The following is a 113962-nucleotide window of genomic DNA, read 5'->3' on the forward strand; positions in this document are numbered from 1 at the left end:
ACGAGCTGGATTGGGCCGGCACGCTGGCCTGCCTCGTCGCCGGCGTCCGGCTCGGGATCCCGGCCGCGGACCTCGCGGCAGGCTTCCACCGTGCGCTGGCATCGGCAACAGTGCGGCTGGCGGCCCGGATCGCTGACGCGGCGGAGGTACGCACCATCGGCTTGACGGGCGGCGTGTTCCAGAATCGGCTCCTGCTGGACATGATGCGAACTATGCTGCAGGACAGAGGGTTCGAAGTGCTGACACACAGGCGGGTGCCACCGAACGACGGTGGCCTGTCGCTGGGGCAGGCGGCGCTCGCCGCCGCGTTCGCACACAGCCGGGCCGTGGACCCTGCCGGGACGGGACGAGCGCGATGACATCGACACACGACACCGAGCCGATCGGCGCGGAACTCGCTGCCGACCTCGCCGCGACGGCGCTGGGCCTGGCCCGCCGGTTCCATGCCGGGGCGACCCTGTGGGTGGTGTCCCCGCAGTGGGAGCCACACGCCCATCACGTGGCGGTCGAGTTCGTGCACCCCGTGATCATGGGGAAACGGGCATTGCCGTCGGTGTCGCTCGTGGAGCCGGACCCGGTCGCCCAGTGCCGGGTCGCCGCCCGCCCCGGCGACGTGATCCTGGCGGTCGCCTCCGCAGATCAGCCGGCCGTGCGCGAGATCGCCCGGCGCGCACCCGCGTGGGGCACCGACACCATCTGGATCGGGGCCGGTCCGCGGCCCGCGCCCGGTGCGGCCACTCATGTGCTGTGGGTGGACTCGGACGATCCGATGGTGCCCGCCACCGGGCGATTCGTGCTGCTGTACCACCTGCTGTGGGAGCTGACGCACGTGTGCTTCGAGCATCCCGGTCTGCTCACCGATCCGGGCTGCACCGACGAGGTGTGCGTGACCTGCAGCGACGAGGGCCGGCTCGGTGAGGTGGTGTGGCCGGCCGACGACACCGGCGCCGCGCCGGTGCGGACCGCGGCCGGCCGGGAGCGGGTCGACGTCTCCCTCCTCGGCGACGTCGAGCCCGGTGATCTGGTGCTGGTGCACGGCGGCGTCGCCATCACCAGACTCGACGCGCGGGAACTCGATGCTGGGGAGCTCGACGAGGGGGGACGGCTGTGAGCACCGAACCGGACGACACCGACTTCCTGTACCCGTTCATCGACGCGCAGGAGCACGACGCCACCACCCTGTTGCGCGATCTTGCGGCGTCGGCCCGCGGCAAGGCGGCCGACAGCGCGCGTCTGCAACGGGCGTCGCTCGAAGAATGGGGCGAGGACCTCGTCGCGGCGGGCCGGCGCATGGCCGAGCGCTTCGCCCGCGGCGGCCGGCTCTACACCTTCGGCAACGGCGGCAGCTCCACCGACGCGGCGACCCTGGCGACGCTGTTCAGCCGGCCGGCCCGGGGACGGCCGGTGCCGGCCTGGTCGCTCGCCGCGGATCAGGCAGTGGTGACGGCGCTCGGCAACGACGTCGGGTTCGAGCTGATCTTCTCGCGGCAGATCATCGCGCACGCGCACGGCGACGACGTCGCGATCGCCCTGTCCACCTCCGGCAACTCCGACGACCTGATGACGGCGCTGGCGGAGGCGCGGCGGCGGGGACTGCTCACCATCGGATTCGCCGGGCACGACGGCGGCCGGATGGCCGCCACCGACGATCTGGACTTCTGCTTCACGATCCGCTCGCAGAGCATCCACCGGATCCAGGAGAGCCATGCCCTGATCGGGTATCGGCTGTGGTCGGCCGCGCAGGAACACCTGGCGCGCGCGGAATCGGCGACAGGAGGCGGACGGTGAGCACATCGGCCGAACGCGAGGACCGGGTCCTCGAACGGATCGAGGAGTTCCGGCGGCGCCGGCCGCGCCTACGCGACACGGTGATCTCGCTCTCGCACGGCGCTGGAGGCAAGGCCTCCGCAGCACTGGTGGATTCGGTGTTCGTCGATGCCTTCCGCAACACCGAACTCGAGCAGCTCGGCGACGCCGCCACCGTGCGCCTCGACGCAGCGGAGAGACTGTCGTTCTCCACCGACTCGTTCGTCGTCAAGCCGCTGTCGTTTCCGGGCGGCTCGATCGGGCACCTGGCCGTGCACGGCACGGTCAACGACCTCGCCGTGTCGGGCGCGCGGCCGCGGTGGCTGTCCGCGGCGTTCGTCATCGAGGAGGGCTTCGAGATCGCGCGGCTGCGCGAGATCGTCGCCGACATGGCTGCGGCCGCCACCCGGTCCGGGGTCGAGATCGTCACCGGCGACACCAAGGTGGTGGGCCGGGGCGCCGCCGACGGGCTCTACATCAGCACCGCCGGGGTCGGCCTGGTACCCGCAGGGCGCCGCCTCGGACCCGACCTGGTGCGCCCCGGCGACCGGGTGCTGATCTCCGGAACGCTCGGCGATCACGGCATGGCGGTGCTGCTGGCTCGCGGCGACCTGGCGATCGAAGCGGATATCGCCTCCGACACGGCGCCGGTGCACGAGATGGTGGCGGCCCTGCTCGCGGCCGCGCCGTCGACCCGGTGGATGCGCGACCCCACCCGCGGTGGCGTCGGCACCGTCTGCAACGAGCTTGCGCAGGCCACCGGGCTGGCGGTGGTGCTCGACGAGGCCGCGCTGCCGATCCGGCCGACGGTCACCGGGGCGTGCGACATGCTCGGTATCGACCCGCTGTACGTCGCCAACGAGGGCAAGTTCGTCGCGGTCGTCGCCCCGGACGAGGCGGACGCCGCCCTCGCCGCACTGCGGGCGTGCCCCGGCGGCGGCGACGCCGCGGAGATCGGGGAGATCCTGGCCGAACCGGAGGGCGTCGTCGCGTTGCGTACCGCGTTCGGGGGCAGCCGGATCGTGGACATGCTCGTGGGCGACCCGCTGCCCCGGATCTGCTGAGGTGAGGAGAGACGTAATGTGCCTGGGAATTCCCGGCCGGGTGGTCGACATGGTCGACCCCGCCCAGGATCTGGCGAAGGTGGACGTCAACGGCGTGCAGCGCGCAATCAGCGTCCGGCTGCTCGCCGGCACCGGCCTGCAGGTCGGGGACTGGGTGCTGGTGCACGTCGGCTTCGCGATGGCCCGGATCGACGAGGACGAGGCGAAGCTGACCCTCGAGCAGGTGCGCAAGATGGGCGCCGACTACGTCAACGAGATCGAAGCCTTCAGTGCGTCCGAGATCGCCTGAGCACCGGATGAAAGGCGGAGCAGGATCATGAAATTCGTCGACGAGTTCCGCGACCCCGCCGCGGCGCGCGCCCTGGTGGCCTCGATCACCGACCTCGCCGCCGGGGACGAGTTCAAGTTCATGGAGGTGTGCGGCGGCCACACCCACACCATCTACCGGCACGGCATCGAACACCTGCTGCCCGCGTCGGTGGAGTTGGTGCACGGCCCCGGCTGTCCTGTGTGCGTGATCCCCATGGGCCGCATCGACGACGCCATGTGGTTGGCCGAGCAACCGAACGTGGTGTTCACGACGTTCGGGGACATGATGCGGGTGCCCGGCTCGCGCGGAAACCTGCTCGAGGCCAAGGCCCGCGGCGCCGACGTCCGATTCGTGTATTCCCCACTGGACGCCCTGAAGATCGCGGTGGACCACCCGGACCGGCATGTGGTGTTCTTCGCCGTCGGATTCGAGACCACCGCTCCGTCCACGGCGGTGACGCTCGTGCGGGCGAGACAACTCGGCCTGAGCAACTTCACGGTGTTCTGCAATCACGTGACAATCGTGCCGCCCATCAAGGCGATCCTCGAGTCGCCGGATCTGCGGCTCTCGGGATTTCTCGGACCGGGTCACGTGTCGACGGTGGTGGGACTGCGTCCCTATCGCTTCGTCCCCGCCGTGTACGGAAAACCGATCGTGGTGGCCGGATTCGAGCCGCTCGACATACTTGCCTCCGTGCACATGCTGCTGCGGCAGATCCGGGAAGGCCGATGCGAGGTGGAGAACCAGTACAGCCGGGTGGTGCGGCCCGAGGGCAACGTGCAGGCACTGCGGCTGCTGGCGCAGACGTTCGCGCTGCGGCCGCACTTCGAGTGGCGGGGACTCGGATTCATCTCGCAGAGTGCGCTCGGCATCCATCCCGACTATGCGGACTTCGACGCCGAGCAGCGGTTCTCGATGCCCGGCCTGCGCGTCGCCGACCCGAAGGCGTGTCAGTGCGGCGAAGTGCTCAAGGGCGTCATCAAACCGTGGGAATGCAAAGTCTTCGGCACGGCGTGCACGCCGGAGACACCCATCGGCACCTGCATGGTGTCGCCGGAAGGGGCATGTGCGGCCTACTACAACTTCGGCCGGCTGCACCGGGACACCGCGGCGCTGGTGGGGCAACGCGGAACGGCCTGATCGGTGGCGGTGGCAGTGGTGACGGAGGGGCAGGTGCTCTTCGCCCGCTACGCCCATGCGCCGAACGCGCTCGGTTATTGCGGCCCGGCAGGGGCGGCGGCCCTCGAGGCGGCCGCATGTGGGCACGGCGACGGCGCGGCGGTCGTGGCCGCCGCCCGGCGGTTCACCGGAGCGTGGCCCTATCAGGAGCTGATCGCGGCCCTGGCCGGCCGGAGCGACCCCCTCGACGCAGAGGTGGTGCGCGCCTACTGGACGGGCAACGCCCTGACGGACCGGATCGACCCGGTGGAGTTCGGGACCCGGCTGCTCGAGCGGTTGGGCACGCAGGCGGGGCACTACTGGACTCACCTGACACCCGAACTGATTGCCGAGGCCGCGCCGACGCACGCATTCCACGTGCTGGGGGTGTACCCGTGGTCGCGACTGCTGACGACCGGGATGCCCCAGCCGGTGCAGGTTCTCGATTCCTGCCGGATCCGCTGGGGCACCGTCGTCGACGTCGGCCCCGACACGGCGACGGTGCGCAGCCGCCGGCTCGAGTTCGACGGTGCCCGCCTGCGTCTCGGCACGGAACGCGCCGAGACGGTCCGGCGCCGCACCGGTGCGGGGGTGTTCGTGCCGGGGCTGCGGCTCGGAGAACATGTTGCGCTGCACTGGGATTTCTTGTGCGACCGGCTCCGGGAGGAGGAGGTGGGACGGCTGGAGGCCGCGACGGTGCGGCAGCTCGACCGTACCAACGGCCGGCTCGCCGCGGGGTGACGGCACTCAGCGCGGGTCGGTCTGGGGCAGGGTGAAACCCCACGGTAGTTCCAGCCGGTTCGCGGTGAGCAGGTCCGTGTCGGCGAGCAGGGTGGCGATCGGACCGTCCGCGACGAGTCGTCCGTCGCTCACGATCACGGCCCGGCCGCACACCTGCGCGGCGTACGGCAGGTCGTGGGTGACCAGCAGCAGGGTGGCGTCGATGCCGAGGAGGACCTCGGCCAGTTCCCGCCGGGCGACGGGATCGAGGTCTGTGGACGGCTCGTCCAGGACCAGAACGTCTGGCCGGCACGCCAGCACGGTGGCGAGGGCGACCCGGCGACGCTGCCCCGCGGACAGGTGCGCAGTGTTGCGGTCGGCGTGCTCGGTCATGCCGACCGTCTCGAGGGCCTCGCGAACCCGGGTGTCGAGTTCTTTTGCGGGAACGCCGAAGTTGGCGGGCCCGAACGCAACGTCCTGTGCGACGGTCGGCATGAACAACTGATCGTCGGGATCCTGGAACACCAGTCCGACTCGACGCCGGATCTCACGCAGGGTGTTACGCCCGACCGGCAGCCCGCCGATCCGGACGGTCCCCGACGACGGGGTCAGTACGCCGTTCAGGTGCAGCATCAGGGTGGTCTTGCCGGCGCCGTTCGGGCCGAGGACCGCGACCCGCTCACCGGCGGTGACGGCGAGGTCGATGCCGTCGAGGGCGCAGTGCCCGTCGGGGTGGACGTGCCGTACCCCCGTCAGCAGCACGGCCGGTTCCGGGGTCATGCCGTCACCCAGGCAGCGGCGCACACGGCACCGGCGGCGACGGCCGGCAGCAGGCCCACGGCCCAGGCCACTGCGGTGGCGGGAGGACCGAAGATCGGGACGGCGCCGGTGAATCCGCGGGAGATCATGGCCAGATGCACCCGCTCACCGCGCTCGTAGGCGCGGACGAACAGCCCCCCGATTCCCCGGGCCGTCGCTCCGATGCGGTGGAGGGTGCGTGGGTCGTCACCACGGGAGATCCGGGCACGGTGCATTCGGTTTGCCTCGGCAGCAAGCAGTTCGAGGTAACGCAGCATGAGCACCGCTACCGTCGTGATCAGTGGTGGAACCCGGAGGCGGGCCAAACCGGCGGGCAGGTCCTGGGCCGGGGTGGTGGCCGCGAGGACGAGGGAGACGAGCACCCCGAGGGTGCCCTTGACCAGAATGCCCCACGCCGCATACAGGCCTGGAACCGACAGCGAGACCCCCAGGACGCCGACCCGCTCGCCCGCCTCGGCGAAGGGGAGCAGGACGGCGAGCACGACGAACGGTGCCTCGATCGACATGCGCGGCGCCAGCCAGGCGCAGCGGATCCCGGCGAGTACACAGATCACCGCGACGACCGCGAAATGGAGGGCGAATGCCCACATCGCCTCGCGCGGAGTGGCGACAACGGCGAAGACGAATGTCGTTGCGGCGACGATCTTCACCTCGGTGGGCAGACGGTGCACAGCAGTCGTCGCGCGTGCAGGCCCGATCGGCAGCGCGGTGGTCACGGCTGCGGTCCCGGAGGGTTCCCGGATGCGCCCCGTCGGCGGACGAGGAGACGGAACAGTATTGTGGCAACCACCGTCGTCGCGGCGACGCCGAGAACCCCGGCTACGCCGGTGGCTCCGGTGTGACCGGCTACCGTGTAGCCGGCCAGCGGTCCCGTGTCCCACGGATGATCCGCGGCCTCACTCGCCGGGCATTCCCCGGTCATGACGGTGCTACCGTCGACTTCGGCCACGGCACATCCCCGCGCGGTTGCGGCCTCGAGTCCGTCGGGGCTCGAATCGGCAAGGTACGACAGCACCCCCGCGCACAGGAACGCCGCCACCGCGAACAGGATCGACACACGCCGGCGCGTCATGCCGGTGCCCGGGTCGGCTGCCGCAGCTGGCGGAACAGATAGACGAGGTCGGGCCGCGCCCGGGCCACCGCGACGACGGTGACGGCGGTGACGAGTCCTTCACCGGCGCCGATGAGTACGTGGGTGCCGAGCAGAAACGCAGCGACGGTGCCGGCAGACCCGGCGGTGCCGCCGACCGCGTACTCGACCAGGAACCCGGTTGCCGCTGCGACAGTCGCGACCAGCGCTGCGCCGAAAGAGATCACGCCGAGGGCCGGTCCGGACGGGTACCGGCGCAGCAGTGGACGCAGCGCCACGGCCGTGCCGTACCCGGCGACGACGCCGAGCAGGGCCATGTTGGTGACGTTGGCGCCGAGGGCGGTGAGACCGCCGTCGGCGAAGAGCAGTGACTGCACGACCAGGACGACCGTCAGGCACAGAGCAGCGGTCGCGGGACCGACCAGGACGGCGGCGAGCGCGCCGCCGAGTACGTGCCCGCTCACTCCCGGCAGGACCGGGAAGTTGATCATCTGCAGGGCGAAGACGAACGCCGCGACGAGGCCGGCCAGGGGAGCGGTGCGCTCGTCGAGCTCGGACCGGGCCTTGCGGAGCGCCACCGCGAGGCCGAGCGCGGCGACGACCAAGAACAGCAGGGAGGTCCGCGCGTCGAGTAGACCGTCGCTCATGTGCATGGCTACGACGTCCATCGGAAGAACCTCCGAGACGTGAGGATGCGTCCACGCGATTCTAGCTGCCCACCTGAACAACTGAACAGGCTTTCGGCCGTCGGGCCGGTTCGTCCGGTTCCGCCGGGACCTTCGTGCGGGGCGGTCCGCGGTCGGGCCTACTGCCGTCTCCCGGCGAGATCGGCTGTCGACAAACGCGGCGCCGCGTGCTCGGATGGAGCGAGGGGGTCCATTCGTCGGAATGCTCGAATCCCCGAGGAGAAACGATGAACGACGGAACCGGAAGGCAAGAGGAACCGCAGTCGGAGCGGGGTGCCCCCGGCTCGCGCGATTTGGGCTCCACCGGCCCCGGAGGAGGGCCCGCGGACCGTCCCGCCGGCGCGTTCGAGGACGACGAGATGATCTCTGCCGAACCTGGCGACGCGGAGTCGCACCGCCCCGGGCACACCACGACGGTCGGGGACGCGGACGCGGTCGTCCCGCCCTACGAGGGGCGGACGGAGCACGGGGATGTCCGTCCCGCACCGGACGACAGGGGAGAGGCGAGCACCGGGGGTGCCGGACGGCCGGTGGCCGACGAGGCCCGTAAGTCGGCGGAGTCCTCCGAGACCCCGGGTGGCGCCACGACGTCGCCGACCGAGGAGCGGCCCGCCGGGTGAGCCGACACGACCCGGAGGTGACGACGAAGGATCGGCCCGCCGACCGGGCAGAGGTGCACCGCGCCGAGGACACGCGCTGATCGGGCAGAGCGTCGAGCCCGGTGCGCCGGGTCCGGTCAGACGAACGTGCGCGCCAGAACGATCGCCAGCGCGATCAGCAGGGCGACCTTGACGACTTCGAGCGCCACGTAGGCGTAGTGCACCTTCGAGCGGGGTGCATCCTCGCCGGCGAGGATGCGGTTCGATCGGCGTGTCAGCGGCGGCCGGATCACCGCCACCTGCACCACCAGCACGGTCACGGTCACCAGCAGCAGCACCCAGCCCGCCGTGCCCGGCGGGAGGATCAGGCACGCGACGATCAGCACGACGGCGAGAACGACCTCGACCGTGTTCAGGGCCCGGAACACCAGGCGGCCGATGCCGAGCCCGAGCGGGACCGTGATCCCCGGTGCCCGGAACTTCAAGGGCGCTTCCAGGAAGGAGATGGCGAGCACCATTCCGAGCCAGAGCATCGGCACGAACAGTTCGACGTAACGCGCGAGAGTGTCCATCACCCGTCCTCGGCTGCGGTCGGCATGTGGCCGCCGAGTCTAGTGGCGGTGCGACGTCCGGCACCGCGCTTCGCGGCCGTCCCCCGATACACCCTTTTCTGAATACAGAATTCGATGTACATTCGAGCTCGTGGAGGCGGTGGAGCATCACGAGGCGCTGTCCCGGTTCGGTCATGCCCTCTCGGATCCGACCCGGACGCGGATTCTGCTGACCCTGCGGCGTGGTCCGGGGTATCCCTCGGAACTCGCCGAAGCGATCGGCGTCAGCCGGCAGATCCTCTCGAATCACCTGGCGTGCCTGCGTGGGTGCGGTCTGGTCGTCGCGGTGCCCGAAGGCCGGCGCAGTCGTTACGAACTCGCCGATCGCCGGATCGGGCACGCGCTCGACGACCTGCTCGGCCTGGTCCTGGCCGTGGACCCCTCGTGCTGCCCCACCGCCGCAGCCGAGGACTGCTGCTGATGTCCGCGCGACGGTCCGCCGCGTCGTCGACGCCGTCCCGGGCGGTGCCCACGAAACGCAGGTCCGTGCTCACGAAACGGATCCGGCTGCTGGTGACCGCGACGATCGCGTACAACATCGTCGAAGCGAGCGTCGCGTTGACCGAGGGCGCGCGGGCGTCGTCGACGGCGCTGATCGGGTTCGGGCTCGATTCGCTGATCGAGGTGTCCTCCGCCGCCGCGGTGGCCTGGCAGTTCGCCGGCCGAGACCCGGAGGCCCGCGAGAAGGCCTCGCTGCGGATCATCGCGTTCTCGTTCTTCGGGCTCGCCCTGTATGTCGGCGTCGACTCGATCCGATCGCTGCTCGGGATCGGTGAACCCCGGCACTCGCCGGTCGGGATCGCGCTGGCCGCGGCGAGCCTGGTGATCATGCCCGTGTTGTCCTGGGCTCAGCGGCGTACCGGGCGTGAACTCGGATCCGCCTCCGCCGTAGCCGATTCGAAGCAGACGCTGCTGTGCACGTACCTCTCGGCCGTGCTGCTGATCGGGCTGGTACTCAACAGCGCATTCGGTCTGTCGTGGGCCGATCCGGTCGCGGCACTCGTCATTGCGGTCTTCGCGGTGCGGGAAGGACTCGAAGCCTGGAGGGGCCGAACCTGCTGTCCCGTAACCGCAGTGGTGACCGATGACGCGCCGGAATGCTGCTGCGGATCCGAATGCGATTGTTGCCGAACCACTCCCGACCCGAAGGATCGATGATGCCTCGTACCGGTGCCACTGTCCGAGCCCGCTACCGACAGGAGATGACGGCGTCGAGAACCGCCCGCGACGCGCAACAGCGGTGGCGCCATCTCGAACGCGCACACATCCTCTCGCAGCCGGACCCGTGGCTGCACACCTGCAACCACGCCGCGATGCTCGCCCTGGCCCTGCGCTGCCGTGACCGCCGCGAGGCTCTCGGGCAGGTCGTGCGGATCCTCGTGGCTGCCCCCGGTTCGATGACCGGCCGGTACCCCGACGGCAACACCGGACGGGTCGCCGCCGGGCTGACCACCCCGATGCCGGTCCCCGACGATCTGGCCCGGGTGCTGTCGGCGTAGTCGCGCGGACCCGCCCGCGATCGGTGCTCACAGGTGCACGGTGCCTCGGATACAGGTCGTGCTGGATCCTCCGATCCACACCTCGCCGCCCGACGAATGCACGGTCAGGATGCCGTGGCGGCCGACGCGAGTGCCCTGACGCGCCCGGTAGTCGGCCGGCGCGAGGCCGGCACCGATCAGCCACTGGGCCAGGCCCGCGTTGAGGCTTCCCGTCACCGGATCCTCCCGGATGCCTACGGGTGCCGCGAAGGCGCGCACCTCGAACTGGTGCGGTGATCCCGGCGGGTAGGGACCGACGACGCCGAGGACGAGGTCGCGCATGTGCTGGTCGTCGGGTTCGAGGTCGAGCACCTCCTGCGCGGACCCGAGCAGGACCGCGGCCCAGCCGGGTCCGTTGTCGACCCAGTTGTGCGCCACGATTCGCGCACGGTCGATCCCGAGCCCCCGGGCGATCCGGGACAGGTGTTCGTCGTCGAGGTCGCCGCGACGGACCGGTTCGGGAGCCCGGAACGCCAGGGACTCGTCGCCGCGGCGCAGCGCGACGAGTCCGGCTCCGCACTCCTGAACGAGCAGACCCGGGCTGTTCGGCACCCCGCCGGCCTCGAGCCACGCGTGCGCCGAGCCGAGGGTGGGGTGACCGGCGAACGGGATCTCCGCGGCCGGGGTGAAGATGCGTAGCCGGTAGTCGGCCCCGGCGGTCGTCGGGGGAAGGACGAACGTGGTCTCGGACAGGTTCGTCCACGCCGCGAACTGCGCCATCGCCTCGTCCGGGATGCCGGCGCCGTCGAGAACCACCGCGACCGGGTTTCCCCGGTACGGTTCGGCGGCGAACACGTCGACCTGCGTGAACTCCCGGGAACGTGGCTGCACCATTGCGTCTCCTTCGTCCGTCGATGCCGTCCCATTGTGGTCACCGAATCGGCGGTACGCACGCGAATATCCGGCCACTCGAGACGGCGTTCGAGCAGTTCTCCGAGGCGGTGGAGACTTCGGCGCGGGCGTATCCGGAGCACCGGCCGACGCGACGCCGACCGGGGGCGGAAACTCCGAGGGCGCGCAGGGATGCCCTGCGCGCCCTCGGAGTTTCGTGGATCAGTGCTCGTAGGTGCTCAGATCGCGGTCCTTGCTCTCCTTCGCCAGGAGGATGAACACCGCGCTCAGCACTGCCAGGCCGATCATGAACGCCGCGACGAGTCCGGTGCCGCCGCCGGCGGCCGCCTGCAGCGACGCGAGGATCACCGGGGTGAAGCCCGCGCCGAGCAACGTCGCGCCCTGGTAGCCGAGCGAGGCGCCGGTGTACCGGGCTGCGGTGCCGAACTGCTCGGCGATGTACGCCGCCATCGGACCGTAGGTCGCGGACTGGCAGACGCCGAAACCGAGCACGAACCCGAGCGTCACCAGCGCGACGTTGCCGGACGACAGCAGCACCAGGATCGGCACGATCAGCACGACGAACGCGCCGAGGCCGAAGAGCATCACCGGGCGCCGGCCGACGCGGTCGGAGAGGCGGGCGAATCCGAGCAGGGTGAAGATCGCGACGAACTGGCAGACGGCGAACGCCATCAGCGCCTGCGATCGGGTCACCCCGGAATGGGATGCGTAACCGATGGCGAACGTGGTGAACATGGTCTGGATCCCGAAGCTGGCCATGCAGCCCAGGGCGACGAGCAGCAGATTCCGCGGCCGGCGCAGGATGCTCAGAATCGGCGGGGTGGGCCGGTCCGCGGCGGCGGCATCGACCTCGGCCTGCCGCGCCATCGCCTCCCGGAACAGCGGGCTCTCGGACACCCGGGCCCGGACGAACAGGCCGACGGCCAGCATCACCGCGGACAGCAGGAACGGGATGCGCCAGCCCCACGACAGGAAGTCGTCCTCGGGCAGCAGCGCCACCAGCGCCAGGGCGAGGGTGCCGAGCAGCGAACCGGTGGGTGCCCCGGCATTGGTGAACGCCGCCGCGAAACCGCGTCCCCGTCCCCCGACGTGCTCGAGGGACATGAGCGCCGCCCCACCCCACTCGCCGCCGACGGCGATGCCCTGGCACACGCGCAGCAGCACGAGAATGATCGCGGCCCACGATCCGATCGCCGACGCGGGCGGGACGAGGCCGATGAGGAACGATGCCACGCCCATGACCGTCATCGAGATCAGCAGCATCGACTTGCGGCCGTACCGGTCGCCGAAGTGCCCGAAGACGATGCCACCGAAGGGGCGGGCCAGATAACCCGCAGCGAACGTCCCCATCGACGCGATGGTTCCGGCGAGCGGGGACAGATCCGAGAAGAACACGGGGGCGAAGACGATCGCCGCCGCGGTCGCATAGAGCAGAAAGTCGTAGAACTCGATCGTGCTGCCCAGGTAGCTCGACAGCACGACGCGTCGAACTTCCTTCTTCCTCTGGGCCGCAGTGATGTCCGCGGATGCGGTGACGGTCATGTGAGCTCCTGCAGTAACAGTCGGGTCAGTGGGCGTACTGCTCGCGCAACGTGTCCTTGCGGACCTTGCCGGTGGCGTTGCGGGGGATCTCGTCGAGAACGAGGAGGGACTTGGGGATCTTGTACTTGGCGAGACGCTCGCCGAGGAAGGCGAACAGCTCGTCCTCGGTGAGGGTGACGCCGTCGGCGAGGGTGACCGCCGCCCGGCCTACCTCACCCCATTTCTCGTCGGGCACACCGAAGACGGCGCAGCCGAGCACACCGGGCAGGTCGAGGATGGCGGCCTCCACCTCCGCGGGGTAGATGTTCTCGCCACCCGAGATGATCATGTCCTTGAGCCGGTCGACGATCGTGACGAAGCCGTCCTCGTCGGGAACACCCACGTCGCCGGAGCGGAACCAGCCGTCGCCGGTGAAGGCGTCCGCGGTGGCGTCGGGCCGATTCCAGTAGCGCTGCATCACATTCGGCCCGGAGATCTGGATCTCGCCACGGTCGCCGGCGGTGACCGCGGAGCCGTCGGGATCGACGACGCGCACGTCGGTGAAGAAGTGGGGGGCGCCCGCGGTGCCGATCTTGCGTTCGGCGTCCTTGGGGGTGAGTATCAGTGCGCCCGGCCCGGTCTCGGTCAGCCCGTACCCCTGACAGAGGCGGACGCCCCGGGCGGTGTAGGTCTGGAGGGTCCGCGGGGGAACCGGTGCGGCCGCGACGATCCAGCGACGAATCGAACTCAGGTCGGTGCGGTCCCAGTTCGGGTGGGCGCTCATCGCGTCGAGCATCGTGGGCACCCCGAACGAGTAGGTGACTCTTTCGGTTTCGATCAGGTGCAGGATTCGGCCCGGCTCGAAACCTTCCTCGACGAGCACGGTGCCACCCTTGAGCAGGGTGGGCAGGGCGACGAAGTTCAATGCGGCGGTGTGGAACAGGGGAGCGGCGACGAGAGCCACCTCGTCCGAGACGAAGTCGAGGTCGACGATCGGGTTCATCACCGCGAACACCACGTTCCCGTGGCTGAGGACGACACCCTTGGGCCGGCCCGTCGTGCCGGAGGTGTACATGATGAAGCACGGGTCGTCGTGTGTGACCGGGACGTCGAGGCGGTCGGTGGTGGCGGCCGCGACGATCGTCTCGTAGCCGACAGCCCGGTCGTCGGGCTCGCCGTCGAGGACCACGCGCCGGGTGGTTCCGGCCGCGGTCGCGGCGGCCTCGGCGACGTCCGTGAGGGCAGCGGAATGGACCAGGACGGTGCTGCCGGAGTCGGCCAGGCAGTACTCCACCTCGGGGGTGGTCAGCCGGGCGTTGAGTGGCACGAACACCGCCCCGAGCAGACCGGCGGCGAACAGCACCTCGAGATAGGCGGGGTGGTTCGCCGACAGCAGCGCGACGCGGTCCCCGGGGCCGACGCCCAGGGCACGCAGGGCGTGGGCGAGCCGGGTGACCCGCTCGTCGAGTTCGCGGTAGGTGATGCCGGTGCCGCGGAAGGCGAGCGCGACCGCGTCGGGGGCCTGCCGGGCGCGTCGGTGCGGCCACGTACCGGTGCCTTGGTTGAGCACGGGATCTCCTCGATGCCTAGGGGTTCGGGATTTTCTGGACCGGAGCGGCTACGGCCGGGTGAGCCTGCGACCGACGATCTCCTTCATGATTTCCGTGGTGCCGCCGTAGAGCGTCCCGGCCCGGGAGTCCAGATAGTCGCGGGCGACGTCGTACTCCTTCATGAAGCCGTAGCCGCCGTGCAGTTGCACGGCCCGGTGCACGACCTTCAGGTGCAGCTCGGTGACCCACCACTTGGCCATCGCCGCGGTCACCTCGTCGAGGCGGCCGTGTGCGGCGTCGAGGATGCAGCGGTCCACGAACACCTGCGCGATCTCGATCTCGGTGGCCAGTTCGGCGAGGTAGAAGCGGTTGGCCTGGAAGTCGGCGATGCGCTGCCCGAACGCCCTGCGGTCGGTGGCGTGGCGCAACGCCGTCTCGAACGTGCGGGTCATCAGGGCCATGGAGGTCACCGCGATGCTCAGCCGTTCCTGCGGCAGGTTGTGGCGTAGGTATCCGAAGCCCTTGTTCTCCTCACCGAGCAGGTTGGCGCGGGGTACCCGGACGTTGTCGAACACCAGCTCGGCGGTGTCCTGGGCGGACAGGCCCACCTTGTCGAGCGGGCCGTTCTTCGTGAAGCCGGGCATGCCGTCCTCGACGACGAGCAGGCTCACCCCGTTCTTCCCGGCGGCGGGATCGGTCTTCGCGACGACGATGATCGTGTCGGCGAGGATGCCGTTGGAAATGAAGATCTTGCTGCCGTCGAGGACGAAGTGGTCGCCGTCGGGGATCGCGGTGGTGGTGACGGCGGCGAGGTCGCTGCCGGCGCCGGGCTCGGTCATTGCGATCGCGCCGACCGCCTCGCCGGCGACCATGGGGGCGAGCCAGCGGTGGTTCTGTTCGTCGGTACCGAGGGCCGTGAAGTACGGCGCGACCAGGTCGTTGAATCCCGACAGCCCCATGGTGACGGCCTGGGCGCCGACGCGGGCGAGCTCCTCGATGAGCACGGCCCCGAACCGGAAGTCGTCGATGCCTCCGCCGCCGAACCGTTCCGGCACGGCGACACCGAGCAGGCCGAGCTTGCCGGCCTGCCGGTAGAGCTCGCGATCGACGCGGCCCGCTGCGGCCCACTGCTCGAGGTGGGGTGCGACCTCGCGCTCGGCGAAGCGTCGCGCGGTTTCGCGGAACGCGTCGTGGTCGGATTCGTAGATGGTGCGTTCGAGCGACACGGCACTCATGGAGACGGTGGCCCTCCTTCTGCGACGTTTGTCGCGCAGATCACAGTAGACCAATAATGATTGAAATAGTCAACGGTTGAGTTTCGATTGCTTTTCGGGGGTCAGGTCTCCCATCTGGCACGACGTCGGCCCGTCGCATATTTGCAAGCAGTCTGGACTGTTTGTTGATTGCCTGTTACCGTCCGTTCTTGTGACTCGAACCACATCCACGGGCACCGGGCGCACACAGGCCGAGCGCACCGCCGTGACCCGGGCGAAACTCCTCGACGCGGCCGTCGACTCGCTCGTCGAACTCGGCTACGCACGCACCACCACTCAGGTGATCGCCAAGCGGGCCGGGGTGTCCCGGGGTGCGCAACTGCATCACTTCCCGACCAAGGAATCACTCGTCGTCGCCGCGGTCGAACACCTCGTCGACAAGCGCCTGACGGAGATTCTCGAGGCCAGTCCGGACCCCGAGCGCGGCCTCGACGTCCTCACCGACGCGTTCTGTGGGCCGCTGTTCCACGCCGCGCTCGAGTTGTGGGTGGCCGCACGGACCGATCCCGCCCTGCACGAGGCGGTGATCCCCCTCGAGCGCAAGGTCTCCGATGCGCTCCGGGTCGGCTGCCTGGAGATCATGGGCGACCGGATGGGACCCGACGAGATCGACCTGAGCATCGAACTCGCTCGCGGACTTGCCGTCGCCGCCCTGATGCGCACCCCCGAATCCGATCGTGAGATCCGGGAGCGGCTGCTCCCGGTCTGGAAGGAACTGGTGATGAAGTGAGCATCGAGACCCTCCCGCCGCACGTACACACGCTCGTCGTCGGGGCCGGCTTCGGGGGCATCGGCATGGCCGCCACCCTCCTGCGCGAGAATCCACGGGCCGACGTCCTCGTGATCGAGCGAGGCGACGACGTCGGCGGCACCTGGCGGGTGAACACCTACCCGGGTGCGGCCTGCGACGTGCCGAGCGCGCTGTACTCGTTCTCCTTCGCGCCCGAACCGGACTGGTCGAAGGTCCACGGCACCCAGGACGAGATCTACGCCTACCTGCGCCGGGTCGCGAAGGAGCAGGGCGTCACCGACCGGACGATGTTCGGGTGCGCACTGCGCGACGCGCAGTGGGACGACGAAAGCGCCCGCTGGATGGTGGCGACGTCGCGTGGTGACCTCACCGCCGACGTGCTCGTCTCGGCCACCGGGGCACTGTCCACCCCCACCCTGCCGAAGGTGCCGGGGTTGGAATCGTTCCGCGGCAGGATGTTCCACTCGGCGCAGTGGGACCACGACTACGACCTGACCGGCAAGCGCGTCGCCGTGATCGGCACCGGTGCCTCCGCGATCCAGTTCGTCCCCGCCATCGTCGGCACCGTCGGGCACCTGACGCTGTTCCAGCGCACCGCCTCGTGGGTCATGCCCAAGCACGACCACACCATCACCCGTCCGGTGCGGGCTCTCTACCGGCGTTTCCCGCTCGCCCAGAAGGTCGTTCGCGGGGCTGTCTACGGGCAGAAGGAGACGTACGTCGTCGGGATGACACGTCCGTTCGCGCGCCGGTGGCTCGTGCCGCTGTTCGAACGCCGGGCGCTGTCGGTGCTCGACAAGCAGGTCTCCGATCCGGAGCTGCGGACGAAGCTCACCCCGAAGTTCCGGATCATGTGCAAACGGATCCTGCTGTCCAACGACTGGTTCCCGGCGATCACCCGGCCCGACGTCACCGTCGTGGCCTCCGGGCTGACGGCACTCACCGAGAACGGTGTCGTCGACGAGGCCGGCAACGAGTACGAGGTCGACGCCGTCATCTTCGGGACCGGCTTCACCGTCACCGAACCGCCGGTGGCCCAGCATATCCGGGGGAGCGACGGCCGTACCCTCGCCGAGACCTGGAACGGCAGCCCCAGTGCCTACCTGGGCATCGCCGTCCACGGCTTCCCCAACCTCTTCCTGATGTACGGGCCGAACACCAACCTCGGGCACAGCTCGATCGTGTACATGCTCGAGTCGCAAGCCACATACATCGCGGATGCCCTGCGCACCATGCGTTCCCGGGAACTGGGCACCGTCGAGGTGACTGCGGGTGCGCAGCGCACCTACAACGCCGAACTCGACCCCGCCCTCGCGGGCACGGTGTGGAACGCGGGTGGCTGCGACAGCTGGTACCTCGACCGCAAGGGCCGGAACTCGGTGATGTGGCCGACGTTCACCTGGCGGTACCGCGCCCGGACCCGGCAATTCGATCCCGAGAACTACCTGGCCCGCCCCGTGGCCGAAAGGATTGCGGCATGACCCATTACGACGTGCTGGTCGTCGGCTCCGGCTTCGGCGGCAGTGTCGCCGCACTGCGCGCAACCGAGAAGGGTTACCGCGTCGGCGTCCTCGAGGCGGGCCGGCGCTTCGCCGACGACGAACTGCCGAAGACCAGCTGGCGGCTGCGCAAGTACCTGTGGGCGCCGGCGCTGGGCTGCTACGGCGTGCAGCGCATCCATCTGCTGCCCGACGTCCTGGTCATGGCGGGCGCAGGCGTCGGCGGCGGGTCGCTCAACTATGCCAACACCCTCTACCGCCCGCCCGTCCGTTTCTTCCAGGACCCGCAGTGGGGGCACATCACCGACTGGCAGGCCGAGCTCGGACCGTACTACGAGCAGGCCGCGCGGATGCTCGGCGTGCGCCCGAATCCGCTGACGACCCCCGCGGACGAAGTGATGCGCTCGGTGGCCGAGGAGATGGGGGTGGGGGAGACGTTCACCACCACGCCGGTCGGGGTGTTCTTCGGTGAACCGGGGCAGACGGTCCCGGACCCGTTCTTCGGTGGCGCCGGCCCGGCCCGGACCGGCTGCACCGAGTGCGGCGGCTGCATGACCGGTTGCCGGGTGGGCGCGAAGAACACCTTGGTGAAGAACTACCTGTACCTCGCGGAGCAGGCCGGTGCGACGATCCATCCGCTCACCACCGTCACTGCTGTCCGTCCGCGCGCCGGGGGCGGATACGAGGTCCGCACCCGCAGCACGAACCGGATCCGCAAGCGCCACGACGTATACACCGCCGACCAGGTGGTGCTCGCCGCGGGCACCTACGGCACGTCGCGGCTGCTGCTCGCGATGCGGGAGACCGGTGCCCTGCCGCGGTTGTCGCCGCGACTGGGCACAGTGGTGCGCACCAATTCCGAAGCGGTGCTCGCCGCGACGGCACAGGACCGCACCGTGGACTACTCCCGGGGTATCGCGATCACCGCCTCCTTCCACCCGGACCACCACACCCACATCGAACCGGTGCGGTACGGCAAGGGCAGCAACGCTATCGGACTCCTGCAGGCCCTGCTGGTCGACGGCGGCGGCCGGACACCGCGGTTGGCGAAATTCTTCGCCGTGGCGGCCCGCAATCCCGCGGCGTTCCTGCGCACCCTGTCGGTGCGGCGCTGGTCCGAGCGGACCGTGATCGCACTGGTCATGCAGACCGACGACAACTCCCTCGAACTGGCGAGCAAGCGCGGTATCCTCGGGCGCCGGCTCACAAGCCGCCGCGGACCCGGCGCGCCACCGCCGGAATGGATCCCGGTGGGGCACGAGGCCATCCGGCGGGTCGCCGACAAGATCGACGGCGACGCGGGCGGATCGATCGCGGACCTGGTCGACATCCCCATGACCGCGCACTTCCTCGGCGGATGCGTGATCGGGGATTCGCCCGAGTCCGGTGTCGTGGACCCCTACCTGCGCGTCTACGGTCACGACGGTCTGCACGTCGTGGACGGATCGGTCGTCAGTGCCAATCTGGGTGTGAACCCGTCGCTCACCATCACGGCGCAGGCCGAGCGGGCGATGGCGTTGTGGCCCAACAAGGGCGAGGCCGATCCCCGTCCGGCGCCCGGCTCCGGTTACGTGCCGGTCACCGCCGTGCGACCGGTGCGACCCAGCGTTCCGGACTCCGCGCCCGGGGCGCTGCGCCTGCCGATTTATCCCGTCCGACGAGAGGAGGCCGCCCGTGTTGTGGAGCGTGCCTGAGAGCACCGACGAACGCACCGACTGGCCGACGTCCGCCCCGCCACCCTGGTCGGCGCAGGCGCGCGCGGCCCTGTGGTGGCATCGCAGCGCGCCCGGGGCGGCGCAGTTCGGCCCCGGTGGCCGGACCCTGCCGTTCACCCTCGCGATGGTGGTGGACTATCTCGACTCGCCCGTCGGCCCCTACCGTGAGGTGCTCGCCAGCCCCGTCCTGCGCCCCGGCCTGGTCCCGGCGATGGCCGTGCCGTTCATCGCCGTGGACTCCGAGGCATCCGTGCACGGCGGCCGCGAGCACTGGCACCTGCCCAAGGTGCTCGCCTCGTTCGACGGCGACGTCACCGGCCGGTTCTCGGCCACGGGCGACACGTGGAAGGTGGACACCGACGCGTCCCCGCGCGGTCCCGAACTGCCGATCGTCGGTGGGCTGGCCTTCGCCCAGCCCGAACCGGACGGCAGTCAGGCCCGGGCTACGGCGCGGCTGAGAGGACGGTTCCGGTACGCACGGGTCCGTGTCGAGGCGCAGGGCCCGACGCTCGGGCAGTGGCTGCTGCCGGGGACACACCACGGCATCGTCGTCACCTCGGGCCGGATGAGCATCGGTCCGGCCCGGACGGTGCGCTGACGGGCGGCGCCGGGCTCACGACGCCTCACGCATCGTGAGCCCGCCGAGCTCGACGACGTACTGTCCGGCCGTGTCGTCCCACGTCACGGAGTAGGTGGTGGGGTAGTAGCCGGACTGCTGGTACGCGCTCGGCTGGCGCAGGTCCTCGTGCAGGTCGGGCCGGGAGGCCAGCCAGTCCCTGGTCATCATCGGCTCGATGAAGATGTGCCGGCCGTCCCACGAACCCTGCAGGACCGTTTCCGTGAAGTGCCCGTGCGGCTCGGTGGTGTCGAGCCAGTGCAGTCCCATCTTGGCGACGGTGCCGAGAATCGGCTGGGGGTCCGACGGTGCGTAGCCTTCCGGCAGGTACTTCGGGTCCGGCAGCTTCGCGGCCCGCTCGAGATAGCCGGGGACGAACGGGTGGATCGATTCCACCGTCGCGGTGTCCACGAGGTAGAAGTGCACGTCGAAGTGCGGCTGGTCGAACCCGTGCTCGGGATTGTGGCCGTGCGAGTTCCAGTCCAGCGTGACGTGGTCGACGACGGTGTCGGGCGCCCCGGCAGGCACGTCGAGGACGTAGGCCTCGGTGGTGGGCAGCAGACCGCTCGTGAGGCCGTCGAGCGCGGCGGCGTCGAGGCGGACGCCGATCGCGGTGGGAGCGCCGTCGGGGCCGACGGTGACGTACGTGTGGGCCGATCCGTTGCCGACCGGGTGCGGCGGGCCGTCGAGGGCCGTGGAACCCTGGGCGCCGGCCGCCGAGCCGAGGACGAGCACTGTCGTCGTCGCCGTCGCACCGACGACTCCGAGCACCGCGAACGTGCGAAGACGCACCACTTTCACGACTCCTCTCGCATGGTGAGGCCACCGAGTTCGACGACGTACTCCTGCTCCTGGTCGTCGAAGCTCACCGAGTAGGTGGTGGGGTAGTACGCACTCTGCTGATAGGCCTCCGGCTGCTTCACCGGTTCGTCGACGGTGGGCCGGGTGAGCAGCCATTCGCGGGTCATCATCGGTTCGACGAACGTCCATTCGCCGTCCCAGGATCCCTCGATGAGGATCTGGGTGAAGTCGTACTGTCCGGGTGCGATCGGCAGGGTCCCGTCGACCCAGTGCATCCCCATCTGCGGGACGAGCGCCATCTCGGGCGGGCCGGCGGGAACGTAGTCGGCAGGCATGTACCGAGGCTCGGGCATGTTGGCCGCCGCCTCGGCGTATCCCGGTGCAGCCGGGTCGATCTCGTCGACCTTCTCGGCCGGGATCATGTAGAAGTGGATGTCGAAGTGGGGCTGGTCGAACAATCCCACCGGTTCGTGCCCGTGCGGGTTCCAGTCCAGGGTCAGGTGGTCGAAGGCGGTCTCATCCGCCTCGGCCGGGAACTCGAGCGTGTGCACCTCGAGGACGTCGGCGAGCCCGTCGAGTGCCGTCGCCGAGAAGCGCAGCCCGATCGCCCGGGGGGTGCCGTCGTCGCCCGTCTCGACATAGGTCCGCGCGGTGCCGTCGCCGACGTCGACGGTGGGCCCGTAGGAGTAGGGCTCCGAGTCGGAGCCGCTGGAGCAGCCGAGCAGCAGCGTGAGCGCGGTGCCGGCCGCGATCGCGATCCCGGAGGCGCGAGAAATCGGGATGGTGCGCATGGCGGACCTCTTCCGGTGGGCTGAGAAGCAGGGTAGACCGCACCGAGGGGTCAGTTGTGTGGAATCGGAGGATCGTGCGCGCACCGATCCGGTCCTTTTCTTGACTAATTCCAGATTGGGGGCATACTGGGGTCATGCACCGAACGGACGAGCCTGTCGATACCCGGGCGCAACTGCGCGCCGCGGGTCTGCGGGTGACCGCTCCGCGCGTTGCCGTGCTCGGTGCGGTTGCCGCACACCCGCATTCCGATGCCGACGAGATCGCGGCCGCGGTGCGGAGCGAACTCGGTTCCGTCTCCACGCAGGCGGTCTACGACGTGCTCAAGGCGTGCGTCGGAGCCGGGCTCCTGCGCCGCATCGAACCCGCCGGCTCGCCCGCCCGGTACGAGACCAGGATCGGCGACAACCACCACCACCTGGTGTGCCGCAACTGCGGTGCGGTGACCGATATCGACTGCGCCGTCGGAGCGGCCCCGTGCCTCGAGCCCTCGGACGATCACGGATACACCGTCGACGAGGCGGAAGTGACGTTCTGGGGTTTGTGCCCCGACTGTCGAGAATCATAGTTACGCAACGCTTCTCCCTCCAATCGCACCGCACCCCGCGGTGTCGTGACGTGCACCCTTCCTCAGGAGGACCACCATGACGAATCCCCGCCCCACCACGACCGCCGTCGGCATCCCCGTCGCGAGCGACAACGAATCGCTCACCGCCGGAACGCAGGGCCCCATCCTGCTGCACGACCATTACCTGATCGAGAAGCTCGCCCAGTTCAACCGGGAGCGGGTCCCGGAACGTGTCGTGCACGCCAAGGGCGGCGGCGCGTTCGGCGAACTCGTCGTCACGAACGACGTCAGCGCGTACACCGCGGCGAAGCTGTTCCAGCCCGGCGCGAGAACCGAATCCCTCGTGCGGTTCTCGACGGTGGCCGGGGAGCAGGGTAGCCCCGACACGTGGCGTGACCCGCGCGGGTTCGCGGTGAAGTTCTACACCGAGGACGGCAACTACGACCTCGTCGGCAACAACACCCCGGTGTTCTTCGTCAAGGACCCCATCAAGTTCCCCGACTTCATCCACTCCCAGAAGCGGCTGCCCGGCTCGGGACTGCGCGACCACACCATGCAGTGGGACTTCTGGACGCTGCGTCCCGAGAGCGCGCACCAGGTGACATGGCTGATGGGCGACCGGGGCATCCCCCGAACCTGGCGCCACATGGACGGTTTCGGCTCCCACACCTACCAGTGGGTCAACGCCGGAGGTGAGCGGTTCTGGGTCAAGTACCACTTCAAGACGAACCAGGGCATCGAATTCCTCACCCAGGCCGAAGCCGACCGGCTCGCCGGTACCGACCCGGACTACCATCGCGCCGACCTCCACGACGCGATCGAGCGGGGCGAGTTCCCCAGCTGGACGCTGAAGGTGCAGATCATGCCCGTGGCCGAAGCGGAGGGGTATCGCTTCAACCCGTTCGACCTGACCAAGGTGTGGTCCCAGCGCGACTACCCGCTGATCGAGGTCGGCACCTGGACGTTGAATCGCAACCCGCGCAACTTCTTCGCCGAGATCGAGCAAGCCGCGTTCGCGCCGTCGAACATCGTGCCGGGCATCGGCCTGTCGCCGGACAAGATGCTGCTCGGCCGGGTGTTCTCCTACGCCGACGCGCACCGCTACCGCATCGGCGCGAACCACGCGCAGCTGCCGGTCAACGCGCCGAAGAACGAGGTGAACTCGTACTCGCAGGACGGCGCGATGCGGTACTTGTTCAACGACCCGGGCACCCCGGTGTATGCGCCGAACAGCTTCGGCGGCCCGCACGCCGACCCGCGGGTGGCCGGCGACGAAGGCCGGTGGGAGTTCGGCACCGAGGCGGTACGGGCCGGCTACGTCCGGCATGCCGAGGACGACGACTTCGGTCAGGCCGGCACGCTCGTGCGCGAGGTGCTCGACGACGCCGCCCGGGAGCGGCTTGTGGGCAACATCGTCGGACACATCCTCGGCGGAACCTCGGAGGCGTTGTACGACCGGATCTTCGAATACTGGTCGAACGTCGACACGGACCTCGGAAAGAAGGTCGAGGAGGGCGTTCGGTCGGGCCGGGCCTGACCGCGCGTCAGAGCAGGCCCCACCAGTAGAGGAGGGTGGCCAGTATCCACACGACGACCGTCTGCATCTCTCTGTCCTCCCTCGGTGTGGATTCTTCCTCCATCATCCGCCCACGGGGGCACGGCCGCCACGGACACTCCGGAAACAGGGAATCCCGTGTCCACTTCGTTGCCTGCGGCCACAGGGAACCGGGTCACCGCCTCGGGCGTTGAACCAGGGGAGTATGTCCGAAGCACGGCCGGCGCGACATCCGTCGCCGCCGGGAGGCACATCGACACGGATAGGAGCTCGGATCATGACCGGACCGATCACCAGCACGCTGAATCCGGAGCAGCAGAAGATCGCGGGGGACGCCCTCCAGGGCACCCTGGTCGACATGATCGACCTGAGCCTGATCGCCAAGCAGGCGCACTGGAACGTCGTCGGCCCGCAGTTCCGCAGCCTGCACCTCGCCCTTGACGAGATCGTCACAGCCGCCCGGACCTACACCGACGAGGTGGCGGAGCGACTCACGGCGATCGGCGTCAGTCCGGACGGACGGGCCACGACCGTCGCCCAGGACTCGGGCACCAAGGGATTCGGCGCGGGCTGGACCAAGGACGAGCAGGTCGTCGCGTCCATCACCGACAATCTGTCGGCCGTCATCGGCCGCCTGCGTGAGCGCATCGCGGCGACGGACGAGGCGGACCCGGTCACGCAGGACCTGCTCATCGCCCAGACCGCCGGTCTCGAGCAGACGCACTGGATGTGGCAGGCCCAGCTCGCCTGAGCCGGCACATCCGTCAGGGCCACCCGTTCCCGCGGGTGGCCCTTCGTGCGCTCCGGCGAGTACTCCGGGCGATCGAACACCTGTGTTACTGAAGTGTCGGATGTGATTGCTACGTTGGCACCGGTCCGTTCTCCGATCGAAAGGTGCCTGCAGCGATGGTCATGGGTCCTACCCACGCGGTGTCCGGGGCGCTGGTCGGCCTCCTCGTCGCCGACGTGCTGCCCCCGGAGTGGGGCGGGCCCGCCTCCACGGCGGAGACCTTCGCGTTCGCCGCGGTCTGTGCCGGCTCCGCCCTGCTGCCGGATCTCGACACCCCCCAGTCGACGGTGGCGCGGTCCTTCGGACCGGTCAGTCAGGTGGCGGCGCGCGGCATCGACAACCTCTCGCTCGGCTACTACACGCTCACCAAAGGCCGCCGTGACCGCAGCCGCCGGGGTGGCCATCGCACGCTGACACACACGGCCCTGTTCGCGGCCCTGCTGGGGGCGGGGGTGTCCATGCTCGTCGCCCGGTTCGACCGGGTCGCGGTCGTCGCCGTCCTGTTCGTCACGCTCGGCCTGGCGCTGCGCGGGCTCGCGGACGGCTGGGCCAAGCGCAACGGGTGGCTCGTGGTGACCGCGACCTCGGCGGTGCTGTCGGTGCTCATGTGGAACTGGTTCCCCGGCGAGGTGGGTTCGGTGGGCCTCGGGGTGGCGGTGGCGCTCGGGTGCGCGACGCACTGCCTCGGCGACGCCGTCACCAAGGAGGGCATCCCGTTCCTCGCGCCGTTCGTGCCCTGGCGGGGTGAGCGCTGGTGGGAGATCAGGATGCCCGGGTTCCTCGCCATCCGCGCCGGCGGCGCGTTCGAGCTGGCGATCCTCGGCCCGGCGCTGACGATCGCCGCGGTCGCGATGGCGGTGTGGTCGATCGACGGCGCGCCCGAACTCCTGCGCGAAGCCGTCGGGGTGTCGCGCGCGGGCAGCTGACGCGGATTCCGGAACCACTGGCATCGAAAGAGAACGTGTTCTATTTTTGCTCTGTTTCTGCCTCTCGCCAGATCGGAGCCCTGCCCGGTGAAAGCCCGCGACGCCCGGACGGACGGCACCCCCGTCTCCACCACGCCCCTCAGTCGACGAGGCTTCCTCGGCGCCGCCGGCGCCGTGGGATTGACCGGTCTCGCCTGGAAACCCGCCGGCGCCGTCCCGGTCGGTGATCCGCGCGCCACCATTCCGGCGCCCCCCGCGTTCCCCGCGGATATCCCGCTGGCCCAGCAGCGCTTCGAGAACTGGGCCCGGACGATCCACTTCGACGCGGTGTGGACCGCCACCGCGCGCGATGCGCACGACGTCGTGCGCATCGCCGACTGGGCCCGCTCCCACGGCTACCGCGTCCGCCCGCGCGGCACCATGCACAGCTGGAGCCCGCTGACCGTCGTGCCCGGCGAGAGCGTCGAGAAGATCGTGCTGATCGACACGATGGCACACCTGAACTCCGTCACCGTCGACCCCGCGGGAACGCCCGCCACCGTCACCGCCGGCGCGGGTGCGAGCATCGAGTCGATCCTCACCGCGCTGGAGCGGCACGGCCTCGGCTGGGCCAATGCGCCCGCCATCGGCGACATCACCATCGCCGGAGCGCTGTCGATCGGCGCGCACGGCGCCACCTACCCGGCCGCGGGGGAGCGGGCGATCCCCGGCCAGTCGTTCGGCTCCCTGTCGAACCTCGTCGTCGCACTCACCGCCGTCGTGTGGAACGCCGCCGCCGGGGCCTACGAACTACGGGAGTTCCGTCGGTCCGAACCCGGGATCACGCCCCTGCTCGCCCACCTGGGCCGCAGCTTCGTCACCTCGGTGACCCTGCAGGCCGGGGCCAACTACCGGCTGCGCTGCCAGAGTTTCACCGACGTGCCGTGGCAGGAACTGTTCGCCCCGCCCGGCGCTCCGGGACGCACCTTCGAGCGGTTCGTCGAGGAGTCCGGCCGCGTCGAGGCGATCTGGTTCCCCTTCACCCGGACGCCGTGGTTGAAGATCTGGTCGGTGTGCCCCGAGAAGCCGCCGACCGCGCGCGAGGTGCACGGCCCGTACAACTACTTCTTCTCCGACAGCATCCCCGAGGAGGTCACCACGCCTCTCGGTCAGGTGGCGAGCGGGATGCAGGCCGCCACCCCGGCATTCGGCGCCGCCCAGTTCGGTGCCGTCGCCGCCGGTCTCGCCGCCACCGGCACCGCCGACCTGTGGGGCTGGTCGAAGGACCTGCTGTTCTATCTGCGGGCCACCACACTGCGCGTCGTCGCCGGCGGTGGGGTGGTCCTCACGCGGCGCGCGAACATCGCCCGCGTCATCCACGAGTTCACCACCTGGCTGCACGAACGGATGACCCACTACGCCTCACTCGGGCAGTACCCGGTCAACATGCCGTTCGAGGTGCGGCTGTGCACCGTCGACGATCAGTCGGAGGTGCTCGTCGAGTCGGCGGGCGCGCCGAACCTGTCGGCCGTGCGGCCCCGTCCCGACCGGCCCGACTGGGACACGGCCATCTGGATGAACGTCGTCTCCGTTCCCGGCACCGCGGGACAGTCCGCCTTCTTCCAGGAGATGGAGCAGTGGATGGCCGACCACTATTCTGGTGACTACGCGACCTTCCGGTCGGAGTGGTCGAAGGGATGGGCATTCGACGCGGAGGGTGGGTACCGGGATCCGAGGTTCCTCGGTGAGGTCGTTCCGGCGATGTACCGCACGGGGCTGTCCGCCGACGAGGGCTGGGACGCGGCGCGCGCGTCGTTCGACCGGCACGACCCGCACCGGGTGTTCACCAACGGATTCCTCGATCGGTTGCTGCCGCCGGGGTGAGGTGCGGGACCGATCAGAGGGCACGGTTCGGTTTCGATACGGCGGCTTCCGCCGTTCACAACTCTCACATCAGTCACATCCGTATACATTTGCCCCGTTCCATGTGAGTACGACGGTGGGAGCGACGTGCGGAAGTTCGAGACGGGGAAGAACGCAGGAGGCACACACGCGGCGCGACGCCACGTCCGTCGGGGATCCGCCGCCGCTGCAGCGCTGCTCGCCTGCCTGATCGCCCCGGCGCCGTCGGCTGCGGCGAACCCGATCGTCGAACCGGTGGCGGCCGACCCCAGCATCGTGCGCGCCTCCGACGGGGCGTACTACATGTACACCACGGGCGACGACTGGGGCGACGGGCAAGGACTGCGAGGGATGTCCGTCTTCACGTCCTTCGACCTCACCGACTGGAAGTTCGTCGACGACGTCTTCTCCGAGATTCCCGGCTGGCACCCGGCGGACAACTACGTCTGGGCCCCCCACGTGATCGAGTCGGACTCCGGCTACAGCCTCTACTACGCGCTCCCGGACGGCGCGAATCCGTGCATCGGTCTCGCCACCGCCCCCGGACCGGCCGGCCCCTGGACCGACCTGGGTCGTCCCGTGTTCTGCGCCGAGGACGTCGGAGTCCAGGGCACGATCGATCCGTTCGTCTGGGACGACGGCACGACCAAGACGATGTTCGTCGGCAATTTCAAAGGCGTCTATGCCATCCCGCTGAATGCGGAGGGAACCGCGCCTGCCGGCGAACCGATCCGGGTCGCGGACGAACGCTTCGAGGGACCGCACGTCGAGTATCGCGACGGTTACTACTACCTGTTCCTCTCCTCCGGCCACTGCTGCAACGGCGCCGACACCGCGTACCGGGTGCTCGTCGGCCGGTCCGAGTCGTTGACCGGCCCGTACGTCGACCGCAAGGGCGACGATCTCGACGGGGGCGGCGGCGCGCTCATCCTGGCCGGCAGCGACCCGTGGGCAGGGCCCGGGCACAACACGGTGGTCACGGACGACGCCGGCGACGACTGGATCGTCTACCACGCGATCCCCCGCGACGATCTCCAGTTGCCCAGCGGCGCTCAACGGCGGGAAGGCATGATCGACCGCATCGTGTGGGCCAACGGCTGGCCCGAGATCGGCGACGGCTCCCCGTCGTCGACCCGTCCTGCCGTTCCCCGAACGGATCTGCCCGTGCGCGTCTCCCTGACCGCGGGCACGTCCACGAAGCTGCCCGCATCCGGTGGGGTGATCGAGGCCACCCTGCTGGTCGAAGCACCCGACGATGCGCCCTACACAGGGCAGGTGTGGGCCGGCGCGGTCCGCCCGAACGGCGAGGAAGGCGAGCCGGTCCTGGACCCGATCGACGTCGACCTGGCGGCGGGGGAAACCCTCGAGGAGCGGATCGCGTTCACGGTGAGCGACGGTGCGGCGAACGGCACGTACGGTCTGTACGCGTTCGCCGGCACCCACGGCGGGGAGATCGTCGAGTTCGGCGCCGTCACCGCCCGCAAGTCCGACGGGCTCTCGGACGTCGGGGAGCCGGTCGACGTGGTGACACTGCGCGTGCGCGAGACGGCGCGCTGAGAGGGGCGCTCCGGCGGGAAACCAGGTGCCCTCGCCGCATAATCGAGGCGTGGATCGAGCGTCCTACCTGAAGCTGCTGCGCGCGGACACCGAGCGGCTGCTCGCCGTCGGTGGAGGCCGGCTCGACCGGCCGGTCCCGACGTGCCCGCGGTGGTCCGTCGAACGGCTCGCCGGGCACGTCGGCCGCGTGCACCGGAACGCGGCAGCCTGGCTGCGGGCCGGCCGTCGCACCGAGATCCCGCCGGCTCCGGCCGGGGCCGCCGTCCTCCCGTGGGTGCGGGACGGACTCGACGAGCTGACCGAGGCCGTACAGGCGGCCGACCCGAACGGGGAGGAACAGACCTTCGCCGGGCCGCAGCCGGCGTCGTTCTGGGTTCGTCGCATGGCCGTCGAGACCGCGCTGCACCGGATCGACGCCGAGCTCGCCGCAGGTGTGGGCACCACGCCCGTCGAGACCGCGCTGGCCGTCGAAGGCATCGACGAACTCTTCGGGGTGCTGCTCCCGTTCCGCGCCCTCGGTGGGGCGGACGGTGCCGGCTCGCTGCCGCGATCGGGGAGGACGATGCACCTGCACGCGACCGACCCCGCGGTGGAGGGCGAGTGGACGATCATCTTCACGGCCGACGGGCCGACCCTGGGGCACCCCCGTGCTGCAGGAGACGTCACAGTGCGCGGACGGGCGTCGGATCTGCTGCTCCTGCTGTGGAACCGGGCGTCCCTCGGACACTTCGACGTGTCCGGTGACGCCGCTCTGCTGACCCGATGGCGCGACGAGGTGCGGATCTGACGCCGGTCACTGCCGTGCGAGCAACCGTTCGAGGTCGTCGAGAACGAGCATCGCGCCGGTCGGGCCGAGGGCGAGGAACCACGTCTCGTCGCTCACCGCGACCGCGCGTCCCTGCCGCACGGCTGGAAGGCTCGACCACAGGGGGCCGCCGACCACGGCCGCCTCGTCGGTTTCCCGGCCGTAGCTCGAATAGAAGATCCAGTCGCCGTCTGCCTCCGTGATTGTTTCCGGGCTGACCTCGGCGGCGAGCTCGTCGAGGTCCTGGACCGGCGGCCGCCGCAACCCGACGTCCTGCAGGATGACCCCGATGAACGAGAGGTTCCCGTACAAGCGGATCCTGCCGGACATGAACCGCACCAGCGAGATGCTCGGATCGCCCTGGATCGACTCCCGCACCTCGTCGGCGCGGGTCTGGTAGTCGTTCAGAACGGACTCCGCCTTCTCCTCCCTGCCGAGTGCGTCCGCGACGAGCAGGAAGTTCTCCTTCCACGGGAAGCCGGGGCGGATCGAGAAGACGGTCGGGGCGATGGCAGACAGCTGGGAGTACATCTTGTCCGCGCGCAGCTTGCTGCCGAGAATCAGATCCGGTCGCAGCGCGCCGATGGCCTCGAGATCGAGGTTGTTGATCGTGCCCACGTCGGCCACGTCGGTGAGCCGGTCCGCCAGATACGACGGCTGCTCCGCGGCGCCCTCGGGACTGGCGATGCCGACGGGCGTGAGGCCGAGGGAGAGGACGTCGTCGAGCTCGCCGCCGTCGAGCACGACTACCCGCTGCGGCTCGGCTGCGAGCGTCGTCTCACCGGCGGCGTGGGTGACGACCCGAGGGAACTGTCCGGGTGCCGCGTCGCTGCCGAGTTCCGCCGTCTCCTCGTCCGCTGTGGCGAAGAGCCGGCCCCCGGTTGCCACGTCGGCATTGCCGGCGCCGGTGTCGCGGGTGGATTCGGCCGCCCCGCCGCATGCGGCGACGGTGAAGGTGACGAGCAGGGCCGCAGCGGTGCGGCGGCAGAGATGTCCGAGCTGATGCATGAGGGGAGGCTACCCTCACCCGGGAGTCCGGTCTCGGCACCCCCCCAAAACGAAAGGACCCTCTCCGTGAGTGGAGAGGGTCCTTCGATGTTCTTCACGAGTCGGGGTGGCGGGATTCGAACCCACGACCTCTTCGTCCCGAACGAAGCGCGCTACCAAGCTGCGCCACACCCCGTTTCGAACCTCGGTCAGCTTACAGCACGATGGGGGTGACGGTTAAATCGCCTGGTCAGTGCGGCGAGAAGGTGCTCCGGGTACCTGCGTCCGCAGTGCTTCGAGCCTGCTCCCGCGGCGCCGGAACCAGCGTCAGCAGCGTCGCCTCGGGGCGGCACCAGAACCGGGCGGGTGCCGTCGGTGACGTGCCGATGCCCGCCGAGACGTGCAACCGCATGTGCGACCCCCAGCGCGACGGTCCCTTGACCCGCGACCGGTCCAGCCCGCAGTTGGTCACCAGCGCGCCGACCAGCGGCAGGCACAGCTGACCACCGTGGGTATGCCCCGCCATCACCAGGTCGTACCCGTCGTCCGCGAACCGGTCCAGCACCCGTGGTTCGGGCGAGTGGGTCAGCCCCAGCCGCAGATCCGCCGCCGGATTCGCGGGACCGGCGACGGTGTCGTACCGGTCCCGGTCGATGTGCGGGTCGTCGACACCGGCCGCGCTGATGCGCACCCCGGCGATCTCGAGCTCGCGTCGCACGTGCGTGACGTCGAGCCAGCCGCGCTCGCTGAACGCGGCGCGCAGATCGCTCCAGGGCAGCGGCGCGCCGTGCACGCGCTCGTGGTCGCGGTCGAAGTACTTCAGCGGGTTCTTCACCCGCGGCCCGAAGTAGTCGTTGCTGCCGAAGACGAACAACCCCGGCCGCGCGAGCAGGCCGCCGAGCGCCTGCACGACGGCGGGGACCGCCTTCGGGTGCGCGAGGTTGTCGCCGGTGTTGATCACCAGGTCGGGTTCGAGGCGATCGAGTTCGCGAAGCCAGTTCTGCTTGAGCCGCTGCCCGGGCGTCATGTGGATGTCGCTCAGATGCAGCACGCGCAGCGTCGAGGCATCCGGCGCGAGCACCGGCAGCGTCACCTCCCGCAGAGCGAAGGCGTTGCGTTCGACGAGCGTCGCATAGCCGAGGCCGAGAACAGCGGCACCGGCCGCGCCGATCGCGGCACGTCGGAGAATGGGAACGTCTGGCACGTTTCCAGCGTACCGCCGGGGCTCGTCCGCGCACGGGTTCGCAGGGCACCGCGTAGCGTCGAGGCATGTCCGAGACCACGTCCTCGCTCAAAGCCACGCTCCGCGCCGACCTCACGTCCGCGATGAAGGACAAGGATTCGCTGCGCACCAACACGCTGCGCATGCTGCTCGCCGCCGTGCAGACCGAAGAAGTCGCCGGCAAGCAGGCACGCGATCTCACCGACGAGGAAGTCGTGAAGGTGCTCGCGCGCGAAGCGAAGAAGCGCGGCGAGGCTGCCGAGGTGTACACCGAGAACGGCCGCGGAGAACTGGCCGCCAAGGAGCACGCCGAGGCCCGCATCATCGACGAGTACCTGCCGACCCCGCTCACCGACGCCGAACTGGCCGACGTGGTGGACACCGCCATCGCCCAGGTCGCCGAGGAGATCGGGGAGCGGCCGGGGCCGCGGCAGATGGGTCAGGTCATGAAGGCGGCGACCGCGATCGCCGCCGGGAAGACCGACGGCAAGCGCCTGTCCGCCGCCGTCAAGTCGCGCTTGTAGACGACGGCGCCGCCCGGTCGTCGCGCGACCGGGCGGCGGCGGTCATCGTCCCGGGATGGGTGCCGGCGCGGCCGGAACCGTCGTGTCCGGCACCCGGCTCTCGCTCGGCCGGGCCGGTGTCGCACTCGGGCTCGGCGGCGCGGCGCGCACCGAACCGTCGCTGACGAAGATCGTCACCGTCGAGCCCGGGACGGCGGAACCGGACGGCGAGACCGAGGCGACGGTGCCGCTGCGGCCTTCCGCCTTGACGGTCGTCTCCGTCACCTGGAACCCGGCGTCGATCAGGCGCTGGCTGGCCTGCTGCCGGTTCAGGCCCACGACATTGGGAACCTGCGCATTGCCGGCGCCCCGCACGTACTTCTGGTCCACGGGTGGCAGCTGGGTGGGGCCGAACTTGTTGGCGACCGGCAGCAGCGCATCGAACCACGTGCGTGCGGGCTCGGTGCCGCCGAACAGGTTGCCGTCGTAGCAGGGGCGCACCGGGCCGGAGCAGATCTGCCCCGGCGTAGGCGAGTCGCCGTACGTGTAGACGGCTCCGGCGAGATTGTTGGTGAAGCCGAGGAAGGCCGAGGACATGTGCGACTCGGTGGTTCCCGTCTTGGCCGACACCGGCAGGTTCCAGCCCACCGACCCGGCCGCGCCGGATGCCGTACCGCCGCCCGAGGTGTCCTTGCTCAGGGCGTTGGCGAGCGTGTCGGCCAGGCCCGGTTCGACGACCTGCTCGCATGCCTGCTGGGTGATCGGTACGGGTTTGCCCTCGCGGTCGAACACGGCGTCGATCGGCGTGGGCGGGCACCACTTGCCGTGGGAGGCGAGCGTCGCGGCGACGTTGGACAGCTCCAGCGGGTTGACCCAGGTGGGTCCCAGGGTGAACGAACCGAGGTGCTGCGCCTTCTGCATCTCGGACATGCTCTGCTCGCCGAAACCGGAGGAGTTGGGCTGGGCGTAGGAGCGCAGGCCGAGCCGCACCGACATGTCGACGACGGAGTCCACACCGGTGGCCTCGATCAGCTTGACGAAGGCGGTGTTGGGGGACTGCGCCAGTGCGTCCGTGACCGAGAGCTTCGACGGGTACGGCGCGGCGTTCTCGACGCAGTAGGTGGCCGGCGGGCACCCGGGGGCGCCGCCGTCACCGAGACCGCGGGCGTTGTAGCGGCCCGGCACGTCCAGCACGGCGCTCGTGCCGAGGCCCTTCTCCATCGCCGCGGCCACCGTGAAGATCTTGAACACCGAGCCGGCGCCGTGACCGGTCAGGGAGTACGGCTGCGGCTGCACTGTCTGGTTGGCTTCGCCGTCGAGGCCGTATACGCGGCTCGACCCCATCGCAAGGACACGATGCGAATCCTCCCCGGGCCGGATCACGTTCATCACCGTCGCGACGTCATCGACGGTCGGGCTCGTGAACTCGTCCAGCGACGACTTCACCGAGTTCTGGATTTCGGGATCGAGCGTGGTGCGGATGAGGTACCCGCCCCTGTCGATCTGCTCGCGGGACAACCCGGCCTCGGCCAGGTACTGCAGCGCGTACTCGCAGAAGAACCCCCGGTCGCCCGCGGCGATGCACCCGCGCGGCAGGGTCTTGGGCTCGGGCAGGACGCCGAGCGGCTGCTCCTTCGCGGCGCGGATCTCGGTGGCGCGCTCGGGAATGTTCTGGATCATCGTGTCGAGCACGACGTTGCGCCGCGCCAGCACGCCGTCCGGATTGGTGTACGGGTTCAGCGCGGAGCTGGACTGCACCATGCCGGCGAGCATCGCGGACTGGGTGACGTTCAGGTCCTTCGCGTCGATGCCGAAGTATGTCTGGGCCGCGTCCTGCACACCGAAGGATCCGTTCCCGAACGGCACGAGGTTCAGGTAGCGGGTGAGGATCTCGTCCTTGGTCAGCTCGTCGTCGAGCGTCAGCGCCATCCGGATCTCCCGGATCTTGCGCGCGGGTGTCGTCTCGATCGCGGCGCGGCGCTCGGCGTCGGTCTTGGCGACCACGTGCAGCAGGTAGTTCTTCACGTACTGCTGATCGATCGTGGACGCGCCCTGCTCGACCTGCCCGCTGGTCGTGTTGGTGAGGAAGGCACGGATCGTGCCCTGCCAGTCGACGCCCTGGTGTTCGGCGAAGCGCTTGTCCTCGATGGAGACGATGGCGAGTTTCATCTCGTTGGAGATCTGGTCGCTCGGCACCTCGAACCGGCGCTGGTCGTAGAGCCAGGCGATGGGCGTGCCCGCGGCGTCGGTCATGGTGGTGACCGCGGGCACCACCCCCTCGACGAGTTCGGCGGAACTGTTGTCCACCGTGTCCGCGGCGCGGTTCGAGACGTACCCGAACCCTCCGGCCGCCGGGAACATCACACCGGCCAGCAGGACTCCGCCCAGTGCCGTGCATCCTGCGAGCTTCGCCACCGTTTTTCCGATCGACACGCCTACACAGTACGTGCCGAGGCGGAGCGCGGACCCCGCCGCACATGTTCCCGTGTCCGCGTTGCGCTGGCGAAAACCCTCCGACGTGCAGTGATGCACGGGCGTACCAGAAAAGTGTTTCTCCACCTTGCGCACGGGGAACTCTTTACCTAGATTGAGTCCTCAGTGTGATGCAGATAACACCTGAATAGGAATGTGGCGCAGAACGGTCGTGCTAGGCCGCCGATGCTGCGTGCCTTCCAGGACCCCGTGACACGGCGTTCGGAGAGTAAGGGGCAACTGAATGCACATGACCACCCCGATGGCCCGGCTCGACGTAGACCAAGCAGAAGCACGCATCGCATGGGTGTCGAAAGCCCGATGCCGTGAAGTGGACCCCGATCAGTTGTTCGTCCGTGGCGCCGCCCAGCGCAAGGCCGCAGTCATCTGCCGGCACTGCCCGGTGATGCTCCAGTGCGGCGCCGACGCCCTCGACAACCGCGTCGAATTCGGCGTCTGGGGCGGGATGACCGAACGTCAGCGCCGGGCGCTGCTCAAGCAGCATCCCGAAGTCGACTCCTGGGCCGACTTCTTCGAGGCTCAGCGTCAGCACCAGAGCGCCGTCTGACCGATCGGCGAACCCGCGAGGTCATGCCTCGCGGGTCATCTGATCGGCGACGGCGCGCAGTGCCTCGAGATCCGAGACCTCGAAGGGCAGCGACGGTACACCGACGACCGGCACCCGCGGATGCGCACTCGTGAATCGGGCCAGCAGCCGCAGCTCCCGCTTCGCCGTCACCGCTCGGTGCGCGTGGACCCGCAGCACGGCCTCGGCCGGCGCGTTCTCCTTGCGGCCCTGCTCCTCGAGCAGATCCGCCGCGGTCAGGGCGTGGTCGGCCGGTAGCGAGCACAGGGTCGGGTGCGTGCGGTTGAGGACAAGCCCCGCGAGCGGCATGCGGTCCTCGGACAGCCGCTCGACGAAGAACGATGCTTCCCGCAGCGCGTCCGGCTCGGCCGCCGCGACCACCATGAAGTGGGTGCCCGGCTGCTGCAGCAACTGGTAGGTGCGATTAGCCCGCTCCCGGAAGCCACCGAACATCGAGTCCAGGGACTGCACGAAAGCCGATGCGTCCGAGAGCATCTGGCTACCGACAATCGTCGAGACCGCTTTCAGGGCCAGTCCCATGGCGCCCGTCACCAGCCGTCCCAGCCCTCGCCCCGGCGCGGTGAACATGCGGATCATCCGGCCGTCCAGGAACGCACCGAGCCGCTGCGGTGCATCGAGGAAGTCCAGCGCATTGCGCGAGGGCGGGGTGTCGACCACGATCAGATCCCAGGTGTCGCTCGCCGCGAGCTGCCCGAGCTTCTCCATCGCCATGTACTCCTGAGTGCCGGAGAACGACGAGGCCACGGTCTGATAGAACGGGTTGTCGAGGATCTGCTGTGCCTTCTCCGGCGTCGAGTGCTCGAGCACCATGTCGTCGAAGGTGCGGCGCATGTTCAGCATCATCGCGTGCAGTTCGCCCTTCGCGCCCGGCCCCAGCTGCACGAGCTGCGGACTGTTGTCGAGGGCCTGCACACCCAGTGCCTGGGCCAGCCGCCGGGCCGGATCGATCGTCAGCACCACGACGTTGCGGCCCTGCTCTGCGGCACGCAACGCCAGCGCCGCAGCGGTCGTGGTCTTCCCGACCCCGCCCGCGCCGGTGCACACGATGATGCGCGACGAGGGATCGGCCAGGATGGACCGGACGTCGAGCGGCGGCGCATGGTGCGCCCGCGGCGCGGTCACCGCACACCCTGTTCGCCGAGCTGCTCCGCGAGCTCGTACAGCCCGCCGAGATCCACGCCGTCCGCCAGCGCGGGCAGATGCATTCGTGCCACGTTCACCTCGTCGAGTTGGGCGGCGCTGACCTGCTGCGCCTGCAGAGTGGATGCATGCTCGATCGTTTCGGTCAGCAGACCCGCGAAGTCCTCTTCGCCGAGCGCGACCCCCGCGCGGTCGAGGCCCTCACGTACCGCGGCCGCGTCGATCCGGCCGGCCGCAGCCTCGTCCACCATCTCCTCGGGCAGGAAGTCGGGGGCGGTCCGGTTGACGATCACGGTGCCCAGCCGCAGGTCCGCCTCGAGGAGCTCGCTCACCGCGTCGGAGGTTTCCTGCACCGGCAGCGCCTCGAGCAGCGTGACCAGGTGGACCATGGTCTCGTCGGAGTGCAGCAGCCGCACGACCCCTTCGCTCTGGGACCGGATCGGACCCGACTTGGCGAGGTCGGCCATCGCCTTGGTCACGTCTAGGAAGCTGCCGATGCGTCCCGTCGGCGGAGAGTCCACCACGACCACGTCGTACACGGGTTCACCGGTGCGGTCGGTGCGCACCACGGTCTCCTTGATCTTGCCGGTGAGGATCACGTCCCGAAGACCCGGCGCCAGCGTGGTCGCGAATTCGATGGCACCGATCCGGCGCATCGCCCGACCCGCGAACCCGAGGTTGTAGAACATGTCCAGGTACTCGAGGAAGGCCGTCTCGATGTCGAGAGCCAGGGCGTACACCGCGCCACCGCTGTCCGTCGTGGCGATCTTGGTCTCGGCCGGCGGCAGCGGCGGCACGTCGAACAGCTGGGCGATGCCCTGCCGTCCCTCCACCTCCACCAGGAGCACCTTGCGGCCCCCGGCCGCCAGCGCAAGGGCCAGGGCCCCCGCGACGGTCGACTTACCGGTGCCGCCCTTGCCCGAGACGAAGTGCAGCCGCGCCTGCGCAGCCTTCGCCGGCCAGACGTCGTGTTCAGCAGTCGTTGATGCCACGACGTCGAGCCTATAAGTCCCGTGCGCATATAGGGTCGAGACATGAGCGAATTGACAACGTGGGAGTACGCGACGGTGCCCCTGCTGACCCATGCCACGAAGCAGATCCTGGACACGTGGGGAGCCGACGGCTGGGAACTCGTATCGGTGCTTCCGGGACCCACCGGTGAGCAGCACGTCGCGTATCTCAAGCGCCCGAAGGGCTGATCGGCGTGGCAACAGAGGATTCCGCCGGACGGAACTGGACGGCACGACTCGCCGAGCTGGGCCTGAGCCTGCCGCCGGTCGCGGCGCCCGTCGCCGCCTACGTTCCCGCCGTCCGCACCGGTGACCACGTCTACACCTCCGGCCAGCTGCCGTTCGTCGACGGCGCACTGGGCCTGGTGGGCAAGGTCGGCGCCGAGGTCACGGCCGAGGATGCGAAGGCCGCGGCGCGCATCGCCGCGCTCAACGCGCTGGCCGCGGTGGACGACCTCGTCGGCATCGACAACCTGGTCCGCATCGTCAAGGTCGTGGGCTTCGTCGCGTCGGCGGAGGGTTTCACCGGTCAGCCGGGTGTGATCAACGGCGCGTCCGAACTCCTCGGCGAGGTGTTCGGGGAGGCAGGCGTGCACGCCCGGTCCGCCGTCGGCGTGGCCGAGCTGCCGCTCGGCGCGCCCGTCGAGGTCGAGATCATCGCCGAGGTGCGCTGACGGGTGCGGGCTGGACCGGATCTAGAGTGGGACGCACCCCACATGGAGGAGGCCGGATCGTGACGCTGGTTCACCCCGCGTACGCACAGCTGCGTCAGGTCACCGCCAACGCCGCGGTGGTGCTGGCGGAGAACCCGTCGATGATGACCCTCGACGGCACCAACACCTGGATCCTGCGGGCTCCCGGCAGCGACGAATGCGTCGTGGTCGATCCGGGCCCGCTCGACGAGGCACACCTCGCCCGCGTCGCCCGCGTTCCCGTGGCGCTGACATTGGTCAGCCATCGGCACGGCGACCACACCGACGGCGCCGGACGGTTCGCGGAACTCACCGGCACCGAGGTACGGGCCGTGGACGCGCGGCACCGGCACGGCGGTGGAGCGGGCCTGGCCGACGGCGAGGTGATCGAGGCGGCCGGGCTGCGGATCCGGGTGCTCGCGACGCCGGGCCACACCGCGGACTCGCTGTCCTTCGTCCTCGAGGACGACCGCAGCGTGCTCACCGCCGACACCATCCTCGGCCGGGGCACCACCGTTCTCGACGACTCCGACGGCGACCTCGGCGACTACCTCGGGTCGCTGCGCCGGCTGATCGACCTGGGTGGCGGCTACACGGTGCTGCCCGGTCACGGACCGGACCTGCCCGACCTGGAGACCATCGCCCGCGGCTACCTCGCCCATCGGGAGGAACGGCTCGATCAGGTGCGGGCCGCGTTGCGGGTGCTCGGGGACGACGCCACGCCGCGATCCGTCGTCGAGCACGTGTACGCCGATGTGGACCCGTCGCTGTGGCCGGTCGCGGAGAAGTCGGTCAACGTCCAGCTCGAGTACCTGCGCAGCTTCGCCTGACATCGGAAGACCCGAGGCCGGTGCATCGTCGATGCACCGGCCTCGGTCGTTCTTCGGAAGGGGTGGCTACCGCGCGCGGCGGGCGAGGCGCTCCGAGTCGGAGATGAGCACGCTCTTGCCCTCGAGCCGCAGCCAGCCGCGGTGGGCGAAGTCGGCCAGCGCCTTGTTCACGGTTTCGCGGGAGGCGCCGACGAGCTGTGCGATCTCCTCCTGCGTCAGATCGTGCGTGACACGCAGCGCACCCGCCTCCTGGGTGCCGAACCGCTGCGCGAGCTGCAACAGCGCCTTCGCGACGCGACCGGGCACGTCGGTGAAGATCAGGTCGGCCAGGTTGTTGTTGGTGCGGCGCAGGCGGCGCGCGAGCACGCGCAGCAGCTGCTCGGCGATCTCCGGACGCTGGTCGATCCAGGCCTTGAGGGCGTCGCGGTCCATGCTCACAGCGCGGACCTCGGTCACGGTGGTCGCGGTGGAGGTGCGCGGGCCCGGGTCGAAGATCGACAGCTCGCCGAACATGTCGGACGGACCCATGATGGTCAGCAGGTTCTCGCGGCCATCCGGGGAACGGCGGCCGAGCTTCACCTTGCCGGAGACGATGATGTACAGGCGGTCGCCCGGCTCACCCTCGTTGAAGATGACATGTCCGCGGGGGAAATCGACCGGCTGAAGCTCTTTGACCAGCGCCGCAACCGCCGAGGGTTCGACTCCTTGGAAGATGCCTGCTCTGGCCAGGACGTCGTCCACGTGCGCTCCTTTGGGGGTAATTCTCATCGTCATGCTGCCGGGTCTGCACGACGTCCACGGGCGCCCGGACAGGCCGCCTGCAACGCGTACGGAATCGAAGTCTACTGTGCGCGCCCTCGGCACGAGTGATTGACACCACGACAACCGTCGTGCCGTTCCCGCAGCAGCGCCCACGCATTCTATCGAAGCGTCCCGAAATCAGCTCGCGCGACGCTCTCCTATGTCGGACTCCGCATCGTCGAACTCCATGACGAGGACCCGCCGCCGGCGGCGGTGGAACCGGGCGAGAGCATGGGGGAATCCCTCCCTGGCCAGGGTGGCGACGTCGTCGTGGCTCGCCTTGTCGAGGAACTCCTCGACCTCCTGCTGGCGAACGGACAGACGGCTCAGCCGGGACTCGACCCGCTCCATCGCCAATGCGAACAGCATGAGCAGCACGGGGAAGAGCACGACAGCAAGAGCTTGCATACCGGGAAGTAAACACAAGAAAGGTCTCAGAAGCGACACAGCGCCGAATCCGCGACGGGCCGGGTACGTACAGTGGAGCAGGTGCATGCGACCCCGTCCGAGAGTCCCGACGTGCGCCGACGGCGCGCGTCCGGAGGCGAGCGCCCACCCGAGAGTCGGCTCGCCCTGGTGCGCCGGGCGCGCCGCATGAACCGGCGGCTCGCCGAGGCGTTTCCCCACGTGTACTGCGAACTCGACTTCACCACGCCACTCGAGCTGGCGGTCGCCACCATCCTGTCCGCGCAGTGCACCGACGTGCGGGTCAATCAGGTGACCCCGGCTTTGTTCGCTCGCTACCCGGATGCCCGCGCCTACGCCGAGGCCGACCGCGCCGAGCTCGAGGAGTACATCCGGTCCACCGGCTTCTACCGCAACAAGGCCAACTCCCTGATCGGTCTCGGCCAGGCCCTGCTCGAGCGTTTCGACGGCGAGGTACCACGCCGGCTCGAGGATCTCGTCACACTTCCCGGGTTCGGGCGCAAGACCGCCAACGTCGTCCTCGGGAATGCGTTCGGCATCCCCGGCATCACCGTCGACACCCACTTCCAGCGTCTCGTGCACCGCTGGAAGTGGACCGGGGAAACCGACCCGGTCAAGATCGAACACGCCGTCGGTGCGCTCGTCGAACGCAAGGAATGGACCCTGCTCTCGCATCGGGTGATCTTCCACGGCCGGCGCGTGTGCCACGCCCGCAAACCCGCCTGCGGCATCTGTGTACTGGCCAAGGACTGCCCGTCCTACGGCATCGGACCGACCGACCCCGTGACCGCCGCCGCGCTGGTGAAGGGACCGGAGACCGAGCACCTGCTCGAGCTGGCCGGACGGTGACCCGGTGCAACTGACCCGCGCAGGCCGTTGGAGCCTGGTGGCCCTCGTCGTCGTGGTGGCGCTGATCGTCGCGATCTGGCCCCGCGATACCGACGATCCGGCATCGGCCGTCGACGGTGCCCGGCCGACCGCGGCGCCGGTGGACCGCCGTGCCCAGGACACCCCCGAGGCCCTCGCGCCGTTGCGTGCCGCGGCGGCGCTCGAGGCCTGCCCGGCTCCGGCCGGAAACGGAGCCGGACCGCTCGCGGGGCTGCGGTTCGAGTGTCTCGGCGACGGCAGCAGCGTCGATCTGGCGGGTGCGCTCGCGGGACGGCCCGCCCTGGTGAACCTGTGGGCGTGGTGGTGCGGGCCGTGCGCGGAAGAACTGCCCTACCTGCAGGAGTACGCGCAGCGTGCCGGGGACGCCGTTGCGGTGGTCACCGTCCACACCGATCCCAACGAGGCCAACGCCCTGTCCCGGCTCGCCGAGTACGCCGTGCAGCTGCCGGGGGTGCAGGACGGGTCCGCGCGGGCACAGGCCGCGGTGCAGTCGCCGCCGGTGCTGCCGGTGACGGTGCTGCTGCGGCCCGACGGTTCGGTCGCCAAGGTGCTGCCCCAGCCGTTCCGCAGCGCCGACGAGGTCGCCGCCGCCGTGGAGGATCACCTGGGAGTGAAGGTATGACGCCGTACTGGCTGCGCCACGTGTCCACCGTCCTGCCGAGCGATCCGCACCGGGTCAATCCGGTGCTCGCCCGCCGGGCCCCGAGCGGGATTCCGGTTCGTCCCGCGGCCGTGCTCGTGCTGTTCGGCGGCTCGTCCGAACCCGATCCTCTCGCCCGGGGTGGGCTGCCCGCCGACGCGGACGTCCTGCTCACCCAGCGGGCGCCGACGATGCGTCAGCACAGCGGGCAGGTCGCGTTCCCGGGTGGTGCCGCCGACCCGGAGGACGACGGCCCGATCGCCACGGCGCTGCGCGAAGCACAGGAGGAGACGGGCCTCGACCCCGCGGGGGTCCGTCCGCTGACGGTGCTGCCCGAGATCTTCATCCCGCCGTCCGGATTCGACGTCACCCCGGTGGTGGCCTTCTGGGAGAAGCCCACACCCATCGGGGTGGTCGACCCTCGCGAGGCTGCCCGGGTGGTCCGGGTGTCCCTGCACGACCTGCTCGACCCGGACAACCGCTTCCAGATCCGGCACGAGCGCGGCTATCAGGGGCCGGCGTTCCTGGTGGACGACATGCTCGTGTGGGGATTCACCGCGGGGATCCTGGCGGGTCTGTTCGCGGTGTCGGGCTGGGAGATCGAGTGGGACCACACCGACATCCGTGACTTCGACGTCACGCTCGCCGAGCTCGAGACAGGGGTGGTCGAACCGTGACGCCGTCCGGATGGATCGACCTGCTCATCCTGCTGGTCGTGCTCGTGGCCGCGTCGTCCGGCCTGCGGCAGGGCGCGGTGGCGTCCGCACTGGCGTTCCTCGGCGTGGTGCTCGGCGCGGTTGCCGGCATCCTCATCGCCCCGCACGTGCTCGTGCACGTCGAGGAGGGACGGATGCGGATCCTCGCGGGGATCGCGCTCATCGTCGTCCTCGTCATCATCGGCGAGGTCGCGGGCATGGTGCTCGGCCGAGCGGCCCGGAGCAACATGCACAGCCCCGTTGCGCGGGGCGTCGACAGCGTGGTCGGGGCCGGCCTGCAGGCCGTGGCGGTGCTGGTGGCAGCATGGCTGCTCGCCATTCCGCTCACCGCCTCGTCCCAGCCGGAGATCTCCGCGGCCGTTCGCGGGTCGCGGGTGCTCAGCACGGTGGACGTGCTGGCCCCGGACTGGTTGCGCGGTGTCCCGAAGGAGTTCTCGGCACTGCTCGACACCTCGGGGCTGCCGGACGTCATCGGTCCGTTCGGGCGTACTCCGGTCGCCGAGGTGGAGCCGCCGGACCCGAGTGTGCTCGCCAGTCCTGTCGCGCTCGACCTGCATCCGAGTGTGCTGCGCATCAACGGCATCGCGCCGACCTGCCAGCGCGCGCTCGAGGGCTCCGGGTTCGTCGTCGCGCCCGAACGCGTCATGACCAACGCCCATGTCGTCGCCGGCACGTCGGCGGTGTCGGTGCAGACGCTGGGCGGGGCGCTCGACGCCGAGGTCGTGCTCTTCGATCCCGCGGTCGACGTCGCGATCCTCTCGGTGCCGGGACTCGACGTGGCACCGCTCGAATTCGCCCCGGACCCGGCCGCCTCGGGGCAGGACGCCCTCGTCCTGGGCTACCCCGGCGGGGGCCCCTACACGGCGAGTGCGGCGCGCATCCGAGAGACGCTCGACCTGCAGGGACCGGACATCTACCGCTCGGGCACCGTCGAACGGGAGGTGTACACCGTCCGCGGGTCCATCCGCCAGGGCAACTCCGGCGGTCCGCTCGTCGACGAGCAGGGCCGGGTCCTGGGCGTCGTGTTCGGGGCGGCCGTGGACAACAGCGATACCGGATTCGTGCTGACCGCGGCCGAGGTCGGCAGCCAGTTGGACCTGGCCGACGATTCGTTCGCGGCGGTGGCGACGGGGACCTGCATCGCCTGAGTGCCGGGGCGCCTACAGCCCGGCGGCGAAGTCGAGCAGCGCGGCGGTGACGTCGTCGGCACGTTCCTGATGGGCGTAGTGCCCGGCGTCGTCGATCATGAGCAGTTTCCGGCCCGGAGCGTGGCGCACGCATCGGCGCACGGTCGCCGGTACGACGTACGGGTCCAGCGCGCCGTGCAGTTGCAGTACCGGCAGCGTCAGCGTCTTGTCCATCGCCGCCATGAACCGTCGTCCGTCCGGCCGCCACTGGCTGCGGAAGGCCCAGCGCTGGTATTCGAGCGTGCAGTGCGCGGTGCCGGGAATCCGGATGGCCGAGCGCATCCGCTCGGCGACCTCCCGGAATTCGTCCGACTGCTGCCACCGGGTGCCCGCGCGGGCCCGCAGCAGTCGTTCGATCTCCCAGCCGTCGTCGCGCACGAGCTTGCGTTCGGGCCGCCACGGCACCTGATAGGCGAGGAACGTGGGCAGCAGCGCCGCGCGCTGCGCACGGTCGTGCAGCGTCGCGTCCCGCAGTGAGATCGGGTGCGGCGAGTCCACGAGGGCGATGGCCCGGACGAGCCGCGGGTGCAGCACGGCCGTCGCCCAGCACACCAGCCCGCCGTCGGCGTGCCCGACCAGCGTCGCTTCCGAGCAGCCCAGGGCGCGGATGAGTCCTGCGACGTCGCCCGACAGGGTCCAGCCGTCGTAGCCACGCGGGGGCTTGTCGGAGTCGCCGTAGCCGCGCAGGTCGACGGCGACGGCGCGGTAGCCGGCGTCCGCGAAGGCGGTGAGCTGGTGACGCCACGACCACCACAGGTCGGCGAACCCGTGCAGGAACAGCGCCAGCGGTGCGTCGGGGCCGGACGGGCCGGCTTCGACGGCGTGCAGGCGGATGCCGTTGGCATGGATGTCGCGGTGCGTCCACGGTCCGGGGAACCGGACCGTGGACGGGTCGGGGAGGGACACGGTGCCCTGCATGTGGAGGGTCAGCGCGCGTGCCGGGGGCCCGCTGCCGGCTCCGCGTCGTGCTGCTGCGGCAGGACGGTACGGGCCTGCCTGAGCGAGTCGATGGTCTTCTCCGGGGCGCGCAGTTTGCGCACCCGGAGGTACCCGATCAAGGCGAAGATCGCCGTGACCACGACCATGATGAGGAAGACGATCAGGAACGCCAGCCAGCGGGGCGTCCAGATGTCGATCAGTTCGGCGAGGAAGAAGAAGAAGAAGAACGAACTGAACACCAGGACCGCGAAGGCCAGGATGAAGAACAGACTGCCCTGCAGGCCCTTCTTCACCTCGCCGGTGACCTCGGCCTTGGCGAGTTCGACCTCGGCGCGGAACAGCGTCGAGACCTGTGCTGTGGCGTCGCGGACCAGGTCCCCGATGCTCGCTTCCTGAGGAGTGCGGGCGCGCACCTCGGTCAGCGGAATGGACGAGATGCTCGTCGGTACCCCGTCACCCTGCTTCCGGTTCCCGTTCGTCACGCTCACTTGTCGACCCCTCCAGTTGATTCGTAATGACTGCGGTGGGCTCGCCCACGCCGTAACAGTAGCGTCGATCCCAGCAGCGAGGCGATCAGTGACGTGACGAGGACCGACGCCTTCGCGATCTCCGCGGGTGCCCCGCCGTCGATACCGGCGAGCGAGAGGTCGGCGATGAGCAGGCTCACGGTGAACCCGATGCCGCCGAGTACGGCGAGGGCCAGCAGGTCCGCCCATGCCAGCCCGGCGGGCCTGGTGGCCACGCCCACCCGGATCGCGAGCCAGGACGCGCCGAAGATGCCGACCGTCTTGCCGATCAGCAGGCCCAGCAGAACGGACAGGCCCACCGGGCTGGTGAACACATCGGCGAGGACCTCGCCGTCGATGGGAACGCCGGAGGCGAACAGCGCGAACAGGGGCACGCACAGGCCGGCGGACCAGGGCTGGATGTCGTGGGCGAGCCGCTCGGCCGGTGCCCGCCGCTCGCCGGGGTCGGCGCGGACGCGGGTGAGCAGACCCAGCACGACGCCCGCGATGGTGGCGTGGATGCCGGCCTCGTGCATGCCGTACCAGGTGAGCAGCGCGAGCGGGACGTACAGCCACGGGGTCGTGATCCGCCGGTGCTGGGCGTACCGATAGGCGGCGGCGCACGCGACGGTCCCGAGCAGCCACAGCGCCGCGATGGACGTGGTGAACAGGACGGCGATCAGTGCGATGCCGATGAGATCGTCGACGACGGCGAGGCTGAGCAGGAAGACACGCGCGCCGGTGGGGATGCGGGAACCGGTGAGGGCGAGGACTCCGAGGGCGAAGGCGATGTCGGTGGCGACGGGAATCGCCCAGCCGCGGTCCATGCCCGGGGTGCCCCATCCGACGGCGGCGGCGATGAGTGCCGGCAGCAGTACGCCGCCGCAGGCCGCGATGACCGGCAGCAGGGCCTTCTTGCGGTCCGCCAGTTCACCGATCACGAGTTCGCGTTTGAGTTCGAGTCCGGCGACGAAGAAGAACACGGCGAGCAGACCGTCCTGTGCCCAGGTGCCGACGGTGAGATGCAGGTGCAGCGCTTCCGGTCCGACGGTGAAGTCGCGCAGCCGCTCGTAGACGGGTCCGAGCGGGGAGTTGACCCACAGGACGGCGACGGCGGCGGCGACCAGGAGGATCGCGCCACCGACGGTCTCGGTGCGCAGGTACCGAGTGAGTTCCGAGCGCAGCGGCTGAGTCACGAAGGCCTTCCGATCGAATCCGCGGGGCGATGGTGCTGCCGCCGACCAGGATTCCCAGCGCACCCGGCGACGAATCGTATCGCCCGTCCGGCCGGTCGGCGGATGTCCGATTTGATTCGTTCCGGAAAGAAGGTGTTCACTTTCCTAGAAGCTGGGATCGTTTCCCATCATGTGAATCTCTGGAGCTGGTTTCGTGAGTACTGCCCTCGACAACACCGCCGGCCGAGACGGATCGCTGGTCGCGGGAGTACCGCGCAGCCGCATCATCGTCGCGAGTACCGTCGGCACCTCGATCGAGTTCTACGACTTCTACATCTATGCGACCGCCGCCGTCTCGGTGTTCCCGCACCTGTTCTTCCCCAAAGGCAACGGCACCACCGCCCTGCTCGCCTCGCTCGCGACGTTCGGTCTCGCGTTCGTCGCCCGCCCGGTCGGCTCGATCCTGTTCGGCCACTTCGGCGACCGCATCGGCCGCAAAGCCACCCTCGTCGGCTCGCTGCTGACCATGGGCATCGCGACCTTCCTCATCGGCATCCTGCCCACGTACCACCAGGTGGGCCTGCTCGCCCCGGCGCTGCTCGCACTCATGCGCTTCTGCCAGGGCCTCGGCCTCGGGGGCGAATGGAGCGGCGCGGCGCTGCTGGCCACCGAGACCGCCGAGAAGGGGAAGCGGGCGTGGGCTGCCATGTGGCCGCAGCTGGGCGCGCCGATCGGATTCTTCCTGGCCAACGGCCTGTTCCTGATCATCACCCTGTTCCTGAACCACAACAACGCCGAGCCCGACCTGGACAGCGCGTTCCTGACGTGGGGTTGGCGGATTCCGTTCCTGCTCAGCGCGGTGATGGTGATCATCGGCCTCTACGTGCGGCTCAAGCTGGAGGAGACGCCGGTGTTCGCCCGCGCCGTCGCCGAGGGCAAGAAGGTCAAGACCCCGCTGGCCGAGGTCTTCCGGACCAGCTGGCGCCAGCTGATCATCGGCACGTTCGTGATGCTCGCGACGTACACCCTCTTCTACATCATGACGACCTGGGTGCTCAGCCACGGCACCGGGAAGACGCCCGCGCAAGGCGGTACCGGCGCCGGGTTCCAGTACTCGGACTTCCTGGTGCTGCAGCTGGTCGCGGTGCTGTTCTTCGCGGCCGCGATTCCGGTGTCCGGCCGGCTCGCCGACCGTTACGGCCGCCGCATCACCCTGCTCGTCGTCACCGGGATCATCATGGCGTTCGGCCTGACCTTCGGGATCCTGCTCGACCCGGAGGGCATGGACGAACCGCGCATGCTGCTGTTCCTGGTCGTCGGCATGATCCTGATGGGCTTCACCTTCGGTCCCATGAGCGCCGTGCTGCCCGAGCTGTTCCCCACCAACGTGCGCTACACCGGATCGGGCATCGCCTACAACGTCTCGAGCATCCTCGGCGCGGCCGTCGCCCCGTTCATCGCGACCTGGCTCGCCACGACCTACGGCGTCGGCTGGGTGGGGGTGTACCTCCTGGCCGCGGCCGCACTCACCTTCGTCGCGCTGCTCGTGATGCACGAGACCAAGGATCGCCAGCTGGACGAGGTCTAGGCCGCTCCGCGGCCGGTGTGTCCTTCGGGCTGTTGGGGCCGCCCAAAGGACACACCGGCAGCTCTGCTGCCTACTTGTTCTGGGAACGGATGGCTTCGAAGACCTTCGGGTCGACCAGGGTGGAGGTGTCGCCGAGTTCGCGGCCCTCGGCTACGTCGCGCAGCAGGCGGCGCATGATCTTGCCGGACCGGGTCTTGGGCAGTTCCGGCACGACGGAGATCTGCCGGGGCTTGGCGATCGGGGAGATCTCGGTGGAGACCTGGTTGCGCAGTTCCGCGATCAGCGCGTCGCCGGTGTTCTCCACGCCCTCGCGCAGGATGACGAACGCGACGATGCCCTGGCCGGTGGTCTCGTCGGCGGCACCGACGACGGCGGCCTCGGCGACGGCCGGGTGCCCGACGAGCGCGGATTCGACCTCCGAGGTCGAGATGCGGTGCCCGGAGACGTTCATGACGTCGTCGACGCGGCCGAGGACCCACAGGGCCCCGTCCTCGTCGTAGCGGGCGCCGTCGCCGGCGAAGTACCAGCCCTCCTCGGCGTACCGGGACCAGTAGGTGTCCTTGTACCGGTCCATGTCGCCCCAGATGCCGCGCAGCATCGACGGCCACGGCTGATCGAGCACCAGGTAGCCGTTGCCGCCGGCCCCGAGCGGGGCCGCGTTGTCGTCGACGATCTTGGCGGAGACACCCGGCAGCGGCGCCATCGCCGATCCCGGCTTGGTGGCGGTGATGCCCGGCAGCGGGGAGATCATGATCGCGCCGGTCTCGGTCTGCCACCAGGTGTCGACGATGGGGGCGGTGCCCGAGCCGATCACCTCCCGGAACCAGCGCCAGGCCTCCGGGTTGATCGGCTCACCGACCGACCCGAGCAGGCGGATCGAGGACAGGTCGTGCGCGTCGGGGATCTGCCGGCCCCACTTCATGAAGGTGCGGATCAGGGTCGGGGCGGTGTAGTAGATGCTCACCCCGTACTTTTCGATGATCTCGAAGTGCCGGTGCTCGTTCGGCGAGTTCGGAGTGCCCTCGTAGACGACCTGGGTCGCGCCGTTGGACAGCGGGCCGTACACGATGTAGCTGTGCCCGGTGACCCAGCCGATGTCGGCGGTGCACCAGTACACGTCCTGGCCGGGCTTGTGGTCGAACACGTAGTGGTGGGTGTACGAGGTCTGGGTCAGGTAGCCGCCGGAGGTGTGGACGATGCCCTTGGGCTTGCCGGTGGTGCCGGAGGTGTAGAGGATGAACAGCGGGTGCTCGGCGTCGAACGGCTGCGCGGTGTGCTCGGCGGAGGCCTTGTCCACCGTCTCGTGCCACCACAGATCGCGCCCGTCGGTCCAGTCGACGTCGATGCCGGTGCGCTTGACCACCAGCACGTGCTGCACCGACGCGGCTTCGGCGACGGCCTCGTCGGCGGCCGGCTTGAGCGGGGCGGCCTGGCCGCGGCGCCACTGTCCGTCGACGGTGACCACCAGCTTGGCGCGGGCGTCGTCGATGCGTGAGCGCAGCGCGTGCGAGGAGAAACCGCCGAAGACCACCGAGTGGGTCAGGCCCAGGCGGGCGCACGCGAGCATCGTCACGATCGCCTCGGGGATCATCGGCATGTAGATCGCCACCCGGTCGCCGGCGACCAGGCCCAGATCGGTGAAGGTGTTCGCCGCCTTGGACACCTCGGCGAGCAGATCGTTGTAGGTCAGCGAGCGCGAATCGCCGGGCTCGCCCTCGAAGTGGATCGCGACGCGGTCGCCGTTGCCGGCGAGCACGTGCCGGTCGACGCAGTTGTAGGCGACGTTGAGCTGCCCACCGACGAACCACTTCGCCACCGGCGCCTCGGACCAGTCCAGCACCTCGGTCCACGGCGTGGCCCAGTCCAGCCGGCGGGCCTGCGTCTCCCAGAACCCGAGCCGGTCGGCGTCCGCGGCGGCCTGCAACTCGGGACCGGCGTTGGCGGTGGCGACGAACTCGGGGCTCGGTGGGTACACCTGCTGTTCGTGGTCCTGCGCTGCGCTCGTCATGGTTGCGGGGCCTCTTTCCGGTCGGTCCAAACAGTTCGGGCACCTGTGAGGGTAGTCACCTGTGACCGACATCGCACCGTTGCATACGGCTGCAACCTGCTCACTTTCGACAATCGGTCGGTCCCACGCGACGGGCGGTCGGCCTCCGCGGTCAGCGGAACCGGCCCACGGGCAGTCGGCGCCGGCCGGTACCGTCGGATGCCGTGAGCGACCCCTTGCAGCCCCTGCTCGACCTGCCCGGAGTGCGCGACGCCGCGGACGGGGCGCGCGACGCCCTCGCCGAGGTGCACCGGCACAAGACCAACCGGCGCGGCTGGCCGAACACCGCCGCCGAGGCGTCGGTCCGGGCGGCCCGGGCCTCCGCCGTGCTCGACGGCGGATCCATGGAACTGCCGACGCCCGGGGAGGCGGGTGATCCGATTCTGGCGGGCGCACTGCGAGTGGCGCAGGCGCTCGACGGCGACGGCCTGGCCGTCATGGTGTCCACCTGGCAGCGCGCGCCCTTGCAGACCCTCGCGCGTCTGCACCTCCTCGCGGCGGCCGACCTCGTCGACGATCCGGAGCTGCTGGGCCGGCCCCGCACGGAGCCCGGCGTAGGGGAGCGGCTCGACGCCCTCGCGCAGTTGGTGACCGGCGGGACCCGCGCACCTGCCCCGGTGCTGGCCGCGGTGGTGCACGGCGAGCTGGCGGTGCTGCGTCCCTTCGGGGTGGCCGACGGCGTGATCGCCCGGGCGGCGTCCCGCCTCGTGTCGGTCGCCAGTGGGCTGGACGTGCACAATCTCGGCGTACCCGAGGTGAGCTGGATGCGTCGCGCCCAGGCCTACCGCGACGGGCTCGCCGGTTTCGAGTCGGGCACCGCGGTCGGCGTCGGTGGCTGGGTCGTCTTCTGCTGCGGTGGGCTGGAGGCGGGCGCGCGGGAGGCGGCATCGATCGCGGACGCCTTCGCCGGCTAGTCCGAGCAGTGAATCCGCCTGCCCGACATCGTTTTCGGGGATCATGCGGTCACATGTAAGCGGGCGACGTCGCCGAATGACTTCGGTGGCGTCGCCCGCCAGCACGGACTGCCGAGTTACCAAGCGTGCTGCGTGGGTTGTGTGTCACTGGCCTCGGCGAGTGTTCGGATATCGCTGGTTCGTCCTCGCAACGGGTGCGGGGTGCTCGCCCTCGAAGACCCGAATCTCGCAAGCCCACAACGCTTTTGCCCTTATAGTGGCATCGGCTCCGCGTGGGTGCTCGGTGTCCGTGCTGGGAAGTCCGGTCGGGAGATCGAACCTTCTCTTCCGATTCGCTCTTGGCCTTCCGTCCTTCCGTAACTCCTTTCTACTCCCGGTCTCACAGGGGGGCAAGCCCCATTTTCGGGACCGTCACCCCCGTGCCGCGAACCCGTGCCGGGGCCTCCGGCGCAACGCCAGGTACGCCGCGGCGCCCGCAGCGGCCGCGCCCGCGGTGATCGCGGCCGCCGCGGCGACCACGGTCGGCGACGTCGTGGTGAATCGGTGCAGGAGCGGCACGGGGCGGGTGAAAGTGAGTATCGGCCAACCATTTTCGACGGCTTCGCGACGTAGTACCCGATCCGGGTTCACCGCCCGCGGATGGCCCACGGCCCGCAGCATCGGGATGTCCGTCGACGAGTCCGAGTACGCGTAGCAACGTGCGAGATCGTAGCCGTACTGCAGCGCCAGCGCCTGGATCGCCTCCGCCTTGGCCTCCCCGTAGCAGTAGAACTCCAGCTCCCCGGCGTAGCGGCCGTCCTCGATCCGCATCCGGCTCGCGGTGCTGTGCGTCGCCCCGAGTGCCGTCGCGATGGGGGTGACCACCTCCTCTCCGGACGCGGACACGATGATCACGTCGTGTCCGCGGAGCCGGTGGTCCGCGATGAGATCGGCGGCCTCGGCGAAGACCAGCGGGTCCACGATGTCGTGCAGTGTCTCGGCGACGATCGCCTTGATCTGCTCGACATCCCAGCCGGTACACATCGCCGCGATGTGGGCGCGCATGCGCTCCACCTGATCGTGATCGGCGCCGGAGAGCATGAACAGGAACTGGGCGTAGCTGCTCTTGAGCACCGCCCGCCGGTTGAGGAGCCCCTGGGCGAAGAAGGGCTTACTGAAGGCGAGCGCGCTGGACTTCGCGATGACGGTCTTGTCGAGATCGAAGAAGGCGGCGATTCGGCCGGACGGGGTCGGGGCCACGGTCGCATCGGTCACGGCACCACAATAGGTGCGGCTGCACCTTCCGGCACGCCCCGTGACGCGGCCGGTCGTCGGGCACCGCCACCTGCATGGAACACGCGACGGTTGAACTTGCAAATATCAGGTCCCGGCGTAGTATCGACGTCACCTGGACATAGTCCAGGGGGTGTTCAGCCCGACCCCCCGGGGCTGAACATGACGACCCTCGCCTCCTCCCCCCCCTGGCGAGGGTCGTCCTCTGTTCCGGGACTTTTCCGGAGCCCAGAGGGTTCATCCACAGGCGGCGCATTCATCCACAGATTTGCCGATTCGCTCCGTCTCCGCTTCCGGCAGGCCCGCTGGGCCCGCAAGCTGAGCGCCATGAACGACGTCCTGGCCCTCGTCGACGATCCCGCCCTGACGGCGAGTCTGCACCGCGTGGCCGCCGCCACCGACCGCACCGTCGGCGCGGCGGCGACGCCACCGCCGCGCAGAACCTGGCTCGACGCGGGACTCGTCGTGGTCGACCGGAGCGCAGCCCTGCTCTGCGCGCAGCAGCTCCCCCGTCGCGGCGGAATCGTCCTGGTCACCGCCGGCGGGGCCGACCTCCCCGATTGGCAGGCCGCCACCGCCGTCGGGGCCGAACACGTCGTCGGCCTGCCCGACGACGAAGTCGAACTGCTCACGGTGCTCGGCACCGCCGCCGAACCCGACACCGGCAGTGGACACGTCGTCGCCGTACTCGGCGGTTGCGGCGGGGCCGGCGCCTCCACGTTCGCGGCCGCCCTGGCATGGACCGTCGCCGCCTTCCGACGTAGTGCAGGGGCACTCCTCGTCGACGGTGATCCCCTGGGTGGAGGATTGGACGTCCTCACCGGAATCGAGGAGCGGCCGGGCGTCCGCTGGTCCGGCCTCGCCGTCGATCGGGGCCGGCTCTCCGCCCGGTCCCTGCGGGACGCGGTGCCCGAATGGCTCCCGGGACTCGGCGTGCTGTCCGCAGATCGCGAGTCCACGTCCGAACCGGCCCCCGCCGCCGTCACCGCGGTGCTCGACACCGTCCGTCGCTCGGGCGACGTGGTGGTGTGCGACGTGCCGCGCAGCCGCGGGCCGGCCGCCGAGGCGATGGTGGCGGCCGCCGACCTGGCCGTGCTGGTGGTCCCCGCCCGTGTGCGTGCCGCCCTCGCCGCGGGACGGGTCGCCGGCTGGGTCGCCGACCAGAACACCAACCAGGGAATCGTCGTGCGCGGCCCGGCCCCCGGCGGACTGCGCGGCCGGGACGTCGCCGAGGTGGTGGGGTTGCCGCTGCTCGCCACGATGCGCGCGCAGCCCGGCCTTGCCGAGACACTCGAACGCGGTGGACTGCGGCTCGGACGTCGCTCGCCTCTCGTCCACGCCGCCGAGTCGGTCCTCGACGTGCTGGCCGGTCCCGAGCCGGGATCGCGGTGGGCAGCATGAGCGCCGTCCTCACTGCCGAGCTGCTCGACCGGGTCCGCGAACGTCTCGCGACGGAGGCCGGCGAGCTTACACCGGACCGGGTCGCCGCCGCGTTGCGCGCCGAATCCGGCGGGGTCCTCGGCGATTTCGATCTGCTCACGGCCTTGCGGCACCTGCAGACCGAGTTGTCCGGCGCCGGACCGCTCGAAGCGCTGCTCGCCGAACCCGGCGTCACCGACGTACTCGTCACCGCCCCCGACCGCGTCTGGGTCGACCGCGGCGGCGGGCTGCGGCTCACTCCCGTCGCCTTTCCCGACGAGGCGTCGGTGCGACGACTGGCCCAGCGCCTCGCGCTGTTCGCGGGGCGGCGGCTCGACGACGCCCAACCGTGGGTCGACGGCCGGCTGCCCGGGCACGGCGAATTCGGGGTCCGCCTGCATGCCGTCCTCGCGCCCGTCGCGCAGGGCGGCACGTGCCTGTCGCTACGGGTGCTGCGGCCCGCCACCCAGGGACTCGACGCGCTGCGCGACCGCGGCGCCGTCGACCCGCACGCGTACGGGTTGCTGCGCCGGATCGTCGCCGCCCGGCTCGCCTTCCTCGTCGTCGGGGGTACGGGGGCGGGCAAGACCACCCTGCTCGCGGCGCTGCTCGGCACCGTGGATCCGGGCGAGCGGATCGTGTGCGTCGAGGACGCGGCGGAACTGGCGCCCGCTCATCCCCACGTCGTGCGGCTCGTCGCGCGGGCCGCGAACGTCGAGGGGGTCGGGGAGGTCGCGGTGCGCGATCTCGTCCGGCAGGCGCTGCGAATGCGACCCGACCGCATCGTCGTCGGTGAGGTGCGCGGTGCCGAGGTCGTGGATCTGCTGACAGCGCTGAACACCGGTCACGACGGGGGCGCGGGCACCGTGCACGCCAATTCTCCGGACGAGGTGCCGGCGCGGCTCGAAGCCCTCGCCGCGCTCGGCGGTCTGGACCGCGCCGCCCTGCACAGTCAGCTCGTCGCAGCGGTGCAGGTGGTCCTGCACGTGCACCGCACCCCCGACGGCACCCGTCGGCTGACGGAGATCGGTGTCGTGCAGCGGGACGAGGTCTCGGGGGTCGTCGTCGCACCCGCGTGGACCCACGGGCGCGGCACGCAGGCCGGCATGGACCGGCTCGAACAGCTCTTCCGGCGACGGGAGGTGCCGTGACCGCGACTACCTTGTGCCTGGCCGCGGCCCTGCTGGTCGCACCGGCGACGGTCGCCGCGCCGCGCCTGCGGTCGTTGCGCACGACAGTCGTCGCCGGACGGCCGTGGCGACCGCCGCAGGAGGTGACGGCAGTGCTGTGCGTCCTCCCGGTGTTGTCGGTCGGCGTCGCGCCGGCCGTCGCGGCGGCGATCGTCGCGGGCACCACCGTGCGCCGGGTACGGCGACGCCGCCGCGACCGAGCCCGTGACGCCGAACAGCGCGCCCTCCTCGCCGGTCTCGAAACCGTCGTCGCCGAGTTGGAGGTGGGCACCCATCCGGCTGACGCGTGTGCGACGGCGGCACGGGAGACGACCGGGCCCACTGCCGACGCCTTCCGCGTCGCGGCGGCGCGGGCACGGCTCGGCGGAAGCGCGGCCGACGGCCTGCGTGCGGTAGCCCGCGCGACGGAGCCGTCCGGAATCGCCGCGTCGCTCGATCGGGTCGCCGGGGCCTGGGAGGTGTCCGACCGGTACGGGCTGGCGCTGGCGCAACTCCTCGCGGCCGCACGAGCAGATCTGTCCGGTCGTATGCGTCTGCGCTCACGCACCGAGGCGGGCCTGGCGGGGGCCCGCGCGACGGCGGCGGTGCTCGCGGCTCTGCCGGCGCTCGGGGTGGCGCTCGGGCAGATGATGGGGGCGGCGCCGGTGTCGGTGCTGCTCGGCGACGGTGTCGGCGGGGTGCTGCTGGTGGTGGGCACCGTGCTGGCGTGCGCCGGACTGCTGTGGACCGATCGGATTGCGACGCGGGCGGCATCGTGACGGTAGCGCTGGTGTGCCTGGCCGCGGCACTCGTGATCCTGCCGGACCTGCGGACGCGACGGTGCCGGACTGCCGGGGCCGCGACCCCCGGGGGAGCCACCGGATCCGGCGGCGCCCCGGACGACCCGCATGCCGTGCCGGCCGCATTCGACCTGATGGCCGCCTGCCTGCGTGCCGGCCTTCCGACGGCGACGGCGGCCCGGGCGGTGGCCGATTCGGCGCCCCCGGCGCTGGCACTGGCCCTGCGACGGGGCGCCGACCGGCTCGAGCTCGGGGCGGCGCCGTCGGACGCGTGGAGCGGTCTCGGTGAGGCGACGGCCGACGGATCCGACGACGAGACGGAGGCGCTGGAGGCCTTCGCTCGCGCCGCGCGGCGATCGGCACGATCCGGCGCGCCGCTGTCGGGCATCGTCGCCGAGGTGGCGGAACGGCAGCGCGAACGAGCGGAGGACCGGGCGGCTGCAGCCGTCGAGCGCGCCGGGGTTCTGGTCAGCGGCCCCCTGGGCCTGTGCTTCCTGCCGGCGTTCGTGTGCCTGGGCATCGTGCCCGTCGTGATCGGGCTCGCGGGCCGCGTGCTCGGTGAGGGGCTGTTGTGAGACGTCGGTGCGGACGGTCCGCGCCGGAGGAGGGGAGGAACCATGGTAGGCAACGGGATTCGTGCGATCGTGCAACGGCTGAGCGGTGCGGTCGCTGCGGAGGACGGGATGTCCACCGCGGAGTACGCGATCGGCACGATCGCCGCGGCGGCGTTCGGGGCCGTGCTCTACACGGTCGTCACCGGCGACAACATCGTCACTGCGCTCACCGGCATCGTCGAGCGCGCACTGAACACGGCGGTGTGAGCGGGGACGACGGTGGGGTGACCGTCGAGGCGGCGATCGCCCTCACCGCACTGGTGAGCGTTCTCGTGCTGTGTCTCGGTGCGGTGCTGTGCGTTTCGAGTCAGCTCCGGTGTCAGGACGCGGCACGGGAGGCCGCCCGGCTCGCGGCCCGCGGCGACGGGGCGCGGGCGGTGGAGGTGGCGGCGCGGATCGCGCCGGAGGGCGCACGGATCTCCGTGCGCCCCGACGGGGACCTCGTCGTGGCGACGGTGACAGCGGACGGTCCGCTGCTGCCGGCGGTGACGCTCACCGCGGAGGCCGTGGCGGCGTTCGAACCGGAAGTGGCGCAGTGACATTCCGGGACGATCGGGGGAGTGCGAGTGTGGTGGGGTGTTTCGTTGCGGTCGCGCTGATCGCGGTCACCGGGCTGCTCGTACAGATCGGTGCGGGGGTCGCGACGCGGCATCGGGCGCAGGCAGCGGCCGACCTGGCGGCCCTCGCGGTGGCCGGCGCACTCGACCGCGGGGCGGGTACCGCCTGCGCGGAGGCGAACCGGATCGCGGCGCGGATGCGGGTGCAGGTGCGTTCGTGCACCGTCGACGGCTGGGACGCCGTCGTCGAGGTCGAGGCCGCGGTGTCGCTGCCGGGCGGGCGGCAGGCCCGGGCGATCGCGCGGGCGGGACCGGTCGAGTGAGCCGGTCAGGCGAGGGCGTCGAGCACCGCGCCCAGCAGCGCGATCGCGCCGGCTTTGTCGAGCGGGTCGTTGCCGTTGCCGCATTTGGGGGAGTACACGCACGACGGGCAGCCGGCGGCGCACTCGCAGGCCGTCACGGCCGCGCGGGTCGCACCGAGCCATTCGGCGAGGCGCGCGTAACCGCGGTCGGCGAAGCCCGCGCCGCCGGGATGCCCGTCGTAGACGAAGACGGTGGGCAGCCCGGTGTCCGGGTGCACGGCCGTGGACACACCGCCGATGTCCCAGCGGTCGCACGTCGCCACCAACGGCAGCAGCCCGATCGCGGCATGCTCGGCGGCGTGCAGCGCGCCGGGGACCCGCTCCGGTCCGATTCCGCACCGGTCGAGCAGTTCGGGGGTGACGGTGTACATCACTGCGCGCGTGGGCAGGCACTGCGACGGCATGTCGAGTTCGGTGCTGTCGAGAACCTCGCCCGACGGCAGCCGCCGCAGGTAGGAGACCACCTGATGGGTCACCTCCACCTCGACGAGGGCCACGGTCACCGGGCCGAGCGAGCGCTGCTCCGTCACGGCGGTCACGACGATGTCGGTGATCTCCCGTGCGGACGTGGACCATTCGGGGTCCTCGGAGTGCACGAGCGCGATCCCGTCGTCGAGGTGCAACTCGTCGACGACGAACGACTCGCCGCGGTGCAGGTACACCGCGCCCGGATGCACGGTCGCCGGCGCGCGGCCGCCGTCGACGGTGCCGAGCATCCGTCCGGTGTCCGATTCGACGATGGCGATCTGGGTGCCGATGCCGCCGCGGATATCGATGTCGGAGTGCGGACGGGTGTCGGGGGTGACGAACCAGCCGTGCGGGCGCCGCCGGATCGCGCCCTGGGCGGCCAGGGCGGCGAGTACGTCGGCCGCACCGAACTCCTCGACCTCGGCATCGGTGAGCGGCAGCTCGAGCGCGGCGCACAGCAGTTGCGGACCGAGCACGTACGGGTTGGTGGGATCGGTGACCGTCGCCTCGACGGGCTTGTCGAGCAGCGCCGCCGGATGGTGCACGAGGTAGGTGTCGAGGGGATCGTCGCGGGCGACGAGCACGACCAGCGATCCCGCGCCGCGGCGGCCGGCCCGGCCGGCCTGCTGCCAGAACGATGCGACGGTGCCCGGGAATCCAGCGACGACGACGGCGTCGAGGCCGGCGATGTCCATGCCGAGTTCGAGTGCGTTGGTGCTGGCGGCACCGAGCAGGCGACCGTCCGCCAGAGCCGCCTCGAGCTCGCGCCGTTCCTCGGCGAGGTAGCCGGCGCGGTACGCGGCGACACGATCGACGAGTTCGGGGGCGGCCTCGGCGAGCAGCCGCTGCGCGCCGAGCGCGGTGAGCTCGGCACCGCGCCGGGACCGTACGAAGGCGAGGGTGCGGGCACCTTCGACGACGAGGTCGGCGAGGATGCGCGCCGCCTCGGTTCCGGCGGCGCGGCGCACCGGGGCGCCGTTCTCACCGGTCACCTGCTCGAGCAGTGGCGGTTCCCACAGCGCGACGGTGCGCGGCCCGTGCGGGGAGCCGTCCTCGGTCACCTCCCGGCAGGGCGCGCCGACGAGCCGGGACGCCGCGGCGCCGGGGTCGGCGGTCGTGGCGGAGGCGAGGACGAAGACCGGTCGGGCGCCGTAGCGTGCGGCGATCCGTCGCAGCCGGCGCAGTACCAGAGCCACGTTGGAGCCGAAGACGCCGCGATAGGAGTGGCACTCGTCGACCACGACGTAGCGCAGTCGCCGGAAGAACCGGGACCAGCGGGCGTGCCCGGGCAACATCGACATGTGCAGCATGTCGGGGTTGGTGAAGATCCACCGCGAGTGGCTGCGCGCCCACTGCCGCAGTTCGGTGGAGGTGTCGCCGTCGTAGGCACACGCGTGCACCCGACCGAGTTCGGGTTCGGCGGTGGTCACGTCGGTGACGGCGCGCAACTGGTCCGCACACAGTGCCTTCGTGGGGGAGAGGTACAGCGCGGTGGCGTGCGGGTCCTCGACGAGTGCGGTGAGCACGGGCAACTGGTAGGCGAGGGACTTGCCCGAGGCGGTGCCGGTGGAGACGACGACGTGCTCCCCTCCGGTTGCGAGGTCGGCGGCCGCCCTCTGGTGGCTCCACGGCTGGGGCACGCCCGTCGCGCGCAGGGCCCGGACGACGGCGTCGGACGCCCAGTCCGGCCAGTCGGTGTGCCGCACGTCGCGGGCGGGCAGTTCCGCGCTGTGGGTGAGGGGGTGCTCCGTGGCCGGCGTGCCCGCGAGAACTCGTTCGAGCAGTTCGTGGCCGAAGCTCGTCGGCCCGTCGCCGACGGGACGGCGGTGCGGCGAGCTGGTCACACGGGTACTCCGGAGGATGCGGTCGGGATGGGAAACCAGCGTAGTCGGCCGTCGTTCCCGGCGTTCGGTCGGTGTCCGGCCCGCGCGCGGGTTAACATCGATGTAACCGTACCGACGAGTAATCGTACCGTCGGTATGTACAAGATCAAATTTTCGGGCGAATTGTGCGCCCTCCTACTGTTGTCGGCGCCCGGAACGTGGTTCACTGACATCGGTCGCAGCTTCTGTGTTCGGTGACTTGAGAAAGTGCACGGCTCGCAGGATCGATGGTTGCGAGCGCGGTGCTTTGCTCTTCCTGTGGGGGGATCAAGAAGTACAGCGGTCGGAACCGGCCCGGCGGCTCGCTCGCCCGCGAACCGCCGCATCCGGTGTTAGAAAGAGAAGGAAAAGCATGGCACAGGGCACTGTGAAGTGGTTCAACGCGGAGAAGGGCTTCGGCTTCATCGCTCCCGAGGACGGCTCCGCCGACGTTTTCGTCCACTACTCGGAGATCCAGGGCAGCGGCTTCCGCACCCTGGAGGAGAACCAGCGCGTGGAGTTCGAGGTCGGCCAGGGCACCAAGGGCCCGCAGGCCACCGGCGTTCGCGCGCTCTGATCGTCGACGCTCCTGCCGGAGCGTGACGTGACTCGGTCCGCAAGGACCGAAGCCTCGATCGTCCCCCGTCACCATCGGTGATGGGGGACGATCTGTTTCTGCGGGAGGCAGCGAAGGAAGGACGGGGGAGTGAGTCAACTGTCGTTCTTCGGGGCCGAGGAGATGCCACCGGACCCGGCCGACCTCGGTGGTCTGCTGGCGGCGCACGGGCACGCGGTGGTCTCCGGCGACGGCGCGCGGATCTCGGTGGTCGTGGACGAGCCGTGGCGGGCGGACGCGATCGCGGAACTGATGGCGCAGGCCGCGCTGTCCCCGGAGGTGACCCGCACGGACGAGGGACATCCGCTGGTGCGCACCGCCGCCCTGCCCGAACTGGTCCCGATCGCGGCCGAATGGACGCGGGGCGCGGTGAAGGCGGTGCCGGCGGGATGGGTGCCGGGTTCGCGAGCCCTGCGGGCGTGGGTGCTCGCGGCCGGTCGTGTCGAGGTCGAGGGCGAACGCTACGTTCTGGGGCTGGATCCGCACGCCCCGGACACCCACGCGGTGCTGGCCCAGTCGCTGATGCGTGCCGGGATCGCGCCGACGCTGATCGGCACCCGTGGCGCCGGACCGGGCCTGCGGGTGTCCGGGAGACGGCGATTGACGCGTCTCGTCGAGAACATCGGGGCGCCCCCGGACGACCCCCGCGCGCGGCAGATCTGGCCACGCGTGCAGTAGGCGCCGCATCACACGTGACAGGCCTTCCGTTGCAGGTGTGCGACCCTGTGTATGGCCGCGTCCGGGGAACGGGTCGGTATACATGTCTTCAGAGAAGCGGGACATGTCAGCGAACAGGGAAGGTGCGGCAGCGCTGTGGCAGCACGGGACAACAGCACGTCGAACGGCTCGTCGGGCACGCGTCGGCTCGTCATCGTCGAGTCCCCGACCAAGGCGAAGAAGATCGCGCCCTACCTGGGCCGCGACTACGTCGTCGAGGCGTCCGTCGGGCACATCCGCGACCTGCCCCGCGGGGCCGCCGACGTGCCGGCCAAGTACAAGGGCGAGTCGTGGGCCCGCCTCGGCGTGAACGTCGACCACGGTTTCGAGCCGCTGTACGTCGTCAGTCCCGAGAAGAAGTCCAAGGTCACCGAGCTGAAGGGGCTGCTGAAGGACGCCGACGAGCTGTACCTCGCGACCGACCCCGACCGGGAGGGCGAGGCCATCGCCTGGCACCTGCTCGAGACGCTCAAGCCGAAGGTCCCGGTCCGCCGGATGGTGTTCCACGAGATCACCGAGCCGGCCATCAGAGCCGCCGCGGAGCACACCCGCGACCTCGACAACAACCTGGTCGACGCGCAGGAGACCCGCCGGATCCTCGACCGCCTCTACGGCTACGAGGTCAGTCCGGTGCTGTGGAAGAAGGTCATGCCGCGGCTGTCGGCCGGCCGCGTGCAGTCCGTCGCCACCCGGGTCATCGTCCAGCGCGAACGTGAGCGCATGGCTTTCCGGTCCGCGACGTACTGGGACATCGCCGCCACCCTCGACGCCAGCCCCCGATCGTTCGGGGCGCGGCTCGTCGGTGTCGACGGCGCCCGCGTCGCCGCCGGCCGCGATTTCGGTGCCGACGGCCAGTTGAAGTCCACCGGCGTCGTCGTGCTCGACGAGGCGTACGCGCGACGGCTCGCCGACGCTCTGCACGGCGTGGACCTGACGGTGACGTCGGTCGAGAGCAAGCCGTACACGCGCAAGCCGTACGCCCCGTTCATGACGTCGACGCTGCAGCAGGAGGCGGGCCGCAAGCTGCGGTTCTCGTCCGAGCGCACGATGCGCATCGCCCAGCGCCTGTACGAGAACGGCTACATCACGTACATGCGTACCGACTCGACGACCCTGTCCGAGAGCGCGATCGCCGCCGCCCGGGCGCAGGCCACCGAGTTGTACGGCGCGGAGTACGTGCACGCCACCCCGCGGCAGTTCACCCGCAAGGTCAAGAACGCGCAGGAGGCCCACGAGGCGATCCGCCCGGCCGGCGACGTGTTCGCCACGCCCGGCGAACTGCACTCGCGTCTCGACACCGACGAGTACCGCCTCTACGAACTCATCTGGCAGCGCACCGTCGCCTCCCAGATGGCCGACGCGCGGGGCACGACCCTGACGCTGCGCATCACCGGCACCGCCGCGAGCGGCGAGGAATGCACGTTCTCGTCGTCCGGCCGCACCATCACCTTCCCCGGCTTCCTGAGGGCGTACGTCGAGAGCGTCGACGAGGAAGCCGGCGGCCAGTCCGACGACGCCGAATCCCGGCTGCCGAACCTGTCCGAGGGGCAGCGCGTCACCGCGACGAAGCTCGATCCGGACGGTCACTCGACCAATCCGCCGGCTCGCTACACCGAGGCCAGCCTGATCAAGGCCCTCGAGGACCTCGGCATCGGCCGGCCGTCGACGTACGCGTCGATCATCAAGACCATCCTCGACCGCGGCTACGTCTACAAGCGGGGTAGCGCCCTGGTCCCGTCGTGGGTGGCGTTCGCGGTCATCGGGCTCCTCGAGGCGCATTTCGGGCGCCTCGTCGACTACGGGTTCACGGCTGCCATGGAGGACGACCTCGACGAGATCGCGGGCGGTCACGAGCAGCGCACCGACTGGCTGTCGAGCTTCTACTTCGGTGGCGCCCACGGAGCCGAGAACTCGGTGGCGCGCGAGGGCGGCCTGAAGAAGATGGTGGGGGAGAACCTCGAGGACATCGACGCCCGCGAGATCAATTCCATCCGGTTGTTCGACGACGCCGAGGGACGGGAGATCCGCGTGCGCGTCGGCCGGTTCGGCCCCTACCTCGAGCGGATGGTTGCCGATCCCGACGCGCCTGACGGGGAACCGGTCTCCCAGCGCGCGAACCTGCCCGACGACCTGCCGCCGGACGAGCTGACGCTCGAGTATGCGGAGAAGCTGTTCTCGACCCCGCAGGAGGGCCGGGTCCTCGGCGCCGACCCGGTCACCGGCAACGAGATCGTCGCGCGGGAGGGCCGCTTCGGTCCGTATGTGACCGAGTTGCTGCCGGAGCCGGAGCCGGAGCCGGAACCCGACATCACGCCGATCCCGGTCGAGGAATCGCCCGCGGCGGGCGGCACCAGCACCACCGCCACGGCCGTGGCGAAGAAGGCTGCGAAGAAGGCACCGGCGAGGAAGGCCACCAAGAAGGCGGCCGGTCCCAAGCCGCGGACGGCGTCGCTGCTCAAGTCGATGGAACTGTCGACGGTGACGCTCGAGGACGCACTGCGGCTGCTGTCGTTGCCGCGGGTCGTCGGGGTCGACCCTGCGACGGGTGAGGAGATCACCGCCCAGAACGGTCGCTACGGCCCGTACCTGAAGAAGGGCACCGACTCGCGGTCGCTGGCGAACGAGGAACAGATGTTCACCGTCACCCTCGAGGAGGCGCTGAAGATCTACTCCGAGCCGAAACGACGCGGACGGCAGGCCGCCGCTACGCCGCCGCTGCGGGAACTGGGCACCGACCCGGTCAGCGGCAAGCCGATGGTGATCAAGGACGGCCGCTTCGGCCCGTACGTCACGGACGGCGAGACCAACGCGAGCCTCCGCAAGGGCGACGAGGTCGACAGCATCACCGACGAGCGGGCCTCCGAGTTGCTCGCGGATCGTCGTGCCCGCGGTCCGGCGAAGAAGACCGCCAAGAAGACCGCTGCGAAGAAGGCTCCCGCGAAGAAGACGGCGGCGAAGAAGACCGCGGCCAAGAAGACGACTGCGAAGAAGACCGCCGCGAAGAAGGAGTGACCTCCGGGGTACGGCGTCATATCCTCGCCGTGTGTACCGCGAAGCGGCGTCCGGCATACCCGGTGTGCTCGTGTGGACGGCGACGAGGACCGCGGATTCGGCGGGAACGTCCGTGCTGCCCGACGGTTGCACGGACCTGATCTGGCACGAGGACGGCCTCCTCGTCGCCGGACCGGACACCCGAGCGCAGTTCTCCGACCTGGGTACCCGCCGTGACCTGACCGCCGTGCGTTTCGGCCCCGGCGTGGGGCCGGCGGTGCTCGGCGTGGACGCGGCCGAGTTACGCGACGCACGCGTACCGCTGGACCACATCCGGCCCGGCGCACACGTTCGTCGCCTGGTGTCGGACGCGGAGTCCGACCCGGTCGGTGCGCTTCTGCGCGAGACCCGGCGCCGTCTGGACGGCGTCGACCGCAGCGTCGAGACGGGCATCGCGGCGCAGCTCGGTGCCGGCGCGTCCGTCGCCGAGGTGGCGGGCTCGGCGGGCTGGAGTGTGCGCCGGCTGCACCGGCATGCGCTGCGCGCGTACGGCTACGGACCGAAGACGCTGGCACGAGTGCTGCGGTTCCGCCGCGCGGTAGGTCTCGCCCGCACCGGCCGACCGTTCGCCGACGTCGCGGCCGAGTGCGGCTTCAGCGACCAGGCTCATCTCGCACGGGAGGTCCGCGCCCTCTCCGGAACCACGCTCGGTGCGCTCCTCGGCTGAGCGGTCACCCGGGCAGGGACGCGAACAGTTCGATGCTGTGCCCGTCGGGATCGTGGACGCTCGCGTAGCGCTGCTTCCAGAACGCGTCCCACGGTTCGAGCGCGCTCGTGCATCCCGCCTCCAGCAAGTCGCGGTACGTCGCATCCACGCCTGCCGGTGAACCGCAGTCGAAGGCGAGCGCAGGGCCACCCGTTCCCGGCCGGAAGTCCGGATGGAAGGACCGGACCGACTCGACGGTGTCCCATGCCAAGCGGAGCCCACCTGGGAGTGTCGTTTCGAAATGCGGTTCGTCGGTACCGGCAGGAAGGTCCAATCCGAGGCGTCGATAGCAGTCGAAGGAACGGGTCATGTCGGCGACGACGAGCCCGACCAGGGCGAGTTGTGCAGTCATACCGGTGACGCTAGGTCGCGGTGACGTCACCGTCTTGAAGGTTTCGGACGGCCGACGCCTCGGCGGCGTCGGAGCCGGTCGCTACGCTGAGGCCATGCCCGGTGTCTTCGAACGTCTCGTCGGTCAGCGCGACGTGGAGACCGAACTGATCGCCGCGGCCACCGCGGCGCGCGGCGGTGGGGCCGGTTCCCGGATGACGCACTCGTGGCTGTTCACCGGCCCTCCCGGTTCCGGGCGGTCGATCGCGGCGCTCTGCTTCGCCGCTGCCCTGCAGTGCACCGATCCCGATGTCCCGGGTTGCGGTCGCTGCCACGCGTGCAGCACCACCATGGCCGGTACCCACGGCGACGTCCGTCGGGTCGTTCCAGAGGGGCTCACGATCAGTGTCAAGGCGATGCGCGACATCGTCCGGACCGCGTCGCGTCGTCCGAGCACCGGGCAGTGGCAGGTAGTGGTGATCGAGGATGCGGACCGTCTCACCGAGGGCGCCGCGAACGCACTGCTCAAGGTCGTCGAGGAACCGCCCGAGCGCACGGTGTTCCTCCTGTGCGCGCCGTCCGTCGATCCACAGGACATCTCCGTGACCCTGCGTTCACGATGCCGGCACGTCGCGCTCGTCACGCCCAACACGGACGCAATCGCTCGGGTGCTGCGCGAACGCGACGGACTCGACTCCGAGACCGCGAACTGGGCTGCATCGATCAGCGGGGGCCACGTGGGGCGGGCCCGACGTCTGGCCACCGACGAGACCGCTCGCACCAGCCGTCGACGTGCGCTGGATCTGGCCGCGGCGGTACTCCGCCCCGCCACCACGTACACCGCTGCGGACGAGCTGGTGCAGCGTGCGGAGGCGGAAGCCAAGGAGATCAGCGCCACGCGCGACGAACGGGAGACCGAGGAACTTCGGACCGCTCTCGGCGCCGGAGGCACCGGTAAGGGTGCCGCCGGGGCGCTCCGGGGCTCGGCGGGCGTCCTCAAGGACCTCGAACGCACCCAGAAGTCCCGACGTACCCGGACCGAGCGCGACATCATGGACCGCGCCCTCATCGATCTGGCCGGTCTGTACCGGGATGCGCTGGCACGTTCCCTGGGCGCTTCCGGCACCGCCAATCATCCCGACATGGCCGAGCGTGCCGCCGACCTGGCGTCGCGTGCCCGGCCGGAGGCGCTGCTGACCTGCATCGAGGCGATCCTCGAGTGCCGCGAGGTCCTCGCGCAGAACGTCAAGCCGCGCTTCGCGGTGGCCGCGATGGCGGCCCGGTTGAGCTCGGCCTTCCGGTAGGCGACGACGGGTGGTTTGCATTGGGCAGGGGGGTAGGCGCTAGACTCGTGCGCGCCGTCAGGCACGCTGCCTTAGCTCAGTCGGTAGAGCATTTCACTCGTAATGAAAAGGTCGCGAGTTCGATTCTCGCAGGCAGCTCCGAACGACGAAGGCCCTCCATCCCGAACGCGGATGGAGGGCCTTCGTCGTCGTGCGCACGTGCATTCTGCGGTCCGGTCGCCCCGGGCAAAAGTCGCCCGCCGCTGCGCTGCGTGCCGGATGATGGCGGGTGTGCTCCTGGAGATCTTCTCGATCGTTCTGATCGTCGGCGCCCTGGTCGTTCTCATCCCCACCGCGGTGCGCGTGTTCCGCCGGCGCGACGACGACCACTAGGCCGATCGTCGCTGCTCGGCACCCCGCTCAGGCGTCGCCGGCTCAGTACACTCGAACTATGAGTGAGTCGTTGAAGGAGCGGGTGCGAGCGAAGATTCTGCGCCAGCGCGGAGAAGACGGCGGGCGCCCCCTCGGGGACGCAGAAGGGGACAACCCCCGGCTCATCGACATCGGCCTCGATCTGGCACTGCTGGACCAGGCCGCCGAGGGAGACCCCGTTGTGGAAGAGCTGGCCGTGAAGTACTGGGTGCCCTGATGTCGTCCGGAAAAGCGGTTTGACCAGGCGATTTGGTAAGTCGCGCAATGTTCACGTAACTTATTCCAGGTCAGAGCGACACGGACACCGACCCGGCCCGCAGGGGCTTGGGACAACGAGGTTGGACGCAGGCGCCTGATTGTTCGGTTCGGGATCTTCTGGTAGGGTTCTGGGCCGTTGCTGATCCCACCGAGTGCGTCGGGTTTGTGCCCGTCGGGTGGTGTGGGTAGGCTGGAACGGTTGCCCCGGAGCGCCGCGGACGTTGGTTCGCGGGGTGATGGTGTGTGCGTGTTCTTTGAGAACTCAACAGTGTGCCGATGAATGTCAGTGCCAAATTTTTTATTTGGTGCGATCAGATCAGACGCCGACCATGGTGTCAAGCCGATGAGGTGTCGTGATGATCGTTGCTGACTGCCGCATTCTTCCGTCTGTGGTGGTCAGTGTTTTTGCTAGTTTGAGTTTTTTGCTAGTGATTCGGCTCTACGCTTATGGCTGATCAGCCCTTCGGGGTTTGGTTGAGAGTCTTCAACGGAGAGTTTGATCCTGGCTCAGGACGAACGCTGGCGGCGTGCTTAACACATGCAAGTCGAACGATGAAGCCCAGCTTGCTGGGTGGATTAGTGGCGAACGGGTGAGTAACACGTGGGTGATCTGCCCTGCACTTCGGGATAAGCCTGGGAAACTGGGTCTAATACCGGATAGGACCTTCTGCCGCATGGTGGGGGGTGGAAAGGTTTTCCGGTGCAGGATGGGCCCGCGGCCTATCAGCTTGTTGGTGGGGTAACGGCCCACCAAGGCGACGACGGGTAGCCGGCCTGAGAGGGCGACCGGCCACACTGGGACTGAGACACGGCCCAGACTCCTACGGGAGGCAGCAGTGGGGAATATTGCACAATGGGCGCAAGCCTGATGCAGCGACGCCGCGTGAGGGATGACGGCCTTCGGGTTGTAAACCTCTTTCAGTACCGACGAAGCGCAAGTGACGGTAGGTACAGAAGAAGCACCGGCCAACTACGTGCCAGCAGCCGCGGTAATACGTAGGGTGCGAGCGTTGTCCGGAATTACTGGGCGTAAAGAGCTCGTAGGCGGTTTGTCGCGTCGTCTGTGAAAACCCGCAGCTCAACTGCGGGCTTGCAGGCGATACGGGCAGACTTGAGTACTGCAGGGGAGACTGGAATTCCTGGTGTAGCGGTGAAATGCGCAGATATCAGGAGGAACACCGGTGGCGAAGGCGGGTCTCTGGGCAGTAACTGACGCTGAGGAGCGAAAGCGTGGGTAGCGAACAGGATTAGATACCCTGGTAGTCCACGCCGTAAACGGTGGGCGCTAGGTGTGGGTTTCCTTCCACGGGATCCGTGCCGTAGCTAACGCATTAAGCGCCCCGCCTGGGGAGTACGGCCGCAAGGCTAAAACTCAAAGGAATTGACGGGGGCCCGCACAAGCGGCGGAGCATGTGGATTAATTCGATGCAACGCGAAGAACCTTACCTGGGTTTGACATACACCGGACCGCCCCAGAGATGGGGTTTCCCTTGTGGTCGGTGTACAGGTGGTGCATGGCTGTCGTCAGCTCGTGTCGTGAGATGTTGGGTTAAGTCCCGCAACGAGCGCAACCCTTGTCCTGTGTTGCCAGCAAGTCAAGTTGGGGACTCGCAGGAGACTGCCGGGGTCAACTCGGAGGAAGGTGGGGACGACGTCAAGTCATCATGCCCCTTATGTCCAGGGCTTCACACATGCTACAATGGCCGGTACAGAGGGCTGCGATACCGCGAGGTGGAGCGAATCCCTTAAAGCCGGTCTCAGTTCGGATCGGGGTCTGCAACTCGACCCCGTGAAGTCGGAGTCGCTAGTAATCGCAGATCAGCAACGCTGCGGTGAATACGTTCCCGGGCCTTGTACACACCGCCCGTCACGTCATGAAAGTCGGTAACACCCGAAGCCGGTGGCCTAACCCCTCGTGGGAGGGAGCCGTCGAAGGTGGGATCGGCGATTGGGACGAAGTCGTAACAAGGTAGCCGTACCGGAAGGTGCGGCTGGATCACCTCCTTTCTAAGGAGCACTTCTCCCGTCGAGGGTTCACACAGGTGAAGTCCTCTCGGGCAGAGACTGTTTCGTTCCCACATGTGGAACGGCAGGAGCTCATGGGTGGAACGCTGGCAACCATCACCGCGCCGGCGGGGATCACATGTTCCCGTCGCGGTGGTTATATCGGTGCACTGTTGGGTCCTGAGAGAACACGCAATGTGTTTTGTCAGCGACGATGACCTGCGAAACAAGGAACTGGTTTTCTTGCGGTAGGGGTTGTTGTGTGTTGTTTGAGAACTGCACAGTGGACGCGAGCATCTTTGTTGTAAGTGTTTATGAGCGTACGGTGGATGCCTTGGCACCAGGAGCCGATGAAGGACGTGGGAGGCTGCGATATGCCTCGGGGAGCTGTCAACCGAGCTGTGATCCGAGGATTTCCGAATGGGGAAACCCAGCACGAGTGATGTCGTGTTACCCGCGCCTGAATATATAGGGCGTGTGGAGGGAACGTGGGGAAGTGAAACATCTCAGTACCCACAGGAAGAGAAAACAACATGTGATTCCGTGAGTAGTGGCGAGCGAAAGCGGAAGAGGCTAAACCGCGGGTGTGTGAGAGCTGGCAGGCGTTGCATCCGTGGGGTCGTGGGGCCCTTCTTCCCATCACTGTCATGGTGGGCGAGAGTAAGAAACCGGTGTGTTAGTCGAAGTGGTCTGGAACGGCCTGTCGTAGAGGGTGAGAATCCCGTAGACGAAAACACGCCGGCTCTCGTGGAGGGTACCCGAGTAGCAGCGGGCCCGTGAAATCTGCTGTGAATCCGTCGGGACCACCCGATAAGCCTGAATACTCCCTGGTGACCGATAGCGGACTAGTACCGTGAGGGAAAGGTGAAAAGTACCCCGGGAGGGGAGTGAAATAGTACCTGAAACCGTGCGCTTACAATCCGTCGGAGCCTTCGAGCAGTTTGGTCTGCTGGGGGTGACGGCGTGCCTTTTGAAGAATGAGCCTGCGAGTTAGTGGCATGTCGCGAGGTTAACCCGTGTGGGGTAGTCGTAGCGAAAGCGAGTCCGAACAGGGCGCTCGAGTGGCATGTTCTAGACCCGAAGCGGAGTGATCTACCCATGGCCAGGGTGAAGCGACGGTAAGACGTCGTGGAGGCCCGAACCCACTTAGGTTGAAAACTGAGGGGATGAGCTGTGGGTAGGGGTGAAAGGCCAATCAAACTCCGTGATAGCTGGTTCTCCCCGAAATGCATTTAGGTGCAGCGTCGCGTGTTTCTCACCGGAGGTAGAGCTACTGGATGGTCTAGGGGGCCCACAAGCTTACCGAAATCAGCCAAACTCCGAATGCCGGTGAGTGAGAGCGCGGCAGTGAGACTGCGGGGGATAAGCTTCGTAGTCGAGAGGGAAACAGCCCAGATCGCCGGCTAAGGCCCCTAAGCGTGTACTAAGTGGAAAAGGATGTGGGATCGCTGAGACAACCAGGAGGTTGGCTTAGAAGCAGCCACCCTTGAAAGAGTGCGTAATAGCTCACTGGTCAAGTGGTTCTGCGCCGACAATGTAGCGGGGCTCAAGTACACCGCCGAAGCCGCGGCACTCACATGAGTCTGCTCGAATCCTGCGGGGTTCGAGCCAGATGTGTGGGTGGGTAGGGGAGCGTCGTGCCGCCGGGGAAGCGCCGGAGTGATCCAGGTGTGGAGGCGGCGCGAGTGAGAATGCAGGCATGAGTAGCGAAAGACGAGTGAGAAACTCGTCCGCCGAATGACCAAGGGTTCCTGGGCCAGGTTAATCCGCCCAGGGTGAGTCGGGACCTAAGGCGAGGCCGACAGGCGTAGTCGATGGACAACGGGTTGATATTCCCGTACCCGTGTGAACGCGCCCCTGGTGAATCAGTGATGCTAACCGTCCTGAAGCCGGCCGGTTCCTTCGGGAATCGGTTGTGTGGATGCACGGGACCCGATCTGGTAGTAGCCAAGCGATGGGGTGACGCAGGAAGGTAGTGGGGCCGGTCAGTGGTTGTACCGGTGTAAGCCTGTAGGGCGTGACATAGGCAAATCCGTGTCACATCAAGCCTGAGAGGTGATGCGTAGCCGAATGAGGCGAATTCCATGATCCTATGCTGCCGAGAAAAGCCTCTAGCGAGCTTTCACACGGCCCGTACCCCAAACCGACACAGGTGGTCAGGTAGAGAATACCGAGGCGATCGAGAGAACTGTGGTTAAGGAACTCGGCAAAATGCCCCCGTAACTTCGGGAGAAGGGGGACCACGCCCGGTGAAGACCTTCGCGGTCGGAGCTGGGGGTGGTCGCAGAGACCAGAGAGAAGCGACTGTTTACTAAAAACACAGGTCCGTGCGAAGTCGTAAGACGAGGTATACGGACTGACGCCTGCCCGGTGCTGGAAGGTTAAGAGGACCGGTCAGCGGAGCGATCCGCGAAGCTGAGAATTTAAGCCCCAGTAAACGGCGGTGGTAACTATAACCATCCTAAGGTAGCGAAATTCCTTGTCGGGTAAGTTCCGACCTGCACGAATGGCGTAACGACTTCTCTGCTGTCTCAACCACAGACTCGGCGAAATTGCATTACGAGTAAAGATGCTCGTTACGCGCGGCAGGACGAAAAGACCCCGGGACCTTCACTACAGCTTGGTATTGGTGTTCGGTTCGGTTTGTGTAGGATAGGTGGGAGACTGGGAAGCCCGCACGCCAGTGTGGGTGGAGTCGTTGTTGAAATACCACTCTGATCGTATTGGACCTCTAACCTCGGACCCTGATCGGGTTCAGGGACAGTGCCTGGTGGGTAGTTTAACTGGGGCGGTTGCCTCCCAAAATGTAACGGAGGCGCCCAAAGGTTCCCTCAGCCTGGTTGGCAATCAGGTGGCGAGTGCAAGTGCACAAGGGAGCTTGACTGTGAGACCGACAGGTCGAGCAGGGACGAAAGTCGGGACTAGTGATCCGGCACCGGCATGTGGAAGCGGTGTCGCTCAACGGATAAAAGGTACCCCGGGGATAACAGGCTGATCTTCCCCAAGAGTCCATATCGACGGGATGGTTTGGCACCTCGATGTCGGCTCGTCGCATCCTGGGGCTGGAGTAGGTCCCAAGGGTTGGGCTGTTCGCCCATTAAAGCGGCACGCGAGCTGGGTTTAGAACGTCGTGAGACAGTTCGGTCTCTATCCGCCGCGCGCGTTAGAAACTTGAGGAAGGCTGTCCCTAGTACGAGAGGACCGGGACGGACGAACCTCTGGTGTGCCAGTTGTCCCGCCAGGGGCACGGCTGGTTGGCTACGTTCGGAAGGGATAACCGCTGAAAGCATCTAAGCGGGAAGCCTGTTCCAAGATGAGGTTTCTCACCCCCTCGAGGGGGTAAGGCCCCCGGCAGACCACCGGGTTGATAGGCCGGAACTGGAAGTGCGGCAACGCATGCAGGTGACCGGTACTAATAGGCCGAGGACTTACCACGAAGAAGCTACGCGTCCACTGTGCGGTATCTGAAACAGCACACTCGATTCACACGCTTTCCGTGAATCGAGTGAGGGCGAAGCCCCCCAGAAAGGGGGGAACAGCGTTCACTCGATCATTCACGAGCGAAGCGAGTGAGTGTGTGTCGTTTCGCAGAGTTACGGCGGCCATAGCGACAGGGAAACGCCCGGTCCCATTCCGAACCCGGAAGCTAAGCCTGTCTGCGCCGATGGTACTGCACCCGACAGGGTGTGGGAGAGTAGGACACCGCCGAACACCCGTTACCGGAAGCCCCCCGACACTGTCGGGGGGCTTCCGGCATTTCCGGAGCAGATACCCGATTCGACGGAGCCCGCGGCGACCGTACGACCGGAGGTGTCCGCTCAGTCGACGAGTGCCTCGCGCCGCCGCCACAGTCGGGCGACAGTCCACGGTCCGAACGCGAGCGAGACGACATTGATGCCCGTCTCGACTGCGATTTCGGTAGTCATTCGCCGGTAGTTGCCGTGCTCGATATTCCACAGCGTGTCCATGGCTCCGAGGAATGTCATCGCGCCGCCGGCCGCGATCCCCAGCGGGACGGCGAGTGACCGCCCCCTCGTCAGGTGCCAGGCGCTCACTGCGAAACTCGCGGCCATCAGCCCGTCAGCGGCCGGGAATGCGTTCTCGAACGCGATGTACGAGGGGTCGTCGGACGATCTGACATGTCCGGCGGTGAAGTAGTCGAGCCAGTACAACGCGACGCCGGTGGCGACGCTGCCCATCGCAGCCGCGTGCAGCAGGTCACTACGGGCCGGTCGTCGCCTCATCGCAACCTCCTCCAGCCCTTCCTCCCTCGGTCTCTTCGAGTATGGCTTCCCCCAGTGTCTGCAGACCGTCGTTTGCCTGGCGGCCTTCGGTAGGGGCACAGGGCCGGGTGGCACTCCACCGCCGGCCTGCTGTATAAATACATCTTGTGTCTATGTCGTATTCAGCGGCCGAGTCGGTCTATCGCGAGGTCAAGGAGCTGATCCTGTCGGGTGAGTTGCCCGGCGGTGATCTGATCAGCGAAGGGGAGATCGCGGCTCGGATGTCGTGCAGCCGTACCCCGGTGCGCGAGGCCTTCCTCCGCCTCGAGGCCGAGGGCTGGATGCGTCTGTACCCCAAGCGCGGCGCACTGGTAGTTCCGGTGGCGGACGGGGAGGCCGAGCACGTCGTCGATGCGCGACGGTTGCTCGAGACCCACGCGGTGCGCGCTGTCACCTCCGCTCCGCCGGCACGAGAGCAACTCGAACGTACCTTGCGCGCAAGCCTGGACAAGCAGCGCGAACTTGCCGAGCGTGGTGACGTCGGTGGCTTCAGCGGTGCCGACGCGGATTTCCACCGCAACATCGTGGCCGCGGGCGGCAATCCGCTTCTCGACACCTTCTATGCCGGCCTGCGGGAACGCCAGCGACGGATGACGGCCCGTTCTGTCGCCCGGGATCCGGCGCAGCTGCAGAAGATCATCGCCGACCATGCGCATCTGGTGGATCTCGTCGCCGCCGGGGATGCCGACGCGTTCGACGAGGCGCTCGAGGTGCACATGCGCGAGGTGCACGGACTCGGAGGGGGACGACTGTGACCGCAACTGCCACCGAACCGGGTCGTCTGCCCACTGCTGGTACGGATGCCGTTCCCCGCAGGGCGTGGCTGCTCGTGGCCGCCGCGATGTTCGCTGTCGCGTGGGGCGGCAACGAGTTCACCCCGCTGCTGGTGATGTACCGGCTCGAACACGGTTTCGCGCCGGTCGTCGTCGACCTGTTCCTCTTCGCCTATGTCCTGGGCATCGTGCCGGCCCTGCTCGTCGGCGGTCCGCTCTCCGACCGGCTCGGTCGTCGGCCTGTCATGGTGCCCGCACCGTTCGTCGCCCTCGTCGGTTCCGCGGTGCTCGCCCTCGGATCGGACTCCGCGCCGCTGCTCATCCTCGGCCGCATCCTCTGCGGGATCGCGCTCGGACTGGGCATGGCGGTCGGTGGCAGCTGGCTGAAGGAACTGTCCGACCCGCGCTGGGACCCGCGCGCGACGGCCGGAGCCGGTGCGCGACGGGCCGCGATGAGCCTGACCGCCGGCTTCGGTGTCGGTGCCGGCATCGCGGGTGCCCTCGCCCAGTGGGCCCCGATGCCGAGTGCCCTGTCCTACTTCGTGCATATCGGGCTGAGTATCGGCGCAGGTGCGGCACTGCTGCGGACGCCGGAGACCCGCCCGGCGCAGCCGGAAGCGGAACGGACCGCGCTGCGGGAAGACCTGAAGATCCCGGCGGCCGGGCACGCCCGCTTCCTGTTCGTGATCGCCCCCGTCGCCCCCTGGGTGTTCGGCGCCGCCAGTTCGGCGTACGCGATCCTGCCGGCGCTGATGACCGGACACAGCGGCGACGCCCCGATCGCGTTCTCGGCGCTGCTGTGCGTCGTCGCCCTCGGTGCCGGTTTCGCGATCCAGTCGCTGGGCCGCCGGATCGACACCCCCCACAATGCCCGTGCGGTAGCGGTGGCACTGACGCTGCTCGTGGTGGGGATGGTCACGGCGGCGGCCGCGGCTGCCGCCCTGACCGTGCCGCTGGCCCTGCTGGCCGCGGTCGTCCTGGGCTGCGGCTACGGCATGGCGCTGGTGTCGGGCCTGCAGGAAGTGCAGCGTATCGCCCGCCCCGACGACCTCGCCGGGCTCACCGCGGTGTTCTATTCGCTGAGCTATCTCGGCTTCGCGGTACCCGCGGTGATGGTGTACCTGTCGCAGACGTACCCGGTCCTGACCTACCCGGCGATGTTCGTCGTGGGCGCGGTCGCGGCGGCCGCGTGCCTGGTGCTCGTCCTGGCGAAATGGCAGGCACACCTGCCGGAGCGAGCGTCGGCCTGACGTCTCACGGCTCGGGCATCGGCGGCAGTGCCTTCTCGGCGAGCCACGCGTCCCACAGCGGACGCAGCGGTGCGTCCGCGAACCGGGCCGCGAGGTCGGTGAACTGCTCGGTGGTGACGGTCGCGTGCCGGTGGTCCGCGGTCCACTGCCGAAGCAGCGCGAAGAACTTCTCGTCGCCGAGGCGCAGGCGCAGCGCGTGCAGTGTCAGGGCGCCCCGCTTGTAGACGCGGTCGTCGAACATGAGGTCCGGCCCGGGGTCGCCGAGGAGGATGTCCTGAGGTTTGCGGCCGAGCCCGCGGTGTGCCTCCTCGGCGATCGTGTGCGCGGACGGCCCGTCGGAGTTCTCCGACCACAGCCACTCCGCGTAGCAGGCGAAGCCCTCGTTCAGCCAGATGTCGCGCCACCGTGACGGGGTGAGGCTGTTGCCGAACCACTGGTGCGCGAGTTCGTGCGCGACGAGCCGCTCTTCGCTCCGGCTGCCGTCGCAGTGGTTCGCGCCGAAGATCGACAGGGTCTGCGCCTCGATCGGGATCTCGAGTTCGTCCTCGGTGACGACGACGCTGTAGTGCGGGAACGGGTACGGCCCGAAGAGCCGGCAGAAGACCTCCATCATCTGTGGTTGCCGGCCGAAGTCCCGGTCGAAGTTCGCCCGCAGACGCGGCGGATGCACCGCGACGAGCGGCACCGGTGTCTCGGACATCGTGCGGGTCTCGTAGTTCCCGATCTGCACCGTGGCGAGATAGGTCGCCATCGGTTCCGGCTGCTCGTACACCCAGGTGGTCTGGCTGGCCCTCGTCGTCCTGCGCACCAGTGTGCCGTTCGCGATCACCTGGAAGGGGGAGTCGGCCGTGACCGTGATCCGGTAGCTCGCCTTCGCGCCGGGATGGTCGTCGCAGGGGAACCACGACGAGGCGCCGTTGGGCTGGCTCGCGACCAATGCCCCCTCCTCGAGTTCCTCCCAGCCGACTTCGCCCCACGGACTGCGGATCGGTTTCGGGGTGCCGTGATAGTGGACGACGATCGTCAGCACGCCGCCGACGGGGATCTTCCGGGCGGGGGTGACGACGAGTTTGCCGTCACGCTGGGCGTACTTGGCGGGCCGGGACCCGTTGACCGACAGTTTGGTCACCCGCATGGTCGGCGCGAGGTCGAGCGCGAACTTGCCGCGTTCGTCGGTGGTGGTGGCGACGACGGTAGCCGTGCCGGTGAGCCGGTTGGCCACGACCCGGTAGTTCAGGTCGAGTTCGTACCTCGACACGCGGTACCCACGGTTGCCGCTGCGCGGCAGGTACGGATCGATCGGAGCGTCCGGTTTCGAGGTTCTGCCGTTCTCGCGGGTCTTCTTCGGGTCGTTCCCCGGCTTCACTGCGGGGACCAATCGCTCGGGTGCGACCACGGCGCGATCGGATTGCCCTGCCATTTGGTCGAATCCGGAACGACGTCACCGCGCATCACCAGCGAGGCCGGGCCGACGGTGGCACCGGCCCCGATTCCGGCGGCGGGCAGTGCGACGCACTGGGGGCCGAGGGTGGCGCCGGCGCCGAGCGTGACGGTGTCCATGGACATGATCCGATCATGGAACAGGTGCGTTTGCACAACACACCCGCGTTCCACCGTCGCACCGTCGCCGAGGGTCACCAGGTCGGCCTCGGGCAGCCAGTAGCTCTCGCACCACACCCCGCGGCCGATCTTCGCGCCCAGGCCCCGTAGCCACAGGTTCATCACGGCCGTGCCGGTAGCGGGCCGGGCGAACCACGGTGCCGCGACCGTTTCGACGAAGGTGTCGGCCACCTCGTTGCGCCACACGAACCAGCTCCACAGCGGGTGTTCCTCCCGGCCGATGCGTCCGACGGCCGCCCATTTGGCGGCCACGGACACGATGCCGGCCACGGCGCCGGCGAGGATGAGCACGACTCCGCTCAGCGCCGCGGCCGCCGCGTACCCCACCGAGGTCGCCAGCGATTGCAGGGCGAACAGCACGCCGAGACCGATACCGAACGTGACGATCATCGGCAGCAGGCGGAAGGTCTCGACGAAGCCGCGGGCCACGCGCAGCCGCACCGGGGGCGCGAACGTGCGGCTCGAATCGCCGTCGTTCGCCGCGCGACGCAGCCGCACCGGGGGGCTGCCGAGCCATGAGGAACCCGACTTGGCCTTCGACGGCGCAGCCGAGAGGACCGCGACGAGTCCGTACTTGGGGACCCGTCGCCCCGGGGCGGCCATACCCGAGTTGCCGAGAAACGCGCGCTTGCCCACCTTGGCACGGGAGATGTACAGCCAGCCGCCACCGAGCTCGTAGCTGGCGACCATGGTGTCGTCCGCGAGGAAGGCGCCGTCGGCGACGCGGGTGAACTTGGGCACCATCAGCACGGTGGAGGCCTCGACGTCCTTGCCGATGTCGGCGCCGAGCAGTCGCAGCCAGCCCGGCGTGAGCATCGAGGCGTAGAGGGGGAACAGGAACGTGCGCGAACTGTCCATCAGTCGCTCTGTCGCCCACACCTGCCAGCCGACGCGGCTGCGGACGGGATGGTGTCCCTCGGTCATGCCGACGGCCAGGGCACGCACCGACAGCACCGTGAGGGCGGCGAACACGAACAGGGTCAGCAGGGCGGCGACCGGCAGGATCGCCGCGCTGCGGAGCAATGCATCCGTGAGGTCGGCGGCATCGCGGATCCACCATCCGACAAGGGTGAGCCCGGCGCCGATCGCGACGATCGGCAGCGAGGCCAGCACCATCGAGGTGAGGCCGAAGATCGGCACCCACCACGAGGCACGCCGCGGCGGCTCGGCGGGCCACGGATGCAGGGCCTTGCCGACCTTCCGGGCGGGGGAGCCGGCCCAGTGCTGGCCGGCCTTGACGCGGCCGAACACGGCAGAGCCGGCCGCGACCTCGGCGTTCTTGCCGACTCGGGCGCCCGGGGCCAGAGTCGAGCGGGCGCCGACCGTCGCGCCGGCTCCGATCCGGATGCTGCCGATGTGGACCTCGTCGCCGTCGATCCAGTGTCCGGACAGGTCGACCTCGGGTTCGATGGAACAGCCGTCACCGAGTTCGAGCATGCCGGTGACCGGCGGCAGACTGTGCAGGTCGACGCCCTTTCCGACTTTCGCACCCAGCGCGCGGGCGTAGTACAGCATCCACGGCGCCCCGGACAGGTTCACCGCACCGCTGGCCTCCGACAGTCGCAGCGCCGTCCACAGCCGGAGATGCTCGCTGCCGCCCCTCCGGTAGGTGCCGGGTTGCAGGTTGCGCAGCAGCAGCCGCGTCCCGGCGACGGCGACGGACATGCGGCCGAGCGGGGTCAGGAACAGCAGGATGCCGACGGTCACCCACCACCACGACGCCGGAGCGAGCCACGGCACGTCGACGAACAGCGAGAAGACGTTGTTCGCGATCGCGAGCCAGGTCACCCACTGCAGCCCCGTGAGAGTGGTGAGCGGCACCGTGACGGCGAGTTGCAGCAGCTGTGACCGGCGCGGAACGGGGGCCACCTGCCGTGGGGCGACCACAGCGGACGGCGCGAGGTCGTCGAGGTACTCGGCCAGCGAGCCGAGTCGCGGATGGTCGTACAGTTCGGCGACGGTCATCGCGGGATAGCGTTCGCGCAGGGCCGTCACCAGCTGGGCCGCGGCGAGGGAGCCGCCGCCGAGTTCGAAGAAGTCGTCGTCGATGCTCTCGATCGGGGTACCGAGAATCGACACCCACAGCCCGGCGACCCACTCGGCGGTCGGGTCGAGGCCGAGAGCCTCGGCGGCGGCGGCCTCCGCGCCGGGCAGCGGCCACGGAAGCGCGTTGCGGTCCACCTTGCCGGAGGTCCGGGTGGGCAGTTCGTCCACCAGCGCCAGTCTCGGGACCAGGGCCGCCGGCAGCTGCTCACCGAGCAGGTCGCGCGCGGAGGCGAGGTCGAACTCGGGGTCGGTGCTGGCGATGTAGCCGACGAGGATCGAGTGCCCGGCCGCGGTCTTGCGTACGGCGGCCGCGCCGCCGGCGACGCCGGGCAGGTTCTGCAGAGCGTTGTCGACTTCGCCGAGTTCGATGCGCCGGCCGCCGATCTTGACCTGATCGTCGGCACGTCCCTGGAACAGCAGCCCCGCGCGGTCGAGGGTGACCAGGTCGCCGCTGCGGTAGGCGCGGTCCCAGCCGAGGGTGGGCATGGGAGCGTACTTCTCGGCGTCCTTGGCCGGGTCCAGATAGCGGGCCAGTCCGACGCCGCCGATGACGAGTTCGCCGGTGCCGCCCTCCCGGACGGGCCGGCCCTCGCCGTCCACCACGGCGAGGTCCCAGCCGTCGAGCGGCAGGCCGATGCGGACCGGGCCGGTGCCGTCCATCGTCGCCGCACACGCGACCACGGTGGCCTCGGTGGGCCCGTACGTGTTCCACACCTCGCGCCCGGGCACAGCCAGCCGCTCGGCGAGATCCGGCGGACAGGCCTCCCCACCGAAGATCAACAGCCGCACCGCTTCGAGCGCCTCGGCGGGCCACATCGCCGCGAGGGTGGGAACGGTGGAGACGACGCTGATGTCGCGGGAGACCAGCCACGGTCCGAGGTCCATCCCGGACCGCACGAGCGAGCGGGGCGCGGGGACGAGGCACGCGCCGTGCCGCCACGCGAGCCACATCTCCTCGCAGGACGCGTCGAACGCGACCGACAGCCCGGCCAGTACGCGGTCGCCGGGGCCGATCGGGTTCTCGCGCAGGAACAGCCGGGCCTCGGCGTCGACGAAGGCGGCGGCGCTGCGATGGCTGACCGCGACCCCTTTGGGGGTGCCGGTGGATCCGGAGGTGAAGATGATCCAGGCGGCGTCGTCGAGACGCGGACCGCGCAGCTGCGGCTGCGGCGACGGCGGCGCGGTGCCCGGGCCGATGCCGTCGGCGGTGACGACGGCGGTGACCTGCGCTTCCCCGAACACGAGTTCGGCGCGTTCGTCGGGATCGTCGGCGTCCACCGGCACGTAGGCCGCGCCGGCGGCGAGGATGCCCAGGATCGTCACGTACAGGTCCGCGGAGCCGGACGGCATGCGCACGCCGACGCGGTCCCCGCCGCCGACTCCCGCGTCGGCGAGCCGGTAGGAGCAGGCGACGACCTTCTCGACGAGTTCGGTGTAGCTGAGGGTGACGGATCCGTCGTCGACGGCCGGAGCGTCCGGGTGGGTGTCGGCGGTGGCACGCAGGATGTCGACGAGGGTGCGAGGGGCCGGGGCATGGGAGGAGCGGAGGAACTCCTCGGGGATGCGATACGACCGATCCGAATCCGTCGTGGGCTGGGCAGGCAATCGCATGTCCTTCTCTCGGCCTGGTGGTGCGTTCGTCCGGTTATCTCACGGTCAGGTGGACGGAGGGTGAACATCGGGTGTGTCGGTGCCCACTCGCGCGGTGGAATTCCTCCACCTCCCGGTCACCGGAATCCCCGCCGCTGTCCGGTTCGGTGCGAGAAACGGCCTCTCCCTGGGGATTCGCATGCCGGACGGCGGACGGTGCGATCCCGGTTTGACATCCGTGCGCGCTTTTGCCATCCTCTTCCGCAGGTCACGAGAACCAGCGACAAGCCCCGGCTAGCTGGTCGGCAACCCTCCTCCGCGGTGGGGTGCTCCGGGTGACGACCTGGCCGTGTTTCCACACCGGACACGGCAAGCGCGGATTCGGACCGTGATCGCACTCGAGCGACGAGGCGACCACCGGCGAATCCCTGAACGACGAGGGAACGTCATGACTGCCGCTGTACTGACCGCTGACACCTGTATCGCACCGTTCGCCCGGGTCACCGGATGTGATCTTCAGGTACCCCTGGTGCAGGGCGGTGCCTGCACCTACGCCAACTTCGACTACGCGGCGAGCGCGCCGGCCCTCGAAGCGGTCACCGAGCGGATCGCCGAACTCCTGCCGTACTACGCCAGCGTGCATCGCGGTGCCGGTTACGCCTCGAGGATCTCCACCACCAGCTACGAGCAGGCCCGCGAATCCGTGGCCCGATTCGTCTGCGCCGCAGACGATCAGGTGGTCGTCTTCACTCGCAACACCACCGACTCGCTCAACCTCCTGGCCGGAGCCGTGCCCGGCGACGTGGTGGTACTCGACGTCGAACACCACGCAAACCTGTTGCCCTGGAAGAATGCTCGCGTCGTCGAGGCTGCCGACACCGTCGCCGAGACCGTCCGCCGGCTCGTCGCCGAACTGTGCAGCAGGCCTGCTGCGCTGCTCGCCGTCACCGGCGCCTCCAACGTCACCGGCGAGGTCCTCCCGATCGCCGAACTCGCCGACGTCGCGCACGCCTGCGGTGCCCGGATCCTCGTCGACGGAGCACAATTGGTTCCGCACCGGCGGATCGACCTCACCGCGCTCGGCGTCGACTACCTCGCATTCTCGGGGCACAAGCTCTACGCTCCGTTCGGTGCCGGTGCTCTGGTGGGGCGCCGGGACTGGCTCGACGTCGCGGAACCGTACCTCGCAGGGGGTGGTGCGGTCCGCGACGTCAGTCTCAATCACACCGAATGGGCCTGTGCCCCAGCGCGACACGAGGCGGGCACACCGAACGTGCTCGGTGTCGCGGCGCTCGCCGCAGCGTGCGACGCGCTCGCCGGCTTCGACGCCGATGCCGTCACCGTGCACGAGGAGGCGTTGTGCCGGCGCCTGCTCGACGGGTTGCGCGGCGTCGACGGCGTCGAGATCCTGCGGCTGTGGAGCGACTCCCCGGACTCCGTCGGCATCGTCACCTTCACGGTCGCCGGCTTCGAGCCCGGCGAGGTGGCGTCGTATCTCTCCGCCGAGCACGGAATCGGGGTGCGCGACGGCCGGTTCTGCGCGCACCCGCTGCTCGCCCGGGTCGGACTGCCCGCCGGCGCGGTTCGTGCCTCGCTCGGTCTCGGCAGTTCCTCCGCCGACGTGGATCGTCTGCTCGACGCGCTGCACACGCTGGTGGATGCCGGTCCCGGCTGGACCTACGCGAAGACCGACGGCCTGTGGGGGCCGTCGCCCGAGACCCGTCCGGGCCTGGCGGAGTCCACCGCCGGGGCGGCGCAGTGCAGCTGACCGCTTCCCGGGCGGGCTGTCGCACCGGCCGTCCGGACCGGCAGGTCTAGTCGACGTCGACGTCGACGGCTGCCGTGATGCGCATCAGTTCGCGGAACGTCGTGCGGAACAGCGTGCGTGGATGCCCTCCGGAGGCCCAGAGCTGGGGGAAAGCAGCCAGGGCGGTGTCGACGTACGTGGTCAGGTTCGTCGGATGCCCGAGCGGTGCCACGCCGCCGACGGGCTGACCCGTGACCTCGGTGACCACGTCCGGGGGCGCCGCGACGAGCACACCGCCGAGGCGTTTGCCGGTTCGTTCCGGATTCACCCGGTGGGCACCCGAGACCAGCAGCAGTACCGGTTCGTCGTCGAGCAGGAACACCAGCGACTTGACGATCGCTCCCACGTCGACCCCGAGCGCGGCCGCCGCCTGCTCGGCGGTGTGCACCGACTCCGGTTGGGTCGTGATCAACCCGTGGTGACCGCGCGCGATGAGCGTGTCGGCTACCCGAGCGGCATTCGGATGCAGTGTCCCGGACATGGTTCCAGCCTAGGAGTCCGCCGCCGTCCGTGGCTCCGATCGGCAGGTCCGGCCGCGGCCGAGGTCGATACGGTCGGAGTCGATACAGTCGGGGGTCAATACGGCGGAAAGCCGTCCTCGGGTCCGAGCATGCGCTCGAGCCGGGTGCGGGTGATCTTGGCGAGTTCCTCCGTGCACACCTTGCGTTCCGCCTCGGGGTCGTGTGCGAGCCGGTGGTTCAGGTCCGTCAGCAGTTCTTGCAGTCCGCGGCCCTGCGGGCACCACAGATAGCGGTACCCGAAGCGCTCTTCGTAGGCGGCGGCGGCGGCCGTGATCGCGGCCGTCAAGGCCTCGTCCTCGTCCCACAGCGAGCACTGCTCGAGCCGCGAGGCGGTGCTGCCGCGCCGGCGGCCCACCACCGGGTGGCAATCGAGGGCCTCCGCGATCTCCGCGTCGCTCGCGGAGAACAGGGCGGCGTCGGCGCGGGCGAACAGTTCCGAGTAGCTCGCATAGGGACGTCCCGCCGCGACCGCCTGGGCCCAGGTGAGCGACGCGCAGCACTCGTACAGCGCATGGGTGGCGCCCCGCCGGGACAGGGCGTTGAAGGCACCCAGACCGATGCCCTGGTGCATCAGCATGACAGTCGCTCCTCTGCGGGCCGGACCGTTCGTACCCCCAGGATCCGTCCGCGGCGTGGCGGCCACCAGGGGCAGAGCGCGGAATTTTCCGGGCTGTAACGAGCGGTCCGTGACAGCGGAGCGGCGCCCGCATATTACTCTCGAGTAATGACTCAGGAATCTCGCTGGAAAGCGTTCACGGTCGACGTCGCGGACCACGTCGCGCTCGTCACCCTCGTCGGTCCGGGCAAAGGCAACGCCATGGGCCCCGACTTCTGGACCGAGCTGCCGCTGTTGTTCGGCGAGCTCGACGCGGATCCGGACGTGCGTGCCGTCGTGCTCGCCGGTGCCGGCAAGCACTTCTCCTTCGGTCTCGACCTGCCCGCCATGAGCGGCGACCTGGGCAAGGTCCTCGCCGACAAGGCGCTGGCCGCCCCGCGAACCGAGTTCCACGAGATGGTCAAGCGGATGCAGGCGGCGATCACCGCGGTCGCGGACTGCCGTAAGCCCGTCGTCGCCGCCGTGCAGGGCTGGTGCATCGGCGGCGGCGTCGACCTGATCTCCGCGGCCGACATCCGCTACGCCAGTGCCGACGCGAAGTTCAGTGTCCGCGAGGTCAAGGTCGGGATGGTCGCCGACGTGGGCAGCCTCGCGCGCCTGCCGCTCATCATCGGCGACGGGCACCTGCGTGAGCTGGCCCTCACCGGCAAGGACATCGACGCGGCACGCGCGGAGAAGATCGGCCTGGTCAACGACGTCTTCGAGGACGCGGACGCCGTCCTGGCCGCCGCGCAGGCCACCGCCGCCGAGATCGCGGCGAATCCGCCGCTGGTCGTGCACGGCATCAAGGCCGTCCTCGACCACAGCCGCTCGCCGCGTGTCGACGACAGCCTGCGCTACGTCGCGGCCTGGAACGCCGCGTTCCTGCCGTCGGAGGACCTGACCGAGGCCGTCGCGGCGGTCTTCGAGAAGCGGCCCCCGGAGTTCCGGGGCCGGTAGAGGATGGACGGGTGCGAAGTCATCCGGTCCTGACGTGGGGCGGTCGGCTGGTGCCGGCCGTCCCACTGGCGTATCTGACGGCCTACCGGCCCTGGCAGTTGCACTGGGGTGCGACGGGGACCGAGGTGGCGGGACGGGGATGCCGGGGGACGAGATCCTGCCCCGGCCCCACTGGTCGGCAACCCGAGCGGTGTCGATCGCGGCCGAGCCGGTGGACGTGTGGCCGTGGCTGGTCCAGATGGGCGCCGGGGACCGTGCCGGCTGGTACAGCTACGACTTCGTCGACAACGGCGGGAAGCCGAGCGCCCGGGAGATCCGGCCAGAACTGCAGCGGCTCGAGGTCGGCGACCCGGTCCGGCTGGTCGCGGGTTCCCCGGCCGCCTTCCGGGTGGAGTCGATCGACCCCGGACGTTCCCTCGTGTACGCCCACTCGCACGACGGGGGTGCGGTCACCGCCGGCTGTGTCCGGACGGGCCCGGACGGGCCCGGACACAGCCGGCTGTGCATCGCGTGCGATTCCGGATCCCCCCGTCGCCGTTCGCGGTCGGCTGGGCCGTCCTCATGGACGCGGGCGACTTCGTGATGTCCCGGCGGATGCTGCTCGGTATCCGGGACCGCGCCGAGCGGCACGCGCGGCGCCGCCGGGGCGGTGACCCGCCGGCCGACGAAAGTCCTTGCACCCCAACGGATATCCAACTGCATATCCCGGTGCGCCGACCCGCCGGGGAAGTGTTCGCGCTGCTCGCCGACGTGCAGGACCATGTGGGTGCACCGGCGCGCACAGGCGTCCGGATGGACAAGTCCCCGTCCGGTCCGACCGTCGAGGGCACCCGGTGGCACGAGCGGGTGCGGCTCGCACCCGGCTGGTGGATGTCCGTCGACAGCGTCGTGACCGCGATCGAGGACCCGGAACTGCTCGCGATGGACTTCCGCAGCGTCTGGTTCACCGGCCACCTCGACTACCGGATCGAGTCCACCCCGCAGGGATGTCTCCTGCGGCAGCACTTCGTCCTGCGATTGCCGCGCCTGCTGCGGCCGTGGTCGGCGCGGGTGGACGCCCAGCTCCGGCCGCGCCTGCTCGATCGGCTCGCCGAGATCCGGGACGCGATCGAGCGCAGCGGCTGAGAACGCGTTCGGGCTCCGCAGCCGGCGGCCGCGGAGCCCGAACGACGCGTGGTGTCAGTGCCCGCCGTTCGCCTTCAGGCGCTCGATCGACGCGGAGACCTCGGCCTCGGCCTCGGCGCGGCCGACCCAGTCCGCGGCCTCGACGTGCTTGCCCGGCTCGAGGTCCTTGTAGTGGACGAAGAAGTGCTTGATCGCGTCCAGTTCGAACTGCGAGACGTCGCTGATGTCCTTGACGTGGTCCCAGCGCGGATCGCCCGCGGGCACGGCGAGGACCTTGTCGTCGCCGCCGGCCTCGTCGACCATCTTGAACATGCCCACCGGACGGGCCTCGACGATGACGCCGGGGAACACGGACTCGGGGAGCAGCACCATGCAGTCCAGCGGGTCGCCGTCCTCGCCGAGGGTGTTCTCGATGTAGCCGTAGTCGGCGGGGTAGCCGAACGAGGTGTAGAGGTAGCGGTCCAGCTTCACGCGGCCGGTTTCGTGATCGACCTCGTACTTGTTGCGCTGCCCCTTGGGGATCTCGATGGTGACCTCGAACTCCACGCCGTGTCCTCACTTGTAGATCGATACGACTGCCGTATCTGCGGTGATGGTCCGCACAGAGGATAACGGGTCGGCGCTACGCTGGTGGCGCAGGTGCCGGACCACCGGGGCGGTCACCAGGGCGCGGGATTCGCCGGAGCGAACGCCGCGGGATTCGACACAGCGGAGGCGTGTTGGCGGGGCAGGGCAAGAAGAAGCTGGGCACACTGGCGGGACGGCGCCGCCGGAACCTCCGGATCCTGTTCACCATCTGGGCAGCGGGGACCGTCGCGCTGCTCGTGGGAGGGGCCTTCGCGCTCTCCGACTTCCGCAGCGGCGAGGCTGCCGCCGCCATAGCGCCGGCACCGGCGCCCGTCACCGCGACCCCGCAGGTGGCCCCGGTACCGGCAGACGCCCCCGCCCCCGCCGGTCCCGCCCTGGCGGCCGCGCTCGCGCCGGCGCTGGGGAATGCGGGACTGGGCAACTTCACCGGTTCGATCACCGACGCCGCCACAGGCACCGTGCTGTGGTCGAAGGACCCGGCCCGGCCGATGATCCCGGCGTCGACGACGAAGGTTCTCACCGCCGCTGCCGCGCTGCTCGCCCTGCCCGCCGAACACCGGGTCACCACCAAGGTCGTCGAGGGCAGCCGGCCGGGGGAGATCGTGCTCGTCGCCGGCGGCGATCCCACCCTCACCGCCCGTCCCCTCGGCGAGTCCGGCTTCTACGCCGGCGCCCCGCGCATCGCCGACCTCGTGCAGCAGATCCAGCGCAGCGGCGCGGCCGTCGACACGGTGCTCGTCGACACCGGCGCCTACGCCGGCGACTCCCTGGCCACGGGCTGGTTTCCCGCCGACATCGCCGGCGGCTCCGTGGCGCCGATCGAACCGGTGATGCTCGACGGCGGCCGGTTGAACCCCCTCGAGGACGAGTCGCCGCGCACCCCCACCCCCGCCCTCGACGCCGGCCGGGCCCTCGCCGCCGCGCTCGGCGCGGACCCCGCCCGGGTCGCCCCCGGGACAGTCCGGCCCGGAGCGGCCCCGCTGGCCGCGGTGCAGTCGGCACCGCTGCGCGATCGGCTGGGGCAGATGATGAGTTACTCCGACAACGTCCTTGCCGAGGCCGTCGGCCGCGAGATCGCCGCGGCCGAGGGCGTCGAGCCGTCCTTCCGCGGCGCGGTCGACAGCGTCTCCACGGTCCTGCGCGAGGCGGGATTCGACCTGACCGGGCTCACCCTCCACGACGTGAGCGGGCTGTCCGTGGACAACCGGATTCCCGCTCGGCTGCTCGACGCGGTGATGGCCGCCGCCGCCGGAACCGAAGAGGCGTCGCTGCGCCCGATGCTGGACTACCTGCCGGTCGCGGGCGCCACCGGCACCCTCTCGGAGCGCTACGCCTCGACCAACCGCGACGGGGCGGGTTGGGTCCGCGCGAAGACGGGCACCCTGTCGCAGGCGAGCGGCCTGACCGGATTCGTCGTCGACACCGACGGTCGGGTGCTGACGTTCGCCCTGTTGTCCAACGACCGTCCGCCGGGCGAGAGCCGACCTGCCCTCGACGCGGTGGCGGCGACCCTCCGAGGATGCGGATGCCGATGACCGACCGGGACCGGATGCTGGGTGACGCGATCGACTGGAAGTTCGCGGCCGGGGTCGGAGCACGCCTGACCCGGCCGGGCCCGGCGATGTCGCGGTACACCGCCGAAACCGTCGTCGCCGAGCTGGCCTCGGCCGCCGACCGCGCCGAGCCACCGGTGCGGGAGCTGACCGGCCTCGGCGACGGCCGAGACGTCCCGCCCGCCACAGTCGTCGACCGGTCCGAATGGGTGCACGCCGCCGCCAGGTCGATGGCGGACCTCACCGGTTCCGGGCCTGCCGAGGGGCGGTGGGTCGGCAAGCCCGCGGGCATGCAGGCCGGCGCGATGCTCGCGTACCTGTCCACCGCCGTGCTCGGTCAGTACGACCCCTTCTCGCGGTCGCTGCTGCTCGTCGCCCCGAACGTCGTTGCCGTCGAGCGGGCGCTGCGGGTGCCCACCGCCGACTTCCGGATGTGGGTGTGCCTGCACGAGGTCACACACCGCGTGCAGTTCGCCGAGGCCCCGTGGATGGCGGATCTGATGCGCGAGGCGGCGGCGGAGCTGGGCCGGACCGTGGACGAGTCGTTCACCGATCTCGCCGCCCGGATCACCGGGGTCCTGCGCGATCGCCGGCCGGGCGAGGAGAAACCCATGGCCGAGCGCGGTGTGCTCGGTCTCGTCCGGGCGGTGCAGTCCGAGCCCCAGCGCACCGCCCTCGACCGCATGCTGGCCCTGGGCACCGTGCTCGAAGGCCACGCCGACCACGTGATGGACGCCGTCGGGCCCTCCGTGGTGCCCGCCGTCGCGCAGATCCGGCGCGCGTTCGACAACCGTCGCCGACGCGCGGTGAACCCCGTCCACCGCATCGTCCGGGCACTGCTCGGGATGGACGCCAAGATGGCCCAGTACGTGCAGGGCAAGAAGTTCGTCGACACCGTCGTCGAACGGGTGGGCATGGCCCGGTTCAACACCGTCTGGAGCGGACCCGACGCGATGCCGACCCTCGCCGAGATCGACGACCCCGACGCGTGGATCGCACGGGTACTGGCCTGAAGGTGTCGTCCGAGCGACCGCTCCTGCCCGAGACCCCGGCCGTCCACGAGGTGCGTCTGGCCGTCCGGCGCTGGGTCGCGGACCACGGCCGGTCCGTCGCGGTCGGCCTGTCCGGCGGCGCCGACTCGTCGGCTCTGACCGTCGCCGCCGTTGCCGAGGCGGATTCGGTGCACGCCGTCGTCGTCGACCACGGTCTGCAACCCGGCTCCGCCGACGTCGCCGCCCGCGCCGCGGCGTTCGCCCGGTCGGCCGGATGCGCATCGGTGCAGGTCGTCCGCGTCGCGGTGACCGGCCCCGGCGGTCCCGAGGCGGCCGCGCGTGCGGCCCGCTACCGGGCACTCGACGAGGCCCGGGCCGGATTGCCGGTGCTGCTCGGGCACACGCTCGACGATCAGGCCGAGACCGTGCTGCTGGGGCTGGGCCGCGGTTCCGGGGCCCGGTCCCTGCGCGGCATGTGCGAGTTCGACGAGCCGTGGGGGCGCCCCCTGCTCGGCGTGCGCCGCGACGTCACCCGCCGGGCCTGCGCGGAACTGGGGTACCTGCCCTACGAGGACGCGCACAACAGCGACCGGCGTTTCACCAGGGTCCGGCTACGTGAGGAAGTGCTGCCGCTGCTCGAGGACGTACTCGGCGGTGGCGTCGCACCGGCCCTCGCGCGCACGGCCGCGCAGCTGCGCGAGGACGAGGACGCGCTGGAGGAACTGGCCCGGCACCGGCTGGGGGAGGCCCGGGCCGGGGCCGGGCTGGCGGTGGACGTCCTCGCCGGCACGCCCGTCGCGGTACGACGACGGGTCCTGCGACGATGGCTGCTCGAGTCGGGAGCTTCGGCCCCGACGGATCGCAAGCTGCGAGCCGTCGACGACCTGATCGGGCAGTGGCGCGGCCAGGGTGCCGTCGCCGTGGGCGGTGGGCCGCAGCCCGGCGTCAGGTTGGTCGTCACGCGTCGGCGTGGCAGGCTGATCGTCGAGTTCGTCGGCCGGCGACAGGGTGCGGACGACTGAGGGAAGGCAGGATGAACCCGGTGTACGAGAACGACATCGCGTCGGTACTGATCTCCGAGGAACAGATCGAACAGCGCACGAAGGAGCTGGCCGAGACCATCGCCGCGCGCTATCCGGTGGGCGCACCCGAAGGTGATTTGCTGCTCATCGGCGTGCTCAAGGGCGCGATCTTCTTCATGACCGACTTCGCACGGGCGCTGCCGATCCCCACCCAGATGGAGTTCATGGCAGTCAGCTCGTACGGATCGTCCACCTCGTCGTCCGGCGTGGTGCGCATCCTCAAGGACCTCGACAAGGACATCGCCGGCCGGAACGTGCTGATCGTCGAGGACATCATCGACTCGGGCCTGACACTGTCCTGGCTCATGCGCAACCTCTCCTCACGGAACCCGGCGTCCCTCGAGGTGGTGACGTTGCTGCGCAAACCGGAGGCCGTGAAGGTCGACGTCCACGTCGCCGACGTGGGATTCGACATCCCGGACGAGTTCGTCGTCGGCTACGGCCTCGACTACGACGAGCGCTACCGCGATCTGCCGTACATCGGCACCCTCGACCCGAAGGTCTACACGGACTGAGCCGGGCTCCGCTTCGGCGGCTCGCGCGTCACCCGCGTCGGGGCCATGCCGCGCTGTAGGGCCCGCAGGTCGTCCTCCATGATGCGGAACAACCAGTACACGAGCACGAATGCGGCGATGCTGCCCACCGCGAGCACCCGGACCGCGACGAGGACCTGCTGGATCTCCTCGGGCGAGAGGTACGTCACGCCGGCCACCCCGACGAGCGGAACGGCCGCCGCGAGCGCCAGGTAGAACACACTGCGCCGGTGCAGTCCTTCGAGTTCCCGGGCATCCGTGGCGTCGGTGGCCCCGTGCGGCAGGAACGCCGGGTACAACGAGCGCACCATGTAGAAGGCGACGAGGAAGAACGGATAGGCGACGGCGATCGCCCCGCACACCAGGATCGACGTGAGGAAGTGCGCGGCGGAGGGACCGTCGATGTTGCCGCCGACGAAGTGCAGTGCCACCGGGAACGCGATGCCCGCAACCGTCCACAGGGTCATCACCACGGCTGCGATACGGTCGCTGACCAGGAGCGCGTCGTGCCGCGCCCGGGCGAGTTCCGCCGCGTCGTAGCTGCGGCCGCGGTGCAGACCGCGCGGGACGGTGATCAACCGTCGGCACAGGTACACGATGATCACCGTGCCGAGCGGGAAGGTGATCCCGTTGATGATCAGCGCGAGCTGCTCGAATTCGCGTTGAGTGTCCGGTGGGAGCCGGTCGACGATCAGGTTCGCATTGTGCTGGTAGTTGTACAGCGCGGCCAGCACGTTCGGGATCGCGATCGCGGCGGTGAGGATCGGCACCACGGGGCGGCGGAGCCGGGCGCGCCAGCTGTGCGGCGGCGGGTCGACGAGGTCCCGGGCCCGCGGATCGAGGCACAGGTCGAACTGCTGTGCCAGCTCCGCACCCGACGCCCACCGATCCGCCGGATCCGGTTCGAGGCACTTCCCGAGCACCCGCAGCAGAGTCTGGGGACAGTCGGCCGGGATCCGCTCGCGCGCGGCCGCGGTCAGTCCGGAGCGTCGCCGCGCGAGCATCGTCTCGAGTGCGGGCAGGGTTTCGGCGCCCAGGTCGTCCTCGCTGTTGGGCCGGCCACCCGTGAGCAGTTCCCACAGCATGACCCCGAGCGCATAGATGTCGCTGCGGGTGTCCATGTCCGCGGCGGTGCCGGGCAGACCGGGATGGCACGCCTCGAGCTGCTCGGGCGACATGTACGCCAGGGACCCGCCGAGGTATGCCACGGCCGACGTGCCACCGACGGACTCGGCGAAACTGATGTTGAAGTCGGCGAGCTTGGGCACGCCCTCCGCGGTGAGCAGGACATTGGCGGGTTTCACGTCGCGGTGCAGGACGCCGCGCCGATCGGCGTAGTCCAGTGCGGAGGCGAGCCGGCGCCCGAGCCACGCGACGGTCTCGGGCCAGCTCAGGCTCTCGAGCCGGCTGCGCACGGTCGATTCGGCGGCCCGGATCTCCCCCTTCTCGGCGAGGGTCTCGTCGACGACGTCGAGTAGGAGCCGGCCGCTGCGCTGCTCCGGTGGGGTGGTGCGCACCCGGTGCAGCACCCGCAGCAGCGTCCCACCCGGCAGATACTGCATGTACAGCAGCCGCAGGCCGTGCTCCGGCAGGATCCGCTGATCGAAGACACGAACGATGTAGTCGTGGTCGAGTTGGGCGAGGGTCTGGGCCTCGGTACCGCGGTCGGGCGAGATCTTCACGGCGACGAGCCGCTGCATGGAGTGCTGCCGGGCCAGGAACACTCGCCCGAACGCGCCGCGGCCGAGGTTGGTGAGCAGGTCGAAGTCGTCGATCCGGCTCCCGGCCTCGACGTCGTCGATGCCGGTCGGGACGCGGACCGGGAAGGGCTCGGTCGTCTCCTCGCCGGGAGGGACGACCGCGCTGGTACGGGCCGGTTCGGTGGGCGCCTCGGCCGTGCGGGTCGGCTCCGCCTCGGCCGTGCGGGTGAGCTCTGCCTCGGCCGTGCGGGTCGGCTCTGCCTCGGTCGTGCGGGTGAGCTCCGCCTCGGTCGTGCGGGTCGGCTCCGCCTCGGTCGTGCGGGTCGGCTCCGCCTCGGCGGTCCGGGTGGGATCGGCCGCAACCGTGCGGGTCGGCTCGGCCGCAGCGGTACGGGTCGGGTCGGCCTCGGTTGCAGCGTCCGGCTCCTGCATGGCCATGCGAAATGATAACCACGGTGGGGCCCGGGCCCGCAGGCAGCTGACGCGACCGGTGGGAACCTCCGGGTGGCCTCGGACGTTGACCCCTCGGACCGTGCGGCCGCGCGAGGGCAACGCTGCGCGTACACGCGGTAACCTTGCGGTGTCCGGTTCGTCGCCGGACTCCTCGGGACGACCACGATGATGACCGCACTATCGAAAGGACCGGCCGGCCGGGCCGAACCTGTATGAACCGCAAGACAGTGTTCCGTAATCTGGCGATCGTCGCCGGCATCCTGTTGGTCATCTACGCCTTCAGCTACTTCGGCGACGACACCCGCGGTTTCACCAAGGTGGACACGTCTGTCGCGCTCGCTCAGCTCGACGCGGACAACGTCAGCCGGGCGCAGATCGACGACCGCGAGCAGCAAGTGCGCCTGTGGTTGAAGAGCGGCAACGAGGCGACCGGGGACGACACCGAAATCCTCGCCAAGTACCCGGAGTCGGCGTCCGAGCAGATCTTCGACAAGGTCGCCGGCGCGGGCCTCGAGAAGTTCGACACCACCGTCACCCAGGAGAGCTGGCTGACGTCGATCCTGCTGTTCGTGCTCCCGATGATCATCCTGCTCGGGGTGTTCTTCTTCGTGATGAGCCGCATGCAGGGCGGTGGCCGCGGCGGGATGATGGGCTTCGGCAAGTCCAAGGCCAAGCAGCTGACCAAGGACATGCCCAAGACCACGTTCGCCGACGTCGCCGGTGCGGACGAGGCCGTCGAAGAGCTGTACGAGATCAAGGACTTCCTCCAGAACCCGGCGCGCTACCAGGCCCTCGGCGCGAAGATCCCGAAGGGCGTCCTGCTGTACGGTCCTCCCGGCACGGGCAAGACCCTGCTCGCCCGCGCGGTCGCCGGTGAGGCCGGTGTCCCGTTCTTCACCATCTCCGGTTCGGATTTCGTGGAGATGTTCGTCGGCGTCGGCGCGTCCCGGGTGCGCGACCTCTTCGAGCAGGCGAAGCAGAACAGCCCGTGCATCATCTTCGTCGACGAGATCGACGCGGTCGGCCGTCAGCGTGGTGCCGGCCTCGGCGGTGGCCACGACGAACGCGAGCAGACGCTCAACCAGCTGCTCGTCGAAATGGACGGCTTCGGGGACCGGCAGGGCATCATCCTCATCGCTGCCACCAACCGTCCCGACATCCTGGATCCGGCCCTGCTGCGGCCGGGCCGCTTCGACCGGCAGATCCCGGTCACCAATCCCGACCTCGCCGGGCGCCGGGCGATCCTGCAGGTGCATTCCAAGGGCAAGCCGCTCGACCAGCACGCCGACCTCGAGGGACTGGCCAAGCGCACCGTCGGCATGTCCGGCGCCGACCTTGCCAACGTCGTCAACGAGGCCGCGCTGCTCACCGCGCGCGAGAACGGCACCGTGATCACCGAGGCCGCACTCGAGGAGTCGGTGGACCGGGTCATCGGCGGCCCGCGCCGCAAGAGCCGCATCATCAGCGAGCACGAGAAGAAGATCACCGCCTACCACGAGGGCGGGCACACGCTCGCCGCGTGGGCGATGCCCGACATCGAGCCGGTCTACAAGGTGACGATCCTGGCCCGCGGCCGCACCGGCGGTCACGCGATGACCGTCCCCGAGGACGACAAGGGCCTGATGACCCGCTCGGAGATGATCGCCCGCCTGGTGATGGCCATGGGCGGCCGGGCGGCCGAGGAACTCGTGTTCCACGAGCCGACGACGGGTGCCTCCTCGGACATCGACCAGGCCACCAAGATCGCTCGCGCGATGGTCACCGAGTACGGCATGAGCGCCCGCCTCGGAGCCGTCCGCTACGGGCAGGAACACGGCGACCCGTTCCTCGGCCGCTCGATGGGCGTGCAGTCCGACTACTCGCACGAGGTGGCCCGCGAGATCGACGAAGAGGTGCGCAACCTCATCGAGGCCGCGCACACCGAGGCCTGGGCGATCCTCAACGACTACCGCGACGTGCTGGACGTGCTCGCCGGGGAGCTGCTCGAACACGAGACCCTCACCCGCAAGGATCTCGAGCGGATCCTCGCCTCCGTCGAGAAGCGGCCGCGGATCACCGAGTTCAACGACTTCGGTGGACGTACGCCGTCGGACAAGCCTCCCATCAAGACGCCGGCCGAGCGGGCGAAGGAACGCGGTGAGCCGTGGCCGCCGGAAGCGGTGCGCCCGTCCTTCACCAAGCCTGCCCAGCCGCAGCCGCAGCCGCAGCCGCAGCCTCAGCCTCAGCCGCAGCACCCGCAGCCGCAGCCCGCGGCGCCGACCAACGGGCATCCGGCGCCGGTGCCGGCACCCGCATCGGAGCCGCTGCCGGGCTTCGGGCAGCCGCCGTACCCGGGCGGACCGCGCCACGCCACCCGGCCCGACTACGGCGCCCCGGCGGGCTGGTCGGCACCCGGTTGGCCGCCTGCCGAATCCGAGCAGCCGCAGAGCACCTATCCTGGGTATCCGCAATGGACCCAGCCCGCGCGCTCGGCCGACGAGGACGAGCGACAGGCCGACAGGAATGTAGCTCCCGAGTCACCGCCGACCCAGCCGTGGGAGGGGCCGACCGGTCCGCGCTGAACCCGAGTCGAGAAGAGTGGAGGTACGGTCTGGTGTCGGTGAACCACCTGGATTCCGAGGCGGATTCCGTGTCGATCGGCGGTGACGGTCAGCCCCTGCGCAGCCGGGAATCGGGCCGGGCCTTCGATCAGGCTCGCGCGGAGGCGGCGGTGCGGGAACTGTTGATCGCGGTGGGGGAGGACCCCGAGCGCGAAGGGCTGCTCGACACTCCGGCCCGGGTCGCGCGGGCGTACCGGGAGATGTTCGCCGGTCTGTACACCGACCCGGACTCGGTTCTGGACAAGACCTTCGACGAGGGCCATCAGGAACTCGTCCTGGTGCGCGACATCCCGATGTACTCGACGTGCGAGCATCACCTGGTCTCCTTCCACGGGGTCGCGCACGTCGGCTACATCCCCGGTCCCACCGGCCGGGTGACGGGCCTGTCGAAGCTGGCGCGGGTGGTGGATCTGTACGCCAAGCGGCCGCAGGTGCAGGAGCGGCTGACCAGTCAGGTGGCGGATGCGCTGATGCGCAAGCTGGATCCGGTCGGGGTGATCGTGGTCGTCGAGGCCGAGCATCTGTGCATGGCCATGCGGGGCATCCGCAAGCCGGGGGCGAGCACCACGACCTCGGCGGTGCGCGGGTTGTTGCAGACCAACTCGGCGTCGCGTGCCGAGGCCCTGGATCTGATCCTGCGCCGGTGAGCACGCTGCCGAACCCCGGGCGCCCGGTGGTGATGGGCGTGCTGAACGTGACGCGGGATTCGTTCTCGGACGGCGGCCGGTACCTCGACCGTGACGCGGCGATCGCGCACGGCCTGGAACTGCGTGACCTCGGTGTGGACATCGTCGACGTCGGTGGGGAATCCACCCGTCCCGGAGCGGCTCGCGTCGACCCGGAGGTCGAGGCCGGGCGGGTCGCCCCCGTCGTCGCCGCGTTGAGCGCCGCCGGAATTCCCACCAGCGTCGACACCATGCGGGCGTCCGTGGCCGAGGCGGCGATCGAGGCCGGGGTCACCATCGTCAACGACGTCTCGGGCGGACGCGCCGACTCTCGCATGGCCGCGGTCGTGGCCGCGGCCGGCGTGCCGTGGATCCTCATGCACTGGCGGCCCGCCGGCGGCTTCGTGCACGCCGGCGGATCCACCCACTACGACGACGTGGTCCGTGAAGTTCGGGGGGAGCTGATGGTGCAGGTGGACGCCGCGATCGCCGCCGGGGTCGATCCGGCGAACATCATCCTCGATCCCGGTCTCGGCTTCGTGAAGGACGCCGACCACAACTGGGAACTGCTGCATCGCCTGCCCGAACTCACCGAACTCGGCTACCCGGTGCTGATCGGTGCGTCGCGCAAACGCTTCCTCGGTTCCCTGCTCGCCGCCCCCGACGGCACGATCCGGCCACCCGGTGGCCGCGAGGTGGCCACGGCCGTCGTGTCGGCGCTCGCGGCGGAGCACGGCGCCTGGGGGGTGCGCGTGCACGACGTGCGGGCGTCGCTGGACGCTGTCGCCGTCGTCGGAGCGTGGCAGCGCGGCAGTGCGGCGGGAGGATCGGCGTGAGCGACCGGATCGAACTGCGCGGACTGCGGGTCCGCGGCCACCACGGGGTGTTCGACCACGAGAAGCGCGACGGCCAGGACTTCCTGGTGGACATCGTCGCGTGGCTCGATCTCGCACCGGCTGCCGCGAGCGACGTCCTCGACGACACCCTGCACTACGGCATCCTCGCCGAGCGGGCCGCCGCGATCGTCGCGGGCCCGTCGCGCGACCTCATCGAGACCGTCGCCGGTGAGATCGCCGACGACGTCCTCACCGACTCGCGGGTCACCCGGGTCGAGGTCACCCTGCACAAGCCGTCGGCGCCGATCCCGCTGACCTTCGCCGACGTGGCGGTGGTGGTCGAGCGCACCCGGAGCGGCTCGTGAGCCGGGCGGTGCTGTCCATCGGCTCGAACATCGGGGACCGGACAGCGCATCTGCGCTCGGTCACCGAAGCCCTCGGCGACCGAATCGTGGCCGTGTCGCCGGTGTACTCGACGGCGCCGTGGGGCGGGGTCGAGCAGCAGGACTTCCTCAACGCCGTCGTCGTCGCCGAGGACCCGTCGCTGGACTGCCGCGGCTGGCTCGATCTGGGGCGGCAGCTCGAGGCTGCCGCCGACCGGGTCCGGGAACAGCGGTGGGGCCCGCGCAGCCTCGACGTGGATATGGTCACCTGCCACGACTCGGACGGTCGCGAGGTTCTCAGCGACGATCCCGAACTGACCCTGCCGCATCCGCGCGCCCACCTGCGTGCCTTCGTGCTCGTCCCGTGGTGGGACGTCGAACCGCAGGCGACGCTGGTGGCCGACGGCATGCGGCGGCCGTTGACGGAGTGGCTCGCGGCTCTCGACGTCGACGAACGCGAAGGTGTGCGCCGCACCGAGCACCGGCTGGAGCCGCCGCGGTGATGAAGCCGACGCGTATCCGGGACCTGCTGGCGCTGGCAGTGCTCGCCGCCGTCGCGGCCTGGCTGCTGGCGCGCGGCCTGTACGGCACGCTGCCGCCGATTCCCGTCTACGCGGGAGCGTCGCTGTATCCGGTCGCGATCGTCGAGGTGGTGCTGGCCTTCGTGATCCGCTCCCGGGTCGGCAAGCACGAGATCGGCGACGGACCGCACCAGTTGCATCCCATCACGGCGGCTCGTGCGGTGGCGCTCGCGAAGGCATCGGCACTGGTCGGTGCGGCCAGCGCGGGCATCTGGGCGGGATTCCTGCTGTACCTGGTGCCGCAGCGACCGGTGCTCCAGGCCGCGGTCGAGGACAGTGCCGGTGTGATCGTCGGGCTGCTCGCCGGCGTGGCGCTCGCCGGCGCCGCATTGTGGCTCGAACATTGTTGCCGGACACCGGAAGATCCGGACGAGCCGGCGACCTGACCGTGACGGCGCCTCGGGTGCGCTCGACTCTCGGGACACGGCGGCCCCGCCCAGTAGTCTGGAGCCCATGGGGACCCCGGTGCGAACGAGGAAGGGCCGTCGGCCACGGCGCAGCGCGAGTTCTGTGATCGTGGCGGGATTGCTCGCCCTGGCGCTGATCGCGTCGCTGTTCCTGGTCTTCAGCGACAGCGTCCAGCTGTTGCGTGTCGGGCTGGTGGTCGCGCTGTGGGCTGCCACCGTCGGCGCGATCGCCATGACGAAGTATCGACGCGAGTCGGCACTGGACCGTGCCAAGGTTCGGGATCTGCAGACCGTGTACGAATTGCAGCTCGAACGGGAGATCGCGGCACGCCGTGAGTACGAGCTGACGGTCGAGGAGAAGGTCCGTTCGGAGCTGCGCATCGACGCCGACCAGATGGTCGCCCTGCGAGCCGAACTCGGTGCGCTGCGACGCAACCTCGAGGTGCTCTTCGACGGCCGGCTGCCCGAGGACCGTGCGGCGTTGTGGGCGGGCCGGGGGCAACTGCAGGAGCTCGGTGGCGGGAACTTCCGGGTCACCGCCGCGCCTCGTCCGGCGGGTCCGTTCTTCGCGTCGCCGGACGACGAGCCGGTGACCGCCGAGACCACGGTGGTCAGCGACGGCGACACGACGACCGCTGTGCCCCGCCGCCCGGCGGGGGCGGCGGCCGCTTCCGGTGCGTCGCCGGCCCCGCAACGGCAGGATCGGACCGAGGTCGAGGACCGGACCGGAGCCGAGGCACCGCCGGAGCAGACCGAGGACGCGCGGTCCCGGGCGGAGCAGCCCGAGAACGGGTCGGAGCAGCCCCGGGACGCCGGGGCGCAGCCGGAGGACGAGACCTCGGACGCGGACGACGACGCCGAACCCACAGGCCGGCGTGCCCGGCGGCGGCGGTCGGACGACGCGGGCGAGGGCGCGCACAGCCAGGGGCGCACGGTCGCGGAGATCCTCGCCGCCCTGTCCGCCGAACGCTGAGCACCCGCCACGGCGGGTGAGGCGCAGATCACGTTCTCAGCCGTGGCCGTGGTCGCTCGCACCGCGCTATCGTCGATCGGAACGTCTGGTACCCGCCGAGCGGGACTGGAACGAACGAGAGGACTCCCGTGACTTCCTTCGGGATCACCAACGAGCCTGCGCCTGCACGACTGACGGTCGGAATCGTTTCCGCCGGGCGGGTGGGCACGGCGATCGGCGCGGCACTCGAACGCGTCGGCCACCTGGTCGTGGCCTGTTCCGCAGTGTCCGAACAGTCCAAGCACCGCGCCCGCACCCGGCTCCCGGACACCGAAATTCTCCCTGTCGACGAGGTGGCCGCGCGCTGCGACCTGCTGCTCCTCGCCGTCCCGGACTCGGAACTCCACGCCCTCGTCCGCGGCCTCGCGGCCACCGGTTCCGTATCGCGCGGCACGATCGTCGCCCACACGTCCGGTGCGAACGGCGTCGGTGTTCTCGCTCCGCTGGCCGACCAGGGGGTCGTGCCGCTCGCCATCCATCCGGCGATGACGTTCACCGGCCACGACGAGGACACCGTCCGGCTCGCGTCGGCGTGCTTCGGCATCACGGCCGCCGACGACATCGGCTACGCGATCGCCCAGTCCCTCGTGCTCGAGATCGGCGGCGAACCGGTGCGTGTCCGGGAGGAGCGGCGCGCGCTGTACCACGCCGCGCTCGCCCACGGCAGCAATCACCTCGTCACCCTCGTGGTCGATGCGGTGGAGGCGCTGCGGGTGGCGCTCGAGGGTGACGAACTGCTCGGCCAGCAACTCGTCGACGACGCGCCCGGTGGTGTCGCGGAGCGGGTGCTGCAGCCGCTGCTGTCGGCGGCGCTCGACAACGCGCTGCGCCGCGGACCGTCCGCGCTGACCGGTCCGGTCGCTCGTGGCGACGCGCAGGCCGTGGCCACGCACCTGCGGGAGCTCGACGAGGTCGATTCTCGGATCGCCGCCGGCTACCGGGCGATGTCGCTGCGTTCGGCGCAGCGGGCCGGTGCGAAACCGGAACTGATGGAGATCCTCGAAGGGGCTGATCACGGTGAGTGAAACGCAACAGGGCGGCTACGTGCGCGGCGAGTTGACCGTGCACCACGATCCCGCCGGCCTGACCAAGGTCACCAAGGCGCTGCGCGGGGTCGGCCGCACCGTGGCACTCGTGCCGACGATGGGTGCCCTGCACGCCGGTCACCTCGAACTCGTACGGCAGGCGAAGCTCACCGGTGCCGTGGTGGTGGTGTCGATCTTCGTCAATCCGCTGCAGTTCGGTGCCGGTGAGGATCTCGACGCGTACCCCCGCACCCTCGACGCGGACCTCGCGCTGCTGCGCGAGGCCGGTGTCGAGCTGGCGTTCGTGCCGACGGCGTCCGCGATGTACCCCGAGGGCAGGCGGACCATGATCCATCCGGGTCCCCTGGGTGCGGAGCTCGAGGGCGGCAGCCGCCCGACGCACTTCGCGGGCATGCTCACCGTCGTCGCGAAGCTGCTGCAGATCGTGGCGCCCAACGTCGTGTTCTTCGGTGAGAAGGACTACCAGCAGCTCGCGCTGGTCCGGCAGATGGTGCAGGACTTGAACGTCGACGTCCGCGTCGTGGGCGTGCCGACGGTGCGCGAGCAGGACGGGCTCGCGCTGTCGTCGCGCAACCGCTACCTGGATCCGGAGCAGCGCCGGATCGCCACCGTGCTGTCCGCGGCGTTGGTCGCCGGGGCGCATGCCGCCGCCGGCGGGCCGGAGGCCGTGCTCACCACCGCACGCGAGGTGCTCGCCGCCGAGCCCGAGGTGGAGCTGGACTATCTCGAACTGCGGGGTGCGGATCTCGGTCCCGCCCCGGAACGTGGCGACGGCCGGCTGCTGATCGCCGCTCGGATCGGCACCACCCGGCTCATCGACAACGTCGGTGTCGCAATCGGCACCGGATTCCTCGAACGCGAGACCGGCCCGGTCGACGCGTCCACCCCCGACGACCTGCTCACCCGCCGATAGCGCGACCGGCACGAAAAGCTGAGGAGACACCATGTTCCGCACGATGATGAAGTCGAAGATCCACCGCGCCACGGTGACCCACGCCGATCTGCACTACGTGGGTTCGGTGACCGTCGACCAGGACCTGATGGATGCCGCCGACCTGCTCGAGGGTGAGCAGGTCGCGATCGTCGACATCGACAACGGCAACCGTCTCGAAACCTATGTCATCGCGGGCGAGCGAGGCTCCGGCGTCATCGGGATCAACGGTGCCGCAGCACGTCTCGTGAGCCCCGGTGACCTCGTCATCCTCATCGCCTACGGCGTGATGAACGAGCAGGAGTGCCGCGACTACAACCCGCGCGTGGTGTTCGTCGACGCGGACAACCGCCAGGTCGAGCTCGGCAACGATCCGGCGCACGCGCCGGAGGGTTCCGGTCTGATCACCCCGCGCATGCTCGCCACGCTCGACTCCGGTTCGTTGGTGTAGCAGTGCTCCTCGCCGTCGACGTCCGGAACACGAACGTCGTACTCGGTCTGTTCACCGGCAGCGGCTCGCATGCGAAGTTGTTGCGGGACTGGCGGATGCGTACCGATCCGCGGATGACCGCCGACGAGCTCGCGCTCATCTTCCGTGGTCTGCTCGGCGGATACGTCGATCAGATCACCGGTGTGACCGCGCTGTCCACGGTTCCGTCGGTGCTGCGTGAGATCCGGGTGATGCTGGCCCGCTACTGGGAACACGTGCCGCACGTGGTCGTCGAGCCGGGCGTGCGCACCGGGGTGCCGCTGCTCGTCGACAACCCCAAGGAGGTCGGCGCCGACCGCATCGTCAACAGCCTTGCGGCACATCACTTCTACGACGGTCCGTGCATCGTGGTGGACTTCGGGACGTCCACGTGCGTGGACGTGGTCTCCGCGAAGGGGGAGTTCCTCGGCGGCATCATCGCCCCGGGCATCGAGGTGTCGATGGACGCGCTCGCCTCCCAGTCCGCGGCGCTGCGCAAGGTGGAGCTGCTGCGCCCGCGGGCCGTGGTCGGCAAGAACACCGTCGAATGCATGCAGTCCGGAGCGGTTTTCGGATTCGCCGGGATGGTCGACGGACTGGTGCGGCTGGTGCGTTCCGAGCAGCGGGGATTCGACGGTGACGACGTCGCGGTCATCGGGACCGGCGACCGGGCGCCGCTGATCATGCCGGAATCCGAAACGCTCGAGCATCACGAGCCGGACCTGACGCTGGAGGGACTGCGCCTGGTGTACGAGCGCAATCTCGCACGGCGCGGCGCCCGATCCGCCGCAGTGGGTTCCGCCCGCCGCGATCCTGTGCAAGAATAGTCGCCGTGATCCGCTGCATGAGCGCCCAGGAGTGTTGTCGAGGCTGACGTCCGCCTCGATCGTTCACACCTTCCTGGAGTCTCTCTCATGCGCACTGCGCTTGCTGCATCCTTCGTCGCCGCACCCGCCCACCCCCTCCCGCTCACCACCGAGCGCATCTATCCGGCCGGACTGGCCGCGACCGTCGCGCGCGGCGCTGTGGTCGTCGACATCCGCACCCACGCCGAACGCGCCGCCCAGGGCACCTTGCCCGGCGCCCTGGCCATCTCTGCGGACCTGCTGCCCCGGCGTCTGCATCCAGCCGACGACGAGCGCCTGGCGGTGGCCGTCGACCGTGACGTCGAGTGGGTCGTGGTCTCGGCCTCCGGCGCGGAGACCGACACGGTCGTCGCTGGGCTGCAGGCCCTCGGTCTGCGCCGCGTCACCGGTCTCGCCGGCGGGTACGCGGCCCTGGCGGCGGCCGGGGCGACCGGTGCGATCGCCGCTGCCCCGCACGTCGAGGACGACGTGGCGCGCGTCACCGCACACTGATCCGCCGGGGCATCGGTGTCCCCGGGCGCGTCGGTGCTGCGCGGGCGTCCGACGCGGTCCGATAGTCTGGTCACCCGTGAGTGATGCACCGGTTCAGCAGTCCGACGACACCCCCGAGCAGATCCGTATCCGCCGCGAGAAGCGCGAACGGATCCTGGCGCAGGGCAAGGACGCGTACCCCGTCGTCGTGCCGCGCACTCACACCCTCGCGGAGATCCGCGAGAAGTACCCCGACCTCGAGCCCGACACCGTCACCGGTGAGCAGGTCGGCGTCGCCGGCCGGGTCATCTTCTTCCGCAACACGGGCAAGCTCTGCTTCGCCACGCTGCAGGAGGGCGACGGCACCCAGTTGCAGGCGATGATCAGCCTGAACGGTGTCGGCGAGGAGTCCCTGGCGGCGTGGAAGCACGAGGTGGACCTCGGTGACTTCGTGTTCGTGCACGGCGAGGTGATCAGTTCTCGCCGCGGCGAGCTCAGCGTCATGGCGGACTCGTGGCAGATGGCCGCGAAGGCTCTGCGCCCGCTGCCGGTCGCGCACAAGGAGATGAACGAGGAGACCCGCGTCCGGCAGCGTTACGCCGACCTGATCGTGCGTCCCGAGGCTCGCGCCAACGCCCGCATGCGTGTCGCCGTGGTGCGCGAACTGCGCAATGCTCTCGAGCGGCGTGGCTTCCTCGAGGTCGAGACCCCGATGCTGCAGACCCTGCACGGTGGTGCGACGGCGCGTCCGTTCGTCACCCATTCGAACGCGCTCGACATGGATCTGTATCTGCGTATCGCGCCGGAACTGTTCCTCAAGCGCTGCGTGGTGGGTGGCATCGAGAAGGTCTTCGAGATCAACCGCAACTTTCGCAACGAGGGTGCGGACTCCACGCACTCGCCCGAATTCGCCATGCTCGAGACGTACGAGGCGTACGGCACGTACGACGATTCGGCGACGATGATTCGCGAGCTCATCCAGGAGGTGGCGATGGCGGTGTTCGGCACCCACGTCGTCACCCTCGCCGACGGCACCGAGTACGACTTCGGCGGCGAATGGAAAGTGATGGAGATGTACCCGTCGCTGTCCGCGGCCATCGGCACCGAGGTCACGCCCGACACGTCCCTCGAGGAGTTGCACGCGCTCGCCGATCGGGTGAGTCTCGAGGTCCCGGAGGGTAAGGGCTGGGGCCACGGAAAACTCGTCGAGGAGTTGTGGGAGCACCAGTGCGGCGACCAGTTGCACGAGCCGACGTTCGTGCGGGACTACCCCGTCGAGACCTCGCCGCTCACCCGGCAGCACCGCAGCAAGAACGGTGTGACCGAGAAATGGGACCTGTACGTGCGCGGTTTCGAACTGGCCACCGGTTACTCGGAACTCGTCGACCCCGTGATCCAGCGGGAGCGGTTCGTCGACCAGGCGCGGCTGGCCTCCGCCGGTGACGACGAGGCGATGGTCCTCGACGAGGATTTCCTCGCTGCGATGGAACAGGGAATGCCTCCGACGACCGGGACCGGTATGGGAATCGATCGATTGCTGATGGCGCTGACCGGCCTCGGAATCCGGGAAACAATCCTGTTCCCAATTGTGCGTCCGGCGCGGTAATTGATCCCATTCGATTTCCGTATTGCCATGAATTGATTCCCGGGTATTGTTGTCTCGTACCGCGGGGGGCCGCGCTTCTTCATTCGAGAGGATTTGCAGCACATGGCAAAGAAGGTCACCGTTACCCTGATCGACGATGTGGACGGGGAGACGGCGGCGGACGAATCCGTGGAATTCGGGCTCGACGGAGTCACCTACGAGATCGATCTGTCCGAGGAAAATGCGGCCAAGCTCCGGGAAGAATTGGAGTTCTGGGTCACCCATGCCCGCAAGGTGGGTGGCCGTAAGCGCGCGAAGGTCGTGCCCAGTGCGCCGCCGGCGCGCAAGTCCGCGCGTGGTGGTTCGGACCGGGAACGAACCGCGGAAATCCGGGAATGGGCCCGCAACAACGACATGCCCGTCTCGGCGCGGGGCCGCATCTCCGCCGAAATCATCGAGGCATACAACAAGGCGCACTGAGCAGTAGGCGCCGACTTCCGGACGACCGGGCGATATCCGCGACAGTTGTCGCGGATATCGCCCGGTCGTCGTGGTGTGCGGATTACGTTCCCCTATTCGTCCGAAAGCGGAGCGGTCGTTCGGAACGGTGTGGTGCCGGGAAGCGGAGACAAACGTCACAACGGCCCGCGCTTTCGCCCGTCGCGGCGCGCGGGCGCAATTCCCGGGTAGCGTGTCGGCCATGGCAGAGCGGATTGCCGTCCCGGGTGAGACGTGCTGGCGGATCGATCGGGCCGATCGTCTCGCCTGCATCGTCGACGCCGCCGACTATTTCCGGTACGCCAAGTCGGCGATGCTGCAGGCGCGCCGGCGGATCCTCCTGATCGGGTGGGACTTCGACACGCGGATCAAGTTCGAACCCGATCACAAGACCCTCGAGGGCCCGAACCGGCTGGGTGCGTTCCTCAAGTGGCTGCCGCGCCGGCAGCCGGACCTCGAGGTGATGCTGCTGAAGTGGAACATCGGCGCATTCGCGGCCATCGGGCGCGGGATGACACCCGTCTTCGTGCTGAACTGGCTGAGCGACCCCCGGCTCCGGCTTGAGATCGACGGCGCCCACCCGGTGGGCGCGGCGCATCACCAGAAGATCATCGTGATCGACGACGTCGTCGCGTTCTGCGGTGGCATCGACATGACCGTCGATCGGTGGGACACCAGCGAGCATCCCGACCACAGTCGCTACCGGCGGGAGCCGAACGGCCGCCGGTACGGACCGTGGCACGACGTCACCACGGCGGTGGACGGCGCGGCCGCCCACGCGATCGGTGAGCAGGCCCGTGCCCGGTGGAAAGCAGCGACGGGCGAGGACCTCGAACCGGTCGAGGCGGACCACACCATCTGGCCCGACGGGTTGCGCCCGGCGCTGCGCGACGTCGACGTCGCCGTCGCCCGCACTTTGCCCGAACTCCGCGACCGGGCGGAGGTCCGGGAGATCGAAGCCCTCTACCTGGCGGTGATCGCCGGCGCCCGTCGCACGCTCTACATGGAGAGCCAGTACCTGGCGTCCCGGACCCTCGCCGAAGCCCTCGCGAAGCGGCTGCACGAACCGGACGGCCCGCAGATCGTGCTGGTCCTGCCGCGCAACGCCGAGGGGTGGCTCGAGCAGAAAGCGATGGACGGTGCCCGTCGCAAGCTGCTGCACATGCTGTGGAACGCCGACGTCCACGGGCGGTTCGCCGCCTATTACCCGGTCACCGCGGGCGGAGCACCGATCTACGTGCACGCGAAGGTCGTCGTCATGGACGACGTGCTGCTGCGCATCGGCTCGTCGAACCTGAACAACCGGTCCCTGGGCTTCGACACCGAGTGCGATCTCTTCGTCGAGGCGGACCACGAGGGCGACCACATCAGCCGTGCGGTCGTCGAGATGCGCGAGCGCCTGCTGTCCGAACACCTGGGGGTGTCCCCGGAGGACGTCGCGTCCGCGGTCCGGTCCGAAGGCTCGCTCGTCGCCGCGGTGGAACGCCTGCGCGGACCGGGCCGGACGCTCGAGCGGTTCGAGCCCGGCACCGTCGCCGACGAGGACAGTCCCCTCGCGGAGAACGAACTCGTCGACCCCGAACGCGCCCCGCAGCGCGTCGGGCAGCGCATTCGCCGGTTGATGCCCCGCTGAGCAGCGTGTTCGCTGCTGGCGTACACGGAGGTGGGAACGCGGGGTCGACGTGCAGCGTTACCCCTCGTAACCGGAGTTGCCGCCGGTGCCGATCGGGTGGAGGGGCAGCGCCTCGAAACGGCGGCAACTAGAGTGTCGAGTGGGGTCGTGGAACCTGGTTCCACTCGACGACTCGAGTGCCGGAGCGAAACGCGGCAGCCGGGTCCGGAACGATCCGCGTACCGGACCTGTCGGCCGGAGAGTGTGAGGGAGTGCGATGTTCGAAAGGTTCACCGATCGCGCGCGGCGCGTCGTCGTCCTGGCTCAGGAAGAGGCCAGGATGCTCAACCACAACTACATCGGCACGGAGCACATTCTCCTGGGCCTCATTCACGAAGGCGAGGGCGTAGCGGCCAAGTCGCTCGAATCTTTGGGGATCTCCCTCGAAGGCGTCCGCAGCCAGGTCGAGGAGATCATCGGCCAGGGACAGCAGGCCCCGTCGGGTCACATCCCGTTCACGCCCCGTGCCAAGAAGGTGCTCGAGCTCAGCCTGCGTGAGGCGCTGCAGCTCGGCCACAACTACATCGGTACCGAGCACATCCTGCTCGGCCTCATCCGCGAGGGTGAGGGCGTCGCGGCGCAGGTGCTCGTCAAGCTCGGCGCGGACCTGAACCGGGTGCGTCAGCAGGTCATCCAGCTGCTCTCCGGATACCAGGGCAAGGAGCCCCAGGAATCCGGCACCAGCCGTGGCGAGGCCGGCACCCCGTCGACGTCGCTGGTGCTCGATCAGTTCGGCCGCAACCTCACGCAGGCCGCGCTCGAAGGCAAGCTCGACCCCGTCATCGGACGCGCGAAGGAAATCGAGCGCGTGATGCAGGTCCTGAGCCGTCGCACCAAGAACAACCCGGTGCTCATCGGCGAGCCGGGCGTCGGCAAGACCGCCGTCGTCGAGGGCCTGGCGCAGGCCATCGTCAACGGTGAGGTCCCCGAGACCCTCAAGGACAAGCAGCTCTACACCCTCGACCTCGGTTCGCTGGTCGCGGGCAGCCGTTACCGCGGTGACTTCGAGGAACGCCTGAAGAAGGTCCTCAAGGAGATCAACAGCCGCGGCGACATCATCCTGTTCATCGACGAGCTGCACACGCTGGTCGGTGCGGGTGCCGCCGAGGGTGCCATCGACGCGGCGTCGATCCTGAAGCCGAAGCTGGCGCGCGGCGAGCTGCAGACCATCGGTGCCACCACCCTCGACGAGTACCGCAAGTACATCGAGAAGGACGCCGCTCTCGAGCGCCGGTTCCAGCCGGTGCAGGTCGGCGAGCCCACGGTCGAGCACACCATCGAGATCCTCAAGGGTCTGCGCGACCGGTACGAGGCGCACCACCGCGTGTCCATCACCGACAAGGCACTGGTCGCCGCGGCGAGCCTCGCGGACCGCTACATCAACGACCGCTTCCTGCCGGACAAGGCGATCGACCTCATCGACGAGGCCGGTGCGCGCATGCGCATCCGCCGGATGACCGCGCCGCCGGACCTGCGCGAGTTCGACGACAAGATCGCCGACGCACGCCGGGAGAAGGAGTCCGCGATCGACGCGCAGGACTTCGAGAAGGCCGCGAACCTGCGCGACAAGGAGAAGCAGCTCGTCGCGCAGCGTGCCGAGCGCGAGAAGCAGTGGCGCGCCGGTGATCTCGACGTCATCGCCGAGGTCGACGAGGAGCAGATCGCCGAGGTCCTCGCCAACTGGACCGGTATCCCGGTGTTCAAGCTCACCGAGGAGGAGACCACCCGTCTGCTCCGTATGGAGGACGAGCTGCACAAGCGGATCATCGGCCAGGAGGACGCCGTCAAGGCCGTCGCCAAGGCGATCCGGCGTACCCGCGCCGGCCTGAAGGACCCGAAGCGTCCCGCCGGTTCGTTCATCTTCGCCGGCCCGTCCGGCGTCGGAAAGACCGAGCTGTCGAAGGCGCTCGCGAACTTCCTGTTCGGCGAGGACGACGCGCTCATCCAGATCGACATGGGCGAGTTCCACGACCGGTTCACCGCGTCACGGCTGTTCGGTGCCCCTCCGGGCTACGTCGGCTACGAAGAGGGTGGCCAGCTCACCGAGAAGGTGCGCCGCAAGCCGTTCTCCGTGGTTCTGTTCGACGAGATCGAGAAGGCCCACCAGGAGATCTACAACACCCTCCTGCAGGTCCTCGAGGACGGCCGCCTCACCGACGGCCAGGGACGCACGGTCGACTTCAAGAACACCGTGCTGATCTTCACCTCGAACCTCGGTACCGCCGACATCTCGAAGGCGGTGGGCCTGGGCTTCACCAAGGGCACCGGCGCGGAGTCGAACTACGAGCGGATGAAGCTCAAGGTCAACGACGAGCTCAAGAAGCACTTCCGGCCCGAGTTCCTCAACCGCATCGACGACATCATCGTCTTCCACCAGCTCACCCAGGAGCAGATCATCGAGATGGTGGACCTGATGATCGGTCGTGTCGAGGTGCAGCTGAAGAACAAGGACATGGGCATCGAGCTCACCGAGAAGGCGAAGTCGCTGCTCGCCAAGCGCGGCTTCGACCCCGTCCTCGGCGCCCGGCCGCTGCGTCGCACGATCCAGCGCGAGATCGAGGACCAGCTCTCGGAGAAGATCCTCTTCAACGAGATCGGCCCCGGCCAGATCGTCCTGGTCGACGTCGAAGGCTGGGACGGCGAGGGTGCCGGCGAGAACGCGAAGTTCACCTTCACCCCGAGCGAGAAGCCGGCGGCGGTGCCCGACACCCCGGCGGTGGCCCTGGCCAAGGACGCCGAGTAGTCCTGCTGTAGCGAACGCCGACGGGCGGCACCCATTGCGGGTGCCGCCCGTCGGCGTCGGTGTGTCCGGCTCAGCGCCGCCAGGCCGCGGTGTTCCGCCCGGACCAGTTCGCGAGCCGTTCGAGGGGGCTCGCATCCGGCGCGGATTCGACGACCGTGCCGAAGGGAACCCGTCCGCCGCGCCCGGCCGCGGGAATCGTCCGGCGCGCGACGGCGAATGCGGCCTCCACGAGCGCCGTGTCGGGTTCGGCCGGCAGACCGGTGGCGGCGGAAAGGTCCCACCCGTGCACGAGAGCCTCGTTGAGGTTGCTCAGCACCGCGGCGCGTCCGGGCACCGTTCCCCACGGCGCGACGACGGGCCGGTCGAGCAGCTCGTCGTCGCTCCACACCTTCCGGTAGTGGGCCTGCGCCCGCTCGAGTTCGGCTCGCCACGCGTCGTCGGGGACGCCGGTGAGGAATTCCGGGATGCTCAGCGGGTCGCCGCCGTCGCCGATCACCCGCCCCCTGTCCACGGTTGCGACGAGGTGGCCGAGCAGGGCCCGCACGTCGAAATCCGGGCACGGGGTCGGGTCGGTCATCTGCTCGGGGCGCACTCGCGCGAACAGCAGATCCACCCACGCCAGGGCGTCACGGTAGAGGGGACGAGGATCTATGGCGGTGCTCATGTCCGGCCTTCCTGTGGTGTGTCGATGTCGGCGGACACGATGCTTCCGTCGAAACACGACATCTCCTGTCAGGTATCTCTGCGAGAGTGCGGGTATGCGTGCGGATCGGCTGCTGTCCCTCGTCCTACTGCTGCGGCACCGCGGCCTGATGACCGCGCCCGCGATCGCCCGGGAACTCGAGGTGTCGGTGCGCACCGTGCTGCGCGACATCGAGGCGTTGTCCACGGCAGGCATCCCCGTCTACGCCGAACGGGGACGCGCCGGCGGGTACGCGTTGCTGCCCGGCTTCACCACCGACCTGACCGGTCTGACCGTCGACGAGGCGACCGCCCTGCTCGCGGCGAGCGCCTCGGCGACGCCCGACTCGCTCGGTATGGCGCCCGCGTTCGCGTCGGCGATGCGGAAGGTGACCGTGGCGCTACCCGAGGCGCAGCGCACCGCCGCGGCCCGGGTCGGGGAGCGGATCGTGGTCAGTTCGGCGGGGTGGGTGGTCGATCCCCAGCGGGACGAGCACCTCGGCATCGTCCAGCAGGCAGTGTTCACCGATCGTCGCCTGCGTATCCGCTACCGCTCCCGTGGCGCCGAGGCGCGGTGGCGGACCGTCGACCCGCTCGGGTTGGTCAGCGCGGCGGGCCGCTGGTATCTGGTGGCGCTGCATCGCGGCGCCGAACGCACCTACCGCCTCTCCCGCGTGGAGCAGGTGCAACTGCTCGACACCGCGGCGCACCGCCCGCCCGACGTCGACCTCGCCCGGATCTGGCAGCGGCGCCGCGCCGAGTTTCGGGCCGGCCTGGGCACGGTCACCGCCGCCGTGCAGATCCGGGACCGGCGCCGGGAAGACCTCGCGGCGATCGCGATCCGCGTCGTCGCGCAGCGGCCCACAGGCGACGGATGGTGGGCGGTCGAGGTCGAGTTCGGTGGGGCCGCCCACGCCGGTGCCGCGATGTGGCAGCTCGGCGACGACGCCGAACTGCTCGGACCGCCCGAGCTCCGCGAGCAGGTCCGGTCGGCGGCCGAGCGCCTCGCCGAGCGGCACCGGTAGACCGGCCTGTCACCATGCCGCCGCCGTTCCTGTCGCCGCCGTTCCTGTCACCGCCTCGTCCCGGTCGGGGACGCGGAGTGCGTCGACGAACGCCTCCTCCGCGATCTGGGCCGCGTAGATCGCCGGGTCGATCCGCGCGACGAGGTCGCCGGTCTGGGTGGCCATGGCCCGCAGCGCGGTGAGTTTGCGGTCGAGCTCGGGTCCCCGCAGCCGGACGTGGACCGCGAGCAGCTCCTCGGGGACACCGGTGGGGCGCTCGTCGCTCATGTACATGCCCCATTCCTCGTAGAGGTCCCGGAACCGGGCGAGATGCTCCACGGTCGGGGTGGCGTACAGCAACCGGGACCGGCAGCCGCGGTCACGCCAGGCGCGGGTGACCCAGCGGTGTACGGCGTTGTGGTCCGGGTGGTAGGTCATTCCGTCGGCACCGAAGGTCAGGATCGTGTCGGGGCGCAGATCGTCGAGGAGCCGACCGGCCCATGCGAGACCGGCGTCGTCGTGATCGGCGAGGGCGCCGTCCGGCAGGCCGAGGACGTGGTGCTCCTCGACACCGAGCACGGCCAGGGCGGCGGCCGCTTCCCAGCGGCGGACCCGGGCCAGCCGTTCCGGCGGCCACGAGCGGGGGTCTGCGGTTCCGTGCTCGCCGGCGCTGGCCGAGGCGCACACGACGCGCCGGCCGGCGTCGCGGGCGGCAGCCATGATCCCCGCGGCGAGATAGGTCTCGTCGTCGGGGTGGGCCCAGATCGACAGGATGGTCCCGAGCCGGGAGGTCGTCGCGTTCATGTCTGCCACGGTGCGGGAGGGGACTCCCACGGCGCCCCCATGTGCTCTCGTGGCGGTGTGATCCGGTGGGAGCGCGACGGGAGCGGACCGGCGCATCGTCGTGGCCATGGACACCACACTCACCATGAACTCGACCCGAGACGCGACGGCGGCCGAGCTGCCGACCGAGATGCTGGAGCGGTTCCGCTCCCGTGCCGGCGAACTCGACCGGTCCAACTCCTACTTCGACGAGGACCTCGCGGAACTGCGAGCTGCCGGCTACCTCGGCGCGGCCGTACCCGTCCGCTACGGGGGATGGGGTCTCGATCTGGTCCGGCTGGCCGCAAGTCAGCGGCGCCTCGCGCGCTACGCCCCGGCGACCGCGCTGGCGATGACGATGCACTCGTACTGGATCGGGATGGCGACCGAACTGGAACGCACGGGCGACACGTCGCTCCGCTGGATCTCGGAGGCCGCGGTGGCCGGCGACGTGTTCGCTGCCGGACATGCCGAGACGGGCAACGACATCCCGGTACTCCTGTCGACGTGCCGGGCGCAGCGCGTGGCGGGCGGCTATCGCCTGACCGGCCGCAAACAGTTCGGCTCCAACGGTCCGGCGTGGCGGTGGCTCGGCGCGCATGCCATCGATGCGGACGCGGCCGGCGGGCCGCACATCGTGCACGCGTTCGTCGAACGAGGCAGCGCGGGGGTGAACGTCGTGCCGACGTGGGACACCCTCGGTATGCGGCCGACGCAGAGCCACGACACGGTTCTCGACGACGTCTTCGTTCCCGACGACCGCATCGGGCGGGTGGTCCCCGCGGGCGACGGCAGCGATCCGTTTCTCGTGGCGATGACGATGTGGCCGCTTTCGCTCATGGCGGCGGTGTATCTGGGAATCGCCGACCGCGCCCTCGAACTCGCCGTCCGCAGCGCCCGCCGCAAGACATCGGTGGCGATCGAGCGGGGCGCGTACGCCTACAACCCGTTCGTGCAGCACCAGGTTGCACAGATGTACCTCGAGCTGGACGCCGCCTCGGCGACGCTCGACCGGTTCGTCGCGGACTGGGTGGCCGGCGCGGACCACGGCGACGAATGGGTTCCCAAGGTGTATGCGATGAAGTGGCGGGCGGTGGAAGCGGCCAAACGAGTCGTCGACATTGCTCTCGACGTGACCGGCGGCGCCGGCATGTTCACCGGGAACGAGCTCGAACGTCTCTACCGCGACGTGCGGTGCGGGGGATTCCACCCCGGGAACGACGCGCTCACCCACGAACTCGTCGGCAAGTCGTTGCTCGGCATCCTCGGCGAACAGCCCCGATGGTGAGGTTCTGACCCCCGGCGGTCACAGGGCGCGGAGCGCATGCTCGGCGGCGGCCTCGCCGTCGAGCATCGCGCCGCGTCGCCGCGCCGCCTCGTACTCGTCGTCGCCGAGCTCGGTGCGCAGCCGCACGCCGAGGTCGTCCAGGGCCACCTCGTCGGCGCCGAAGATGCGGTGACCGGCCGCTGTCGCACGCACGGCCCCCTCGAGTACCGCCGCGTCGTGGTAGCGGCCCAGGCGTTCGAGAAGTCCGGCGATCGAGCGCAGCATCGTCCACTGCGTCGACCACACCCCGGCCCGCCGCCAGTGCGGGATCAGCCGCCGGTACTCGGCGGCGGCCGCCACAGGGTCACCGATCCGGGCGTCGATGGACGCCTTCGACGCACCGGCGAGGCCGGTCACGAAGGAGGCGTTCGTCTGCTCCGCGATCTCCAGGGCCCGTGCGAAGCGGGCTCGGGCCCGTTCGACGTCGACCGCCAGGTCCGCCTCCCCGGCGCAGTACCAGACGTACGCCGCGTGCGGCGTACGTGCATCGCCGATCTCGACGAGGAGTGTCGCGGCCAGCCCGACGGCGGCCGGTGCGCCCGCATAGCCCAGCGGCAGCAGCTCGCTGGCACGTGCCATGAGGCGCTGCGCCGGGTCGTGCACGGCTGCCGCGGCGGCCCGCCGGTACCAGGCGGCAGCCGCGTCCAGATGGCCTTCGAACAACTCGTAGCTCCCGCGGACGGTCAGCGCTTCAGCAGCCGGCTCGGTCTTCACCCGCTCGACCGCGCGCAGCGCACCGGCGCTGAGCCGGCCGGTCTCGGGTACGTCGCCGGACATCCACGCCGCGTAGGCGGCCACCACCTGCACGCGCGCAGCGAACGGGCTGCGCCC

General features: G+C 69.7%; 109 protein-coding genes, 2 tRNA genes, 3 rRNA genes and 1 riboswitch (2 of these 115 only partly in view). Of the genes, 78 read left to right on the forward strand and 36 right to left on the reverse strand.

Annotated features, from left to right (window positions below):
• The 7 genes in view from hypF to ACM26Y_RS02440 are tightly spaced (at most 27 nt apart) and all read left to right on the forward strand, a layout consistent with a single transcriptional unit that may run on beyond the window.
• Positions 1 to 359, forward strand: the 3' portion of a protein-coding gene (gene hypF, locus ACM26Y_RS02410; protein WP_416062555.1) for a carbamoyltransferase HypF. 1984 nt of this gene lie to the left of the window's left edge; 359 of the gene's 2343 nt are visible here — the last part of the coding sequence; the start codon falls outside the window, past its left edge; it ends in the stop codon at positions 357 to 359.
• Positions 356 to 1111 (forward strand): HypC/HybG/HupF family hydrogenase formation chaperone, encoded by a 756-nt coding sequence (locus tag ACM26Y_RS02415; protein ID WP_289377581.1) that lies wholly within the window; start codon positions 356 to 358, stop codon positions 1109 to 1111. The genes hypF and ACM26Y_RS02415 overlap by 4 nt, the downstream gene beginning before the upstream one ends.
• Positions 1108 to 1788: an SIS domain-containing protein gene (locus ACM26Y_RS02420; RefSeq protein WP_054373157.1), complete on the forward strand. Its 681-nt coding sequence runs from the start codon at positions 1108 to 1110 to the stop codon at positions 1786 to 1788. Before ACM26Y_RS02415 ends, ACM26Y_RS02420 begins: the two co-directional genes overlap by 4 nt.
• The gene (hypE, locus tag ACM26Y_RS02425) at positions 1785 to 2870 is read left to right on the forward strand and encodes a hydrogenase expression/formation protein HypE (RefSeq protein ID WP_416062556.1); all 1086 of its coding nucleotides are present in this window, start codon (positions 1785 to 1787) and stop codon (positions 2868 to 2870) included. Before ACM26Y_RS02420 ends, hypE begins: the two co-directional genes overlap by 4 nt.
• A 16-nt stretch (positions 2871 to 2886) precedes the next feature.
• Positions 2887 to 3159 (forward strand): HypC/HybG/HupF family hydrogenase formation chaperone, encoded by a 273-nt coding sequence (locus ACM26Y_RS02430; RefSeq protein WP_003935313.1) that lies wholly within the window; start codon positions 2887 to 2889, stop codon positions 3157 to 3159.
• A gap of 27 nt (positions 3160 to 3186) precedes the next feature.
• Entirely contained in the window at positions 3187 to 4320 is a 1134-nt protein-coding gene (gene hypD, locus ACM26Y_RS02435) for a hydrogenase formation protein HypD (RefSeq protein ID WP_416062557.1), read from the forward strand.
• A gap of 18 nt (positions 4321 to 4338) precedes the next feature.
• Complete coding sequence (locus tag ACM26Y_RS02440; protein WP_238586330.1) at positions 4339 to 5079, forward strand: DUF6390 family protein; 741 nt, start codon at positions 4339 to 4341, stop codon at positions 5077 to 5079.
• A gap of 6 nt (positions 5080 to 5085) precedes the next feature.
• On the opposite strand, the gene ACM26Y_RS02445 is transcribed toward ACM26Y_RS02440, so the two are convergent.
• From ACM26Y_RS02445 to ACM26Y_RS02460, 4 genes are read right to left on the reverse strand one after another with little or no spacing between them, the layout of a single operon-like run.
• A complete protein-coding gene (locus ACM26Y_RS02445) occupies positions 5086 to 5838 on the reverse strand; it encodes an energy-coupling factor ABC transporter ATP-binding protein (RefSeq protein ID WP_416062558.1) in 753 nt (250 codons plus the stop codon).
• A complete protein-coding gene (cbiQ, locus tag ACM26Y_RS02450) occupies positions 5835 to 6593 on the reverse strand; it encodes a cobalt ECF transporter T component CbiQ (RefSeq protein ID WP_416062559.1) in 759 nt (252 codons plus the stop codon). The genes ACM26Y_RS02445 and cbiQ overlap by 4 nt, the downstream gene beginning before the upstream one ends.
• Positions 6590 to 6949 carry a PDGLE domain-containing protein gene (locus ACM26Y_RS02455; RefSeq protein WP_416062560.1) on the reverse strand — a complete coding sequence of 120 codons (360 nt, stop codon included), beginning with the start codon at positions 6947 to 6949 and terminating at the stop codon, positions 6590 to 6592. Before ACM26Y_RS02455 ends, cbiQ begins: the two co-directional genes overlap by 4 nt.
• Entirely contained in the window at positions 6946 to 7635 is a 690-nt protein-coding gene (locus tag ACM26Y_RS02460) for an energy-coupling factor ABC transporter permease (protein WP_416062561.1), read from the reverse strand. The genes ACM26Y_RS02455 and ACM26Y_RS02460 overlap by 4 nt, the downstream gene beginning before the upstream one ends.
• A 245-nt stretch (positions 7636 to 7880) precedes the next feature.
• Here ACM26Y_RS02460 and ACM26Y_RS02465 point away from each other — a divergent pair, with 245 nt between their 5' ends.
• Positions 7881 to 8273 carry a hypothetical protein gene (locus ACM26Y_RS02465; RefSeq protein WP_289377574.1) on the forward strand — a complete coding sequence of 131 codons (393 nt, stop codon included), beginning with the start codon at positions 7881 to 7883 and terminating at the stop codon, positions 8271 to 8273.
• A gap of 116 nt (positions 8274 to 8389) precedes the next feature.
• Here ACM26Y_RS02465 and ACM26Y_RS02470 read toward each other — a convergent pair whose 3' ends face one another.
• The gene (locus ACM26Y_RS02470; protein WP_054373152.1) at positions 8390 to 8824 is read right to left on the reverse strand and encodes a hypothetical protein; all 435 of its coding nucleotides are present in this window, start codon (positions 8822 to 8824) and stop codon (positions 8390 to 8392) included.
• Positions 8825 to 8954: 130 nt separating this feature from the next.
• Between ACM26Y_RS02470 and ACM26Y_RS02475 the strand changes: the two genes are divergently transcribed.
• Genes ACM26Y_RS02475 through ACM26Y_RS02485 form a run of 3 tightly spaced genes read left to right on the forward strand, consistent with a single transcriptional unit; the run spans position 8955 to position 10362 of the window.
• On the forward strand, positions 8955 to 9284 hold the full coding sequence (locus ACM26Y_RS02475; protein WP_416062562.1) for an ArsR/SmtB family transcription factor: 330 nt from the start codon (positions 8955 to 8957) through the stop codon (positions 9282 to 9284).
• Positions 9284 to 10021 (forward strand): cation diffusion facilitator family transporter, encoded by a 738-nt coding sequence (locus ACM26Y_RS02480; protein WP_416062563.1) that lies wholly within the window; start codon positions 9284 to 9286, stop codon positions 10019 to 10021. Before ACM26Y_RS02475 ends, ACM26Y_RS02480 begins: the two co-directional genes overlap by 1 nt.
• On the forward strand, positions 10021 to 10362 hold the full coding sequence (locus ACM26Y_RS02485) for a DUF3703 domain-containing protein (protein WP_416063602.1): 342 nt from the start codon (positions 10021 to 10023) through the stop codon (positions 10360 to 10362). Before ACM26Y_RS02480 ends, ACM26Y_RS02485 begins: the two co-directional genes overlap by 1 nt.
• Positions 10363 to 10389: 27 nt before the next feature.
• On the opposite strand, the gene ACM26Y_RS02490 is transcribed toward ACM26Y_RS02485, so the two are convergent.
• The 4 genes from ACM26Y_RS02490 to ACM26Y_RS02505 form a co-directional block, all read right to left on the reverse strand.
• Positions 10390 to 11235, reverse strand: a complete 846-nt coding sequence (locus ACM26Y_RS02490; protein ID WP_416062564.1) for a PhzF family phenazine biosynthesis protein — start codon at positions 11233 to 11235, stop codon at positions 10390 to 10392.
• Between the two features lie 219 nt (positions 11236 to 11454).
• Complete coding sequence (locus ACM26Y_RS02495; RefSeq protein ID WP_003935300.1) at positions 11455 to 12795, reverse strand: MFS transporter; 1341 nt, start codon at positions 12793 to 12795, stop codon at positions 11455 to 11457.
• A 25-nt stretch (positions 12796 to 12820) separates the two neighbouring features.
• Positions 12821 to 14344 (reverse strand): acyl-CoA synthetase, encoded by a 1524-nt coding sequence (locus ACM26Y_RS02500; protein ID WP_416062565.1) that lies wholly within the window; start codon positions 14342 to 14344, stop codon positions 12821 to 12823.
• 48 nt (positions 14345 to 14392) lie between these two features.
• On the reverse strand, positions 14393 to 15559 hold the full coding sequence (locus ACM26Y_RS02505; protein WP_416062566.1) for an acyl-CoA dehydrogenase family protein: 1167 nt from the start codon (positions 15557 to 15559) through the stop codon (positions 14393 to 14395).
• 190 nt (positions 15560 to 15749) lie between these two features.
• On the opposite strand from ACM26Y_RS02505, the gene ACM26Y_RS02510 reads away from it, so the two are divergent.
• Genes ACM26Y_RS02510 through ACM26Y_RS02525 form a run of 4 tightly spaced genes read left to right on the forward strand, consistent with a single transcriptional unit; the run spans position 15750 to position 20161 of the window.
• Positions 15750 to 16328, forward strand: a complete 579-nt coding sequence (locus ACM26Y_RS02510; RefSeq protein WP_059175027.1) for a TetR/AcrR family transcriptional regulator — start codon at positions 15750 to 15752, stop codon at positions 16326 to 16328.
• A complete protein-coding gene (locus ACM26Y_RS02515) occupies positions 16325 to 17830 on the forward strand; it encodes a flavin-containing monooxygenase (RefSeq protein ID WP_416062567.1) in 1506 nt (501 codons plus the stop codon). The genes ACM26Y_RS02510 and ACM26Y_RS02515 overlap by 4 nt, the downstream gene beginning before the upstream one ends.
• Positions 17827 to 19542, forward strand: coding sequence for an FAD-dependent oxidoreductase (locus ACM26Y_RS02520; RefSeq protein ID WP_416062568.1), 1716 nt, complete (start codon positions 17827 to 17829; stop codon positions 19540 to 19542). The genes ACM26Y_RS02515 and ACM26Y_RS02520 overlap by 4 nt, the downstream gene beginning before the upstream one ends.
• Complete coding sequence (locus tag ACM26Y_RS02525) at positions 19535 to 20161, forward strand: acetoacetate decarboxylase family protein (RefSeq protein ID WP_003935294.1); 627 nt, start codon at positions 19535 to 19537, stop codon at positions 20159 to 20161. The genes ACM26Y_RS02520 and ACM26Y_RS02525 overlap by 8 nt, the downstream gene beginning before the upstream one ends.
• A 15-nt stretch (positions 20162 to 20176) precedes the next feature.
• Here ACM26Y_RS02525 and ACM26Y_RS02530 read toward each other — a convergent pair whose 3' ends face one another.
• Together ACM26Y_RS02530 and ACM26Y_RS02535 are read right to left on the reverse strand one after the other, a co-directional pair.
• A complete protein-coding gene (locus ACM26Y_RS02530; protein WP_003935293.1) occupies positions 20177 to 20974 on the reverse strand; it encodes a DUF5602 domain-containing protein in 798 nt (265 codons plus the stop codon).
• A gap of 2 nt (positions 20975 to 20976) precedes the next feature.
• Positions 20977 to 21771 carry a DUF5602 domain-containing protein gene (locus tag ACM26Y_RS02535; protein ID WP_124258499.1) on the reverse strand — a complete coding sequence of 265 codons (795 nt, stop codon included), beginning with the start codon at positions 21769 to 21771 and terminating at the stop codon, positions 20977 to 20979.
• A 134-nt stretch (positions 21772 to 21905) separates the two neighbouring features.
• Between ACM26Y_RS02535 and ACM26Y_RS02540 the strand changes: the two genes are divergently transcribed.
• The 7 genes from ACM26Y_RS02540 (at position 21906) to ACM26Y_RS02570 (ending at position 29833) form a co-directional block, all read left to right on the forward strand.
• A complete protein-coding gene (locus ACM26Y_RS02540; protein ID WP_289377562.1) occupies positions 21906 to 22337 on the forward strand; it encodes a Fur family transcriptional regulator in 432 nt (143 codons plus the stop codon).
• Between the two features lie 76 nt (positions 22338 to 22413).
• Complete coding sequence (locus ACM26Y_RS02545) at positions 22414 to 23874, forward strand: catalase (RefSeq protein ID WP_416062569.1); 1461 nt, start codon at positions 22414 to 22416, stop codon at positions 23872 to 23874.
• Between the two features lie 295 nt (positions 23875 to 24169).
• Positions 24170 to 24643, forward strand: coding sequence for a Dps family protein (locus tag ACM26Y_RS02550; protein WP_003935289.1), 474 nt, complete (start codon positions 24170 to 24172; stop codon positions 24641 to 24643).
• Positions 24644 to 24798: 155 nt separating this feature from the next.
• Positions 24799 to 25608 carry a metal-dependent hydrolase gene (locus ACM26Y_RS02555; RefSeq protein ID WP_003935288.1) on the forward strand — a complete coding sequence of 270 codons (810 nt, stop codon included), beginning with the start codon at positions 24799 to 24801 and terminating at the stop codon, positions 25606 to 25608.
• Positions 25609 to 25695: 87 nt separating this feature from the next.
• The gene (locus ACM26Y_RS02560; RefSeq protein WP_416062570.1) at positions 25696 to 27471 is read left to right on the forward strand and encodes a cholesterol oxidase substrate-binding domain-containing protein; all 1776 of its coding nucleotides are present in this window, start codon (positions 25696 to 25698) and stop codon (positions 27469 to 27471) included.
• Between the two features lie 126 nt (positions 27472 to 27597).
• Positions 27598 to 29046 carry a family 43 glycosylhydrolase gene (locus ACM26Y_RS02565; protein WP_416062571.1) on the forward strand — a complete coding sequence of 483 codons (1449 nt, stop codon included), beginning with the start codon at positions 27598 to 27600 and terminating at the stop codon, positions 29044 to 29046.
• 49 nt (positions 29047 to 29095) lie between these two features.
• On the forward strand, positions 29096 to 29833 hold the full coding sequence (locus tag ACM26Y_RS02570) for a maleylpyruvate isomerase family mycothiol-dependent enzyme (RefSeq protein WP_416062572.1): 738 nt from the start codon (positions 29096 to 29098) through the stop codon (positions 29831 to 29833).
• A 6-nt stretch (positions 29834 to 29839) separates the two neighbouring features.
• On the opposite strand, the gene ACM26Y_RS02575 is transcribed toward ACM26Y_RS02570, so the two are convergent.
• The 3 genes from ACM26Y_RS02575 to ACM26Y_RS02585 all read right to left on the reverse strand — a co-directional run bounded on the left by ACM26Y_RS02575 (position 29840) and on the right by ACM26Y_RS02585 (position 32042).
• Positions 29840 to 30859: an ABC transporter substrate-binding protein gene (locus ACM26Y_RS02575; RefSeq protein WP_289377557.1), complete on the reverse strand. Its 1020-nt coding sequence runs from the start codon at positions 30857 to 30859 to the stop codon at positions 29840 to 29842.
• A gap of 101 nt (positions 30860 to 30960) precedes the next feature.
• Positions 30961 to 31034, reverse strand: a tRNA-Pro gene (locus ACM26Y_RS02580).
• Positions 31035 to 31088: 54 nt separating this feature from the next.
• Entirely contained in the window at positions 31089 to 32042 is a 954-nt protein-coding gene (locus ACM26Y_RS02585) for a metallophosphoesterase (protein ID WP_054373135.1), read from the reverse strand.
• 65 nt (positions 32043 to 32107) lie between these two features.
• On the opposite strand from ACM26Y_RS02585, the gene ACM26Y_RS02590 reads away from it, so the two are divergent.
• Entirely contained in the window at positions 32108 to 32584 is a 477-nt protein-coding gene (locus ACM26Y_RS02590) for a GatB/YqeY domain-containing protein (protein ID WP_054373134.1), read from the forward strand.
• A 42-nt stretch (positions 32585 to 32626) separates the two neighbouring features.
• Here the strand turns inward: ACM26Y_RS02590 and ACM26Y_RS02595 are convergent, their stop codons facing one another.
• Positions 32627 to 34978 (reverse strand): penicillin-binding protein, encoded by a 2352-nt coding sequence (locus tag ACM26Y_RS02595; protein WP_416063603.1) that lies wholly within the window; start codon positions 34976 to 34978, stop codon positions 32627 to 32629.
• A gap of 301 nt (positions 34979 to 35279) precedes the next feature.
• Here ACM26Y_RS02595 and ACM26Y_RS02600 point away from each other — a divergent pair, with 301 nt between their 5' ends.
• Positions 35280 to 35603 (forward strand): WhiB family transcriptional regulator, encoded by a 324-nt coding sequence (locus ACM26Y_RS02600; protein ID WP_040781514.1) that lies wholly within the window; start codon positions 35280 to 35282, stop codon positions 35601 to 35603.
• Positions 35604 to 35624: 21 nt separating this feature from the next.
• Here ACM26Y_RS02600 and ACM26Y_RS02605 read toward each other — a convergent pair whose 3' ends face one another.
• Both ACM26Y_RS02605 and ACM26Y_RS02610 read right to left on the reverse strand, forming a co-directional pair.
• Entirely contained in the window at positions 35625 to 36764 is a 1140-nt protein-coding gene (locus tag ACM26Y_RS02605; protein ID WP_054373133.1) for an ArsA family ATPase, read from the reverse strand.
• Positions 36761 to 37774 carry an ArsA-related P-loop ATPase gene (locus ACM26Y_RS02610; RefSeq protein ID WP_003935278.1) on the reverse strand — a complete coding sequence of 338 codons (1014 nt, stop codon included), beginning with the start codon at positions 37772 to 37774 and terminating at the stop codon, positions 36761 to 36763. The genes ACM26Y_RS02605 and ACM26Y_RS02610 overlap by 4 nt, the downstream gene beginning before the upstream one ends.
• 42 nt (positions 37775 to 37816) lie before the next feature.
• On the opposite strand from ACM26Y_RS02610, the gene ACM26Y_RS02615 reads away from it, so the two are divergent.
• Genes ACM26Y_RS02615 through ACM26Y_RS02625 form a run of 3 tightly spaced genes read left to right on the forward strand, consistent with a single transcriptional unit; the run spans position 37817 to position 39314 of the window.
• On the forward strand, positions 37817 to 37981 hold the full coding sequence (locus ACM26Y_RS02615) for a DUF4177 domain-containing protein (protein WP_006945567.1): 165 nt from the start codon (positions 37817 to 37819) through the stop codon (positions 37979 to 37981).
• A 5-nt stretch (positions 37982 to 37986) separates the two neighbouring features.
• Entirely contained in the window at positions 37987 to 38466 is a 480-nt protein-coding gene (locus ACM26Y_RS02620; protein WP_003935276.1) for a RidA family protein, read from the forward strand.
• A gap of 59 nt (positions 38467 to 38525) precedes the next feature.
• Complete coding sequence (locus ACM26Y_RS02625; RefSeq protein ID WP_003935275.1) at positions 38526 to 39314, forward strand: MBL fold metallo-hydrolase; 789 nt, start codon at positions 38526 to 38528, stop codon at positions 39312 to 39314.
• A 66-nt stretch (positions 39315 to 39380) separates the two neighbouring features.
• Here ACM26Y_RS02625 and ACM26Y_RS02630 read toward each other — a convergent pair whose 3' ends face one another.
• Positions 39381 to 40055, reverse strand: a complete 675-nt coding sequence (locus ACM26Y_RS02630; protein ID WP_003935274.1) for a Crp/Fnr family transcriptional regulator — start codon at positions 40053 to 40055, stop codon at positions 39381 to 39383.
• Between the two features lie 198 nt (positions 40056 to 40253).
• Complete coding sequence (locus tag ACM26Y_RS02635; protein WP_026137871.1) at positions 40254 to 40523, reverse strand: hypothetical protein; 270 nt, start codon at positions 40521 to 40523, stop codon at positions 40254 to 40256.
• A 72-nt stretch (positions 40524 to 40595) separates the two neighbouring features.
• Between ACM26Y_RS02635 and nth the strand changes: the two genes are divergently transcribed.
• From nth to ACM26Y_RS02655, 4 genes are read left to right on the forward strand one after another with little or no spacing between them, the layout of a single operon-like run.
• A complete protein-coding gene (nth, locus tag ACM26Y_RS02640) occupies positions 40596 to 41390 on the forward strand; it encodes an endonuclease III (RefSeq protein WP_003935272.1) in 795 nt (264 codons plus the stop codon).
• Positions 41391 to 41427: 37 nt separating this feature from the next.
• Positions 41428 to 42051 carry a TlpA family protein disulfide reductase gene (locus ACM26Y_RS02645; RefSeq protein ID WP_416063604.1) on the forward strand — a complete coding sequence of 208 codons (624 nt, stop codon included), beginning with the start codon at positions 41428 to 41430 and terminating at the stop codon, positions 42049 to 42051.
• Positions 42048 to 42746: an NUDIX hydrolase gene (locus ACM26Y_RS02650; protein WP_003935270.1), complete on the forward strand. Its 699-nt coding sequence runs from the start codon at positions 42048 to 42050 to the stop codon at positions 42744 to 42746. The genes ACM26Y_RS02645 and ACM26Y_RS02650 overlap by 4 nt, the downstream gene beginning before the upstream one ends.
• Positions 42743 to 43933 (forward strand): MarP family serine protease, encoded by a 1191-nt coding sequence (locus ACM26Y_RS02655; RefSeq protein WP_003935269.1) that lies wholly within the window; start codon positions 42743 to 42745, stop codon positions 43931 to 43933. The genes ACM26Y_RS02650 and ACM26Y_RS02655 overlap by 4 nt, the downstream gene beginning before the upstream one ends.
• Before the next feature lie 12 nt (positions 43934 to 43945).
• Here ACM26Y_RS02655 and ACM26Y_RS02660 read toward each other — a convergent pair whose 3' ends face one another.
• From ACM26Y_RS02660 to nhaA, 3 genes are read right to left on the reverse strand one after another with little or no spacing between them, the layout of a single operon-like run.
• Complete coding sequence (locus tag ACM26Y_RS02660) at positions 43946 to 44890, reverse strand: alpha/beta fold hydrolase (protein ID WP_289377552.1); 945 nt, start codon at positions 44888 to 44890, stop codon at positions 43946 to 43948.
• Positions 44891 to 44898: 8 nt separating this feature from the next.
• Positions 44899 to 45399 carry a phage holin family protein gene (locus tag ACM26Y_RS02665; protein ID WP_003935267.1) on the reverse strand — a complete coding sequence of 167 codons (501 nt, stop codon included), beginning with the start codon at positions 45397 to 45399 and terminating at the stop codon, positions 44899 to 44901.
• Positions 45396 to 46613 carry a Na+/H+ antiporter NhaA gene (gene nhaA / locus ACM26Y_RS02670; RefSeq protein WP_289377550.1) on the reverse strand — a complete coding sequence of 406 codons (1218 nt, stop codon included), beginning with the start codon at positions 46611 to 46613 and terminating at the stop codon, positions 45396 to 45398. Before nhaA ends, ACM26Y_RS02665 begins: the two co-directional genes overlap by 4 nt.
• A 193-nt stretch (positions 46614 to 46806) precedes the next feature.
• Here nhaA and ACM26Y_RS02675 point away from each other — a divergent pair, with 193 nt between their 5' ends.
• Positions 46807 to 48180: an MFS transporter gene (locus ACM26Y_RS02675; protein ID WP_003935265.1), complete on the forward strand. Its 1374-nt coding sequence runs from the start codon at positions 46807 to 46809 to the stop codon at positions 48178 to 48180.
• 70 nt (positions 48181 to 48250) lie between these two features.
• On the opposite strand, the gene acs is transcribed toward ACM26Y_RS02675, so the two are convergent.
• A complete protein-coding gene (gene acs, locus ACM26Y_RS02680; RefSeq protein WP_416062573.1) occupies positions 48251 to 50188 on the reverse strand; it encodes an acetate--CoA ligase in 1938 nt (645 codons plus the stop codon).
• Positions 50189 to 50391: 203 nt separating this feature from the next.
• Here acs and ACM26Y_RS02685 point away from each other — a divergent pair, with 203 nt between their 5' ends.
• Entirely contained in the window at positions 50392 to 51141 is a 750-nt protein-coding gene (locus ACM26Y_RS02685; protein WP_054374965.1) for a hypothetical protein, read from the forward strand.
• A 411-nt stretch (positions 51142 to 51552) separates the two neighbouring features.
• On the opposite strand, the gene ACM26Y_RS02690 is transcribed toward ACM26Y_RS02685, so the two are convergent.
• A complete protein-coding gene (locus ACM26Y_RS02690; protein ID WP_003935262.1) occupies positions 51553 to 52395 on the reverse strand; it encodes an HAD-IB family hydrolase in 843 nt (280 codons plus the stop codon).
• 345 nt (positions 52396 to 52740) lie between these two features.
• On the opposite strand from ACM26Y_RS02690, the gene ssd reads away from it, so the two are divergent.
• From ssd to ACM26Y_RS02725, 7 genes are read left to right on the forward strand one after another with little or no spacing between them, the layout of a single operon-like run.
• A complete protein-coding gene (ssd, locus tag ACM26Y_RS02695; RefSeq protein WP_054374966.1) occupies positions 52741 to 53814 on the forward strand; it encodes a septum site-determining protein Ssd in 1074 nt (357 codons plus the stop codon).
• A complete protein-coding gene (locus ACM26Y_RS02700) occupies positions 53811 to 54983 on the forward strand; it encodes a TadA family conjugal transfer-associated ATPase (RefSeq protein WP_416062574.1) in 1173 nt (390 codons plus the stop codon). The genes ssd and ACM26Y_RS02700 overlap by 4 nt, the downstream gene beginning before the upstream one ends.
• Positions 54980 to 55780: a secretion protein F gene (locus ACM26Y_RS02705; RefSeq protein ID WP_416062575.1), complete on the forward strand. Its 801-nt coding sequence runs from the start codon at positions 54980 to 54982 to the stop codon at positions 55778 to 55780. The genes ACM26Y_RS02700 and ACM26Y_RS02705 overlap by 4 nt, the downstream gene beginning before the upstream one ends.
• Positions 55744 to 56376, forward strand: coding sequence for a type II secretion system F family protein (locus ACM26Y_RS02710; RefSeq protein WP_416063605.1), 633 nt, complete (start codon positions 55744 to 55746; stop codon positions 56374 to 56376). The genes ACM26Y_RS02705 and ACM26Y_RS02710 overlap by 37 nt, the downstream gene beginning before the upstream one ends.
• 42 nt (positions 56377 to 56418) lie before the next feature.
• The gene (locus ACM26Y_RS02715) at positions 56419 to 56622 is read left to right on the forward strand and encodes a DUF4244 domain-containing protein (RefSeq protein ID WP_054374969.1); all 204 of its coding nucleotides are present in this window, start codon (positions 56419 to 56421) and stop codon (positions 56620 to 56622) included.
• A gap of 17 nt (positions 56623 to 56639) precedes the next feature.
• Positions 56640 to 56954 (forward strand): TadE family type IV pilus minor pilin, encoded by a 315-nt coding sequence (locus tag ACM26Y_RS02720; RefSeq protein ID WP_003935255.1) that lies wholly within the window; start codon positions 56640 to 56642, stop codon positions 56952 to 56954.
• Positions 56951 to 57295: an Rv3654c family TadE-like protein gene (locus ACM26Y_RS02725; RefSeq protein WP_416062576.1), complete on the forward strand. Its 345-nt coding sequence runs from the start codon at positions 56951 to 56953 to the stop codon at positions 57293 to 57295. The genes ACM26Y_RS02720 and ACM26Y_RS02725 overlap by 4 nt, the downstream gene beginning before the upstream one ends.
• 5 nt (positions 57296 to 57300) lie before the next feature.
• Here the strand turns inward: ACM26Y_RS02725 and ACM26Y_RS02730 are convergent, their stop codons facing one another.
• Entirely contained in the window at positions 57301 to 59646 is a 2346-nt protein-coding gene (locus ACM26Y_RS02730; RefSeq protein ID WP_416062577.1) for a DEAD/DEAH box helicase, read from the reverse strand.
• Between the two features lie 391 nt (positions 59647 to 60037).
• Here ACM26Y_RS02730 and ACM26Y_RS02735 point away from each other — a divergent pair, with 391 nt between their 5' ends.
• From ACM26Y_RS02735 to ACM26Y_RS02750, 4 genes are all read left to right on the forward strand, one after another.
• On the forward strand, positions 60038 to 60241 hold the full coding sequence (locus ACM26Y_RS02735) for a cold-shock protein (protein WP_003935252.1): 204 nt from the start codon (positions 60038 to 60040) through the stop codon (positions 60239 to 60241).
• A gap of 129 nt (positions 60242 to 60370) precedes the next feature.
• Positions 60371 to 60958, forward strand: a complete 588-nt coding sequence (locus ACM26Y_RS02740) for a hypothetical protein (RefSeq protein ID WP_003935251.1) — start codon at positions 60371 to 60373, stop codon at positions 60956 to 60958.
• Positions 60959 to 61093: 135 nt separating this feature from the next.
• The gene (topA, locus tag ACM26Y_RS02745; RefSeq protein ID WP_416062578.1) at positions 61094 to 64009 is read left to right on the forward strand and encodes a type I DNA topoisomerase; all 2916 of its coding nucleotides are present in this window, start codon (positions 61094 to 61096) and stop codon (positions 64007 to 64009) included.
• Between the two features lie 31 nt (positions 64010 to 64040).
• Positions 64041 to 64715, forward strand: coding sequence for a helix-turn-helix transcriptional regulator (locus ACM26Y_RS02750; protein ID WP_054374975.1), 675 nt, complete (start codon positions 64041 to 64043; stop codon positions 64713 to 64715).
• 4 nt (positions 64716 to 64719) lie between these two features.
• On the opposite strand, the gene ACM26Y_RS02755 is transcribed toward ACM26Y_RS02750, so the two are convergent.
• Complete coding sequence (locus ACM26Y_RS02755) at positions 64720 to 65106, reverse strand: VOC family protein (protein ID WP_003935248.1); 387 nt, start codon at positions 65104 to 65106, stop codon at positions 64720 to 64722.
• A gap of 94 nt (positions 65107 to 65200) precedes the next feature.
• On the opposite strand from ACM26Y_RS02755, the gene ACM26Y_RS02760 reads away from it, so the two are divergent.
• From ACM26Y_RS02760 to rrf, 6 genes are all read left to right on the forward strand, one after another.
• The gene (locus tag ACM26Y_RS02760; protein WP_416062579.1) at positions 65201 to 66388 is read left to right on the forward strand and encodes a DNA polymerase III subunit delta'; all 1188 of its coding nucleotides are present in this window, start codon (positions 65201 to 65203) and stop codon (positions 66386 to 66388) included.
• Between the two features lie 65 nt (positions 66389 to 66453).
• Positions 66454 to 66526: transfer RNA gene (locus ACM26Y_RS02765), tRNA-Thr, on the forward strand.
• Between the two features lie 292 nt (positions 66527 to 66818).
• Positions 66819 to 67016 carry a hypothetical protein gene (locus ACM26Y_RS02770; protein WP_010595038.1) on the forward strand — a complete coding sequence of 66 codons (198 nt, stop codon included), beginning with the start codon at positions 66819 to 66821 and terminating at the stop codon, positions 67014 to 67016.
• 525 nt (positions 67017 to 67541) lie between these two features.
• A 16S ribosomal RNA gene (locus ACM26Y_RS02775) occupies positions 67542 to 69064 on the forward strand.
• A 299-nt stretch (positions 69065 to 69363) separates the two neighbouring features.
• A 23S ribosomal RNA gene (locus tag ACM26Y_RS02780) occupies positions 69364 to 72497 on the forward strand.
• Between the two features lie 158 nt (positions 72498 to 72655).
• Positions 72656 to 72772: ribosomal RNA gene (gene rrf, locus ACM26Y_RS02785) — 5S ribosomal RNA — on the forward strand.
• The 16S, 23S and 5S rRNA genes sit together here, the layout of an rRNA operon.
• 107 nt (positions 72773 to 72879) lie before the next feature.
• Here the strand turns inward: rrf and ACM26Y_RS02790 are convergent.
• Positions 72880 to 73305, reverse strand: coding sequence for a hypothetical protein (locus ACM26Y_RS02790; RefSeq protein ID WP_416062580.1), 426 nt, complete (start codon positions 73303 to 73305; stop codon positions 72880 to 72882).
• Positions 73306 to 73457: 152 nt separating this feature from the next.
• Here ACM26Y_RS02790 and ACM26Y_RS02795 point away from each other — a divergent pair, with 152 nt between their 5' ends.
• Both ACM26Y_RS02795 and ACM26Y_RS02800 read left to right on the forward strand, forming a co-directional pair.
• On the forward strand, positions 73458 to 74099 hold the full coding sequence (locus ACM26Y_RS02795; protein WP_003938279.1) for a GntR family transcriptional regulator: 642 nt from the start codon (positions 73458 to 73460) through the stop codon (positions 74097 to 74099).
• An 86-nt stretch (positions 74100 to 74185) separates the two neighbouring features.
• On the forward strand, positions 74186 to 75367 hold the full coding sequence (locus tag ACM26Y_RS02800; RefSeq protein ID WP_416063606.1) for an MFS transporter: 1182 nt from the start codon (positions 74186 to 74188) through the stop codon (positions 75365 to 75367).
• 4 nt (positions 75368 to 75371) lie between these two features.
• On the opposite strand, the gene ACM26Y_RS02805 is transcribed toward ACM26Y_RS02800, so the two are convergent.
• Both ACM26Y_RS02805 and ACM26Y_RS02810 read right to left on the reverse strand, forming a co-directional pair.
• Entirely contained in the window at positions 75372 to 76787 is a 1416-nt protein-coding gene (locus tag ACM26Y_RS02805) for a M1 family metallopeptidase (RefSeq protein WP_416062581.1), read from the reverse strand.
• Positions 76730 to 80644, reverse strand: coding sequence for a Pls/PosA family non-ribosomal peptide synthetase (locus tag ACM26Y_RS02810; RefSeq protein ID WP_416062582.1), 3915 nt, complete (start codon positions 80642 to 80644; stop codon positions 76730 to 76732). Before ACM26Y_RS02810 ends, ACM26Y_RS02805 begins: the two co-directional genes overlap by 58 nt.
• 245 nt (positions 80645 to 80889) lie before the next feature.
• Positions 80890 to 81005: riboswitch (SAM riboswitch) on the forward strand.
• A gap of 66 nt (positions 81006 to 81071) precedes the next feature.
• Here ACM26Y_RS02810 and ACM26Y_RS02815 point away from each other — a divergent pair.
• The gene (locus tag ACM26Y_RS02815; protein ID WP_416062583.1) at positions 81072 to 82391 is read left to right on the forward strand and encodes an aminotransferase class V-fold PLP-dependent enzyme; all 1320 of its coding nucleotides are present in this window, start codon (positions 81072 to 81074) and stop codon (positions 82389 to 82391) included.
• A gap of 46 nt (positions 82392 to 82437) precedes the next feature.
• On the opposite strand, the gene ACM26Y_RS02820 is transcribed toward ACM26Y_RS02815, so the two are convergent.
• The gene (locus ACM26Y_RS02820) at positions 82438 to 82911 is read right to left on the reverse strand and encodes a YbaK/EbsC family protein (RefSeq protein ID WP_416062584.1); all 474 of its coding nucleotides are present in this window, start codon (positions 82909 to 82911) and stop codon (positions 82438 to 82440) included.
• Between the two features lie 95 nt (positions 82912 to 83006).
• On the reverse strand, positions 83007 to 83528 hold the full coding sequence (locus ACM26Y_RS02825) for a 2-oxo-4-hydroxy-4-carboxy-5-ureidoimidazoline decarboxylase (protein ID WP_416062585.1): 522 nt from the start codon (positions 83526 to 83528) through the stop codon (positions 83007 to 83009).
• A 147-nt stretch (positions 83529 to 83675) separates the two neighbouring features.
• On the opposite strand from ACM26Y_RS02825, the gene ACM26Y_RS02830 reads away from it, so the two are divergent.
• The 3 genes from ACM26Y_RS02830 (at position 83676) to ACM26Y_RS02840 (ending at position 85631) form a co-directional block, all read left to right on the forward strand.
• Positions 83676 to 84506, forward strand: coding sequence for a crotonase/enoyl-CoA hydratase family protein (locus ACM26Y_RS02830; protein ID WP_003938272.1), 831 nt, complete (start codon positions 83676 to 83678; stop codon positions 84504 to 84506).
• 139 nt (positions 84507 to 84645) lie between these two features.
• Positions 84646 to 85089, forward strand: coding sequence for a hypothetical protein (locus tag ACM26Y_RS02835; protein ID WP_416062586.1), 444 nt, complete (start codon positions 84646 to 84648; stop codon positions 85087 to 85089).
• Entirely contained in the window at positions 85017 to 85631 is a 615-nt protein-coding gene (locus tag ACM26Y_RS02840; RefSeq protein WP_416062587.1) for an SRPBCC family protein, read from the forward strand. Before ACM26Y_RS02835 ends, ACM26Y_RS02840 begins: the two co-directional genes overlap by 73 nt.
• A 54-nt stretch (positions 85632 to 85685) precedes the next feature.
• Here ACM26Y_RS02840 and ACM26Y_RS02845 read toward each other — a convergent pair whose 3' ends face one another.
• Positions 85686 to 86177, reverse strand: coding sequence for an inorganic diphosphatase (locus ACM26Y_RS02845; protein ID WP_003938269.1), 492 nt, complete (start codon positions 86175 to 86177; stop codon positions 85686 to 85688).
• Between the two features lie 170 nt (positions 86178 to 86347).
• On the opposite strand from ACM26Y_RS02845, the gene dacB reads away from it, so the two are divergent.
• Genes dacB through hpt form a run of 4 tightly spaced genes read left to right on the forward strand, consistent with a single transcriptional unit; the run spans position 86348 to position 90361 of the window.
• On the forward strand, positions 86348 to 87754 hold the full coding sequence (dacB, locus tag ACM26Y_RS02850; RefSeq protein WP_003938268.1) for a D-alanyl-D-alanine carboxypeptidase/D-alanyl-D-alanine-endopeptidase: 1407 nt from the start codon (positions 86348 to 86350) through the stop codon (positions 87752 to 87754).
• Positions 87745 to 88785, forward strand: coding sequence for a zinc-dependent metalloprotease (locus tag ACM26Y_RS02855; protein WP_416062588.1), 1041 nt, complete (start codon positions 87745 to 87747; stop codon positions 88783 to 88785). Before dacB ends, ACM26Y_RS02855 begins: the two co-directional genes overlap by 10 nt.
• 2 nt (positions 88786 to 88787) lie before the next feature.
• Positions 88788 to 89786: a tRNA lysidine(34) synthetase TilS gene (tilS, locus tag ACM26Y_RS02860; protein WP_081005098.1), complete on the forward strand. Its 999-nt coding sequence runs from the start codon at positions 88788 to 88790 to the stop codon at positions 89784 to 89786.
• Positions 89787 to 89806: 20 nt separating this feature from the next.
• Positions 89807 to 90361 carry a hypoxanthine phosphoribosyltransferase gene (hpt, locus tag ACM26Y_RS02865; protein WP_003938265.1) on the forward strand — a complete coding sequence of 185 codons (555 nt, stop codon included), beginning with the start codon at positions 89807 to 89809 and terminating at the stop codon, positions 90359 to 90361.
• Here hpt and ACM26Y_RS02870 read toward each other — a convergent pair.
• The gene (locus ACM26Y_RS02870) at positions 90349 to 92517 is read right to left on the reverse strand and encodes a protein kinase domain-containing protein (RefSeq protein WP_416062589.1); all 2169 of its coding nucleotides are present in this window, start codon (positions 92515 to 92517) and stop codon (positions 90349 to 90351) included. The genes hpt and ACM26Y_RS02870 overlap by 13 nt on opposite strands.
• A gap of 227 nt (positions 92518 to 92744) precedes the next feature.
• On the opposite strand from ACM26Y_RS02870, the gene ftsH reads away from it, so the two are divergent.
• The 16 genes from ftsH to ACM26Y_RS02950 all read left to right on the forward strand — a co-directional run bounded on the left by ftsH (position 92745) and on the right by ACM26Y_RS02950 (position 109297).
• Complete coding sequence (ftsH, locus tag ACM26Y_RS02875; protein ID WP_416062590.1) at positions 92745 to 95093, forward strand: ATP-dependent zinc metalloprotease FtsH; 2349 nt, start codon at positions 92745 to 92747, stop codon at positions 95091 to 95093.
• A gap of 68 nt (positions 95094 to 95161) precedes the next feature.
• The gene (gene folE, locus ACM26Y_RS02880; RefSeq protein ID WP_238586230.1) at positions 95162 to 95779 is read left to right on the forward strand and encodes a GTP cyclohydrolase I FolE; all 618 of its coding nucleotides are present in this window, start codon (positions 95162 to 95164) and stop codon (positions 95777 to 95779) included.
• Positions 95780 to 95811: 32 nt separating this feature from the next.
• A complete protein-coding gene (folP, locus tag ACM26Y_RS02885) occupies positions 95812 to 96633 on the forward strand; it encodes a dihydropteroate synthase (protein ID WP_052033950.1) in 822 nt (273 codons plus the stop codon).
• Positions 96630 to 96998 (forward strand): dihydroneopterin aldolase, encoded by a 369-nt coding sequence (gene folB, locus ACM26Y_RS02890; RefSeq protein WP_003936005.1) that lies wholly within the window; start codon positions 96630 to 96632, stop codon positions 96996 to 96998. The genes folP and folB overlap by 4 nt, the downstream gene beginning before the upstream one ends.
• Positions 96995 to 97519, forward strand: coding sequence for a 2-amino-4-hydroxy-6-hydroxymethyldihydropteridine diphosphokinase (gene folK / locus ACM26Y_RS02895; RefSeq protein WP_416062591.1), 525 nt, complete (start codon positions 96995 to 96997; stop codon positions 97517 to 97519). Before folB ends, folK begins: the two co-directional genes overlap by 4 nt.
• Entirely contained in the window at positions 97519 to 97983 is a 465-nt protein-coding gene (locus ACM26Y_RS02900; RefSeq protein WP_003936003.1) for a DUF3180 domain-containing protein, read from the forward strand. The genes folK and ACM26Y_RS02900 overlap by 1 nt, the downstream gene beginning before the upstream one ends.
• Before the next feature lie 130 nt (positions 97984 to 98113).
• Entirely contained in the window at positions 98114 to 98977 is an 864-nt protein-coding gene (locus ACM26Y_RS02905) for a DUF6779 domain-containing protein (RefSeq protein WP_416062592.1), read from the forward strand.
• Positions 98978 to 99105: 128 nt separating this feature from the next.
• Positions 99106 to 100041 (forward strand): Rossmann-like and DUF2520 domain-containing protein, encoded by a 936-nt coding sequence (locus ACM26Y_RS02910; RefSeq protein WP_054371497.1) that lies wholly within the window; start codon positions 99106 to 99108, stop codon positions 100039 to 100041.
• On the forward strand, positions 100034 to 100975 hold the full coding sequence (gene panC, locus ACM26Y_RS02915) for a pantoate--beta-alanine ligase (RefSeq protein WP_416062593.1): 942 nt from the start codon (positions 100034 to 100036) through the stop codon (positions 100973 to 100975). Before ACM26Y_RS02910 ends, panC begins: the two co-directional genes overlap by 8 nt.
• A gap of 31 nt (positions 100976 to 101006) precedes the next feature.
• A complete protein-coding gene (panD, locus tag ACM26Y_RS02920) occupies positions 101007 to 101444 on the forward strand; it encodes an aspartate 1-decarboxylase (protein WP_003935999.1) in 438 nt (145 codons plus the stop codon).
• Between the two features lie 2 nt (positions 101445 to 101446).
• A complete protein-coding gene (locus ACM26Y_RS02925) occupies positions 101447 to 102289 on the forward strand; it encodes a type III pantothenate kinase (RefSeq protein WP_003935998.1) in 843 nt (280 codons plus the stop codon).
• A gap of 87 nt (positions 102290 to 102376) precedes the next feature.
• The gene (locus tag ACM26Y_RS02930; protein WP_054371499.1) at positions 102377 to 102820 is read left to right on the forward strand and encodes a rhodanese-like domain-containing protein; all 444 of its coding nucleotides are present in this window, start codon (positions 102377 to 102379) and stop codon (positions 102818 to 102820) included.
• A 76-nt stretch (positions 102821 to 102896) separates the two neighbouring features.
• On the forward strand, positions 102897 to 104405 hold the full coding sequence (gene lysS, locus ACM26Y_RS02935; RefSeq protein WP_416062594.1) for a lysine--tRNA ligase: 1509 nt from the start codon (positions 102897 to 102899) through the stop codon (positions 104403 to 104405).
• 102 nt (positions 104406 to 104507) lie between these two features.
• Complete coding sequence (locus ACM26Y_RS02940; protein WP_054371500.1) at positions 104508 to 104864, forward strand: histone-like nucleoid-structuring protein Lsr2; 357 nt, start codon at positions 104508 to 104510, stop codon at positions 104862 to 104864.
• A gap of 220 nt (positions 104865 to 105084) precedes the next feature.
• Positions 105085 to 106515: a phospholipase D-like domain-containing protein gene (locus ACM26Y_RS02945; protein WP_416062595.1), complete on the forward strand. Its 1431-nt coding sequence runs from the start codon at positions 105085 to 105087 to the stop codon at positions 106513 to 106515.
• 256 nt (positions 106516 to 106771) lie between these two features.
• A complete protein-coding gene (locus tag ACM26Y_RS02950) occupies positions 106772 to 109297 on the forward strand; it encodes an ATP-dependent Clp protease ATP-binding subunit (protein ID WP_010594602.1) in 2526 nt (841 codons plus the stop codon).
• 70 nt (positions 109298 to 109367) lie between these two features.
• On the opposite strand, the gene ACM26Y_RS02955 is transcribed toward ACM26Y_RS02950, so the two are convergent.
• On the reverse strand, positions 109368 to 109961 hold the full coding sequence (locus tag ACM26Y_RS02955; protein ID WP_416062596.1) for a TIGR03086 family metal-binding protein: 594 nt from the start codon (positions 109959 to 109961) through the stop codon (positions 109368 to 109370).
• Between the two features lie 94 nt (positions 109962 to 110055).
• On the opposite strand from ACM26Y_RS02955, the gene ACM26Y_RS02960 reads away from it, so the two are divergent.
• Entirely contained in the window at positions 110056 to 111003 is a 948-nt protein-coding gene (locus ACM26Y_RS02960) for a helix-turn-helix transcriptional regulator (RefSeq protein WP_416062597.1), read from the forward strand.
• 9 nt (positions 111004 to 111012) lie between these two features.
• Here the strand turns inward: ACM26Y_RS02960 and ACM26Y_RS02965 are convergent, their stop codons facing one another.
• Positions 111013 to 111786 carry a PIG-L deacetylase family protein gene (locus ACM26Y_RS02965; RefSeq protein WP_416062598.1) on the reverse strand — a complete coding sequence of 258 codons (774 nt, stop codon included), beginning with the start codon at positions 111784 to 111786 and terminating at the stop codon, positions 111013 to 111015.
• Positions 111787 to 111892: 106 nt separating this feature from the next.
• Between ACM26Y_RS02965 and ACM26Y_RS02970 the strand changes: the two genes are divergently transcribed.
• Positions 111893 to 113092 carry an acyl-CoA dehydrogenase family protein gene (locus ACM26Y_RS02970; protein WP_289377104.1) on the forward strand — a complete coding sequence of 400 codons (1200 nt, stop codon included), beginning with the start codon at positions 111893 to 111895 and terminating at the stop codon, positions 113090 to 113092.
• Positions 113093 to 113110: 18 nt separating this feature from the next.
• Here ACM26Y_RS02970 and ACM26Y_RS02975 read toward each other — a convergent pair whose 3' ends face one another.
• Positions 113111 to 113962, reverse strand: the final stretch of a protein-coding gene (locus ACM26Y_RS02975; protein ID WP_416062599.1) for an ATP-binding protein. It continues 1995 nt past the right edge of the window; the window shows 852 of its 2847 coding nt (coding positions 1996–2847); its start codon lies beyond the right edge, outside the window; its stop codon occupies positions 113111 to 113113.

Source organism: Rhodococcus indonesiensis, assembly GCF_047782815.1.
In the GTDB taxonomy this organism is placed as follows: domain Bacteria; phylum Actinomycetota; class Actinomycetes; order Mycobacteriales; family Mycobacteriaceae; genus Rhodococcus; species Rhodococcus indonesiensis.

Coding starts and splice junctions, on each gene's coding strand:
- ACM26Y_RS02415 (WP_289377581.1), top strand. CDS start 356: ATGACATCGACACACGACACCGAGCCGATCGGCGCGGAACTCGCTGCC.
- ACM26Y_RS02430 (WP_003935313.1), top strand. CDS start 2,887: ATGTGCCTGGGAATTCCCGGCCGGGTGGTCGACATGGTCGACCCCGCC.
- hypD (WP_416062557.1), top strand. CDS start 3,187: ATGAAATTCGTCGACGAGTTCCGCGACCCCGCCGCGGCGCGCGCCCTG.
- ACM26Y_RS02445 (WP_416062558.1), bottom strand. CDS start 5,838: ATGACCCCGGAACCGGCCGTGCTGCTGACGGGGGTACGGCACGTCCAC.
- ACM26Y_RS02455 (WP_416062560.1), bottom strand. CDS start 6,949: ATGACGCGCCGGCGTGTGTCGATCCTGTTCGCGGTGGCGGCGTTCCTG.
- ACM26Y_RS02460 (WP_416062561.1), bottom strand. CDS start 7,635: ATGGACGTCGTAGCCATGCACATGAGCGACGGTCTACTCGACGCGCGG.
- ACM26Y_RS02465 (WP_289377574.1), top strand. CDS start 7,881: ATGAACGACGGAACCGGAAGGCAAGAGGAACCGCAGTCGGAGCGGGGT.
- ACM26Y_RS02470 (WP_054373152.1), bottom strand. CDS start 8,824: ATGGACACTCTCGCGCGTTACGTCGAACTGTTCGTGCCGATGCTCTGG.
- ACM26Y_RS02480 (WP_416062563.1), top strand. CDS start 9,284: ATGTCCGCGCGACGGTCCGCCGCGTCGTCGACGCCGTCCCGGGCGGTG.
- ACM26Y_RS02485 (WP_416063602.1), top strand. CDS start 10,021: ATGCCTCGTACCGGTGCCACTGTCCGAGCCCGCTACCGACAGGAGATG.
- ACM26Y_RS02490 (WP_416062564.1), bottom strand. CDS start 11,235: ATGGTGCAGCCACGTTCCCGGGAGTTCACGCAGGTCGACGTGTTCGCC.
- ACM26Y_RS02495 (WP_003935300.1), bottom strand. CDS start 12,795: ATGACCGTCACCGCATCCGCGGACATCACTGCGGCCCAGAGGAAGAAG.
- ACM26Y_RS02505 (WP_416062566.1), bottom strand. CDS start 15,559: ATGAGTGCCGTGTCGCTCGAACGCACCATCTACGAATCCGACCACGAC.
- ACM26Y_RS02520 (WP_416062568.1), top strand. CDS start 17,827: ATGACCCATTACGACGTGCTGGTCGTCGGCTCCGGCTTCGGCGGCAGT.
- ACM26Y_RS02535 (WP_124258499.1), bottom strand. CDS start 21,771: ATGCGCACCATCCCGATTTCTCGCGCCTCCGGGATCGCGATCGCGGCC.
- ACM26Y_RS02540 (WP_289377562.1), top strand. CDS start 21,906: ATGCACCGAACGGACGAGCCTGTCGATACCCGGGCGCAACTGCGCGCC.
- ACM26Y_RS02545 (WP_416062569.1), top strand. CDS start 22,414: ATGACGAATCCCCGCCCCACCACGACCGCCGTCGGCATCCCCGTCGCG.
- ACM26Y_RS02550 (WP_003935289.1), top strand. CDS start 24,170: ATGACCGGACCGATCACCAGCACGCTGAATCCGGAGCAGCAGAAGATC.
- ACM26Y_RS02555 (WP_003935288.1), top strand. CDS start 24,799: ATGGTCATGGGTCCTACCCACGCGGTGTCCGGGGCGCTGGTCGGCCTC.
- ACM26Y_RS02575 (WP_289377557.1), bottom strand. CDS start 30,859: ATGCATCAGCTCGGACATCTCTGCCGCCGCACCGCTGCGGCCCTGCTC.
- ACM26Y_RS02590 (WP_054373134.1), top strand. CDS start 32,108: ATGTCCGAGACCACGTCCTCGCTCAAAGCCACGCTCCGCGCCGACCTC.
- ACM26Y_RS02600 (WP_040781514.1), top strand. CDS start 35,280: ATGCACATGACCACCCCGATGGCCCGGCTCGACGTAGACCAAGCAGAA.
- ACM26Y_RS02615 (WP_006945567.1), top strand. CDS start 37,817: ATGAGCGAATTGACAACGTGGGAGTACGCGACGGTGCCCCTGCTGACC.
- ACM26Y_RS02635 (WP_026137871.1), bottom strand. CDS start 40,523: ATGCAAGCTCTTGCTGTCGTGCTCTTCCCCGTGCTGCTCATGCTGTTC.
- ACM26Y_RS02650 (WP_003935270.1), top strand. CDS start 42,048: ATGACGCCGTACTGGCTGCGCCACGTGTCCACCGTCCTGCCGAGCGAT.
- ACM26Y_RS02660 (WP_289377552.1), bottom strand. CDS start 44,890: ATGCAGGGCACCGTGTCCCTCCCCGACCCGTCCACGGTCCGGTTCCCC.
- acs (WP_416062573.1), bottom strand. CDS start 50,188: ATGACGAGCGCAGCGCAGGACCACGAACAGCAGGTGTACCCACCGAGC.
- ssd (WP_054374966.1), top strand. CDS start 52,741: ATGAACGACGTCCTGGCCCTCGTCGACGATCCCGCCCTGACGGCGAGT.
- ACM26Y_RS02700 (WP_416062574.1), top strand. CDS start 53,811: ATGAGCGCCGTCCTCACTGCCGAGCTGCTCGACCGGGTCCGCGAACGT.
- ACM26Y_RS02715 (WP_054374969.1), top strand. CDS start 56,419: ATGGTAGGCAACGGGATTCGTGCGATCGTGCAACGGCTGAGCGGTGCG.
- ACM26Y_RS02735 (WP_003935252.1), top strand. CDS start 60,038: ATGGCACAGGGCACTGTGAAGTGGTTCAACGCGGAGAAGGGCTTCGGC.
- ACM26Y_RS02755 (WP_003935248.1), bottom strand. CDS start 65,106: ATGACTGCACAACTCGCCCTGGTCGGGCTCGTCGTCGCCGACATGACC.
- ACM26Y_RS02760 (WP_416062579.1), top strand. CDS start 65,201: ATGCCCGGTGTCTTCGAACGTCTCGTCGGTCAGCGCGACGTGGAGACC.
- ACM26Y_RS02770 (WP_010595038.1), top strand. CDS start 66,819: ATGAGTGAGTCGTTGAAGGAGCGGGTGCGAGCGAAGATTCTGCGCCAG.
- ACM26Y_RS02790 (WP_416062580.1), bottom strand. CDS start 73,305: ATGAGGCGACGACCGGCCCGTAGTGACCTGCTGCACGCGGCTGCGATG.
- ACM26Y_RS02795 (WP_003938279.1), top strand. CDS start 73,458: ATGTCGTATTCAGCGGCCGAGTCGGTCTATCGCGAGGTCAAGGAGCTG.
- ACM26Y_RS02800 (WP_416063606.1), top strand. CDS start 74,186: ATGTTCGCTGTCGCGTGGGGCGGCAACGAGTTCACCCCGCTGCTGGTG.
- ACM26Y_RS02805 (WP_416062581.1), bottom strand. CDS start 76,787: ATGGCAGGGCAATCCGATCGCGCCGTGGTCGCACCCGAGCGATTGGTC.
- ACM26Y_RS02810 (WP_416062582.1), bottom strand. CDS start 80,644: ATGCGATTGCCTGCCCAGCCCACGACGGATTCGGATCGGTCGTATCGC.
- ACM26Y_RS02815 (WP_416062583.1), top strand. CDS start 81,072: ATGACTGCCGCTGTACTGACCGCTGACACCTGTATCGCACCGTTCGCC.
- ACM26Y_RS02820 (WP_416062584.1), bottom strand. CDS start 82,911: ATGTCCGGGACACTGCATCCGAATGCCGCTCGGGTAGCCGACACGCTC.
- ACM26Y_RS02825 (WP_416062585.1), bottom strand. CDS start 83,528: ATGCTGATGCACCAGGGCATCGGTCTGGGTGCCTTCAACGCCCTGTCC.
- ACM26Y_RS02830 (WP_003938272.1), top strand. CDS start 83,676: ATGACTCAGGAATCTCGCTGGAAAGCGTTCACGGTCGACGTCGCGGAC.
- ACM26Y_RS02835 (WP_416062586.1), top strand. CDS start 84,646: ATGCCGGGGGACGAGATCCTGCCCCGGCCCCACTGGTCGGCAACCCGA.
- ACM26Y_RS02855 (WP_416062588.1), top strand. CDS start 87,745: ATGCCGATGACCGACCGGGACCGGATGCTGGGTGACGCGATCGACTGG.
- ACM26Y_RS02870 (WP_416062589.1), bottom strand. CDS start 92,517: ATGGCCATGCAGGAGCCGGACGCTGCAACCGAGGCCGACCCGACCCGT.
- ftsH (WP_416062590.1), top strand. CDS start 92,745: ATGAACCGCAAGACAGTGTTCCGTAATCTGGCGATCGTCGCCGGCATC.
- folP (WP_052033950.1), top strand. CDS start 95,812: ATGGGCGTGCTGAACGTGACGCGGGATTCGTTCTCGGACGGCGGCCGG.
- ACM26Y_RS02900 (WP_003936003.1), top strand. CDS start 97,519: ATGAAGCCGACGCGTATCCGGGACCTGCTGGCGCTGGCAGTGCTCGCC.
- panD (WP_003935999.1), top strand. CDS start 101,007: ATGTTCCGCACGATGATGAAGTCGAAGATCCACCGCGCCACGGTGACC.
- ACM26Y_RS02930 (WP_054371499.1), top strand. CDS start 102,377: ATGCGCACTGCGCTTGCTGCATCCTTCGTCGCCGCACCCGCCCACCCC.
- ACM26Y_RS02940 (WP_054371500.1), top strand. CDS start 104,508: ATGGCAAAGAAGGTCACCGTTACCCTGATCGACGATGTGGACGGGGAG.
- ACM26Y_RS02945 (WP_416062595.1), top strand. CDS start 105,085: ATGGCAGAGCGGATTGCCGTCCCGGGTGAGACGTGCTGGCGGATCGAT.
- ACM26Y_RS02950 (WP_010594602.1), top strand. CDS start 106,772: ATGTTCGAAAGGTTCACCGATCGCGCGCGGCGCGTCGTCGTCCTGGCT.
- ACM26Y_RS02955 (WP_416062596.1), bottom strand. CDS start 109,961: ATGAGCACCGCCATAGATCCTCGTCCCCTCTACCGTGACGCCCTGGCG.
- ACM26Y_RS02960 (WP_416062597.1), top strand. CDS start 110,056: ATGCGTGCGGATCGGCTGCTGTCCCTCGTCCTACTGCTGCGGCACCGC.
- ACM26Y_RS02965 (WP_416062598.1), bottom strand. CDS start 111,786: ATGAACGCGACGACCTCCCGGCTCGGGACCATCCTGTCGATCTGGGCC.
- ACM26Y_RS02970 (WP_289377104.1), top strand. CDS start 111,893: ATGGACACCACACTCACCATGAACTCGACCCGAGACGCGACGGCGGCC.